The 108282-nt window shown below is 46.7% G+C and carries 86 protein-coding genes and 1 pseudogene (1 of these 87 only partly in view); 48 read left to right on the top strand and 39 right to left on the bottom strand.

Annotation, left to right across the window (positions count from 1 at the left end):
* The 3 genes from WA325_RS14295 to WA325_RS14305 form a co-directional block, all read right to left on the bottom strand.
* A protein-coding gene (locus WA325_RS14295) for a TIGR03943 family putative permease subunit (RefSeq protein WP_248337540.1) crosses the window boundary here: on the bottom strand, window positions 1–162 show its start. The gene continues 696 nt to the left of window position 1, outside the view; the window shows 162 of its 858 coding nt (coding positions 1–162); the start codon lies at window positions 160–162; its stop codon lies off the left edge, out of view.
* 4 nt (window positions 163–166) lie between these two features.
* A complete protein-coding gene (locus WA325_RS14300; protein WP_336183840.1) occupies window positions 167–1054 on the bottom strand; it encodes a permease in 888 nt (295 codons plus the stop codon).
* 97 nt (window positions 1055–1151) lie between these two features.
* A complete protein-coding gene (locus WA325_RS14305; RefSeq protein WP_105955363.1) occupies window positions 1152–2006 on the bottom strand; it encodes an alpha/beta fold hydrolase in 855 nt (284 codons plus the stop codon).
* Between the two features lie 169 nt (window positions 2007–2175).
* Here WA325_RS14305 and WA325_RS14310 point away from each other — a divergent pair, with 169 nt between their 5' ends.
* The gene (locus tag WA325_RS14310; protein ID WP_044161960.1) at window positions 2176–3186 is read left to right on the top strand and encodes an NAD(P)/FAD-dependent oxidoreductase; all 1011 of its coding nucleotides are present in this window, start codon (window positions 2176–2178) and stop codon (window positions 3184–3186) included.
* A gap of 29 nt (window positions 3187–3215) precedes the next feature.
* Here the strand turns inward: WA325_RS14310 and cobA are convergent, their stop codons facing one another.
* From cobA to nirB, 5 genes are all read right to left on the bottom strand, one after another.
* Window positions 3216–4667, bottom strand: coding sequence for a uroporphyrinogen-III C-methyltransferase (cobA, locus tag WA325_RS14315; RefSeq protein ID WP_336183841.1), 1452 nt, complete (start codon window positions 4665–4667; stop codon window positions 3216–3218).
* A 59-nt stretch (window positions 4668–4726) separates the two neighbouring features.
* On the bottom strand, window positions 4727–5047 hold the full coding sequence (gene nirD / locus WA325_RS14320; protein ID WP_024120163.1) for a nitrite reductase small subunit NirD: 321 nt from the start codon (window positions 5045–5047) through the stop codon (window positions 4727–4729).
* Window positions 5048–5078: 31 nt separating this feature from the next.
* Window positions 5079–7496 carry an NADPH-nitrite reductase gene (gene nasD, locus WA325_RS14325; RefSeq protein WP_336183842.1) on the bottom strand — a complete coding sequence of 806 codons (2418 nt, stop codon included), beginning with the start codon at window positions 7494–7496 and terminating at the stop codon, window positions 5079–5081.
* Between the two features lie 120 nt (window positions 7497–7616).
* Window positions 7617–9749 carry an assimilatory nitrate reductase catalytic subunit NasC gene (nasC, locus tag WA325_RS14330; RefSeq protein WP_336183843.1) on the bottom strand — a complete coding sequence of 711 codons (2133 nt, stop codon included), beginning with the start codon at window positions 9747–9749 and terminating at the stop codon, window positions 7617–7619.
* 6 nt (window positions 9750–9755) lie between these two features.
* Window positions 9756–12074, bottom strand: coding sequence for a nitrite reductase large subunit NirB (gene nirB / locus WA325_RS14335; RefSeq protein ID WP_336183844.1), 2319 nt, complete (start codon window positions 12072–12074; stop codon window positions 9756–9758).
* A gap of 181 nt (window positions 12075–12255) precedes the next feature.
* On the opposite strand from nirB, the gene WA325_RS14340 reads away from it, so the two are divergent.
* The 5 genes from WA325_RS14340 (at window position 12256) to zinU (ending at window position 17564) form a co-directional block, all read left to right on the top strand.
* Window positions 12256–13461, top strand: a complete 1206-nt coding sequence (locus WA325_RS14340; RefSeq protein ID WP_336183845.1) for an MFS transporter — start codon at window positions 12256–12258, stop codon at window positions 13459–13461.
* A gap of 127 nt (window positions 13462–13588) precedes the next feature.
* The gene (gene folE2 / locus WA325_RS14345) at window positions 13589–14497 is read left to right on the top strand and encodes a GTP cyclohydrolase FolE2 (RefSeq protein WP_336183846.1); all 909 of its coding nucleotides are present in this window, start codon (window positions 13589–13591) and stop codon (window positions 14495–14497) included.
* Between the two features lie 2 nt (window positions 14498–14499).
* On the top strand, window positions 14500–15087 hold the full coding sequence (locus tag WA325_RS14350; protein ID WP_336183847.1) for a L,D-transpeptidase: 588 nt from the start codon (window positions 14500–14502) through the stop codon (window positions 15085–15087).
* Window positions 15088–15171: 84 nt separating this feature from the next.
* The gene (locus WA325_RS14355; RefSeq protein WP_336183848.1) at window positions 15172–16341 is read left to right on the top strand and encodes an FAD/NAD(P)-binding protein; all 1170 of its coding nucleotides are present in this window, start codon (window positions 15172–15174) and stop codon (window positions 16339–16341) included.
* A 29-nt stretch (window positions 16342–16370) separates the two neighbouring features.
* Window positions 16371–17564 (top strand): zinc metallochaperone ZinU, encoded by a 1194-nt coding sequence (zinU, locus tag WA325_RS14360; RefSeq protein WP_336183849.1) that lies wholly within the window; start codon window positions 16371–16373, stop codon window positions 17562–17564.
* A 47-nt stretch (window positions 17565–17611) separates the two neighbouring features.
* On the opposite strand, the gene WA325_RS14365 is transcribed toward zinU, so the two are convergent.
* Together WA325_RS14365 and WA325_RS14370 are read right to left on the bottom strand one after the other, a co-directional pair.
* Complete coding sequence (locus WA325_RS14365; RefSeq protein WP_105955353.1) at window positions 17612–18292, bottom strand: amino acid ABC transporter permease; 681 nt, start codon at window positions 18290–18292, stop codon at window positions 17612–17614.
* A 9-nt stretch (window positions 18293–18301) separates the two neighbouring features.
* Complete coding sequence (locus WA325_RS14370) at window positions 18302–19165, bottom strand: transporter substrate-binding domain-containing protein (protein WP_336183850.1); 864 nt, start codon at window positions 19163–19165, stop codon at window positions 18302–18304.
* 167 nt (window positions 19166–19332) lie between these two features.
* Here WA325_RS14370 and WA325_RS14375 point away from each other — a divergent pair, with 167 nt between their 5' ends.
* From WA325_RS14375 to WA325_RS14395, 5 genes are all read left to right on the top strand, one after another.
* Window positions 19333–20469 (top strand): zinc-dependent alcohol dehydrogenase, encoded by a 1137-nt coding sequence (locus WA325_RS14375; protein WP_105955351.1) that lies wholly within the window; start codon window positions 19333–19335, stop codon window positions 20467–20469.
* A gap of 12 nt (window positions 20470–20481) precedes the next feature.
* Window positions 20482–20937, top strand: a complete 456-nt coding sequence (locus tag WA325_RS14380; RefSeq protein WP_105991527.1) for an RDD family protein — start codon at window positions 20482–20484, stop codon at window positions 20935–20937.
* 81 nt (window positions 20938–21018) lie between these two features.
* Window positions 21019–21354 (top strand): YckD family protein, encoded by a 336-nt coding sequence (locus WA325_RS14385; protein WP_105955350.1) that lies wholly within the window; start codon window positions 21019–21021, stop codon window positions 21352–21354.
* Between the two features lie 151 nt (window positions 21355–21505).
* Entirely contained in the window at window positions 21506–22234 is a 729-nt protein-coding gene (locus WA325_RS14390; RefSeq protein ID WP_069487486.1) for an AAA family ATPase, read from the top strand.
* Window positions 22235–22306: 72 nt separating this feature from the next.
* A complete protein-coding gene (locus WA325_RS14395; RefSeq protein ID WP_101860166.1) occupies window positions 22307–23740 on the top strand; it encodes a glycoside hydrolase family 1 protein in 1434 nt (477 codons plus the stop codon).
* Window positions 23741–23775: 35 nt separating this feature from the next.
* Here WA325_RS14395 and WA325_RS14400 read toward each other — a convergent pair whose 3' ends face one another.
* The 5 genes from WA325_RS14400 to hxlA all read right to left on the bottom strand — a co-directional run bounded on the left by WA325_RS14400 (window position 23776) and on the right by hxlA (window position 27850).
* Window positions 23776–24174, bottom strand: a complete 399-nt coding sequence (locus WA325_RS14400; protein ID WP_105955349.1) for a competence protein ComJ — start codon at window positions 24172–24174, stop codon at window positions 23776–23778.
* 26 nt (window positions 24175–24200) lie between these two features.
* Complete coding sequence (gene nucA / locus WA325_RS14405) at window positions 24201–24632, bottom strand: DNA-entry nuclease (RefSeq protein WP_336183851.1); 432 nt, start codon at window positions 24630–24632, stop codon at window positions 24201–24203.
* A gap of 185 nt (window positions 24633–24817) precedes the next feature.
* Window positions 24818–26542 carry a methyl-accepting chemotaxis protein TlpC gene (tlpC, locus tag WA325_RS14410; protein ID WP_105955347.1) on the bottom strand — a complete coding sequence of 575 codons (1725 nt, stop codon included), beginning with the start codon at window positions 26540–26542 and terminating at the stop codon, window positions 24818–24820.
* Window positions 26543–26654: 112 nt separating this feature from the next.
* A complete protein-coding gene (gene hxlB, locus WA325_RS14415) occupies window positions 26655–27212 on the bottom strand; it encodes a 6-phospho-3-hexuloisomerase (protein WP_322012289.1) in 558 nt (185 codons plus the stop codon).
* Between the two features lie 5 nt (window positions 27213–27217).
* Window positions 27218–27850, bottom strand: coding sequence for a 3-hexulose-6-phosphate synthase (hxlA, locus tag WA325_RS14420; RefSeq protein WP_202852455.1), 633 nt, complete (start codon window positions 27848–27850; stop codon window positions 27218–27220).
* A gap of 231 nt (window positions 27851–28081) precedes the next feature.
* On the opposite strand from hxlA, the gene hxlR reads away from it, so the two are divergent.
* The 6 genes from hxlR (at window position 28082) to WA325_RS14465 (ending at window position 56519) form a co-directional block, all read left to right on the top strand.
* Window positions 28082–28444, top strand: coding sequence for a transcriptional activator HxlR (gene hxlR, locus WA325_RS14425; RefSeq protein WP_003241118.1), 363 nt, complete (start codon window positions 28082–28084; stop codon window positions 28442–28444).
* Between the two features lie 574 nt (window positions 28445–29018).
* Window positions 29019–39782 (top strand): surfactin non-ribosomal peptide synthetase SrfAA, encoded by a 10764-nt coding sequence (srfAA, locus tag WA325_RS14430; RefSeq protein WP_336183852.1) that lies wholly within the window; start codon window positions 29019–29021, stop codon window positions 39780–39782.
* A 12-nt stretch (window positions 39783–39794) separates the two neighbouring features.
* A complete protein-coding gene (gene srfAB / locus WA325_RS21465) occupies window positions 39795–50549 on the top strand; it encodes a surfactin non-ribosomal peptide synthetase SrfAB (RefSeq protein ID WP_442895283.1) in 10755 nt (3584 codons plus the stop codon).
* Window positions 50550–50586: 37 nt separating this feature from the next.
* On the top strand, window positions 50587–54414 hold the full coding sequence (gene srfAC / locus WA325_RS14455) for a surfactin non-ribosomal peptide synthetase SrfAC (RefSeq protein WP_336183853.1): 3828 nt from the start codon (window positions 50587–50589) through the stop codon (window positions 54412–54414).
* A gap of 27 nt (window positions 54415–54441) precedes the next feature.
* Complete coding sequence (srfAD, locus tag WA325_RS14460; RefSeq protein WP_059291975.1) at window positions 54442–55170, top strand: surfactin biosynthesis thioesterase SrfAD; 729 nt, start codon at window positions 54442–54444, stop codon at window positions 55168–55170.
* A gap of 104 nt (window positions 55171–55274) precedes the next feature.
* Complete coding sequence (locus tag WA325_RS14465) at window positions 55275–56519, top strand: MFS transporter (protein ID WP_336183854.1); 1245 nt, start codon at window positions 55275–55277, stop codon at window positions 56517–56519.
* Window positions 56520–56606: 87 nt separating this feature from the next.
* Here WA325_RS14465 and WA325_RS14470 read toward each other — a convergent pair whose 3' ends face one another.
* Window positions 56607–57137 carry a YcxB family protein gene (locus WA325_RS14470; RefSeq protein ID WP_105991518.1) on the bottom strand — a complete coding sequence of 177 codons (531 nt, stop codon included), beginning with the start codon at window positions 57135–57137 and terminating at the stop codon, window positions 56607–56609.
* Window positions 57138–57186: 49 nt separating this feature from the next.
* Window positions 57187–58128: a DMT family transporter gene (locus WA325_RS14475; RefSeq protein ID WP_044161909.1), complete on the bottom strand. Its 942-nt coding sequence runs from the start codon at window positions 58126–58128 to the stop codon at window positions 57187–57189.
* 123 nt (window positions 58129–58251) lie between these two features.
* Here WA325_RS14475 and WA325_RS14480 point away from each other — a divergent pair, with 123 nt between their 5' ends.
* Window positions 58252–59586, top strand: a complete 1335-nt coding sequence (locus WA325_RS14480) for an aminotransferase-like domain-containing protein (protein ID WP_105955222.1) — start codon at window positions 58252–58254, stop codon at window positions 59584–59586.
* Here the strand turns inward: WA325_RS14480 and WA325_RS14485 are convergent.
* The 6 genes from WA325_RS14485 to WA325_RS14510 form a co-directional block, all read right to left on the bottom strand.
* A complete protein-coding gene (locus tag WA325_RS14485) occupies window positions 59581–60255 on the bottom strand; it encodes a 4'-phosphopantetheinyl transferase family protein (RefSeq protein WP_105991515.1) in 675 nt (224 codons plus the stop codon). The two genes, WA325_RS14480 and WA325_RS14485, sit on opposite strands and share 6 nt — an antisense overlap.
* Window positions 60256–60359: 104 nt before the next feature.
* Entirely contained in the window at window positions 60360–61007 is a 648-nt protein-coding gene (locus WA325_RS14490) for a YczE/YyaS/YitT family protein (RefSeq protein WP_024120192.1), read from the bottom strand.
* 124 nt (window positions 61008–61131) lie between these two features.
* A complete protein-coding gene (tcyC, locus tag WA325_RS14495) occupies window positions 61132–61875 on the bottom strand; it encodes a cystine ABC transporter ATP-binding protein TcyC (RefSeq protein ID WP_024120193.1) in 744 nt (247 codons plus the stop codon).
* Window positions 61876–61888: 13 nt separating this feature from the next.
* Window positions 61889–62593, bottom strand: a complete 705-nt coding sequence (gene tcyB / locus WA325_RS14500) for a cystine ABC transporter permease TcyB (RefSeq protein ID WP_024120194.1) — start codon at window positions 62591–62593, stop codon at window positions 61889–61891.
* Window positions 62580–63386, bottom strand: coding sequence for a cystine ABC transporter substrate-binding lipoprotein TcyA (gene tcyA / locus WA325_RS14505; protein WP_059291969.1), 807 nt, complete (start codon window positions 63384–63386; stop codon window positions 62580–62582). The genes tcyB and tcyA overlap by 14 nt, the downstream gene beginning before the upstream one ends.
* 115 nt (window positions 63387–63501) lie before the next feature.
* Window positions 63502–64374 (bottom strand): LysR family transcriptional regulator, encoded by an 873-nt coding sequence (locus WA325_RS14510; RefSeq protein WP_336183855.1) that lies wholly within the window; start codon window positions 64372–64374, stop codon window positions 63502–63504.
* 88 nt (window positions 64375–64462) lie between these two features.
* Here WA325_RS14510 and WA325_RS14515 point away from each other — a divergent pair.
* The 5 genes and pseudogenes from WA325_RS14515 to WA325_RS14535 all read left to right on the top strand — a co-directional run bounded on the left by WA325_RS14515 (window position 64463) and on the right by WA325_RS14535 (window position 68129).
* A pseudogene (locus WA325_RS14515) lies at window positions 64463–65078 on the top strand (non-oxidative hydroxyarylic acid decarboxylases subunit B).
* A gap of 2 nt (window positions 65079–65080) precedes the next feature.
* Window positions 65081–66502 carry a phenolic acid decarboxylase BsdC gene (gene bsdC / locus WA325_RS14520; RefSeq protein WP_024120198.1) on the top strand — a complete coding sequence of 474 codons (1422 nt, stop codon included), beginning with the start codon at window positions 65081–65083 and terminating at the stop codon, window positions 66500–66502.
* A 17-nt stretch (window positions 66503–66519) separates the two neighbouring features.
* Window positions 66520–66747, top strand: a complete 228-nt coding sequence (gene bsdD, locus WA325_RS14525; RefSeq protein ID WP_044161900.1) for a phenolic acid decarboxylase subunit BsdD — start codon at window positions 66520–66522, stop codon at window positions 66745–66747.
* The gene (locus WA325_RS14530) at window positions 66744–67208 is read left to right on the top strand and encodes a pyridoxamine 5'-phosphate oxidase family protein (RefSeq protein ID WP_105955219.1); all 465 of its coding nucleotides are present in this window, start codon (window positions 66744–66746) and stop codon (window positions 67206–67208) included. The genes bsdD and WA325_RS14530 overlap by 4 nt, the downstream gene beginning before the upstream one ends.
* Window positions 67209–67283: 75 nt before the next feature.
* Window positions 67284–68129 carry an alpha/beta fold hydrolase gene (locus WA325_RS14535; RefSeq protein ID WP_105955218.1) on the top strand — a complete coding sequence of 282 codons (846 nt, stop codon included), beginning with the start codon at window positions 67284–67286 and terminating at the stop codon, window positions 68127–68129.
* A gap of 35 nt (window positions 68130–68164) precedes the next feature.
* Here the strand turns inward: WA325_RS14535 and WA325_RS14540 are convergent, their stop codons facing one another.
* Entirely contained in the window at window positions 68165–69643 is a 1479-nt protein-coding gene (locus WA325_RS14540; RefSeq protein WP_105955217.1) for a peptide MFS transporter, read from the bottom strand.
* Between the two features lie 279 nt (window positions 69644–69922).
* On the opposite strand from WA325_RS14540, the gene WA325_RS14545 reads away from it, so the two are divergent.
* Window positions 69923–71677, top strand: coding sequence for a right-handed parallel beta-helix repeat-containing protein (locus WA325_RS14545; protein ID WP_336183856.1), 1755 nt, complete (start codon window positions 69923–69925; stop codon window positions 71675–71677).
* Window positions 71678–71693: 16 nt separating this feature from the next.
* On the opposite strand, the gene WA325_RS14550 is transcribed toward WA325_RS14545, so the two are convergent.
* On the bottom strand, window positions 71694–71915 hold the full coding sequence (locus WA325_RS14550; protein WP_105955215.1) for a hypothetical protein: 222 nt from the start codon (window positions 71913–71915) through the stop codon (window positions 71694–71696).
* Between the two features lie 126 nt (window positions 71916–72041).
* Here WA325_RS14550 and gerKA point away from each other — a divergent pair, with 126 nt between their 5' ends.
* The 3 genes from gerKA to WA325_RS14565 are packed head-to-tail and all read left to right on the top strand — an operon-like array spanning window position 72042 to window position 76030.
* Window positions 72042–73670, top strand: coding sequence for a spore germination protein GerKA (gerKA, locus tag WA325_RS14555; protein ID WP_101860976.1), 1629 nt, complete (start codon window positions 72042–72044; stop codon window positions 73668–73670).
* Window positions 73660–74883 (top strand): Ger(x)C family spore germination protein, encoded by a 1224-nt coding sequence (locus tag WA325_RS14560; RefSeq protein ID WP_202853229.1) that lies wholly within the window; start codon window positions 73660–73662, stop codon window positions 74881–74883. Before gerKA ends, WA325_RS14560 begins: the two co-directional genes overlap by 11 nt.
* Window positions 74884–74905: 22 nt before the next feature.
* A complete protein-coding gene (locus tag WA325_RS14565) occupies window positions 74906–76030 on the top strand; it encodes a GerAB/ArcD/ProY family transporter (protein WP_024120207.1) in 1125 nt (374 codons plus the stop codon).
* Window positions 76031–76132: 102 nt separating this feature from the next.
* Here WA325_RS14565 and WA325_RS14570 read toward each other — a convergent pair whose 3' ends face one another.
* Both WA325_RS14570 and WA325_RS14575 read right to left on the bottom strand, forming a co-directional pair.
* Complete coding sequence (locus WA325_RS14570; protein WP_336183857.1) at window positions 76133–76813, bottom strand: ABC transporter ATP-binding protein; 681 nt, start codon at window positions 76811–76813, stop codon at window positions 76133–76135.
* Between the two features lie 15 nt (window positions 76814–76828).
* Entirely contained in the window at window positions 76829–78283 is a 1455-nt protein-coding gene (locus WA325_RS14575; RefSeq protein WP_248337505.1) for an ABC transporter permease, read from the bottom strand.
* Window positions 78284–78494: 211 nt separating this feature from the next.
* Here WA325_RS14575 and yclJ point away from each other — a divergent pair, with 211 nt between their 5' ends.
* The 4 genes from yclJ (at window position 78495) to WA325_RS14595 (ending at window position 82015) form a co-directional block, all read left to right on the top strand.
* Window positions 78495–79178 carry a two-component system response regulator YclJ gene (yclJ, locus tag WA325_RS14580; protein WP_024120210.1) on the top strand — a complete coding sequence of 228 codons (684 nt, stop codon included), beginning with the start codon at window positions 78495–78497 and terminating at the stop codon, window positions 79176–79178.
* Complete coding sequence (locus WA325_RS14585) at window positions 79165–80580, top strand: HAMP domain-containing sensor histidine kinase (RefSeq protein ID WP_336183858.1); 1416 nt, start codon at window positions 79165–79167, stop codon at window positions 80578–80580. The genes yclJ and WA325_RS14585 overlap by 14 nt, the downstream gene beginning before the upstream one ends.
* A 180-nt stretch (window positions 80581–80760) precedes the next feature.
* Entirely contained in the window at window positions 80761–81909 is a 1149-nt protein-coding gene (gene rapC / locus WA325_RS14590) for a response regulator aspartate phosphatase RapC (protein ID WP_024120212.1), read from the top strand.
* Window positions 81893–82015: a PhrC/PhrF family phosphatase-inhibitory pheromone gene (locus WA325_RS14595; RefSeq protein WP_024120213.1), complete on the top strand. Its 123-nt coding sequence runs from the start codon at window positions 81893–81895 to the stop codon at window positions 82013–82015. The genes rapC and WA325_RS14595 overlap by 17 nt, the downstream gene beginning before the upstream one ends.
* A gap of 105 nt (window positions 82016–82120) precedes the next feature.
* On the opposite strand, the gene WA325_RS14600 is transcribed toward WA325_RS14595, so the two are convergent.
* The 3 genes from WA325_RS14600 to WA325_RS14610 all read right to left on the bottom strand — a co-directional run bounded on the left by WA325_RS14600 (window position 82121) and on the right by WA325_RS14610 (window position 83986).
* Window positions 82121–82213, bottom strand: coding sequence for a YjcZ family sporulation protein (locus WA325_RS14600; protein ID WP_083504413.1), 93 nt, complete (start codon window positions 82211–82213; stop codon window positions 82121–82123).
* Window positions 82214–82359: 146 nt separating this feature from the next.
* Complete coding sequence (locus WA325_RS14605; protein WP_336183859.1) at window positions 82360–82470, bottom strand: YjcZ family sporulation protein; 111 nt, start codon at window positions 82468–82470, stop codon at window positions 82360–82362.
* A gap of 151 nt (window positions 82471–82621) precedes the next feature.
* Window positions 82622–83986: an aspartate kinase gene (locus WA325_RS14610; RefSeq protein WP_059291959.1), complete on the bottom strand. Its 1365-nt coding sequence runs from the start codon at window positions 83984–83986 to the stop codon at window positions 82622–82624.
* A gap of 384 nt (window positions 83987–84370) precedes the next feature.
* On the opposite strand from WA325_RS14610, the gene yclN reads away from it, so the two are divergent.
* Genes yclN through WA325_RS14630 form a run of 4 tightly spaced genes read left to right on the top strand, consistent with a single transcriptional unit; the run spans window position 84371 to window position 87988 of the window.
* Entirely contained in the window at window positions 84371–85321 is a 951-nt protein-coding gene (yclN, locus tag WA325_RS14615) for a petrobactin ABC transporter permease YclN (protein WP_010333025.1), read from the top strand.
* Window positions 85314–86261, top strand: coding sequence for a petrobactin ABC transporter permease YclO (gene yclO, locus WA325_RS14620; RefSeq protein WP_336183860.1), 948 nt, complete (start codon window positions 85314–85316; stop codon window positions 86259–86261). The genes yclN and yclO overlap by 8 nt, the downstream gene beginning before the upstream one ends.
* Window positions 86255–87013, top strand: a complete 759-nt coding sequence (gene yclP / locus WA325_RS14625) for a petrobactin ABC transporter ATP-binding protein YclP (RefSeq protein WP_095714087.1) — start codon at window positions 86255–86257, stop codon at window positions 87011–87013. Before yclO ends, yclP begins: the two co-directional genes overlap by 7 nt.
* A gap of 21 nt (window positions 87014–87034) precedes the next feature.
* Window positions 87035–87988, top strand: a complete 954-nt coding sequence (locus WA325_RS14630; protein ID WP_336183861.1) for a siderophore ABC transporter substrate-binding protein — start codon at window positions 87035–87037, stop codon at window positions 87986–87988.
* Between the two features lie 48 nt (window positions 87989–88036).
* Here WA325_RS14630 and WA325_RS14635 read toward each other — a convergent pair whose 3' ends face one another.
* From WA325_RS14635 to WA325_RS14650, 4 genes are all read right to left on the bottom strand, one after another.
* Window positions 88037–89455, bottom strand: coding sequence for an MDR family MFS transporter (locus WA325_RS14635; protein WP_095714088.1), 1419 nt, complete (start codon window positions 89453–89455; stop codon window positions 88037–88039).
* An 18-nt stretch (window positions 89456–89473) separates the two neighbouring features.
* Window positions 89474–90352 carry a TetR/AcrR family transcriptional regulator gene (locus WA325_RS14640; protein WP_105955205.1) on the bottom strand — a complete coding sequence of 293 codons (879 nt, stop codon included), beginning with the start codon at window positions 90350–90352 and terminating at the stop codon, window positions 89474–89476.
* A gap of 162 nt (window positions 90353–90514) precedes the next feature.
* The gene (locus WA325_RS14645) at window positions 90515–91264 is read right to left on the bottom strand and encodes an NADPH-dependent oxidoreductase (RefSeq protein WP_202853236.1); all 750 of its coding nucleotides are present in this window, start codon (window positions 91262–91264) and stop codon (window positions 90515–90517) included.
* Between the two features lie 16 nt (window positions 91265–91280).
* Window positions 91281–91568: a putative quinol monooxygenase gene (locus tag WA325_RS14650; protein WP_024120223.1), complete on the bottom strand. Its 288-nt coding sequence runs from the start codon at window positions 91566–91568 to the stop codon at window positions 91281–91283.
* 140 nt (window positions 91569–91708) lie between these two features.
* Between WA325_RS14650 and WA325_RS14655 the strand changes: the two genes are divergently transcribed.
* Complete coding sequence (locus WA325_RS14655; protein WP_024120224.1) at window positions 91709–92023, top strand: ArsR/SmtB family transcription factor; 315 nt, start codon at window positions 91709–91711, stop codon at window positions 92021–92023.
* A 1-nt stretch (window position 92024) separates the two neighbouring features.
* Here the strand turns inward: WA325_RS14655 and gabR are convergent, their stop codons facing one another.
* The gene (gene gabR / locus WA325_RS14660) at window positions 92025–93464 is read right to left on the bottom strand and encodes a MocR-like transcriptional regulator GabR (RefSeq protein ID WP_336183862.1); all 1440 of its coding nucleotides are present in this window, start codon (window positions 93462–93464) and stop codon (window positions 92025–92027) included.
* Between the two features lie 105 nt (window positions 93465–93569).
* Here gabR and gabT point away from each other — a divergent pair, with 105 nt between their 5' ends.
* The 4 genes from gabT (at window position 93570) to gdh (ending at window position 98135) form a co-directional block, all read left to right on the top strand.
* Window positions 93570–94883: a 4-aminobutyrate--2-oxoglutarate transaminase gene (gene gabT, locus WA325_RS14665; protein WP_336183863.1), complete on the top strand. Its 1314-nt coding sequence runs from the start codon at window positions 93570–93572 to the stop codon at window positions 94881–94883.
* Between the two features lie 70 nt (window positions 94884–94953).
* Window positions 94954–96342: a succinate-semialdehyde dehydrogenase gene (gene gabD / locus WA325_RS14670; RefSeq protein WP_336183864.1), complete on the top strand. Its 1389-nt coding sequence runs from the start codon at window positions 94954–94956 to the stop codon at window positions 96340–96342.
* 125 nt (window positions 96343–96467) lie between these two features.
* Complete coding sequence (gene glcU / locus WA325_RS14675; RefSeq protein ID WP_024120228.1) at window positions 96468–97331, top strand: glucose uptake protein GlcU; 864 nt, start codon at window positions 96468–96470, stop codon at window positions 97329–97331.
* Between the two features lie 18 nt (window positions 97332–97349).
* The gene (gdh, locus tag WA325_RS14680; RefSeq protein WP_336183876.1) at window positions 97350–98135 is read left to right on the top strand and encodes a glucose 1-dehydrogenase; all 786 of its coding nucleotides are present in this window, start codon (window positions 97350–97352) and stop codon (window positions 98133–98135) included.
* Between the two features lie 42 nt (window positions 98136–98177).
* Here gdh and WA325_RS14685 read toward each other — a convergent pair whose 3' ends face one another.
* Genes WA325_RS14685 through WA325_RS14695 form a run of 3 tightly spaced genes read right to left on the bottom strand, consistent with a single transcriptional unit; the run spans window position 98178 to window position 101044 of the window.
* Window positions 98178–98798, bottom strand: a complete 621-nt coding sequence (locus WA325_RS14685; RefSeq protein WP_326327080.1) for a YcnI family copper-binding membrane protein — start codon at window positions 98796–98798, stop codon at window positions 98178–98180.
* A 13-nt stretch (window positions 98799–98811) separates the two neighbouring features.
* Window positions 98812–100437 carry a copper resistance CopC/CopD family protein gene (locus WA325_RS14690; RefSeq protein ID WP_336183865.1) on the bottom strand — a complete coding sequence of 542 codons (1626 nt, stop codon included), beginning with the start codon at window positions 100435–100437 and terminating at the stop codon, window positions 98812–98814.
* Between the two features lie 34 nt (window positions 100438–100471).
* The gene (locus WA325_RS14695) at window positions 100472–101044 is read right to left on the bottom strand and encodes a DeoR family transcriptional regulator (RefSeq protein ID WP_227598998.1); all 573 of its coding nucleotides are present in this window, start codon (window positions 101042–101044) and stop codon (window positions 100472–100474) included.
* 162 nt (window positions 101045–101206) lie between these two features.
* Here WA325_RS14695 and WA325_RS14700 point away from each other — a divergent pair, with 162 nt between their 5' ends.
* From WA325_RS14700 to WA325_RS14730, 7 genes are all read left to right on the top strand, one after another.
* Window positions 101207–101560, top strand: coding sequence for a hypothetical protein (locus WA325_RS14700; protein ID WP_105955197.1), 354 nt, complete (start codon window positions 101207–101209; stop codon window positions 101558–101560).
* A gap of 167 nt (window positions 101561–101727) precedes the next feature.
* Window positions 101728–103161 carry a PTS mannitol transporter subunit IICB gene (locus tag WA325_RS14705; RefSeq protein WP_024120234.1) on the top strand — a complete coding sequence of 478 codons (1434 nt, stop codon included), beginning with the start codon at window positions 101728–101730 and terminating at the stop codon, window positions 103159–103161.
* 24 nt (window positions 103162–103185) lie between these two features.
* Entirely contained in the window at window positions 103186–103617 is a 432-nt protein-coding gene (locus tag WA325_RS14710) for a PTS sugar transporter subunit IIA (protein WP_059291950.1), read from the top strand.
* 1 nt (window position 103618) lies between these two features.
* Window positions 103619–104740, top strand: a complete 1122-nt coding sequence (locus tag WA325_RS14715) for a mannitol-1-phosphate 5-dehydrogenase (protein WP_336183866.1) — start codon at window positions 103619–103621, stop codon at window positions 104738–104740.
* A gap of 88 nt (window positions 104741–104828) precedes the next feature.
* On the top strand, window positions 104829–105893 hold the full coding sequence (locus WA325_RS14720) for a tartrate dehydrogenase (RefSeq protein ID WP_336183867.1): 1065 nt from the start codon (window positions 104829–104831) through the stop codon (window positions 105891–105893).
* 124 nt (window positions 105894–106017) lie between these two features.
* The gene (gene sipU, locus WA325_RS14725; RefSeq protein ID WP_336183868.1) at window positions 106018–106578 is read left to right on the top strand and encodes a signal peptidase I sipU; all 561 of its coding nucleotides are present in this window, start codon (window positions 106018–106020) and stop codon (window positions 106576–106578) included.
* A 56-nt stretch (window positions 106579–106634) separates the two neighbouring features.
* On the top strand, window positions 106635–107027 hold the full coding sequence (locus WA325_RS14730; RefSeq protein ID WP_024120239.1) for a 3-hydroxyacyl-ACP dehydratase FabZ family protein: 393 nt from the start codon (window positions 106635–106637) through the stop codon (window positions 107025–107027).
* 35 nt (window positions 107028–107062) lie between these two features.
* Here the strand turns inward: WA325_RS14730 and WA325_RS14735 are convergent, their stop codons facing one another.
* On the bottom strand, window positions 107063–107227 hold the full coding sequence (locus tag WA325_RS14735) for a hypothetical protein (protein WP_024120240.1): 165 nt from the start codon (window positions 107225–107227) through the stop codon (window positions 107063–107065).
* Between the two features lie 131 nt (window positions 107228–107358).
* On the opposite strand from WA325_RS14735, the gene WA325_RS14740 reads away from it, so the two are divergent.
* Window positions 107359–108108: a Cof-type HAD-IIB family hydrolase gene (locus WA325_RS14740; RefSeq protein ID WP_105955192.1), complete on the top strand. Its 750-nt coding sequence runs from the start codon at window positions 107359–107361 to the stop codon at window positions 108106–108108.
* Window positions 108109–108282 lie beyond the last annotated feature (174 nt).

Genomic DNA, 108282 nt, shown 5'->3' on the forward strand with positions numbered 1-108282 from the left:
GATAAATAAATACGCTTGAACCGCTGTCAAAATGGCCAGCAGGAAGATCGCAATAAAGGAAAGATAGGCATATTTCATATTGATATATTTTGTTAGATTTCCTGAGGTATGCAGATGATAAAAGAAAAACGTAAATCCCATCAGCACCAATAGACGAAACATCCAATCACCCCTTTACAAGTAGTGATCCCGCTAAAACGATCACGACAATATACGTCATCAGCAGGAAAACAAATCGTTTTTTGAAGGCCGCAAGCATCATCAAGAGATTCTTAATATCAACCATCGCACCGAAGACGAGAAAGGCGATGAGCGAGCCTAAAGAAAATGTGCTGCTGAAGGAAGACGCAATAAATGCATCCACTTCTGAACATAGCGACAAGACAAACGCCAGGCCCATCATCACGAGGGAAGAAGATACATCATTCTGTCCGATCGCAAGCAGAGTGGATGTTTTGACGTACGTCTGCATCGCAGCTGCGATAAAGGCGCCGATGATTAAATATTTCCCCACGGAGAAAAATTCATCAATGGCGTGACGCAAGGTCCCTCCCAGCTTTTGAAGCAGGGTGTGGTGATGATGATGATGATGATGCCCGGATTCATCAGGCTTTAAAAGCTGGTTATCCTTAAATTGATAGGATAAGATGATGCCGATGATCACCGAAACGGCCAGCGCCAGCCCGCCCCGGTAAAAGACAACGCTCCATCTATTCCCGAATGCAATATACGTAGAAAACAAAACAATGGGATTGATGATAGGAGCAGTCAGCATAAAAGCAACGCCTGCATGCAGAGGAACTCCTTTTAGCAGAAGCCGCCTCGTAATCGGGATAATGCCGCATTCGCAGGCGGGAAATAAGATGCCGGCAAGCGCACCAAATAAGACTGCGAGAAACCGGTTTTTCGGCATGATCCTTGCAATCATTTCTTCAGAAACAAACATTTGGATGATTCCGGACAAAATGACGCCAATCAGAATAAACGGAATGGCTTCTATTAAAATACTGATAAAAATAGAATTCAGCTGAAGAAAAGACGATTGTGCTGTCACAATAAAACCTCCGCTCATGGTAAGCTGCCTCTGATTATATCACGAAAAAAGGCACTGATTGTTTGACGGAGGAGGAGGAAGGATCGTTTCACCTTGTTTAGGATTCCAAAAATTCGAGTATGATTCTATCTGTTTCAGCAGCTTCTTTCCCAAGCCAAATCAGGTGCCCCCACGAGTGAATCAAACAGAGAGCGGCGTCAGGAATGTGTTCTTTTGCATGATGTGCATGTGACAAGTCGACAAATCCATCGTAAACGCTTTGCAGAATCAGTACGGGGCATGTGATGGCCTGCAGCTCTTTTGAAGAGACAGCGGCGGTTTGTGGCAAGTCGAGCAGGAATCCTTCACCTGAGCGCTGCCGGCTGTTCATTTTTCGAAATGCTTCTATGTCTTTTTCATCCATCATGGACTTGATTCGCTGAAACGAAAGCGTGCTGAATTGCGGACTCATGGCTCGAAACACCAAACGCGGGAAGGCGTTATTCAGAGAAGAAGTCAGCTTCCATATCCACTTTTCCATCGGCGGGCGGAAGAGGATTCTCCCAACTTTGTATTCCGTGTCTTGAGGGGTGAGCCATCCTTTGGTGACCGCGGATTGCAGGGTCAGAGTGTTTGTCCTTTCTGGATAATGTGAGGCAAAGCATATGCCGCTCGGGCCGCCTGCTGAGATGGCAATCACATGGACGCTGTCGATTTGTAAATGATCTAATAGCTTCACATAGAAACGGCAGGCGTCGGCAAGACTTTTTCCAATCTCTTTTGACGTTCGTCCGTAGCCGGGCCTTGAAGGCGTGATGATGGAGTACCCGTGCTCGAGCAGCGACGTGTAGCCGAATTCCTCGTAACAATTTGAATGCCCGCCATGCATGACAAGAATGGGGGCTCCCTTGCCTGTCACAGAATATTCTAGTGTATGTCCTTCGAAAGTGATCGTTTCGACTCGTCTTTTCATCTGTTTCTCCCATTTGTTTTCTGCCTATTATAGGGTTTTCAACAATTTACCACAAGGAGAAGAAATGAATAAACAAAGGCACGGAAAATATGATATACTTTGTATTGATATTCATTCTCAATTAAATGATATAACGTTAATGATAGATTTGGAATGGGAGGCAGGACGGATGGCTGAAAATCAAGAGGTGTATGACGTCACGATTATAGGCGGGGGACCGATCGGGCTGTTTACGGCTTTTTACTGCGGCATGCGGGAGCTGAAAACGAAAGTGATCGAGTTTTTGCCGCGGCTCGGGGGCAAGGTGTCTTTATTTTTCCCTGAGAAGATCATTCGCGATATTGGCGGGATACCGGGGATTGCCGGGGAGCAGCTGATCGAACAGCTGAAGGAGCAGGCGGCGACGTTTGACCCTGATATTGTGCTGAATCAGCGAGTGACCGGATTTGAGCGTCTGGATGACGGAACCATGGTGCTGACTAGCTCTGAGGGGGAGAAGCACTATACAAGAACCGTTATTTTGGCTGTCGGCATGGGCACGCTGGAGGTCAATGAGTTTGACAGCCAGGATGCGAGTCGATATGCAGGAAAAAATCTTCATTATAAAGTGGAGAAGCTTGATGCGTTTAGAGGCAAACGGGTCGTGATTTCTGGCGGGGGAGATACTGCGGTCGATTGGGCTAATGAGCTGGAACCGATTGCGGCGTCTGTTACTGTCGTGCACCGCAGGGAGGAATTCGGCGGACTGGAAAGCAGTGTGACAAAAATGAAGCAGTCATCTGTGCGGGTGCTTACTCCTTATCGGCTGGAACATCTCAGCGGCACTGAAGAACGCATCGAAAGCGTCACCGTTTGTCATGCTGAGTCTGGACATACCGAGGAAATCGAGCTTGATGAGCTCATTATTAATCATGGGTTTAAAATTGATCTCGGACCGATGAAGGATTGGGGTCTCGAGATTGAAGAAGGCCGGATTAAAGCTGACAGACATATGCGGACGAATCTTCCGGGCGTGTTTGTTGCGGGGGACGCGGCTTATTATGAAAGCAAGCTCAGATTGATTGCCGGCGGATTTACGGAAGGCCCGACTGCCGTCAACAGTGCGAAATCTTATCTGGACCCTCAGGCAGAAAATATGGCGATGTATTCCACCCACCACAAAAAATTGGTTCATAAATAAAAAAAGCCCTTTGGAAAAGGGCTGTATCATCAGCTGTGGAGGAGCTTTTTCTCCACTTGCTCATTTTGTATAAACGCAAATAATTGCTCTTGGTCTTGTACGGCAGTAAACCCGTATGCAGCGGCGGGCGCGCCATCGCCTATACAGATGACAGGGGGGCGGCTTGCTGACGGTTCTGGTGAAATGCCGATTTCTTCTCCTGCGCTGATCAATTGCTGAGCGGACTGCTTGCCGGGGCAAATGATCATGTGCAGAGGAGACTCACTGATCGTCCGTTCGGTCATTCTGGTGAATCGCTCATCTATGACGTTTTCATGGGTGATATAGCACAAACAGGACTCTGATTTCTGCATTTCTTCTACTGAATGACGGCTGCCGACAATCAGCTTTTTAGGTGAATTGTGATGGTGCTCGGATATGATGAAGCCGCGTTTTATAAGCTCTGCCTTTCCTGCTTCTGACGCTGCACTCAGGCGTGCGGTCAGCTGGCGAATGTCGATTCGTTTGGACGCGAGTGCTTCAAAAAAATCGCTAACCGCACGGCGTGATGTGAAGAAAATATCCTCAAAGGTGCTGATCTGTCCTAGAATATCCTCGTTGGCAGGCATTTTTTCAGTCCGCCATTTCGGCCATTCGATGACATCGGCACCATAATCGCGCAGCTTGTCTGCCAGCGTATGCTCATCTTCGCCATGAGTGACTATCATCATATGCTGCCCGATGAATGGTTTGCTTTCAAACCAGCTGTGTGTTTGAACGTTTACAATATCACCGATGACGATAATGGCGGGATTTGTGATTTGCTGTTCCTGTATTTTTTGATGGATATCCTGCAGCGTCCCTTTTACGCTCCGCTGGCGGCCCCACGTTCCCCATTGAATCACGATGACAGGGACAGAAGGAGATTTTCCGTACGCGATGAGCTGCTGGCAAATAAATGGAAGGTTTTTGACACCCATGTAAAACACAAGCGTTTGAACGCTTCGGGCAAGCCCTTCCCAGTCAAGGTTCGGCGTTCCTTTTAAGGATTTATCATGTGCGGTAATCATGGCGAAAGACGAAGCGAAATCCCGATGCGTGACGGGGATTCCCGCATACAGCGGCGCTGCGATTCCCGAGGTGATGCCCGGCACCATTTCATAGCGGATGCCATGCTGGTGGAGAGCGTCTGCTTCCTCGCCGACTCTGCCAAACACGCTGGGATCTCCGCCCTTCAAACGGACAACGGTTAATCCCTCCGACGCTTTTTCAATCAGCAGGGCATTGATCTCTGCTTGTTTCATAAAATGGCGGTCCGGCAATTTTCCGCAATAAATGAACTGGCAGTCTGGTGATGCGTATTCGAGCAGCTTAGGGTTTGCGAGCCGGTCATACAAAATGACATCAGCTTCCTCCAGCGCCTGTTTTCCTTTTATGGTGATGAGCCCTGGATCTCCAGGTCCGGCGCCCACAAAATATACGATTCCGTTTTTCATGATCATGTCATCCTTCCGTCACTGTAAAAAATGAAGGATCACTTTGAAAGTGATCCGGTCTTTGATCAATATACGAGATAAACGTATTCTCCTTCGATCAGCGTTTCGTATGTTTTGACACAGCCGTGATCCGGCTCTTGAACGATTCCGTCTTCCAAGGAGATTTTCCAGTCGTGCATCGGACAGAAGACATATTCGCCGCTGACGATACCTTCTGCAAGGACGCCGCCCTTATGGGGACAGCGGTTTTCAATGGCGCGGATGCTGCCGTTTGAAAGCTTAAAGACCGCAAGCTCCTTATCTTCAATATACACTGTTTTTCCTAATTGTTCAGGCAATTCTTCGATTTTTCCGATACATACTTTTGTGACGTCTTTGTTCACCATGTCCATTCCTCCTCAATGTTTGTTTCTGTCATTATGATGTGGTCACGACATTTTCAAATAATTCTTTAGAGGTTTGTTTATCTTCCAGGAAGTCCTTCCACGGATCTTTGTGGACAGAGAGCGTTTCATTCATTCGGCCGTTCAGCTCCTGCCGTTTTTCCGGATCGTTTAAAATATCTTGGACATGGGATAAACCGACGCGCTCCAGCCATGCGGACGTGCGTTCTAAGTAGTTTGCCGTTTCCCGGTAGTATTGAAGATAAGCGCCTGCGTATTCCAAGACTTCTTCATTTGTTTTCACCTTCATCAGCAAGTCGCCGGCACGCAAATGGGTTCCGCCGTTTCCGCCGACGTACAGCTCCCAGCCTCCGTCGATGCCGACAACCCCAAGATCTTTAATGCCGGACTCTGCACAGTTTCGCGGGCAGGCAGATACGGCCATTTTCACTTTATGAGGCGTGTTGAGTCCTTCAAATTTTTTCTCAAGGTCGATGCCTAAGGCCATGGAGTCTTGTGTGCCGAAGCGGCAGAATTGTTCGCCTACACAAGTTTTTACCGTGCGGAGTGTTTTTCCGTACGCGTAGCCTGACGGCATATCAAGATCGGCCCATACCTTTGGCAGGTCTTCTTTTTTCACGCCGATCAAGTCAATACGCTGGCCGCCTGTCATTTTGACGAGCGGGATCTCGTATTTGTCGACGACATCAGCGATTTTGCGAAGATCTTGAGAGTTGGTTACACCGCCGTACATCCGCGGTACGACAGAGTAGGTTCCGTCTTTTTGAATATTGGCGTGCATCCGTTCATTAACAAAGCGGGATGTTCTCTCATCCTCATATTTGGACGGATTGATCATGCCTAAGTAGTAGTTCAGAGCCGGACGGCATTTGGAACAGCCTTCTGGCGTTTTCCAGCCGAGCACGTTCATGACTTCTCTTGTATGTGACAGCCCTTTGGCTTTGATTTCTTCGACTACCTCGTCTCTCGACAATGAGGTGCAGCCGCAAATCGCTTCTTTTTGGGCTGATGCGTCAAAGTCTGATCCCAGCGTATACTGAAGGATGTCTTCTACGAGCGGCTTACAGCCTCCGCATGAGCGGGACGCGCCGGTGCATGCTTTGATTTCATCTGTTGATGAACAGCCCTGTTCCTGGATGGCTTGAATAATTGCTCCTTTTGACACACCGTTACAGCCGCAGATGATTTCATCATTGCTCATGGCAGCGGTCAGACTTGTGCCGGCTTCTTGGTTGAGAGGCTGTAAAATTGAGATTTTAGAGGTTTCAGAGATATCTGCTTCTTTTTGAATCATCGAAAACAGGCGGTTGCCCTCACTGCTGTCGCCGAATAAAACGGCTCCGACAATCTGATTGCCTCGCAGCACGACTTTCTTATAAATGCCATCCTGTTCATCAAAGACCTTAATCGCTTTTTTCTCGTCTGATTCGTTAAAGTCACCGGCAGAAAAGACCTCGACTCCTGATACTTTCAGTTGAGTGGAGAGAACGGAGCCTTCATAAGGTTTCGTTTCAACACCGCAGATATGTTTAGCGAGCACTTTCGCCTGTTCATAGAGCGGCGCCACGAGTCCGTATGCGATTCCTCGGTGCTCGGCGCATTCACCGACCGCATAAACGTGCGGGATTTCGGTTTGCATATAATCGTTGACAATGATGCCGCGGTTGACTGGAATTCCGCTTTCGGCCCCAAGCGCTGTATTCGGGCGGATGCCGACGGCCATGACGACTAAATCGGCTTCAACACTTGTGCCGTCTTTGAATCTGACGCCCTCGACCCGGTCATCTCCGAGAATTTCTTCTGTTTGCTTTTCAAGCAGAAAGGTCATTCCTTGTTTTTCTAATTCGTTTTGCAGCAGGCGTCCGGCCGTTGCGTCAAGCTGGCGTTCCATCAGGAAGGGAGCGAGATGGATAACGGAGACTTCCATACCGAGATTCAGCAGGCCGCGCGCAGCTTCTAAGCCAAGCAAGCCCCCGCCAATGACGGCTGCTTTTTTATATTGTTTTGACGCGGCGAGCATCGTGTCTGTGTCTTTTATGTCCCGGAAAGCTGTGACGCCTTTTTTGTCTGCACCCGGAATCGGCAGGATAAAAGGGACAGAACCCGTAGCCAGGATCAGTTCATCATAAGGCTGTATTCTGTTTGCATCGGTGATGACGGTTTTGTTTTCGGTGTCCACTTTAATAACTGTTTCATTGGTATACAATTGTATATTGTTTTCGTCGTACCAGTTCCAATCGTTTAACGTAATATCTTTGATATCTGTATCGCCTTGCAGCACTTTTGACAAAAGGATTCGGTTGTAGTTGGGATGCGGTTCGGAACCAAAAATTGTGATTTGAAATTCGTCTTTTGAAACATTCAGTATCTCTTCAATGGCCCTTACCCCGGCCATTCCATTACCAACAAGAACTAGCTGTTTTTTTCCCATCAGATGATCCGCTCCTTATCAATGTTTTTTCCAGCGTAGCACAGCAAAAAGAAATATTTAAGATGCATGTTATAAAATGTAACAAAAAATACGAAAATTTCTAAAAATTTTATGAAAATTTTAAATAGGTCTGACTCGGACGGCGCATACCTTAAAACCAGGCATTTTACACGCTGGATCTAGGCTGTCGCCAATCAAATCATTTACGTTTTGGGCATCCGCCCAGTGGATGGGAACAAATACTGTGTCTTTTCTGATGTGTTCTGACCATTTGCTGCGAACGGTGATGCTTCCGCGAGGAGATTCGATGTTCACGAGAACGCGGTCTTCGATATTGTAGGCCGCTGCTGTTTTCGGATGGATTTCCATAAATGATTCAAAATGTCTTGCGGCCAAAGAGGCGCTTTTTCTCGTTTGGACACCTGTTAAATAATGAGACATGACTCTTCCGGTCGTTAAAAACAACGGATATTCGGCGGTCGGCTTATCTTTTGCAACAACGGATTCGTTTGGGGTCACACTTAGTGCCGCTTTTTGATCCGGATGTGCAAATGAGTCCTCAAACAAGCGCCCGGTTCCGGGATGATCAGGCTCCGGACACGGCCAGTGAATCCCGCCTTCTTGTCTGAGCCTGTCGTATGTGATGCCGGAATAATCGGCGATTCCGCCGCGGCTTGCTTCTCTCAATTCGTTAAAGATATCCTCCGCAGACGTGTAGGGAAAATAACGGCCTTTTCCGAGAGCGGACGCGATTTCGCAAATGATCTGCCAATCATGTTTTGCTTCTCCCGGGCAGGGGCGGCTCGCTTCCCTCAATGTCACGCGGCCTTCGACATTTGTCATCGTGCCTTCGTCTTCTAAGTAAGAGGATGCGGGCAAAATGACATCAGCAAATTTCGCAGTTTCAGATAGAAACAAGTCGATCGCAACAAAGAATGTCAGTTTCGACAGCGCCTGTTTGACAAGGTTGGCATTTGGGCTGGAGACTGCTGGATTGGAACACATTAGAAACAGTCCTTTAATGTCTCCATCGTTGATTTTTTCCATCATTTCATAGGCTGAGACGCCTTTTCGCGGGAGCTCATCCGGATTGACTCCCCACACTTTTGCAATATAAGCCCGATGTTCTTCGTTTTCGATGGAACGGTAGCCGGGAAGCTGATCTGCTTTTTGGCCATGCTCTCGGGCGCCTTGCCCATTGCCCTGTCCGGTGATCGCTCCGTAGCCCGAGTAAGGCTTGCCGATTTTTCCTGTGATCAGCACCACATTTAAGAAGCCTTTCACAGCTGCGGTTCCGTCGGTTTGCTGTTCAATGCCGCGGGCTGTAAACAGCATGCCGGACGTTTCCTTGGCAAACTTCATAGCGGCCTTTCGCATTTGCTCTAAAGGAACATTTGTCTGATCGGCGATGTCTTCCAGATTTAAAGCGCTGGTATGCTGTTTGAGCTCATCAAATCCGTTTGTGCGCGTGCGAATGAAGTCTTCGTTTATCAGCTGTTCGTCTATGATGATTTTGACTAAACCGTTGGCAAGGGCTGCGTCTGTTCCGGGTTTGATTTTCAGATGAAGGTCAGCTATTTTTGTCGTCGCTGTTTCCCGGGGGTCAATGGCAATGAGATAAGCCCCGTTTTCTTTCGCTTGTTCAAAATACGGCATGATGGTCGGCTGGCATTCCGCGATATTGGTGCCGGCCAAAATGATCACTCGGGTGTGGGGGATTTCCGCTAAGGGAGTCGTCAAGCCTCTGTCTGCTCCGAATGTTTGGTTGGCTCCGGTTGCTGCGGCGGACATACAGAGCCGGCCGTTGTAATCGATGTATTTTGTCTGCAAGCCGACTCGTGCGAACTTTCCTAACAGATATGCCTCTTCATTCGTAATCGAGGCGCTTCCGTAGACAGCCATCGCATCATGGCCGTGTTTGTCTTGGATCAGGGTGACTTGCTCTTTTATATAGTTCAGCGCTTCAGCCCAGGTAACAGGCACAAACTCACCGTTTTTTTTGAGCAGCGGCCGGGTGATGCGGGAGGAGTGCAGGGCATGCTGGTGGGCGTTCATCCCTTTCATGCATAAACGGCCTTGTGTCGTGGGATTGTCGATGCCGATGGCTGTATACTTTTTCCGTGTGACAACGGTTTGTTCCACAAGCTGCATTTTGCATTGCATGCTGCAAAACGGGCATTGGGTGTCGTATGTTTTTTCTGATTGGACGTCTTGCTGTTTTTCGCGGAAATATCTAAGCAGTCGTTCAGTCAAAATGCCTCATCCTTTCTTAAGTGCGCCAGCCTGTATAGGCTGATTTTGTATCAATGACAGGTCTGTTTGAAGGTTTTCCAGCAGCTGCGTCCGCAAATCCTGTTCAAATAATACCTCTCTGATATGAATGATGCCGAGGCGGTCAATCCACTGATGAACCGCTTCTGCGTAGTGAGCCGTTTCGCGATAATATTGAAGAAGGCCTTTCATCATAATGGCAGTATTTTCTTCGCTATCCGTCACACAAAACAGCATTCCGGCACGGGCATGCCCTCCCCGGATGCCGCCAGCGTAAATGTCCCAGCCCTCTTGTGTTTGAATGGCGCCGATATCCTGTATAGCTGCGGCGGTGCAGTCTTTTTCACACGACAAGCTGATGGATATGTGATCAGGCATGGAAAGCATGTCAGTATGTCTTTCGATATGGCTTGCCAGCTTTTGAATAGAGCGATCTTCCCCGCACGTACATGCTATGACACATTGCAGCGTGCGGCGGTGCTGATGAGTGAAAACTGGCATGTGCAGTTCTTTTCTGATGTTTGCAAGGTCATTCGGCCGGATTCCGGAAAGCTTCAGCCTCTGGCCGTGAGTTATTGAAACATTGGGGATGCCGTATGTCTCGATGATGTTTGCGATGTTTCTGAGTTCCTTCGCATTTGTCAGCCCGCCGTACATTTGCGGAATGAGAGTGCATGTATCCTCGGGCGATGTTTCAGGAGACTGGATATACCCAGGCTGCAGCAATTCCATGTAATAGTGAAGCGCCGGAACACAAACGCGGCAACCGTTTTTCGTTTTCCAGCCAAGCTGATTCATTGCCTCAGCAGGATCGGGGAAATGACATCGGTGCAGTTCGGCGATGACTTCATCTTCCGTCAAATCAGTGCAGCCGCAAAACGAAGGCCGGCCGGCTGGTTCTGTATATTCGCTGCTGGCCAAGTATTTCAGAAGGTCTTCAACGAGCGGCTTGCAGCCTCCGCAAGAGCCAGATGCTTTTGTGCACTGCTTAACTTCTTCGACCGTTGTTAAGCCTTTCGTGTGCACCGCTTCTTCAATCAAACCTTTTGTCACCGAGTTGCATTGGCAAATGGGTTCAGCGGAAGGCATGGATGCAAATGAAATGCCGCTTTGATCCGGTTCGATCAGCTGCTTTTTGACAATGGAAATGTCTCTTTGTTTGAGCAGGCTGTCGAGAAGCCTCTGTTTATCACGTGTGTCTCCGAATAAAATCACGCCAGCCAGTTTGTCGTTCTCAAAGAGCGCTTTTTTGTAGCAGCCGGCATGTTCATCATGAAGCTTAATGCTCGTCGTGCCTGCGTCTTCGTGCACCTTTCCTGCCGACCACAAATCAATTCCCGCTATTTTTAAGGCTGCAGATTGGGCAGAGCCACGATACCCTTCACAGGGAGCGCCGCAGATGTGTTGAGCGAGGACTTTTCCTTGTTCATAAAGAGGCGCGACCAATCCGTATACCATTCCGTTGTGCTCGGCGCATTCCCCGACGGCATACACATTCTGTTTGCTCGTCTGCATGAATTGATTGACGATGAAGCCGCGGTTTGCGGCGATTCCTGCTGATGCAGCCAATTGGATATTGGGTCTTACACCAGCCGCCATCACAATCAAGTCTGCTTTTATCGAAGATCCGTCTCTGAACCGGATACCATCTGCCCGGGAGCCTCCTGTAATGGATGCTGTGTCTTTCTCTAAAAGAAAGGTTAAGCCTTTTCGTTCCAGCTCAGACTGAAGCAGACGAGACGCTGTTTGATCAAGCTGTTTTTGCATAATGCTGGGAGAGTGGTGAATGACGCTGACATTCATGCCCAGATGCCGCAGGCCGACAGCCGCCTCAAGGCCTAATAAGCCGGCGCCGATGACCGCTGCTTTTTGATAACGTTCCGCCATGCTGATAAAAGCTTGGCAGTCTTCTATTGTCCGAAAGCCGTAAACACCTTCTTTGTCTGTCCCGGGGATGGGGAGAATATGAGGGGAGGAGCCTGTTGCCAGAATCAATTTGTCGTAGGACAGGCTGCGTTTTTGATCTGTGATGACTTGCTGCAAGTCTGTGTTGATTTGAACGACCGTTTCACCTGTGTAAAGTGTTATGTCTTGCTTGGCGTACCATTCACTGCTGTTCAGCACAATGTCATTGAGCGATGCCTCCCCCTGTAAAACGGAGGATAGGAGAATGCGATTATAGTTGGGATGCGGTTCGCTGCCGAAAATGACGATCTCAAACATGTCACGATGAAGCTTTAATATTTCTTCAATACAGCGAATTCCGGCCATTCCGTTCCCTGCTACAATTAATCTTTGTTTCTTCATTTGCCAGACCTCCTTTGCCTCAGCTTGTAAGTTTTTCTCCTATCAAAAATTATGGCACAATGCTCAGTTAACGCATTAAACGTGTTACATTAGCTTACACATGTCTTTTCCGAAAAAATAAGGTCATATATTCTTGATTCAGAAAATTGAAATTTTTATAGGGTCAAGAAAGGGGAATGTTATGAAGCTGTCGGAACTGAAAACAAACGGTCACCCGTCCACTTTGCTCTGCTCGTTTTTATACTTTGATGTAAGTTTTATGATATGGGTTATGCTTGGGGCGCTTGGTGTTTATATTTCTCAGGATTTTGGCCTGTCTCCCTTTGAAAAAGGGCTTATCGTGGCTGTGCCGATTTTATCGGGATCTGTGTTTCGGATCATATTAGGCGTATTAACGGACAAAATCGGGCCGAAAAAAACAGCTGTGATCGGAATGCTGGTGACAATGATCCCGCTGCTTTGGGGAACTTTTGGCGGCCGTACGCTGACTGAGCTTTACGCGATCGGCATTCTGCTTGGCGTGGCCGGCGCGAGCTTTGCTGTTGCGCTTCCTATGGCAAGCCGGTGGTATCCGCCTCATTTGCAGGGACTGGCGATGGGGATAGCCGGTGCGGGTAACAGCGGCACCTTGTTTGCGACACTGTTTGGCCCCCGGCTTGCAGAGCAGTTCGGCTGGCACAGTGTGATGGGAATTGCGCTTCTTCCTCTGATCATCGTCTTTATTCTATTTGTTTTCATGGCGAAGAATTCTCCTGAACAACCGGCGCCGCAGCCGCTCAAAAACTACTTGCAGGTGTTCGGACAAAAGGAAACGTGGTTTTTCTGTCTGCTGTACAGCGTCACTTTTGGAGGATTTGTCGGGCTGTCCAGCTTTTTGGCGATATTCTTCGTCGATCAATACCAGCTGTCAAAAATTCACGCGGGAGATTTCGTCACATTATGTGTAGCAGCGGGCAGTTTTTTCCGGCCTGTAGGGGGCTGGATTTCAGATCGAGTCGGGGGCACGAAGGTTCTTTCTGTTCTGTTTGTCATCGTGGCTCTTTGCATGGCCGGAGTCAGCAGTCTGCCGTCTCTTTCAATGGTTATCATCCTTTTATTTGTCGGAATGATGGGACTCGGAATGGGCAACGGAGCAGTGTTTCAGCTCGTCCCGCAGCGCTTCCGGAAAGAAATTGGAATGGTGACGGGGATCGTCGGCGCAGCAGGAGGCATCGGAGGGTTCTTTCTGCCAAACATTTTAGGGTCATTAAAACAGATGACAGGCACATATGCCATCGGATTTATCACGTTTTCCTGTATCGCATTGCTGGCGTTTGTGCTTGTGATTGCCACAGGATATTACTGGAGAAAAAGCTGGAGCGCGGAAAGCAGCCCGGCGGATGTTTGATGTTGGATGGGAGACACGCGATTGCGCGTGTCTTTTTTGCTGTTTTCAACTTTCTCTTGATTTTAACTCGTGAACCGATCAGAATAAATAGTAATAATTACGATTTAAAGAGGAAGGAGTTTTCTGATTGGAACAACACATTCTGCTCCCGGAAAAAACGGAGCGTCTTCAATATTTTGGGTCGGTCAGTCCCATGAAAGGGCAAAAGCCTGTGGAAAAGGAGAACATGAAGGATCTTCAGAATACCAGAAAAGACTATTTTTTTGATATTCAGCAAGTAGGTGTCATCAATGTGTCTCACCCGGTCACTGTTACCTCAGCGTTGAAGCCTTGTCAGCAAACGACAGCAGCGAATTTTACCATGACCGCCAGCCTGCAGCGGAATCAGAAGGGCATCAATATGAGCCGATTCACAGAGCAGCTTCAACGCTATCATCAAAACGGCTGGATTCTCTCATTTTCTTCTCTTCAGCAATTTACGAAAGAGCTTGCAGAAAACATGGATCAAATCTCGGCTTCCGTCGAAGTGCGGTTTCCATGGTATTTCGAAAGAAAGAGTCCAATGCTTGGGAAAGTGGGGCTGATGCATGCTGAGATGTTGATGTCTGTCACCTATCACGAAGATCAGCCGTTTAAACAGCGGGCCGGTATCTCAGCGAAAGTAGCGACTCTTTGCCCTTGTTCTAAGGAAATCAGTGAATACAGTGCCCACAATCAGAGAGGAACGGTCAGCATTTTGGCCGATATTCATCCAACGGCACTGCTCCCAGTCGATGTTAAAGCCGATTTGCTTCACGTTGCAGAATCAAATGCCAGCGCGAGACTGCACCCGGTGCTAAAGCGGCCGGATGAAAAGGCCGTAACGGAAACCGCATATGAAAATCCCAGATTTGTTGAGGACCTGGCCCGTCTCATTGCAGCAGACTTATATGAGCTTGAATGGGTGTCGGCCTTTGATATTGAATGCAGAAATGAAGAATCGATTCATCTGCACGATGCCTATGCGAATCTTAGATTTTTGAAACAGGGGGAATGACTATGAAACTGTCATTCTTATTAATTGCTGTTTTTGCGCCGGCAATTCTGCTGTCAGCCTGCTCTTATCATGCGGACGAGAAAGCGGGATCTCAAATGAAGAAAACAGACAAACACATAACGGCCGCGCCAAAAATGGAGAAAACAAGCATTGATTGGACAAAGCCTTCCGGCGGAGAATACCCCGATATCAAGCAGCTGAAAAATGTCTGGATTGAAGTGGACGTGAAACAGCAGAAGGTTTATATCAATGCCGGAAGCAAAACCATCTATACCATGATCGTTTCATCAGGACTCGATCAAACCCATGATGATTCCACACCGAAAGGCACATTTCATATCGAGCCTGAACGGGGAGAATGTTTTTTCTCTGAAGGATATCAGGAAGGGGCGGAATACTGGGTTTCATGGAAAAATCATGGAGAATTTCTTTTTCACAGCGTACCCATGACAAAGGACAAAAAAGTCATTGAAAAGGAAGCAAAAAAATTAGGGGCAAAAGCATCCCATGGCTGTATCAGACTATCCATTCCAGATGCGAAATGGATATACGAAAACATACCTGAACACACAAAAGTTGTGATCAGCTGAATAGAAAGCAGTTGACAAAAAGGAAAAAAGAACATACGATTTAAATCGTAATAATTACGTTTTGTGTAGGAAGGAGTTACTCCTATGTATAAATGGCTTATCATCGGCGGCGGAATTCAAGGGTCGACCTTGGCTGTGCATCTGGTGAAGAGCGGAAAGGTGCCTATCCAGGATCTTGCGGTCATTGATCCTCATGCACAGCCCCTTGAGTGCTGGAAGCGAAATACGGCCCGCATTCGGATGAATGATTTACGCTCTCCATCGGTCCATCACATGGATACCGAGCCGTTCAGCCTGCAAACGTATGCGGATAAAAGCCAGTGGCCGGAGGTATTCTTCGGGAGGTATAAGCGCCCCTCTTTATCGCTTTTTAATCAGCATTGTGAAACTGTATTGGATGAGATACATATTGATCAGGCGTGGAAGAGAGGGATGGTAACAGACTTGAGAAGGAAAAACGGATTGTGGGAAGTGAGGACAGATGCCTCCGAAACAATCATAGGCGAAAGAGTTGTGCTAGCCATGAGTTTTTCACAACAGCCTTGCTGGCCGGAGTGGGCACAGCCATTTCAGAATGACGGCATTTATCATGTGTTTGACAGGGATGTGCAAGGGTTAAAACAGGAAGGCGTAAAAGCGGCAGTTGTGGGCGGAGGGATCACGGCGGCTCATTACGCCATAAAGCTCTCAGATGACGGGCGCGACGTGACGATGTTCGTGAGGCATCCGTTCCGCACCTATGATTTTGACAGTGATCCGGGCTGGCTTGGCCCGAAGTATATGAAAAGATTCAGCAAAACGCCAGACTACCAAAAGAGAAGGCAATGGATCACAAACGCCAGACATCGCGGCTCCTTCCCGAAGGACATCTCAAGAAAGCTTGCTGTCTATAGAGAAGAGGGCAGGATAAAGGTCATTCAGGATGAAGTGATATCATGTCAAAAAACAGCTGACGGCCGGCTGCACATACAGCTGAAGAAAAATGAATCGTCATACACATTCGATCATATCGCGCTGGCAACAGGCTTTGCCTCTGACATCAGCCGATTCGAGTGGGTTCAAAAAGCAGCGCAAGCAGAGCAATTGCCTTTTGCCGGCTGCGGCTTTCCGATTGTCGGCAAGGATTTGCAATGGGGGAACGGGTTATACGTGATGGGTGCCTTTGCGGAACTTGAAATCGGGCCGACAGCGAGAAATATTTCTGGGGCGCGAAAAGCGGCATTCACCATTACACATACGGCATTTAAATCGTAATGATTCTATTTTGAGAGGGTATGATCACAATGAAAAAAATTCCGGTTACAGTACTAAGCGGCTATCTTGGCGCGGGAAAAACAACACTGCTCAACAGCATTTTGCAAAATCGTGAAGGCTTAAAAATAGCCGTTATTGTAAATGACATGAGTGAGGTAAACATTGACGCGGGGCTGGTCAAGCAGGAAGGCGGGCTTTCCAGAACAGATGAAAAGCTAGTGGAAATGTCAAACGGCTGCATTTGCTGCACACTTCGCGAGGATTTGTTAGTCGAAGTGGAGAAGCTGGCAAAAGACGGACGGTTTGATTATATCGTAATCGAATCGACGGGAATCAGCGAACCGATCCCGGTGGCCCAGACATTTTCTTATATTGACGAAGAGCTGGGAATCGATCTCACCAAGTTTTGTGAGTTAGATACGATGGTGACAGTGGTTGATGCGAACCGTTTTTGGCATGACTATCAGTCGGGTGACAGCCTTCTGGACCGCAAAGAAGCACTTGGGGAAGAAGACGAAAGAGAAATTGCCGACCTGTTAATCGATCAAATTGAGTTTTGTGATGTTCTGATCTTAAATAAATGTGATTTAGTCAGCGAGCAAGAGCTTGAACAGCTTGAGAGAGTCCTTCGCACCCTGCAGCCAAGGGCTACATTCATTCGCGCTGTCAAAGGGAACGTCAAGCCGCAGGAGATTTTACATACGGGGCTATTTAACTTCGAGGAAGCGAGCGGATCTGCCGGCTGGATAAGAGAGCTGAAGGCAGGCCATGCAGCCCATACCCCGGAAACCGAGGAATACGGCATTTCTTCATTTGTTTATAAAAGACGGCTGCCATTTCATTCAACGCGCTTTTATCACTGGATGGATCAAATGCCTAAAAATGTTGTCCGCGCCAAAGGTATCGTCTGGTGCGCATCGCATAACAGCCTCGCTCTTCTGATGTCCCAAGCCGGTCCGTCCGTAACGATTGAGCCGGTATCCTATTGGGTGGCGGCAATGCCGAAGCTTGAGCAGGAGCAAATCAAACAGCAGGAGCCGGAAATATTAGAGGATTGGGACCCGGAATTCGGCGACCGTCTGACGCAGCTGGTGTTTATCGGAACAGACTTGGATGAAGACGCCATTACGAGGGAGCTGGATCAATGTTTGCTGACTGAATATGAGTTTGATTCCGATTGGTCGCTGTTTGAAGATCCATTTAAATGGAAGCTGAATCGATAGGAAAAAGCCGTCTCCTGCGGAGCGGCTTTTTTTAATGAAACGTTTGTTTAAAGATAATGCGCGTATTTCTTCTCAAGGATATTCTGAAAAGCCGCCGCAACGGAGCAGATGGCCCAATAAATGAGTGCGGTCAGAATATACATGGTCATGTAATCAAACTCTCGGCCCCCGATAATTTTCGCATGCTGTAGCAGTTCCGGCACCGTAATCATCGCGGCGAGCGAGGATGCCTTGATCAAATCGAGCAATACATTGGCGAGCGGAGGCAGCGCAATGCGGATCGATTGCGGCAAAATGATGCCCCTCATCGTTTGCCAATATGAAAGACCGAGCGAGGATGCGGCTTCCCACTGTCCCTTTTCAACGGATGAAATGGCTGAACGGTTAATTTCCGCAATATAAGCGGCGCTGTTGAGGCTAAAGCCGATCAAGGCGGCCGTAACGGCAGAAAATTCAATGCCGATATAAGGGAATCCAAAATAAAGGATAAACAGGATCACCAAAATCGGAACGCCGCGCATAAAGGAAATGTAGAGACGCGCCGGCCATCTCAGCAGGGCAATCTTAGACATTCTGGCGAGCGATATAAACAGCCCGATTACCGTTCCCGCAATCATGCTGACAAAAGAAATAAGCAACGTGTACCCTATACCCTTTATGACGTAAGGAAACGATTCAATCGCCAGCTGTGTGTTGAAAATATATTCCCACTGAATGCTGTACATCATGGCGTCTGATTACAGGTCAACGTCTTGGACGTCGACATCTAGTTTCTTTGATACATCCGCTTTATTAAAGAATTGTTTCGACAGCTTTGTCAAAGTGCCGTCCTTGCTCATCTTTTTCAGCGTCTCGTTCATTTGTTTCTGAAGCTCAGTATTGCTTTTTTTCATGACAAGCGCCTGTTTATTCGGCATGTACTTGATGTCAGGATGGATCGTTATGTTAAGATCCGGGAATGCCGCGAGTGCCAGTGTCTGCAGGTAATAGTCGTTTAAGATGACATCAGTGCGGCCGTTGGCAACATCTTTTAAATACTGCTCGTTGGTCGCGTTATCATAAATGACTTCTTGTGCGCCGTATTTTCTGGCAACGTCCATATAGACAGTTGTCGCTGCGCCAGCCGCTTTTTTCCCTTTTAAATCTTTCAGTGTTTTAATCCCTGATAAATCATCTTTTCGGACAATTGCTGTGCCATATGAATATTTATAAGGAGAAGAAAACGCGAACTTCTTCTCGCGGTCCTTTGTCACATCTATATCATTGGCGGCAGCGTCCACCTGGCCGCTGTTCACCGCTGTCAGCATCCCGTCGATGCCCATTTCCTTGAACTCGACTTTGAGCCCGAGACGCTTAGCCGCTTCTCGAACAACTTCAACCTCATAGCCTGTCAGTTGATCCTTACCTGAATCGGTATCATGATAGGACGTAGGATAAAGTGTGCCGGACGTAGCAACGACGATTTTTCCTTTTTCTTTGATCTGCTCCCAGCTTGTATCCTTGGAACCGGCTTCATTTTTGCCGGAACAGGCTGCCAATATAAGAAAGAAAGCCATTGTAAAGCTAAAGATAACGGCTTTTGATTGCTTACATGATTTCACCTATGTTTCCCCCAATCTGTTAATCAACTAAAAAGATAGCATTGAACATAAGGGGTTGCAATATGTTGATGGCGTTTTCAAAAAGTTCGAATTGTGTATACAAATGAAGCTGCGAGTTTAAAAGCAGCCGGGAAGGGAAGGAGTCATAAAAAAGGAGTTGGCCAAGGATGAAAGCACTGACATACCAAGGGAAAGAGCATGTGGAAGTGAAAGAGGTTGAAGCTCCCCGGATTCAGGATGCAAGAGATGCTATTATCCGCATTACGGCAACAGGTATTTGCGGCTCTGATCTTCATTTGTATAAAAACGGGATTCCGGCTGCGCCGGATTATATTATCGGACATGAACCGATGGGAGTAGTTGAAGAGACCGGAAGCGAGATTCAATCACTAAAAAGAGGCGATCGTGTCGTGATTCCGTTTAACATTGGGTGCGGCGAATGCTTTTATTGCAAGCATCAAATGGAGAGCCAGTGCGACGAATCAAATCCAAACCCGCATACTGATGTCGGCGGTTTATTTGGTTTTTCTGAAGATAACGGCAATTTTCCCGGAGGACAGGCTGAATACTTGCGGGTGCCGTTTGCTGATTTTTCATCCTTCAAAGTTCCTGCCGACAGTGAGCTTAAGGATGAACAGGTCTTGTTTCTATCCGACGTGATGCCGACAGCATATTGGAGCGTGGAGCACAGCGGAGTGAAAAAAGGCGATACCGTCTTGATTCTGGGAGCGGGGCCGATTGGGTTAATGGCGCAAAAATTCGCTTGGATGAAGGGAGCGAAACGCGTCATCTCCGTGGATCAAGTTCCTCATCGACTGGAGCATGCAAAACGGACAAACAGCGTGGAAACGTTCAACTTTACAGAACATGATGAGATCGGGAAGCTTCTTTATGATGAAACGGACGGCGGAGCGGATGTCGTTATTGATTGTGTCGGAATGGACGGGACCCCGCTGTCGAAAGAAAAAACATCTGAAAAGCCGAACCAATTCGGAACCATCAGCCCGATTCTCACCGCGTCTGAAGCAGTCAGAAAGTTCGGCACAGTTCAGCTGACAGGGGCATATATTTCTCAAGCGGACGGTTTTCCGCTCGGCGATTTCTTCACCCGCAATGTATCTGTCAAAATGGGACAGGCACCCGTCATTCATCTGATGCCGATGCTGTATCAACTGGTTGAGCAGCAAGAAATTGATCCTACCGATATCATTACGCACAAATTAAGTCTTGCTGATGCCCCTAGAGCATATGATATATTCGATAAGAAAGAAGACGGCAACATCAAAGTCATATTGAAACCATAATGGGGGAGTTACATGAACATCTACAAACCAGCCGGATTTTGGATCAGACTAGGAGCTTCATTACTGGATTACATTATTGTCTCGGTGCCCCTTTTGCTGATCTATTGGCTGATCACAGGAAAAGACCCGAACGACAGCATGATCATCAGCCTGGTCGTTTTGCTGTACTCTATTTTGCTGCCGGTATTTTGGCAAGGCTATCTCATCGGAAAAAGGATTTGCGGAATCAGAATTGTAAAAAAAGACGGGTCACAGGTTGGCCTGGTAACCATGATTATGCGAGTCATCATTGCCGCCCTGGTTTACGGCATAACCTTCGGGCTCGGTTTAATTGTCAGCCTGTTTATGATCGGGCTGAGAGAAGACAAACGGACGCTGCATGATTTTATCGCAGGAACATACGTTACTTACGCAGCACCGGGAGAAGAAGAACTTTATACGGACGAACAGATTAGAAAGAGCGAATAATGGTTCGCTCTTTTTATTTTGTATACATAAAAAAACAGAATGAAGCAAAATATATGATAAAAGATAGGAGGAATAAACTGGATGAAAAAAGTGAAAGTCAATATCATCGGAATGCTCATTGCCGCGGCTGTTATTTCTTTAACTGGCACAGCTGAAGCAGCGGGAAAACAGAATCAGCAGCCGCCTGCAAACGTTACACTGACTGAACAGCAAAAGAAAGAAATTGAACAGCTGGAAGCAGACATATTAAAAAAACGCAAGGATGTCATCTCAAAGTATGTAGAATACGGAGTTCTGCCTAAAGAAAGAGGAGATCACATCAAAAATCACATGGTCAAACACTTTGAAATGATGAAACAAAACGGCTTTGTTCCGAAGCCTCATCCTTATCCGCATAAATTTGAAAAGAGACATTAGGCTGTAAGCATCCAATTGAGGTTGGGTGCTTTTTCATTATCGTTAAAAAGAATATACTGACAATATAATATATAATTTGGAATATGAGAACGCATTCTTATGGCTCAAAAGATTTTACTTCACATATTCATTTAACGCGAGAGGAGAAGCTATGTTTTTAAAAAGAGTAACACTCCTTAGAGATAAGATCCCGTCCTTTAACAGATACCCATTCACTATCCCTGCTGTAAGTCAATTACACGACATATCATTTACCAGAGAAGTGACTTTTTTTGTCGGGGAAAATGGCTCGGGGAAGTCAACGTTGCTTGAAGCAATTGCTGATAAGTGTGAATTTAATACAGCGGGCGGCAGCCGTAATAATATCTATGAATTGCAGGAGTCAGACTCTCATTTGGGAGATTACATACGTTTATCATGGCTTCCTAAGATCACAAATGGTTTTTTCTTAAGAGCAGAATCGTTTTATCAGCTTTCTCTTCATCTTGATGAAGTGGAACGAGATGCTCCGCAGCCATATCTCTCCTATGGCGGGAGGCCGCTTCACAAGCAATCGCATGGTGAGTCTTTTATGTCGCTGTTTCAACATCGTTTTAAAGGAAAAGCCATTTATCTTTTAGATGAGCCTGAAGCTGCTCTTTCTCCCTCACGGCAGTTAGCTTTTTTGAGAGTCATACACGATTTAGTGAAAGGCGGAAATGTACAATTCATCATTGCCACTCACTCTCCAATTTTGCTGGGGTATCCGAATGCTGACATTTTCAGCTTTGACGGGGGCAGTATTCATCATACAGAATACGAAAGCACTGAACACGTCCAGTTAACCAGATATTTTCTTGAACAAAGAGAGAAAATATTAGCTGAACTGTTCCGGGATTAACATCGTGTTGCTATGAAACGCGTTTCATAGCCTATGATAGGCTTATCAAATATTTCAGGAGTGATTAACACAATGATCCATCAACATCCAGAATCTTTTCCGAAACATTTTTTATGGGGCTCGGCTTCAGCAGCTTACCAGGTTGAAGGAGCTTGGAACGAAGATGGCAAAGGCCCTTCTGTATGGGACGTGTTTACGAAAATCCCCGGCAAAACGTTTAAGGGCACCAATGGTGATGTTGCAGTTGACCATTATCACCGTTATAAGGAAGATGTCGCTCTGATGGCTGAGATGGGGCTGAAGGCATATCGATTCTCTGTCAGCTGGCCGCGTATTTTTCCAAAAGGAAAAGGAGAAATCAATGAAGCCGGTCTGGCATTTTACGATAACCTTATTGATGAATTGCTTTCTCATAACATTGAGCCGGTTTTGACTTTATATCACTGGGATTTGCCTCAGGCGCTTATGGACGAGTATGGCGGATTTGAGTCGAGAAACATCATAGAGGATTTTAATCATTACTGCATTACTCTTTATAAACGCTTTGGGCAGAAAGTGAAATATTGGGTAACGTTAAATGAACAAAACTACAATTTTAATCACGGCTTTCTAACAGCTATGCATCCGCCTGGCGTGAAGGACAGAAAACGATTTTACGAAGCAAATCATATTGCGTTTCTGGCAAATGCGAAAGCCATTGAGTCCTTCAGAAAATATGTGCCCGAAGGCAAAATAGGACCAAGCTTTGCTTATTCTCCCGCATACCCTTTAACCAGTCATCCAGAGGACATTACGGCATTTGAAAATGCTGAAGAATTTATGAATAATTGGTGGCTGGACATGTACTGCTGGGGAACCTACCCGCAAATTCCTTTCCGCTATTTAGAAAAACAGGGATGGGCGCCGACAGTCGAACCGGGTGATATGGAGCTGCTTGCCAAAGGGAAGCCGGATTTTGTAGGTGTCAACTATTATCAAACGATTACTTACGAACGAAATCCGCTCGACGGTGTTTCAGAAGGGAAAATGAATACGACGGGACAAAAAGGGACCAATCAGGAAACAGGGATGCCGGGACTATTTAAAACTAAGAAAAACCCAAACCTAACAACGAGCAATTGGGATTGGACGATTGATCCGGTAGGATTGCGTATCGGGCTTCGCCGTATTACGACACGTTATCAGCTTCCTGTGTTTATTACAGAAAACGGTTTAGGAGAATTCGATAAAGTTGAAGACGGCACTATACATGATGATTATAGAATTGATTATTTGCAATCGCATCTTGAGCAATGCAGACAGGCCATTAGTGATGGAGTCGATTTGATTGGATATTGCAGCTGGTCCTTTACTGATCTGTTAAGCTGGCTGAACGGTTATCAAAAAAGATACGGCTTTGTTTATGTGAATCGTGACGAAGAGAATGAACATGACTTAAAACGATTGAAGAAAAAAAGCTTTTATTGGTATCAGGATGTCATTAAGACTAATGGAGAAAATGTATAAAGAGTCCCTGAGAGTATTCCTCTCAGGGCTTTTCATTAGACGGAAACAGCATCAATGATATAAGTGTCAGCATGCAGATCTGACAGCTCAGCCGGCACAGTGTAGCATGTGAATTGATAGTCCCCTTTAGGAAGGTCAAAGGACAGCCTTTTGGACATGATGCTTTCAATTTCAATTCCGTCTGTTGTGACGTGAAAAGGAACAATCACTTTTTTTTCATAGGATGCAACTGTTTCTGAACTGTTAAGGCGTAAAAGAATATATACCTTTGAATTTCGCTGTGCCTCAAACGAAATGGCTTCGTCCGCTTCCGCATATCCTTTTTCAATTGCTTCATCTGTCCAATCGATGACTGGCGGTGCGGAACCCTTTTGAAATACAGTAAATTGATGATATGAAATCGTCAGTTCTTGCGGCTTCCATGATTTGATCAATGTGCTGTTCCTCCTCTTTTAACTGTTTACTGAATCGTAAATAAAACCTTTGTGCCGTCAGGGTAATCGGTCAGCTGATGCCCGACCCAGGAGCCTGCGCCGCGATTGTCAGCGGGAGAAATATATTCTACAGAAGCCCCTTCACCGCCTTCTTTGCACATGGCCATTGGCCATTCATCTCGGTCATACCCTGTTTTGGAAGGTACGTCTTTTAATGATTGTTCGCGGCGTTCCTCAGCTCCGTCTCTGTCTATGGTGCACACATCTGAATGCCCCTCACTTATTGCGTCCTTGATATGATTTGCTGTCTCAGGGTAACGCTCAGAAGGGAAGGCCAGTGTTTCGTCATATTCTTCTGTTTGAGACGTTTTTTGATCGTCTGAGAAAAAGTCTCCCTTAATCAGGCCAACAGCTGCTATGACGACTATTACGAGAAGTAAAGTTTTTATAATGTCCATTCGTGATGATCACCTCCCGCGTCAGCAACTTTAAAACTGCTCCAAGAGTAATGCAGAAAGGGCTGGGTGTAAAGATTAAAATTTTTTGTTTTGCCTTAGGTTTATTGCAGAAATCGTAATTTTAGCAGATCGAAATATTCATTTTTAAAAAAATAACGTTATCAAATTGAAATATTGATACTAGATTATAGGCTGTTTTCAGGTTGATTAATCATCTTAAATTGGCTTATGATACCGGTAAGCTCTTCAGCTAAATGAGATAACGTTTCTGAGGCTGCAGTAATCTCTTCCATTGCGGCAAATTGCTCTTCTGTTAAAGCTGCCGCCTGCCGGGTACTCTCTGTTGATTCTTTAATGTCTGTTGTATTGGCGGCAAAGGATTCAGTTATTTTTTGCGTACTTGCTGAAATGTTGGTAACAGATGCTGATAAATCGCTGATTTCCGCAGTGATTTCATCTGTTGCGGCTGCAATTTCTTTAAATGCGTCTCTGGTGCGGTGAACCATGTTTACACCTTCAGCAGCTTCTGTTTTCACATGTTCAACAGACTGCGCAGATTCAGTCATATCATTTTTTATCTCAGCGATTAATTTGGAAATCTGTCCGACAGACCGTTGAGATTCCTCTGCTAATTTGCGAACTTCATCAGCAACAACGGCAAAGCCTTTACCGTGTTCTCCGGCTCGGGCAGCTTCAATTGCTGCATTAAGAGCAAGCAGGTTTGTCTGATCGGCAATTTGGGTGATAACGGATAAAATTTGTTCAATTTGTTTAGAACGGCCGTCCAGCTGCTGAATGATCTCTCCGCTTTTTTCAATCGAATGGTGAATGGTATCCATTTGTGCCTGAATATTTGAAATTTCATTTTGGCCAATGTCTGCTTTTGATTGCGCAAGCTGTCCTTTCTCAGCAATGGCAGCAGTATTTGAAGAAATATGCCGTATGTCAGCTGTTGTTTGCTCCAGTGATTTTTCACTGTTTTCGATTCGTGTGATTTGATGCTTGGCACCGTTTGCAATATGCTGAACAGCTTCTGTGATCTTTTCGGAGGCTTGATTGGTTTCTTCTGCTCCGGCTGAAAGCTGCTGAGAGGCTGATGCAAGCTGAAGGGCGGATTGCTGTACCGTTTGGATTGTCTGATTCAGCTTCATTCTCATCTTATTATAGTAGACACTCAGTTCTGCTAACTCATCAGCGGACTTGTCTGAAACTTCTATTGTCATATCTCCGTTTCCGGCGCTTTCAAAGGCATATTTTAATACGTTCAGCCGCCGGTTGATTCTTCTGGTGAAAAGCAAAACAAGGATGACAGATATCATAATAACTACAGCAAGAACGATAGCGAATTGAGTGAACAGCGATTGGGTAAGCGATGCTAAAATGCTTTGATTGGCTCCTGTATACAGCATACCGATAATGTTGCCTTCCTTATCTTTTAAGGGCATATATGCTGTTTGATAAGAGGAGCCTGCCACATCTGCTTGTCCGTAGAATTGCTTCCCGTTTTTTAAAACAGCGTCAGTGACCTCAGCAGAAGCTTGAGTGCCGACAGCTCTTTCGCCGTCTTTCATTACGTTGGTTGCGACCCGTGTATCTCCTTGGAAAATCGTTACGGTGTCACCTGTTTTTTTGCCAAGCAGATCAACAATTTCTTCATTTCCGTTTATTTGTGTCTCGCCTTTATATAGCTTATCGTTTTTTACCTCCCAGTTCCCTAAAATCACGTCGTCAATATACGTGCTGCTTAAAGCAAGATCGCCTTTGGCTTTTTCAGTGGCCATTTTTTTCATGCTGCTTGTAATGTCTTTTAGCATTACGGCGCCGACTGATAGAGAAAACAATAGAATAACTGCGAAGACCAAGCTGAGAATTTTAGTTCCAAGCTTTAGCTTTATTTGTTTTTTCAACATAATTCCTCCCTCTGTTTGTTTGTAGGTCATATTACTTATCGGGTTTTTGGGTGTAAAGTTTTATTTTAGGGGATATTAAAACCGGCCTGATCTCCAGGCCGGTTGTGTGACGCTATTCAAGGTTTGCGTGGTAAGTGAACATGGTTTCAGAATCGAGTCCTTTTTTCTCCATGAGTTTTAAAATTATTGCATCATAGAAAAGTAGCAATGTTTGCTCAAATAATGAACCCATTGGTTGCATCGTTTTATAGCTTCCGTTTGACTGGTCTTTAGGAGAGCCAGGCATTTTGACGATGAGATCCGATTGTTTTCCAATGCTCGAATCCGGATTGATGGTTAAAGCGGCAACAATTCCGTGTAAGCTTTTTGCTTTAGCTGCTGTATTGATCAGGCTCTTTGTCTCGCCTGATCCTGAGCCGATAATGACGAGGTCTCCTTTGCGGAACGGCGGAGTGAGAACCTCACCGGTAATATGAGCGTTGAAGCCCATGTGCATCAATCTCATCGCGAAGGATTTTGCCATCAGGCCAGACCGCCCCGCGCCCGCAGTGAAAATTTGATTGGACGAAAGAATGTGATCGGCAAGCTGATCAGCTTCTTCATTAGAAATATAAGCCGCTGAACGGTGTAATTCATTGAGAATTTCCGTTACGTATTCAGTCGTTTTCATTTTATTTATCCTTGGGCAATAAGCTGTTTCATTTTTGAAGCTGTTTCTGCTTTATCGGCTGCGCTTGTAATTCCGCCGCCAACAATGACAAGGTCAGGGTTTTGTTTGATCACTTCTGGCAGTGTATCAAGTTTGATGCCGCCCGCAATTGCGGTTTTTGCGTTTTTTACGGTATTTTTGATGGTCGTTAATTCTTCGAAAGAGTTTTTGCCCTCTGCTTGAAGATCATAACCAGTGTGGACGCAGATGTAGTCAACACCGAGTGCGTCAATTTCTTTCGCACGGGATTCAATATCTTTCACGTTAATCATGTCCACTAAGATTTTCTTCTTCTGTTTTTTGGCTTCTTCTACTGCGCCTTTAATTGTTGCATCGTCTGTAGCCCCTAAAACGGTGATGATGTCAGCTCCAGCTTCCGCCGCTTTCATAATTTCGTATCCGCCGGCATCCATGATTTTCAGGTCTGCCAGGACCTTCAATTGCGGAAATGTTTCTTTTATTTCTTTAACGGCTCTAAGGCCTTCATTAATGACAACCGGTGTTCCGATCTCAACCACGTCGATGTATTGTTCCACTTCTTTGACAAGCTCGATGGCTTCCGGGATATTTACTAGGTCTAATGCCAGCTGTAATTCCATTGTTGATCCACTCCCTTATTCGAATTATTTTTCATTCTATAGGTTCCCTCTTTAGCTGAGAAGTAGGCACTTTGAAGTCAACTAGTTACTTGGAGGATACTGTGAGAAGAGGCAATCAGATTTCTTTCGCTTGGTTTTATGAGTGAGTATAATGAAAAAGAGTCTGCCAAAAAGTAAGTAAGTGATGATACGTATCTAACATATAAAAAGTATACTAAGGGGGGATTTCTTTTGAGCCGGATGGACGACAAACGGTTTAATTGTGAGAAGGAATTAACGCTTGCGGTGATCGGCGGCAAATGGAAAATGCTCATTTTGTGGCATTTAGGAAAAGAAGGCACAAAACGTTTTAATGAATTGAAAGCTTTGATTCCTGATATTACGCAGAAAATCCTCGTGAATCAGCTGAGAGAGCTTGAGCAGGATATGATTGTTCACAGGGAAGTGTATCCGGTTGTCCCGCCGAAGGTTGAATATTCCTTGACCCCGCAAGGAGAAAGCCTGATGCCTATTCTTGATGCCATGTATGAGTGGGGGAAAGGCTATATGGAATTGATTGATATCGACAAAAATGTCATTAAGGAATCGTTGTAAGGCGCTCTTGGCTAAGGGTGTCTTTTTTTTGCTGTTTTTCGGTTTTTGCGCGGTAAACATATGGGATGTAAAGATTGTAAATGGCTTCAATAATAAATGGGAAATAGCGTGAGAGTGCATTTTAAAAATTTTTATTTTTCTGTAAATAATGTTTAGTGGAAATTATTGCGGTATCCCGCAAAAATATCCCAGTGAATAAACTGGAATCTTTTCGGTATCCCGCATGAAACTTTTCACCCATTTTTCGGTGATAAAAACATTTTTTTCATTTAAAGTGAACGTTAGAAAGGTTAAAAATATTGAAAACAATGAAGAAATAGGCAAAAATGTTTCACTTTAGGGCAAGAGGGCTTGCGGTCTTTATCTGCCTGTGCCTGACACCGCAATCAATGCTTACGGCTGGCTATTTTTAGGTCGCTTTGTGTTTTTTGTTTGGATGCAACGCTTTTGAGAAGTAGTACTTTTGGCTTTTTGAGCAGTTAGTTCATTAGATTCAAAAGCTGTCAAAGGATACGGAATAGAAATAATCCTGCACATATTACAGATTATTGAAGATTAGGGGAGGTAAGATAATATGGAAATAACTTTTTATCCTTTAACGGATGCTCAAAAACGAATTTGGTATACAGAAAAATTTTATCCTCATACGAGTATTTCAAATCTTGCGGGGATTGGTAAGCTGGTTTCAACTGAAAAAATTGACTGGAAGCTTGTGGAGCAAGCAATTCAAGAGTTTGTGCGCAGAAATGACGCAATGCGCCTTCGTTTGCGTCTCGATGAAAATGGAAAGCCCGTTCAATATATAAGCGAGTATCGGCCTGTTGATATAAAACATACTGACACCACTGGAGATCCGAATGCGATAGAATCTATTTCACAATGGGGCCGGGAGGAAACGAAAAAACCTCTGCCTCTGTACGATTGTGATCTATTCCGTTTTTCCTTGTTTACCATCAAAGAAAATGAAGTATGGTTTTACGCAAATGTTCATCATGTGATTTCTGACGGGATCTCCATGAACATCCTCGGAAACGCCATTATGCACATTTACTTGGAATTAGCAGGCGGATCAGAAACAAAAAAAGGAATCTCGCATTCATTTATCGATCATGTTTTGTCTGAACAGGACTATGCTCAATCGAAGCGGTTTGAAAAAGATAAAGCGTTCTGGAACAAGCAATTCGAAACGGTGCCTGAACTCGTTTCCCTGAAACGGAATGCTCCTGCAGGCGGAAGTTTAGATGCTGAGAGATTCTCTCAAGATGTGCCTGAGGCGCTGCATCAGCAAATTTTATCCTTTTGTGAGGAGCACAAGGTCAGCGTTTTATCGGTATTTCAATCGGTGCTTGCCGCCTACTTGTACAGAGTCAGCGGGCAGAATGATGTGGTAACTGGTACATTTATGGGCAACCGGACAAATGCGAAAGAGAAGCAGATGCTCGGCATGTTTGTTTCTACGGTTCCGCTTCGGGCCAACATTAACGGCGGACAGGCGTTTTTTGATTTTGTTAAAGACCGGATGAAGGATTTAATGAAAACTCTTCGCCATCAAAAGTACCCGTATAATCTTCTCATCAATGATCTTCGTGAAACAAAAAGCTCTGTGACAAAGCTGTTTACCGTTTCTCTTGAGTATCAGGTGATGCAGTGGCAGAAAGAAGAGAATCTTGCCTTTTTGACTGAGCCTATTTTCAGCGGAAGCGGATTAAATGATGTTTCGATTCATGTGAAGGATCGATGGGATACTGGGAAACTTACAATTGACTTTGACTACCGTACTGATGTAATGACGAGCGAAGAAATCAAAATTGTTTGTGAACGCATGATGACATTGCTTGAGAACGCACTTACGCACCCGAATCATACGATTGATGAATTGACGCTGATTTCTGAGGCGGAGAAAGAGCGGCTGCTATTGCGGGCTGGCGGTGAACCGGTCAATTACCGCAAGAACATGACGATTCCGGCGCTGTTTCAAGAAAAGGCTGAATCGCTTGCTGATCAGCCTGCGGTTGTGTTTGAAAATCGAGCATTGTCCTATCGAACGTTACATGAACAATCATCACGCATTGCCAGTGTGCTGAAAGAGAAGGGTGTCCGTGCAGACAGCCCGGTTGCCGTTTTGCTCGAACGTTCTGAACGAATGATCACGGCCATTATGGGGATTTTAAAAGCCGGCGGAGCCTATGTGCCGATTGACCCCGAGTTTCCGGCAGAGCGCATCCAATTTATTTTGGAGGACTGCGGTGCGGATTTCGTCTTGACTGAATCGAAGGTTGCGTCTCCAGGTGCATCTGCTGAGCTTATTGACTTTGATCAGGCGATTGCAGGCGGTACAGATGCTATTTCGAATGTCAATCTGAATGCCGGTCATCTTGCCTACATTATTTATACGTCGGGAACAACCGGACGTCCAAAAGGAGTGATGATCGAGCATCGCCAGGTTCATCACTTGGTTGAATCTCTGCAGCAGACCGTTTATCAGAGTGAGAGCCAAACCCTGCGGATGGCATTGCTTGCGCCGTTCCACTTTGATGCGTCAGTGAAACAGATTTTCGCGTCGCTTCTTTTGGGACAGACTCTTTATATTGTACCGAAGAAAACGGTGACAAATGGCGCTGCTCTTGCCGAGTATTACCGCAGACACGGGATTGAGGCGACGGACGGAACACCGGCCCATCTGCAAATGCTGATTGCTGCGGGAGATTTGACTGGTCTTAAGCTCAAACACCTGCTGATTGGCGGGGAAGGTCTTTCTTCCGTTGTGGCGGACAAGCTTCTGACATTGTTTAAAGAAGCGGGTGCCGTTCCTTGTTTGACCAATGTGTACGGGCCGACTGAAACGTGTGTGGATGCTTCCGTTCATCCGGTCCACCCGGACAGTTCAGTTCAATCAGCGTATGTGCCAATCGGTAAAGCACTTGGGAATAACCGCTTGTATATTTTGGATCAAAAAGGCCGTCTGCAGCCGGAAGGCGTGGCGGGCGAGCTTTATATCGCGGGTGACGGTGTAGGTCGAGGCTACTTAAACCTTCCGGAATTGACAGCTGAGAAATTTTCACAAGACCCGTTTGTGCCCGGTGACAGCATGTATCGTACCGGAGATGTGGTGCGCTGGCTTCCAGATGGAACGATCGAATATTTAGGAAGAGAAGATGATCAGGTCAAAGTTCGCGGATACCGCATTGAGCTTGGAGAAATTGAAGCCGTGCTTCAGCAGGCGCCTGATGTTGCCAAAGCTGTCGTCTTGGCGAGGCCTGACGACCAAGGGAATCTTGAGGTTTGTGCGTATGTTGTGCAAAAGGAGGGAAGCGAATTTGCTCCTGCACGTTTGCGGGAACACGCGGCAAAACAGCTTCCTGACTATATGGTGCCGGCTTACATCACAGAAATCACAGAAATCCCGCTCACACCAAGCGGTAAAGTTGACCGCCGCAAGCTGTTTGCGCTTGAGGTAAAAGCGGTAAGCGGAACAGCTTATACCGCACCTCGAAACGAAATGGAAAAAGCAATCGCTGAGATTTGGCAGGATGTGCTGAACGTTGAGAAAGCCGGGGTCTTTGACAATTTCTTTGAAACGGGCGGTCATTCATTGAAGGCCATGACGCTTTTAACAAAGATTCATAAGGAAACGGGCGCTGACATCCCGCTGCAATATGTGTTTGAGCATCCGACCATCGCCGCTCTTGCTGAGGCGGCCGAGCGTGAAGAAGGCAGGACGTTTGCGGCAATTGAGCCAGCTGAAAAACAGGAACATTACCCGCTTTCTTTGGCGCAGCAGCGGACGTATATTGTCAGCCAATTCGAAGATGCGGGAGTCGGATATAACATGCCGGCGGCAGCTATTTTAGAGGGGCCTTTAGACATTCAAAAACTGGAACGCGCATTTGACGGGTTAATCAGCCGCCACGAGTCGCTGAGGACGTCATTTGTGCTTGAAGGCAGTACGCCGAGACAGAAAATTCATGACAGTGTTCAGTTCAACATCGAGATGATTGAAAGAAGCGGCCGCTCAAATGAGGAGGTTATGACTTCTTTTGTCCGCCGGTTTGACTTATCGAAAGCTCCGCTGTTGAGAATCGGATTGATGGAGCTTGAAGAAAACCGTCATATGCTTCTGTTTGATATGCACCATTTGATTTCTGACGGTGTTTCCATCGGCATTATTTTGGAGGAACTGGCACAGATTTACCGCGGTGAACAGCTTCCTGAGCTCCGTCTTCAGTATAAAGATTACGCCGTCTGGCAAAGCGCGCAGGCTGCTGAAGGATACCAGGAGGATCAGGCGTATTGGAAGGAAGCCTTTGCGGGTGAGCTTCCAGTGCTTCAGCTTCTATCCGATTATCCGAGACCGCCTGTCCAAAGCTTTGAAGGAGACCGGGTTTCCATCAAGCTGGATGCGGAGTTAAAGAATCGCCTGTATCGTTTAGCTGAAAAAAATGGAGCCACACTTTATATGGTCATGCTGTCAGCCTACTATACGCTCCTGTCTAAATATACGGGGCAGGATGACATCATTGTCGGCACCCCGTCAGCGGGCAGACATCATTCTGATACAGAGGGCATTGTCGGCATGTTCGTCAATACGCTCGCGATTCGCAGCGAAGTGAAGCAGGATGAGACCTTTAACAGCCTGCTCACACGTGTGCGCCAGCAGGTTCTGGATGCTTTTTCTCATCAGGATTATCCATTTGAATGGCTCGTTGAAGACCTGAACATACCGCGTGATATCAGCAGGCATCCATTGTTTGACACGATGTTCAGTCTTCAAAACGCAACGGCGGGCATTCCGGCTGTCGGTGATTTGACATTGTCGATTCATGAGACCAATTTCAACATTGCCAAATTTGATGTAACGGTTCAGGCAAGAGAAACGGACCAAGGCATTGATCTTGATTTAGACTACAGCACAAAACTGTTTAAACGAAGCACGGCAGACAGGCTGCTCACGCATTTTGCGCGGTTGCTTGAAGATGTAGCGGCTGAGCCTGAGAAACCAATTTCTGAATACAATCTTCTTTCTGAACAGGAAGCCGCTTCACAAGTTCAGCAGTTTAACCCGGAAAGAACGCCTTATCCGAAAGACAAAACGATTGTTCAGCTGTTTGAGGAGCAGGCTGCCAAGACGCCGGATCGTCCGGCACTTCAATATGAAGGGCAATCGCTCACATATCGTGAGCTGAATGAACGGGCCAACCGTTTAGCGCGCGGCATTCTTTCAATGGGAGCAGGCGAAAACAGGACAGCGGCCGTCCTATGTGAACGGTCAATGGATATGATTGTGTCAATCCTGGCGGTATTAAAATCCGGTTCGGCTTATGTACCGATTGATCCGGAACACCCGATTCAGCGGATGCAGCATTTCTTCCAAGACAGCGGAGCGAAAGTGCTTCTCACCCAGAAGAAATTAAAGGCGTTAGCGGAAAAAGCGGAATTCGCAGGCGTCATCGTGCTCGCTGATGAGGATGATAGCTATCACGACGATGCGCAAAACCTCGCTCTGCCGTTTGATTCGGCGGCTATGGCCAACCTGACGTATACATCCGGAACGACAGGAACGCCAAAGGGGAATATCGTGACACATGCCAATATTCTGCGCACGGTTAAGCAGACGAATTATCTCAGCATTACGGAACAGGATACGATACTCGGACTCTCAAACTATGTATTTGACGCATTTATGTTTGATGTGTTCGGTTCTCTTTTAAACGGCGCGAAGCTTGTCCTCGTTCCGAAAGAAACAGTACTGGACATGGCTCGTCTTTCTCGCGTCATTGAGCGGGAGAACATCAGCATTCTCATGATCACGACAGCTCTGTTCCACCTTCTTGTGGACTTGAATCCGACATGCTTGTCGACTTTGCGCAAGATTATGTTCGGAGGAGAACGGGCTTCTGTAGATCATGTGAAAAAAGCGCTGCAGACCGTTGGAAAAGGCAAGCTGCTTCACATGTACGGCCCATCTGAAAGCACGGTTTTCGCGACGTATCATCCGGTTGATGAATTGGATGAGCACACGATGTCCGTTCCGATTGGAAAACCGGTCAGCAATACGGAAGTATACATTCTTGACCGCGCGGGACATGTTCAGCCTGCCGGCATCGCCGGAGAACTGTGTGTCAGCGGGGAAGGCCTCGTGAAAGGCTATTACAACCGACCTGAACTGACTGAGGAGAAATTTGTGCCGCATCCGTTTAAAAAAGGCGAACGCATGTATAAAACAGGTGACTTGGCAAGATGGCTGCCGAATGGCGATATCGAATTTATCGGAAGGATCGACCACCAGGTGAAAATCCGAGGACAGCGCATTGAGCTCGGAGAAATTGAGCACCAGCTGCAAAGCCACGATCGTGTGCAGGAGAGCGTTGTGCTTGCCGTCGATCAAGGTGCGGGAGACAAACTGCTTTGTGCGTACTTTGTCGGACAGGGTGAAATTACAGCGCAAGAGCTGAGAGAGCATACGGCAAAGGATCTGCCGGCTTACATGATTCCTGCGGTATTTATCCAAATGGACGAGCTGCCTCTGACCGGAAACGGAAAAATAGACCGTCGGGCGCTTCCGCTTCCTGACGCCAGCATCTCAAATGGTGTTTCATATGTTGCGCCGCGCAATGAAATAGAACAAAAAGTCGCAGACATTTGGGCACAGGTGCTTCAGGTTGAACAGATCGGCATCTATGACCAATTCTTTGATATCGGCGGACACTCGTTAGCGGGGATGAAGATGCTTGCCTTGATTCATCAGGAACTGGGCGCCGAGCTTTCTCTGAAGGATCTTTTCCAATCACCGACCGTTGAATGCTTAGCGCAGGCTATTGCCGCCGCTGAAAAAGGAACAGCGATCAGTATCAGACCGGCAAAGAAACAAGAGACTTATCCTGTTTCTTCTCCGCAAAAACGGATGTACGTGCTTCAGCAGCTTGAAGGAGCGGACACAAGCTACAACATGCCGTCGGTTCTGCGCCTGAAGGGTCATCTGGATGTTGAAAGGCTCAAATGCGTAATGAATCAGTTAATGGAGCGCCATGAAGCCTTCAGAACAACCTTTGAAATAAAAGACGGAGAAACGGTGCAGCGAATCTGGGATGAAGCAGCGTTTGATATGGCATATTTCGAAGCTCCAGAAGATGAGACCGAGCGGATCGTTTCTGAGTTTATCCGTCCGTTCACACTCGACCGGCTGCCTCTGTTCAGAATGGGGCTGATCAAGCTTTCAGAAACTGAGCATCTGCTGCTGTTTGATATGCACCATATTATTTCTGACGGAGCGTCTGTCGGCGTGCTGATTGATGAACTCTCGAAGCTGTACGACGGAGAAAGCCTTGAGCCGCTTCATATTCAATATAAGGATTATGCCGTGTGGCAACAGCAGTTTATTCAGTCCGAGCTGTACCGGAAGCAAGAGGAGCATTGGCTGAAGGAGCTTGAAGGAGAGCTGCCGGTGCTGACTCTTCCAACTGATTACAGCCGTCCTGCGGTTCAAACGTTTGAGGGAGACCGGATTGCATTTTCATTAGATGCAAGAAAAGCAGATGCTCTTCGCAAGCTTGCAAAGGAAACGGATTCCACATTGTATATGGTTCTTCTGGCATCTTACAGTGCGTTTTTATCAAAATTGAGCGGGCAAAACGATATCATTGTTGGCTCGCCGGTAGCCGGACGCTCTCAAGCAGACATCAGCCGCGTCATCGGCATGTTTGTCAATACGCTGGCGCTGCGCACGTATCCGAAGGGCGATAAGACGTTTGCGGATTATCTTGGCGAAGTGAAAGAAACAGCACTTAGCGCATTTGAAGCGCAGGATTACCCGCTTGAGGACCTGATCGGAAAAGTTCAGGTTCACCGTGACACAAGCAGAAACCCTTTATTTGACGCAGTATTTTCTATGCAAAATGCGAACATTAAAGATTTAACAATGAAAGGAATCGAGCTTGAACCGCATCCGTTTGAGCGGAAAACGGCCAAGTTTGATATTACGCTGACAGCTGACGAAACCGGCGAAGGGCTCACATTTGTTCTTGAATATAATACGGCGCTGTTTACACCGGAAACGATTGAACGATGGAAGCAATACTGGGTGCAGCTTTTAGGAGCAGTAACAGAAAATCCAAACCAGCCGCTTTCCGTCCTGTCACTCGTCAACGAGACAGAAAAACAAACGCTTTTGGAGGCATGGAAAGGAAAACCACTGCCTGTGCCGACAGACAAAACGGTTCATCAGCTGTTTGAAGAAACGGCTCAGCGCCACACAGACCGCCCGGCTGTTACGTATAACGGGCAGTCATGGACGTACGGCGAGCTGAATGCGAAGGCGAACCGTCTGGCGCGGATTTTGATTGACTGCGGCATCGGCGCGGATGAGCGCGTCGGCATTCTCACGAAGCCGTCGCTTGAAATGTCCGCTGCGGTGCTCGGTGTCCTGAAGGCAGGAGCGGCATTTGTGCCGATTGACCCTGACTATCCTGATCAGCGGATTGAATATATTCTACAGGACAGCGGTGCGACGCTTCTCTTGAAACAGGAAGGCATCTCAGTGCCGGACAGCTATACGGGTGAGGTTATTCTTCTTGACGGCAACCGCACGATCCTGAGTCTGCCGCTTGATGAAAACGACGAGGAAAATCCGCAGACCGACACAACCGCGGATCACCTTGCTTATATGATTTATACGTCAGGAACGACCGGACAGCCGAAGGGTGTTATGATCGAGCACCATGCGCTTGTGAATCTGTGCTTCTGGCATCATGACGCGTTCGGCATGACGGCGGAGGACCGCAGTGCGAAGTACGCGGGCTTCGGGTTCGACGCTTCCATTTGGGAGATGTTCCCGACCTGGACGATCGGCGCTGAGCTTCACGTCATTGATGAAGCGATCCGCCTTGATATCACCCGCCTGAATGACTATTTCGAAACGCACAACGTCACAATCACGTTCCTGCCGACTCAGCTGGCGGAACAGTTCATGGAGCTTGAGAACACATCACTTCGCGTGCTCTTGACCGGAGGGGACAAGCTGAAGCGTGCGGTTAAGCAGCCGTATACGATTGTCAACAACTACGGGCCGACCGAAAACACTGTCGTTGCGACGAGCACAGAAATCAATCCGGAGGAAGGATCGCTTTCCATCGGGCGCGCGATCGCCAATACGAGAGTGTACATTCTCAGCGAAAGCCATCAGGTTCAGCCGGAAGGCGTGGCCGGAGAGCTTTGTGTGGCGGGACGCGGACTGGCGCGCGGCTATCTGAACAGGGAAGACGAAACCGCGAAGCGGTTTGTCGCCGATCCGTTCGTGCCGGGTGAACGCATGTACAAAACAGGCGATTTGGTGAAATGGACGAACGGCGGCATCGAATACATCGGCCGGATCGACCAGCAGGTCAAAGTCCGCGGCTACCGAATCGAGCTGTCAGAAATTGAAGTGCAGCTGGCCCAGCTTTCTGAGGTGCAGGATGCGGCAGTGACAGCTGTAAAAGATAAAGGCGGCAATACAGCGATCGCGGCGTATGTCACACCGGAAACAGCTGACATAGAAGCGCTGAAGTCGGCGCTCAAGGAAACTCTGCCAGACTACATGATCCCGGCGTTCTGGGTGACATTAAACGAGCTTCCGGTTACCGCAAACGGCAAAGTAGACCGCAAAGCACTTCCGGAGCCGGACATCGAAGCAGGAAGCGGAGAATACAAAGCGCCGTCCACTGACATGGAAGAGCTGCTTGCCGGCATTTGGCAGGACGTGCTCGGTATATCTGAAGTCGGTGTCAGCGACAATTTCTTCTCGCTCGGCGGAGATTCCATTAAAGGAATCCAGATGGCGAGCCGCTTGAACCAGCACGGCTGGAAGCTGGAAATGAAGGATCTCTTCCAGCACCCGACGATTGAAGAACTGACACAATATGTGGAGCGTGCCGAAGGCAAACAGGCAGACCAAGGCCCTGTGGAGGGCGAAGTTATCCTGACGCCGATCCAGCGCTGGTTCTTTGAAAAGAATTTCACGAACAAACACCACTGGAATCAGTCGGTCATGCTTCATTCTGCGAAGGGCTTCGATCCGGAACGGGTTGAAAAGACATTGCAGGCACTGATTGAACATCATGACGCGCTTCGCATGGTCTACCGCGAGGAACAAGGGGAGATCGTTCAATTTAACAAAAGGCTTGATGCTGTGTCTGTCCACTTGGAGATCGCCAAGCTTGAGGGGCAGGCTATAGATCATGAAGACCGCATAGAGAGAGAAGCGGAGCGTCTGCAAAGCAGCATCGATTTGAATGAAGGCGGCTTGTTAAAAGCAGGCTTGTTCCAAGCAGAAGACGGAGATCACTTGCTGCTTGTGATTCACCACTTAGTGGTTGACGGTATATCGTGGCGGATTTTACTGGAGGATTTCGCCGCGGTTTATACACAGCTGGAGCAAGGGAACGAGCCGGTTCTTCCGCAGAAAACCCATTCGTTTGCGGAGTATGCGGAGAGATTACAAGACTTCGCAAATTCCAAGGCCTTTTTGAAAGAAAAAGAGTATTGGAAACAGCTTGAAGAACAGACTGTCCCGGTGAAGCTTCCGAAGGACCGCGAATCTAGTGATCAGCGAATGAAACATACAAAGACAATCGAATTTTCGCTGACTGCTGAAGAGACAGAACAGCTTACCACCAAGGTGCATGAGGCTTATCACACAGAAATGAATGATATTTTGCTGACGGCATTCGGATTGGCGATGAAGGAGTGGACAGGTCAGGAGCAAGTGAGTGTTCATTTAGAGGGGCATGGACGTGAAGATATAGTAGAAGACCTGACCATTTCCCGGACAGTCGGCTGGTTTACGAGTATGTTCCCGATGGTGCTGGATATGAAGCATGCGGATGATCTGGCTTATCAGCTGAAGCAAATGAAAGAAGACATCAGACATATCCCGAATAAGGGAGTGGGCTACGGCATTTTGCGCTATTTGACGGAGCCGGAGCATAAAGAAGATGTGGCGTTCTCCATTCAGCCGGATGTCAGCTTTAACTATTTAGGTCAGTTCGATGAAATGTCGGATGCAGGTTTATTCACGAGATCAGAGCTGCCATCAGGACAGTCATTAAGCCCGGAAACGGAAAAACCGAACGCGCTTGATGTTGTCGGATATATTGAAAACGGAAAACTGACGATGTCACTGGCCTATCACTCTCTCGAATTTCATGAAAAAACGATACAGACATTCAGTGACAGCTTTAAGGCCCATCTTCATAGAATCATTGAACATTGCCTATCTCAAGATGGCACGGAACTGACGCCGAGTGACCTTGGCGACGACGATTTGACGCTGGATGAGCTTGATAAATTAATGGAAATTTTTTAATAGAGGTGGCATATGAGCAAAAAATCGATTCAAAAGGTGTATGCACTTACACCGATGCAGGAAGGAATGCTGTATCATGCGATGCTTGATCCGCATTCTTCCTCTTACTTCACACAATTAGAGCTTGGCATTCAAGGTGTTTTTGATCTGGAAATCTTTGAGAAAAGCGTCAATGAACTGATCCGGTCATACGATATTCTCCGTACGGTATTTGTGCACCAGCAGCTGCAAAAGCCGCGTCAGGTTGTGTTAGCGGAACGCAAGACAAAGGTGCACTATGAAGATATCAGTCATGCAGATGAGGATCGCCAGAAAGACCACATTGAGCGTTACAAACAAGACGTTCAGCGCCAAGGCTTTAACCTGGCCAAAGACATTTTGTTCAAGGTGGCAGTTTTCCGCCTTGATGCAGATCAGCTGTATCTTGTCTGGAGCAATCACCATATTATGATGGACGGCTGGAGCATGGGCGTGCTGATGAAAAGCCTGTTCCAAAACTACGAAACGCTCAGAGCAGGCCGCACACCTGCAAACGGGCAGGGCAAGCCATATTCCGACTATATTAAGTGGCTTGGAAAACAGGACAATGAAGAAGCGGAAGGCTACTGGAGCGAACGCTTGGCTGATTTTGAACAGCCAAGCGTGCTCCCGGGCCGCTTGCCGGAGAAAAAAGAAGAGTATGTGAACAGAGAATACTCATTTACATGGGATGAGGAACTGGTTGCACGCATTCAGCAAACGGCGAACCGCCATCAAGTGACGGGGCCTAACCTGTTTCAGGCGATCTGGGGAATCGTCCTCAGCAAATATAACTTTACAAATGATGTTGTCTTCGGCACGGTCGTATCGGGACGGCCGTCTGAAATCAACGGAATTGAAACAATGGCGGGGCTCTTTATCAATACCATTCCGGTGCGTGTAAAGGTTGATCAGCAGTCTACATTCGCTGATATTTTCACAGACGTTCAGCAGCATGCGGTGGAGGCGGAGCGCTACGATTACGTGCCGCTTTACGAGATTCAAAAACGTTCAGCCTTGGACAGCAGTCTTTTGAAACATCTCGTCGCTTTTGAAAATTATCCGCTTGATCAAGAGCTTGAAAACGGCAGCATGGAAGACCGGCTCGGGTTCTCTATTAAGGTTGAGAGCGCATTTGAACAAACAAGCTTTGATTTCAACCTCATTGTTTACCCGGGTAAAACATGGACCGTCAAAATCAAATATAACGGCGCTGCATTTGATTCTGCTTTTATTGAACGGACAGCAGGACATCTCACCCGCATGATGACAGCCGCTGTTGAGCGGCCGGACGCTTTTGTGCGTGAGCACGGGCTTGTGGGAGAAGAAGAGCAGCGGCAAATTGTGGAGACCTTTAACAGCACTTCATCAGAACTCCCAGAAGGAATGGCTGTTCATCAAGTATTTGAAGAACAAGCAAAGCGGACACCGGCAAGTACTGCCCTCGTATATGAAGGAGCCGAGCTGACATACCGCGAGCTGAACGAAGCGGCGAACCGCCTGGCGAGAAAGCTCATTGGGCAAGGTCTGCAAAAGGGTGAAGCGGCAGCCATTATGAATGACCGTTCGGCAGACACTGTTGCCGCCATGCTGGCTGTTTTAAAAGCAGGCGCCGCATATGTGCCGCTTGATCCCGCACTTCCGGAGGATCGGCTCCGTTTCATGGCGGAGGACAGCTCGATTCGGATCGCTTTAGCTGGAGAGGCATATACAAAACAGGCAAAGCAGCTGCAAGTACCGGTTCTCCCGCTGGAAGGCGTCTTTGAAGGGAATGAAACAGCTGACAATCTGAATCTGCCCGCCGATTCGTCTGACCTGGCTTACATCATGTACACGTCAGGTTCGACCGGAAAACCGAAAGGCGTCATGATCGAACATAAAAGCATTCTGCGTCTCGTTAAAAATGCAGGATACGTTCCTGTTCATGAAGAAGACCGCATGGCGCAAACGGGAGCTGTCAGCTTTGATGCCGGTACATTTGAGGTCTTTGGCGCGCTGCTGAACGGCGCTGCGCTTTATCCGGTGAAAAAAGAGACACTGCTTGACGCGACACGGTTTTCAGCGTTCCTCCGTGAGCAGAAAATTACGACGATGTGGCTGACATCGCCATTATTCAACCAGCTTGCTGCAAAGGATGCCGGCATGTTCGGCACACTGCGCCATTTAATCATCGGCGGAGACGCGCTCGTGCCGCATATTGTAAGTAAAGTGAAACAGGCATCGCCGTCGCTTGCTCTGTGGAACGGATACGGACCGACAGAAAATACGACATTTTCTACAAGCTTTCTGATTGATCGCGAGTACAGCGGTTCAATTCCAATCGGGAAGCCAATCGGAAATTCCACTGCATACATCATGGATGAGCAGCAGCGCCTGCAGCCGATCGGCGCGCCCGGTGAACTGTGTGTCGGCGGAAGCGGCGTGGCACGGGGCTACGTCAACCTCCCAGAGCTGACGAAGAAGCAATTTCTCGAAGATCCATTCAGACCGGGTGAAAAAATTTATCGAACTGGCGACTTGGCAAGATGGCTTCCGGACGGGAATATCGAGTTTTTAGGAAGAATTGATAACCAGGTGAAGGTGCGCGGGTTCCGGATTGAGCTTGGCGAAATCGAAACCAAATTGAACATGGCCGAACATGTGACAGAGGCTGCCGTGATCATTCGCAAAAACAAAGCGGATGAAAATGAAATCTGCGCGTACTTTACGGCGGATCGCGAAGTGTCTGTGAGCGGGCTGAGAAAAACGCTGTCTCAATCATTGCCTGACTATATGGTTCCTGCCCATTTGATCCAGATGGACAGCCTGCCGCTTACACCAAACGGAAAAATCAATAAAAAAGAACTGCCTGCGCCTCAATCAGACGCTGTGCAGTCTGAATATGCAGCACCCAAAACAGAGAGTGAAAAGAAATTAGCCGAGATTTGGGAAGGGATACTCGGCGTTAAAGCAGGCGTTACAGATAACTTCTTTATGATCGGCGGACATTCTCTGAAGGCCATGATGATGACGGCGAAAATTCAAGAGCATTTCCACAAGGAAGTACCGATTAAAGTGCTTTTTGAAAAGCCGACCATTCAAGAACTGGCACTGTATTTGGAAGAGAGCGAAAGCAAGGAGGAGCAGACGTTTGAACCGATCAGGCAAGCACCTTATCAGCAGCATTATCCTGTTTCCCCGGCCCAGCGGAGAATGTACATCCTCAATCAGCTTGGACAAGCAAGCACAAGCTACAACGTCCCTGCTGTACTTTTGCTGGAGGGGGAAGTAAACAAAGACCGGCTTGAACATGCGATTCAGCAATTAATCAACCGGCACGAAATTCTCCGTACGTCGTTTGACATGATAGACGGAGAAGTCGTACAGACCGTTCATAAAAACATATCGTTCCAGCTGGAGGCTGCCAAGGGACGGGAAGAAGACGCGGAAGAGCTGATCAAATCGTTTATTCAGCCGTTTGAGTTAAACCGCGCGCCGCTCGTCCGTTCGAAGCTTATCCAGCTTGAAGAAGAACGCCATCTGCTGCTCATTGATATGCATCATATCATTACGGACGGCAGCTCGACAGGCATTCTCATCGTCGATCTCGCCAAAATCTATCAAGGCGCAGAACTGGAGCTCCCGCAGATTCACTATAAAGATTACGCTGTCTGGCAAAAAGAACGTGCGGATCATCAAAAGGATGAAGCATACTGGCTGGATACGTTTAAAGGCGAGCTGCCGGTTCTTGATCTTCCGGCGGATTTCCCGCGTCCTGCAGAACGGAGCTTTTCCGGGGAACGCGTCATGTTCGGGCTGGATAAACAAATCACAGCTCAAATCAAATCGCTGCTGTCAGAAACAGACACAACAATGTACATGTTCCTTTTAGCCGCATTTCATGTACTGCTCTCTAAGTACGCGTCACAGGATGACATCATCGTCGGCTCACCGACTGCGGGCAGAACGCATCCTGATCTGCAAGGTGTGCCGGGTATGTTTGTCAACACGGTGGCATTACGGACAGCGCCTGCAGGGGACAAAACCTTTGCGCAATTCCTAGACGAAGTCAAAACGGTCAGTCTTCAAGCATTCGAGCACCAAAGCTATCCGCTTGAGGAACTGATTGAAAAACTGCCGCTCACAAGGGACACAAGCCGAAGCCCGCTGTTCAGTGTCATGTTCAACATGCAGAACATGGAGATTCCTTCTTTGAAATTAGGAGATTTGAAGATTTCTTCCTATTCCATGCTTCATCACGTGGCGAAATTTGATCTGTCCTTGGAAGCTGTCGAACGGGAAGAAGAAATCGGTTTAAGCTTTGACTACGCAACTGCCTTGTTTAAGGACGAGACGATCCGCCGCTGGAGCAGCCACTTTGTCAATTTGATCAAAGCAGCTGCGGTTAATCCGAACGTACGGCTGTCTGATTTGGAGATTCTTTCACCAGTTGAAACGGCAGCTTTGCTTGAAGAGAAAAAACAAACCACTCATTCTGGCAATGACACGTTTGCGTCACTTTTCGAAAAACAGGTGCAGCAAACACCTGATCATCCGGCTGTGATTTGTGGCGGAAACCAGCTGAGCTACCGTGAACTCGATGAACAGGCGAACCAGCTGGCGCATCATTTGCGCGCGCACGGGGCAGGAAGTGAAGACATCGTAGCCGTCGTCATGGATCGTTCAGCTGACCTAATGACAGCTGTTCTTGGTGTCATGAAGGCGGGAGCAGCTTTCCTTCCGATTGATCCGGATACGCCTGAGGAACGAATCCGCTATTCATTAGAAGACAGCGGTGCGAGATTTACAGTCGTGAATGAAAGAAATATGACTGCCATAGGGCAATATCAAGGAACCGCCATCAACATCGATCAAGCGGATTGGCGGAACGAAAGCAAGGAGCGCCCGGAACCGATTTCTGGGCCTCAGAATCTTGCATATATCATTTACACATCCGGCACGACCGGGAAGCCGAAGGGTGTGCAGATTGAGCACCGCAATCTGACAAACTATGTTTCTTGGTTTAGCAAAGAGGCAGGGCTGGCTGAAACGGATAAGTCTGTCTTGCTTTCGTCTTACGCATTCGACTTGGGGTATACAAGCATTTTCCCTGTGCTTCAAGCAGGCGGTGAGCTTCACATTGTGCCGAAAGAAACATATACGGCGCCCGATCAGATTGGCCGTTATATCAAGGAACACGGCATCACGTATATCAAGCTGACACCGTCTCTGTTCCATACGATGGTGAACACGGCCAGCTTTACAAAGGAGCCGCACTTTGAATCCCTGCGCTTGATTGTGTTGGGAGGAGAAAAGATCATTCCGGCTGATGTTTTAGCTTTCAGCAAGGTATATCAGCATACCGAATTTATCAATCACTACGGTCCGACCGAAGCAACGATCGGCGCCATTGCCGGACGGGTTGACCTGAGTGAACCTGACACATTCGCGAAACGGCCGACAATCGGACGGCCGATTGCCAATACCGGCGCACTTGTCTTAAATGAGTCATTGAAGCTTGTGCCTTCGGGAGCGAGCGGCCAGTTATATATCACGGGACAGGGGCTTGCCAGAGGATATCTCAGCCGTCCTCAGCTCACATCCGAGAAATTTGTGGAAAACCCGTATGCGCCGGACAGCCTGATGTACAAGACCGGAGATGTCGTCCGGAGACTGGCTGACGGCACGATTGAATTTATCGGCCGGGCTGATGATCAGGTGAAAATCCGCGGCTACCGCATTGAGCCGAAAGAAATTGAAACGGTCATGCTCAGCCTCAGCGAAGTTCAGGAAGCGGTTGTGCTTGCGGTTTCTGAGGGCGGGCTTCAGGAGCTTTGCGCGTATTATACGTCGGATCAAGCCATTGAAAAAGCAGAGCTCCGGAAACAGCTTTCACAAATACTGCCGTCTCATATGATCCCTGCCTTCTTTGTGCAGGTGGACGCTATCCCGCTCACGGCAAATGGGAAAACCGACAGAAACGCATTGCCGAAGCCGAACGCAGCGCAATCCGGATATGAAGCGTCAGCTGCTCCGAAAACAGCGCTTGAAGAAAGCCTTTGCCGCATCTGGCAGAAAACACTCGGCATTGAAGCGATCGGAATCGATGACAACTTCTTCGATTTAGGCGGCCATTCACTAAAAGGAATGATGCTCATCGCCAATATACAGGCAGAATTGGAGAAAACCGTGCCGCTTAAAGCGCTGTTCGAGCAGCCGACTGTACGCCAGCTGGCGGCTTATATGGAGGAATCGGCAGCATCAGGCGGCTATCGCATGCTGAAGCCTGCTGACAAACAGGATGTGTATCCATTGTCATCCGCGCAGAAACGGATGTACGTGCTCAATCAGCTTGACCGGCAGACGATCAGCTATAATATGCCATCGGTTCTTCTTATGGAAGGCGAGCTTCACATTTCGCGCCTGCGGGAATCACTCAACCAGCTCGTAAACCGTCATGAATCATTGCGCACATCATTTACGGAAGCAGACGGAGAGCCTGTCCAGCGCATTGTTGAGGAGGCATCAATTGATCTTCACGTGTTTGATGCAGAAGAGGGCGAGGCGGAACAGAAGATTAAAGAATTTATCCGGCCATTCAACTTAAGCGGCGCTCCGCTCATTCGCGCGGCATTACTCCGAATCGCAGACCAAAAACATCTGCTTCTATTGGATATGCATCACATTATCGCGGATGGTGTATCAAGAGGTATTTTCGTTAAAGAATTGGCACTGCTTTATAAAGGCGAACAGCTTCCGGAGCCGAAGCTTCATTATAAAGATTTCGCTGTTTGGCAAAATGAAGCCGGACAGAAAGAACGGATGAAGGAGCATGAGCAATACTGGCTTTCAGTTCTCTCAGGAGAACTGCCAGAGCTTGACCTTCCGCTCGATTACACCCGACCGCCTGTTCAAAGCTTTGAAGGGGATACTGTCCGTTTCCGTGCGGAAAGCGGAACGGCAAAGGCGATTGAGAAACTGCTAGCAGAAACGGGAACGACTTTGCATATGGTGCTTCACACCGTCTTTCATGTCTTTTTAAGCAAAATCTCCGGACAGCGGGATATCGTGATCGGCTCGGTTACAGCAGGCCGCATGAATGCCGACGTGCAAAACATGCCGGGGATGTTCGTCAATACGCTCGCACTGAGAATGGAAGCAAGGGAAGAGCAGACATTTGCAGAGCTTCTGGAGCAAGCGAAGGAGACAAATCTGTCAGCGCTTGAGCATCAGGAGTACCCGTTTGAAGATCTGGTCAATCAGTTAGACCTCCCTCGGGATATGAGCCGGAATCCATTGTTTAATGTGATGGTTACGACAGAAAACCCTGATAAAGAACAGCTTGAGCTGCAAGATCTCACAATTTCACCTTATGAGGCACATCAAGGAACATCCAAGTTTGACCTCACATTAGGCGGTTTCGCTGACGAAAACGGCATCGGTCTGCAGCTGGAATATGCGACTGACCTATTCTCAAGAGAAACTGCTGAGCAATGGAGCGAATACGTCCTGCGATTATTACAGGCTGTGGCGGAAAATCCAAACCAGCCGCTTTCCAGCCTGTCACTCGTCAACGAGACAGAAAAACAAACGCTTTTGGAAGCATGGAAAGGAAAAACACTGCCTGTGCCGACAGACAAAACGGTTCATCAGCTGTTTGAAGAAACGGCTAAGCGCCACAAGGACCGCCCGGCTGTCACGTATAACGGTCAGTCATGGACGTACGGTGAGCTGAATGCGAAGGCGAACCGTCTGGCGCGGATTTTGATTGACTGCGGCATCGGCGCGGATGAGCGCGTCGGCATTCTTACAAAGCCGTCGCTTGAAATGTCCGCTGCGGTGCTCGGTGTCCTGAAGGCAGGAGCGGCATTTGTGCCGATTGATCCTGACTATCCGGATCAGCGGATTGAATATATCCTACAGGACAGCGGCGCGACGCTTCTCTTGAAACAGGAAGGCATCTCAGTGCCGGACAGCTATACGGGTGAGGTTATTCTTCTTGACGGCAACCGCACGATCCTGAGTCTGCCGCTTGATGAAAACGACGAGGAAAATCCGCAGACCGACACAACCGCGGATCACCTTGCTTATATGATTTATACGTCAGGAACGACCGGACAGCCGAAGGGTGTTATGATCGAGCACCATGCGCTTGTGAACCTGTGCTTCTGGCATCATGACGCGTTCGGCATGACGGCGGAGGACCGCAGTGCAAAGTACGCGGGCTTCGGGTTCGACGCTTCCATTTGGGAGATGTTCCCGACCTGGACGATCGGCGCTGAGCTTCACGTCATTGATGAAGCGATCCGCCTTGATATCACCCGCCTGAATGACTATTTCGAAACGCACAACGTCACAATCACGTTCCTGCCGACTCAGCTGGCGGAACAGTTCATGGAGCTTGAGAACACATCACTTCGCGTGCTTTTGACCGGAGGGGACAAGCTGAAGCGTGCGGTTAAGCAGCCGTACACGATTGTCAACAACTACGGGCCGACCGAAAACACTGTCGTTGCGACGAGCACAGAAATCAATCCGGAGGAAGGCTCGCTTTCCATTGGGCGCGCGATCGCCAATACGAGAGTGTACATTCTCAGCGAAAGCCATCAGGTTCAGCCGGAGGGCGTGGCCGGAGAGCTTTGTGTGGCGGGACGCGGACTGGCGCGCGGCTATCTGAACAGGGAAGACGAAACCGCGAAGCGGTTTGTCGCCGATCCGTTCGTGCCGGGTGAACGCATGTACAAAACAGGCGATTTGGTGAAATGGACGAACGGCGGCATCGAATACATCGGCCGGATCGACCAGCAGGTCAAAGTCCGCGGCTACCGAATCGAGCTGTCAGAAATTGAAGTGCAGCTGGCCCAGCTTTCTGAGGTGCAGGATGCGGCAGTGACAGCTGTAAAAGATAAAGGCGGCAATACAGCGATCGCGGCGTATGTCACACCGGAAACAGCTGACATAGAAGCGCTGAAGTCGGCGCTCAAGGAAACTCTGCCAGACTACATGATCCCGGCGTTCTGGGTGACATTAAACGAGCTTCCGGTTACCGCAAACGGCAAAGTAGACCGCAAAGCGCTTCCGGAGCCGGACATCGAAGCAGGAAGCGGAGAATACAAAGCGCCGTCCACTGACATGGAAGAGCTGCTTGCCGGCATTTGGCAGGACGTGCTCGGTATTTCTGAAGTCGGTGTCAGCGACAATTTCTTCTCGCTCGGCGGAGATTCCATTAAAGGAATCCAGATGGCGAGCCGCTTGAACCAGCACGGCTGGAAGCTGGAAATGAAGGATCTCTTCCAGCACCCGACGATTGAAGAACTGACACAATATGTGGAGCGTGCTGAAGGCAAACAGGCAGACCAAGGCCCTGTGGAGGGCGAAGTTATCCTGACGCCGATCCAGCGCTGGTTCTTTGAAAAGAACTTCACAAACAAACACCATTGGAATCAGTCGGTCATGCTTCATTCTGCGAAAGGCTTCGATCCTGAACGGGTTGAAAAGACATTGCAGGCACTGATTGAACATCATGACGCGCTTCGCATGGTCTACCGTGAAGAAAACGGCGATATCATTCAAACGTATAAACGGATAGACGAATGCGAGGTCAGCTTCGAAATCGTTGATCTGTACGGCTCAGATGAAGATATGCTGAAAAGCCAGATTAAGGTTCTCGCTGACAGTCTGCAAAGCAGTCTTGACCTGCAAAACGGGCCGCTTCTGAAAGGGGAGCTGTACCGCACGGAAGCAGGGGATCACCTGCTCATTGCTGTACACCATCTCGTGGTCGACGGCGTATCATGGCGGATTTTACTTGAGGACTTTGCATCAGGCTACGTGCAGGCAGAGAACGAAGAGAAAATCATCTTCCCGCAAAAAACGAACTCCTTCAAGGATTGGGCGGAAGAATTGGCGGCATTCAGCCAATCAGCACACCTTTTGCAGCAAGCTGAATACTGGGCGCAAATTGACGCTGAAGAGGTTTCTGCTGTACCGAAGGATGCTGAAACAGAGGAGCGGATTGTCAAACATACATCATCCGTCATCTGCGAATTAAATGAAGAAGACACTAAACACCTCTTAACAGATGTTCATCAGCCATATGGAACCGAGATCAATGATATTCTCCTCAGTGCGCTCGGATTAACGATGAAAGAATGGACAGACGGTGTCAAAATCGGCATCAATCTTGAGGGGCACGGACGGGAGGACATCATCCCGAATGTGAACATCTCCAGAACGGTTGGCTGGTTTACGGCACAATATCCTGTTGTGCTCGACATGTCTGAAACAGATGTCTCAGCGGTCATCAAAGCAGTCAAAGAAAACCTGCGCCGCGTTCCGGACAAAGGCGTCGGATACGGCATTCTCCGCTACTTTACAGAACAAGCGGGAGCGCAAGGCTTCACACCGGAAATCAGCTTTAACTATTTAGGCCAATTCGACAGTGAAGTGAAAACGGATTTCTTTGAACCGTCCGCTTTCGATATGGGACGCCAAGTGAGCGAAGAATCAGAAGCCCTGTACGCTTTAAGCTTCAGCGGCATGATCCGAAACGGACGTTTTGTCCTTTCTTGCTCCTACAATGAGAAGGAATATGAAAGAGCAACGGTCGAAGCACAAATGGAGCGGTTTAAAGAAAACCTCCTCCTGATCATCCGCCATTGTACGGAAAAAGAGGACAAGGAATTCACACCGAGCGACTTCAGTGCGGGAGACCTTGAAATGGATGAGATGGGCGATATCTTTGACATGCTTGAGGAAAATTTGAAATAAAAATGCAAGGGAATTACAGAAGGCGGGAGCGAAACATATGAGTCAATTTAGCAAAGATCAGGTTCAAGATATGTATTACCTATCGCCGATGCAGGAGGGGATGCTGTTTCATACCATCCTTAATCCCGGCCAGAGCTTTTACCTTGAACAAATTACGATGAAAGTAAAGGGCGACTTCAATATCAAATGCCTTGAAGAAAGCATGAATGTCATCATGGACCGGTACGATGTATTTCGTACCGTGTTCATTCACGAAAAAGTAAAAAGGCCCGTTCAAGTCGTATTAAAAAAACGTCAATTTCATATAGAAGAAATGGATCTGACACATTTATCCGAAAGTGAACAAACGGACAAAATCAATGAATACAAAGCACAGGATAAGATCAAAGGCTTTGATTTAACGCGGGATATTCCGATGAGGGCAGCCATCTTCAAAAAAGCTGACAACAGCTTTGAATGGGTGTGGAGCTACCACCACATTATTTTGGACGGATGGTGCTTCGGCATCGTCGTGCAGGATCTGTTTAAGGTATACAATGCTTTGCGCGAACAAAAGCCGTACAGTCTGCCGCCTGTCAAACCGTATAAGGAATACATCAAGTGGCTTGAAAAGCAGGATAAACAAGCATCGCTCCGCTACTGGCGCGAGTACTTGGAAGACTTTGAAGGACAGACGACGTTTGCGGAGCAAAGAAAGAAACAAAAGGAAGGGTACGAACCGAAAGAACTTCTCTTCTCACTGCCGGAAGCGGAAACAAAAGCTTTTACAGAGCTTGCGAAATCTCAGCACACCACTTTGAGTACCGCTTTACAGGCAGTTTGGAGCGTACTGATCAGCCGTTATCAGCGGTCTGACGATTTGGCTTTCGGTACAGTCGTTTCCGGACGTCCCGCGGAAATCAAAGGCGTTGAACATATGGTCGGCCTGTTTATCAACGTTGTTCCAAGAAGAGTGAAATTGGCTGAAAACATGACATTCAACGGTTTGCTCAAGCAGCTTCAGGAGCAGTCACTTGAGTCAGAACCGCATCAATATGTGCCGCTTTATGACATCCAAAGCCAAGCCAACCAGCCGAAATTGATTGACCACATCATCGTGTTTGAAAATTATCCGCTTCAGGATGCAAGCAATGAAGAAAGCGGACAAAACGGATTCGATATGGAGGATGTCCATGTATTTGAGAAGTCAAATTACGATCTCAATTTGATGGCCTCTCCGGGTGACGAAATGCTGATCAAGCTTGCCTATAATGAGAATGTGTTTGATGAAGCGTTTATGCTGCGCTTAAAATCCCAGCTTCTCACAGCGATTCAACAGCTTATTCAGCATCCGGATCAGCCTGTCAGCACCATTGATTTCATTGACGAAAAAGAAAAAGAGTACTTGCTTAACGGCTTAAATCCGGCACCTCAAACGTGTGAGCCAAAACCTCTGACGGATTGGTTCAAGGAGGCGGTGGACGTCAATCCAAGTGCACCGGCGCTCACATTTGCAGGCCGAACGCTGTCCTATCACGAATTAGACGAGGAAACGAACCGCCTCGCATGCCGTTTGCAAAAGCAAGGGGCAGGCAAAGGCTCAGTTGTTGCATTGTACACGAAGCGCTCGCTGGAACTGGTGATTGGGATTCTCGGTGTGTTAAAAGCGGGAGCTGCTTATGTGCCGATTGATCCTAAGCTGCCGGATGACCGAATCTCATATATGCTGACCGACAGCGGGGCGGCATGTCTGCTTACACACCAAGAGATGAAAGAGCAAGCGAATCAGCTGCCATTTGCAGGCCAAACACTCATCATTGATGATCCCATCCGTTTTGAAGAAGAGGCAAGCGATCCTGAAACCGCGATTGCACCCGATGATGCAGCGTATATCATGTATACATCAGGCACAACCGGAAAGCCAAAGGGAAATATCACGACGCATGCCAATATTCAAGGATTAGTGAAGCACGTTGACTACATGACGTTTTCTGAAAAAGACACGTTCTTATCTGTATCGAATTACGCTTTTGACGCATTTACCTTTGATTTCTACGCTTCCATTTTGAATGGAGCAAGGCTGATTATCGCAGATGAAAATACACTGCTTGATACAGAGCGTCTCACGAGCCTCATCCGTCAAGAGAATGTCAGCGTCATGTTTGCGACCACAGCTTTATTTCATCTTCTCACAGATGCAGGAGAGGATTGGCTGAAGGGGCTTCGCTGTGTGTTATTCGGCGGGGAACGCGCGTCTGTGCCTCACGTCAGGAAAGCGCTGCGGATCATGGGGCCGGGCAAGCTGATTAACTGCTACGGCCCGACTGAGGGCACGGTGTTTGCAACGGCTCACGTCGTGCACGGGATTCCGGAGTCTATCTCCTCACTGCCGATCGGAAAGCCGATCAGCAATGCAAGTATTTATATTCTCAATGAATCAAATCAGCTCCAGCCATTCGGAGCGGTCGGTGAACTATGCATCAGCGGAATGGGTGTATCAAAAGGCTATGTAAACCGTGATGAGCTGACCAAGCAGAAATTTACCGCCAACCCGTTCAAACCGGGAGAAACACTTTACCGCACAGGGGATCTCGCTCGCTGGCTGCCTGACGGAACAATTGAATACGCCGGCCGCATTGATGATCAAGTGAAAATACGGGGACACCGGATCGAGCTGGAAGAAATCGAAAAACAGCTGCAAGAATATCCCGGAGTAAAAGACGCGGTCGTCGTGGTGGACCGCCGCGAGTCTGGGGACGCATCAATTAACGCCTACCTCGTGAACAGGACACAGCTTTCAGCAGGAGACGTTAAGGCACACCTGAAAAAGCAGCTTCCTGCTTATATGGTGCCGCAGACATTTACGTTCTTGGACGAGCTTCCTTTAACAACAAACGGAAAAGTCAATAAACGTCTGCTGCCAAAACCGGAGCAAGATCAGATATCGCAAGAATGGATTGGGCCTCGAAATGAAACGGAAGAAACAATCGCGCAAATCTGGTCCGAGATTCTCGGCAGAAAGCAAGTCAGCATCCATGACGATTTCTTCGAGCTTGGCGGCCATTCCTTAAAGGCGATGACAGCCGCTTCTCGCATCAAAAAAGAGCTCGGAATTGACCTTCCGGTGAAGCTATTGTTTGAAGCGCCGACGATTGCCGGCATTTCAGCATATCTGAAAAACGGAGGCTCAGAAGGACTTCAGGACGTAACAATCATGAATCCGGATCAGGATGACATCATTTTCGCATTCCCGCCGGTATTGGGATATGGCTTAATGTATCAGAATCTGGCCAAACAATTGCCGTCATACAAGCTGTGCGCCTTTGACTTCATTGAAGAGGAAAACCGTCTTGACCGTTATGCCGCTCTGATCAAGGAGCTTCAGCCGGAAGGTCCTGTGACACTGTTCGGTTATTCAGCAGGATGCAGCCTGGCATTTGAAGCCGCTAAAAAACTTGAAGAGCAGGGACGCACTGTACAGCGGATTATCATGGTGGATTCCTATAAAAAACAAGGCGTCAGTGATCTGGATGGACGCACGGTCGAAAACGATGTCGAGGCGCTGATGAATGTAAATCGGGACAATGAAGCGCTCAATAGCGAAGCCGTCAAGCAGGGGCTCAAGAAAAAAACACATGCCTTCTACTCATACTACGTCAACCTGATCAGCTCGGGCCAAGTGAATGCGGACATTGATTTGCTGACCTCTGATCTTGACTTTGAAATGCCTGAATGGCTTTCATCGTGGGAAGAGGCGACAACGGGCGCTTATCGTGTGAAAAAAGGCTTCGGTACACACGCCGAAATGCTGCAGGGCGAATGTCTTGATAGGAATGCCGGGATTTTGCGCGAATTTCTTAATAAACAAACCATAACGCTTTCTTAAGGAAGCGATGAAAGGGGGAGCCGGCCAATGAGCCAACTCTTCAAATCATTTGATGCATCGGAAAAAACGCAGCTGATCTGTTTTCCGTTTGCCGGCGGCTACTCGGCGTCATTTCGCCCTCTCCATGCTTTTTTGCAGGGGGAGTGTGAAATGCTTGCAGCTGAACCGCCCGGGCACGGCACGAATCAGACGTCAGCCGTTGAGGATCTCGAGCAGCTGACTGATTTGTACAAGCAAGAATTACATTTGCATCCAGATCGGCCGTTTGTGCTGTTCGGGCACAGCATGGGCGGCATGATCACCTTCAGGCTGGCGCAAAAACTGGAGCGTGAAGGCATTTTTCCGCAGGCTGTGATTATTTCTGCGATTCAGCCGCCGCATATTCAGCGGAAAAAAGTATCGCATTTGCCTGATGATCAATTTCTCGATCATATTATCAAATTAGGCGGAATGCCCGCAGAGCTCGTTGAAAATAAAGAAGTTATGTCATTTTTTCTTCCTTCGTTCAGATCGGATTACCGGGCTCTTGAACAATTCGAGCTTAACGACATGACACCGATCCAATCGCCGGTCCACGTCTTTAACGGACTGAATGACGAAAAATGCATCCGGGATGCGGAAGGCTGGAAGAAGTGGGCGAAACACATCACGTTCCATGAATTTGACGGCGGGCATATGTTTCTGCTGTCAAATACGGAGGAAGTGGCGGAACGGATTTTTGCGATTTTGAATCAGCATCCGATTTCCAGTTCCTAATGAAAAAGCGGACAGCACTGTGCTGTTCGCTTTTTTTATATAGAATGTAAATTTTTTCATGATATAATAGTCGCAATACTCAAATAAAGGCAGGTCAGGAAAACATGTCTCGGCATATCCTTCGCGCGTCTCCTAAGATGAAATGGTTAATATTGCTGTTCACGTTTGTCTTCGCCATCGGAATGAACTCATTCAGAAATTCCTTTCAATTTTTTATGCTCCCGATGGCAGAGACCTTTCACGCCGATCGGTCGCTGATTTCGGCTTCCGTCAGCATTTTTATGATCACAACGGGAGTCGTTCAGTTTTTTGTCGGCTTTTTTATTGACCGGTTCAGCGTCAGAAAGATTATGGGGATCGGCGCCATTTGTATCAGCGCAAGCTTTTTGGCGCTCCCGCATTCGCCGAATGTCCATATATTTTCTGTGATCTACGGAGTGCTCGGCGGAATCGGCTATTCCTGCGCGGTTGGCGTGACGACACAGTATTTTATCAGCCGCTGGTTTGACACGCATAAAGGCTTGGCGCTCGCCATTTTGACCAATGCAAATTCAGCCGGTTTGCTGCTGCTGTCACCGATTTGGGCTGCGGCTCCTTACTATGCAGGCTGGCAAACTGCGTATACAATATTGGGCATTTTCTTAGCGGCTGTCCTGCTGCCTCTTTTGGCCTTCGGAATGAAGCACCCGCCCAATGTTCAAGGTCAGTCCGTGAAAAAATCTTATGACTGGCAGGGATTTTGGAAGGTGTTAAAGCAGTCCCGCCTCATTCATATCCTGTACTTCGGCGTATTTACGTGCGGATTTACGATGGGAATCATTGATGCTCATCTCGTTCCAATGCTGGAGGATGCGCATGTCTCTCATATCAACGGAATGATGGCTGCATTCGGGGCGTTTATTATCATCGGGGGATTATTGGCAGGCTGGCTGTCAGATTTGCTTGGCAGCAGAAGCATGATGCTGTCCATTTTGTTTTTCATTCGTCTCATCAGCTCGATCTGCCTGCTCATTCCCGCACTCGGCATTCATAACAGTGAGCTCTGGTACTTGTGCTTTACGCTGTTATTCGGGCTCAGCTACACAGGCGTGATCCCGCTGACTGCTGCGTCCATTTCTGAAAGCTTTCAAACCGGGCTTATCGGCTCGCTCCTAGGCATCAATTTCTTTATCCATCAAATCGCCGGCGCTCTCAGTGTGTATGTGGGCGGATTGTTTTTTGACATGTATCATAATTATTTGCTGATAATTGTTGTGTGTTTGGTACTTGTAAGTTTATCAGCATTATTGGAGCTGGCGCCAATCAAAAAAAACAATCATGTTCATAACGAAGAGAGTGTTGAGGGGTAAATCTCCATTAGCTGAAGAGAATGTTACTCAATGGAGCGGCATATCTCATTAACATAAAAAAGAGGGAAAACCCTCTTTTTAAATTTGTCATTTTACTTTTTTGGCACGTACATGTTCTTTTACAAGCTGTCTGAATGAGTGGAGCTCATTTTCGAATACAAAAAAACGTTTAGGAACTAAGATGACCTGGTGACTAGAAGTTTTGATAGAGAAAAAGTGTTTATATTCTGCAACTGCCTTTATTTCATCCCATTCAAACAATGTACTATAGTTTTTGGATTGAATTTGAATGCCTTGCCGGTTAATGGTATATGTCCTTTTGCGTTTTAGCCGTTTATTGTTCTTATAGCTGGTACGCAGCCTTATATAATGAAAAGCAATCAAAAGCAATGTAAAGATCAAGGATAGAATCGCTATGAAAATACCATTATATATCACTTCGAGTGTTTCGCTGTCATAAACGGTAATCGGAAATCCATAAAGCGAATACACCAATAAAGATAGAAGAAAAATATAAATAAAATAAAACAATGCTGATATTCTTTGCCGGGATAAAAAGTAACATCTCATATCTTGTAATGAAATGGCTCCCTCTAGGAAGACACTGTGTTGAATCATTCTTACACTGCACCTCAAACCATTTTTTCTTCAACTCTAACATAACATCTCATTTGTTCATAGAAATGGATTTTTCGGTTTGCTTTCTTTTTCGGAGACCGGCATTGCTTCCCAGCACGCCGATGATAATACAAACCGCACCGGCAAGGTGATACCAGGCTAGGCTTTCGTTCAAAACCACAACTCCGGCAATCATCGTCACGATGGTGGACAAATGATTAAAGGCGCTCATTTTAAACGCCTCAATCCGGGACAGCGCATAGTTGGACATAAACGAAGTAACGAGCGAGGATAACACGCCCAAATACACTATCGCGAGGATAAAGCCGGGTTCCCGGAATGGATGGAAGTAAGTGCCGACCGTTCCGGAAGCGCCGTGCCGAACCAAGGCGATGGCATTGAAGACGACAAATCCAATCGCTGACATGATGTAGGTGAGCTCTATCAGCCGGAAACGCTGTGTCATTTTTCTTGCGGCGGTATTGTACATAGCTGAAGACAGAGCGGACAAGAGAATGAGTACAGATCCCTTTAGGCTGGCCGATTCAACGTTCACGCCTTTCATCACAAAAATAAACATGACGCCCGCAACTGATAACACGGTGAACCCTTTTTGAGCCCACGTCGATCGCTCTTTTAAAAAATAAGCGGCAAAGACCATTGTAAAAATCGGAATCGATGCCTGAATGATCCCGGCTTCAGAGGATGACGAGTACACCAGGCCGAATGCCTGAAAGCTGAAAAACAGCGCCGGATACAGCAGGGCGAGCGGCAAAATAGCCATTACATCTTTTAAACGGATGGACAGCTTCACCCATCCGAATAAGACAGGTATAGTAGCCGCTGCAAACGCAAGGGTGAACCGGTGTGCAAGAATATCAAATGGTTCTGCCGATTGCAGCGCGATTTTTACGAAAAGAAAGGATAACCCGATAATCAAAGCGTTTAACATAGCTGCAAGATAAGCTGAGGTTTGCTGGTTTTTATACATACAGGAAGTGCTCCTTTATATAAATAATAGAGCCGGCCGCTCCCTTTTATTGTATGGGGTGGATAGGAACGGTACAATGAGAAAAACAATGAACTGTACCGGTACAAAACAGGGGGAGAAAGAATGGAGAAGTATATCAGTCTCTTCATACAGATAGAGGAAATGATGCAAAGCAGTGTCTATCAAGAAGGAGACAGGCTGCCTTCCATCAGGCAGCTGTCCGCCCGCTATCAAGTCAGCAAAAGCACGGTGATCCGCGCGCTGCAAGAGCTGGAAAAACGCCATCTTATCTATTCTGTTCCGAAAAGCGGCTATTATCTTGTGAAAAAGACGAGGAAGCCGCATCACGGCAAGTCAGGCCCAATCGACTTTGCAACGTCTGCGCCGGACCCTGATATTTTTCCGTATGTGGATTTTCAGCATTGCATCAACAAAGCGATTGATACATACAAGCATGATTTGTTTCTCTACGGAACGCCGAAGGGCCTCCCGTCGCTCATCCATGTTCTGCAAAAGCTGTTTGCTGATCAGCAGGTATTTGCGGACGAGCGGCATATGTTTATCACATCCGGCGTCCAGCAGGCACTATCCCTGCTATGTGCAATGCCGTTTCCCAATGGGAAAGAGAAGATCGCTATTGAACAACCAGGCTATCATTTGATGATTGAACAGCTGGAGACACTGGGCATCCCTGCATTCGGGATAAAAAGAACGGAGCAGGGGCTTGATTTAGCGGAAGTCGAGCGGCTGTTTCAAACAGAACCGATCAAATTTTTTTATACGATGCCACGCTTCCATAACCCGCTTGGGAGCTCACTGGCCGAACGGGACAAACAAGAGCTGGTAAGATTGGCGGAAGCCTATGACGTCTATCTTGTTGAGGATGACTATCTCGGTGATCTCGAGGAAAATAAAAAGGCAGACCCCCTGTACGCATACGATCTGTCCTCACATGTGATTTATTTAAAAAGCTTTTCAAAAATGATATTTCCCGGCCTTCGCGTGGGGGCCGCCGTTTTGCCAAATGCGCTGACTGACACATTTCATACGTACAAAAAGCTGAACGACATTGACTGCTCGATGATTTCCCAAGCTGCGTTAGAAATTTACATCAAAAGCGGAATGTTCGGCAGGCACAAGGAGAAAATCAGAAATTCCTATAAGGAACGGTTCCTCAGGCTTCATGAAGCCATTCAAACTCACGGACAATCGAGCCGCGGCCGCTTTCTATTTTCCAGCGGCCAGGCCCCGTGCATGCATACCCATCTGGTGCTTCCTGAGGACCTGCCGGCATCAAGAGTGATTCAAAAGATGAAAAAACAAGAGGTTCTCCTTGAAGCGATTGACCGCCATTATTTATCAGACTATCCGAAAGAAAATCTATTAAAAATCAATCTTTCCAATGTGAAGACTGAAGATATTGAGCGCGGCATTAAGCTGCTGATGAGCCATTTATAAAAGCGCTTCGTACGAGATCATCGTGATGTCCTCCGGGAAATCAGGTCGGGCGGCGCACACAGCCATTTTATAGCCGGGATCTACCTCATACGTTTTGATAAAGCAAGGCGTATGGTGTTCCGGAAGCTCGACGGATACTCGGCCATCCTCATGCAGGCGCACGGAGAAGGAGTCAAGCGGCAGCGACAGGCCTTTGCCTTCCTGCTTAATAAAGCTCTCTTTCATAGACCATAGATGATAAAAATAATCGTTTTGCTCGTCTTTATGTTTGGATAAAAGATCGCTGTACTCGTTCTTCGAAAAGAAACGTTCGGCAATCCCGAGGCTGATTGGCTTCATTTTTTCAATATCGACGCCGATCGGATCTGAATCAAACGCGCCGATGACCCAATGGCCGGAGTGGGAAATGTTAAAGTGGGCATTGGGGAGGTCAGGGATGCAAGGCTTCCCGTATTCCTGCGCGCTGAATCGGATATCGGCTTTATTCAGCTTGTACTGCTCGCTGATGACAGAGCGAACAAGCACATCTCCCAGCAGGGTGCGGTGAGCATCTTCTTTATGATAAAATCTCCGGCATTTCTCCCGTTTTTCAGCGGAAACGAAAGACATCAGCCGATCCGATTCTGCCTGTGAAAGCGGGCGGTCCATATAAATTCCGTAAATTTTCATTCTAGATCCTCCGTCTGCAAAAGATTGTCAAAACCATCCTATCATACTTCAACAAGACTCATATAGAGGAGAAAATAAAAAAACAAAGCCGAAGCGGCTTTGTTTTAGTGTATAGGCGGAGTTGCTTTCACAGCGGCTGTCCGCCTTGCCACAGCATAATTCAGCAGCTGGATTGATTGCGGCAATGAAAAGCGCAAAATGATACCGGTGAGGATGGCGGTTAAAATTGTACCTAACCCGATCGGACCGCCCATGCCCCATGCTGCAAACAAAATTGTTATTTCCATGCCGTTCCGCACCCATTGCACATTCCAGCCGGTTTTTTCTGTAATCAGCATCATCAGTGAATCACGCGGCCCCGCGCCAAGGCCCGCTGATACATAAACACCGACGCCGTAGCCGATCAGCAGCACGCCGAGAGAGAAGACGATGACGGAGCCTGTGTAGGTGGAGGGGGCAGGCAGAAGAAAATTGAAAAAATCTATAAAAACACCAATGAGCACCATGTTCAGGATCGCCCCAATTTTTGGCCAAGCCCTCGTAAACAATGACGTGAATCCGACGATGAGCGCTCCAATAATGATGGACCACTGGCCGACGGTAAGCCCGAAGTGCTGAAACAGGCTGTAATGAAATGCATCCCACGGACTGATCCCCAGCGTTTTTCCTTCTATCGTAAGGGATACACCAAAAGACAAAATAAGCAGACCGGCAAAATAAAATGTCCAGCGCAGAACAAGTTCTCGCTTCACGTGAAGTCCCTTCTTTCGTAAAAATCAATCGATTGTCATTGTAGCATATCTGACAAAAGGGCGGAATAGGCGAAAGGGGCTCAACAAAAAAACAGGGCCGCCGGCAGGCGCCCTGTTTAAGGTTTTACAACGGGTTCAAAATTCGATTCAAAAACCGCTGGGTCCGTTCTTCTTTTGGAGCAGAGAAAATTTCCTCAGGCGGCCCCTGCTCCACGATGACGCCGCCGTCAATGAAGACGACTTCGTCCGCCACTTCCTGGGCGAATTTGATTTCGTGGGTAACAACGACCATGGTCCAGCCTTCATTGGCTAAATCCTTGATAACCTTCAGTACGTCACCCACAAGCTCAGGGTCAAGCGCTGAGGTCGGTTCGTCAAACAGCATCAGCTCAGGCTGAATTGCCAGTGCACGGGCGATGCCGACGCGCTGCTGCTGGCCTCCGGAAAGCTGGAACGGATATAAATCCATTTTGTCCTTCAATCCGACTTTATCAAGAAGCTGAATCGCTTCTTTTCTGACTTCCTCTTTGTTTCGTTTTTGCACCTGAACAGGACCTTCCATCACGTTTTCAAGCGCTGTGCGGTGAGGGAAGAGGTGATACGCCTGAAACACCATTCCCGATTTCCGGCGGAGCTGAAGGATATCCGACTGCTTCACTTTCTTTGAAAAATCGATGGAGAAATCATCAAATGCAAGCTCCCCGCGATTCGGGATCTCCAGCGCGTTCAGACAGCGAAGCAGCGTCGTTTTCCCTGAACCGGAAGGCCCAAGTATAGCGATGACTTTTCCTTTTTCTATCTTCATATCTATCTTTTTTAAAATTTCATTTTGACCGAATGATTTGTTTAATCCTTTAACGGAAAGCATACTCGGAACCTCCTTATTTGGCCACGTAGCGGTCAAGACGCCGTTCGATGACATGCTGGACGAGCGAAAGCAAGAAGCAGATCATCCAATAAATAAAGGCCGCTTCAATATAAATGACTAAAATCTGATCGAGATTGCGCGCGCCGATTTCCTGAGCTTTTCTGAACAGCTCAGCGACGAGAATCTGAGAAGCAAGAGATGTATCTTTGATCAGGCTGATAAAGGTATTGGATAATGGCGGGATCGACACACGAAACGCCTGCGGCAAAATGACGCGGAACAGCGTCTTCTGGTGTGTCATGCCGATGGTATAGCCAGCTTCCCATTGCCCCTTCGGCACGGATAAAATAGATGCCCTGATGATTTCAGATGCATAGGCGCCGACATTTAAGGAAAAGGCAATGACTGCGCTTGGAAATGGATCTAGTGTAATGTTAAAGGCCGGGAACAGATAGAAAATGATGAACAATTGAACGAGAAGTGGAGTGCCGCGTACGGCGGATACGTATACGCTGAACACCCATCTCAAAGGTCTCACTTTCGACATTCTGGCAAGCGCCGTAATCAGCGCCAGTATCATTCCGAATATAAAGGAAAGAATCGTAAGGGGAATCGTATAGTAGATTCCCCCTGAAAGTATCGGCCAGAATGACTGCTGCACCAGATCCCACGGGATCGCCGTGCCAAGCGTCAGTGCCGGTATATTATTTAGAAACATCTTCGCCGAACCATTTTTTAGAGATTTTAGAAAGAGTCCCGTCCTCTTTCATTTCTTTTAATGCTTTGTTGACTTGGTCGACAACCTCGCCGCTTCCTTTACGGAACGTGAAATACGTTTCCTGCGGATCGCCTGTTTCAAACGCGATTTTTACGTTTTTGTTGCCTGATGTTTTTAAATAGTTTAATACGGCAAGCTTATCGTTGTACGTCATGTCGACGCGGCCTTGCTGGATCATTTGAAGGGCCTGCGCCATGCCTTCAACGCCTTCTACTTTCGCGCCGGCATTTGCAGCTAGTTTGTTATAGTTGCTTGTCAGTGATTGAGCTGACGTTTTTCCTTTTACGTCTTTTTCAGACTTAATATCGTTGTTGTCTTTTTTCGTCACGACAACGGCTCTTGATGTTGTGTATTTGTCTGAGAAGTCATATTGGTTTTCACGATCTGTTTTTCCGACTTGGTTGGCAACGACGTCAAACCGTTTGGAATTCAGTCCTGCAAACATACTGTCCCACTGTGTTTCCTTGAATTCGGCTTTCAGTCCAAGGCGTTTTGCGACTTCTGTGATGACTTCCACGTCATAGCCAGTCAGCTTGTCATTGTCTTTGTCATGATAAGTGAACGGTTCGTACGTTCCTTCTGTACCGACTGTCAGTACGCCTTTTTTCTTAATTGAAGCCCAAAGATCGCCGTTTTTTCCGTTATCTTTTGACTGATTGTCATTTCCTGCTCCGCAAGCTGCGAGAACTGCAATGCTTACGACCATGAATAAAGCTAAAAGTGCTTTTTTCATTCTATTCCCCACTTTTCTGATTAATTTTGTTGAAATGAAAAAATAGCTTACAAATCTAAAGGATAACTTTTTTTTAGTATGAGTCAAGTATTTGGTTTTCATGAGACAAAAACACTTAAAATAAATTCAAAAATTGCTGTACCGGTTTTGGCAAATAACTGTCAGTTCTCCACATGACAGCCGGTGTCATAACGAAGGGGTTGTTTTCGATTTTAACTGTGTGAATGTGGTTTCTCATATGAACAGGAATCATGGTGACGGGCAGAATGGACGCGCCAAATCCTGATGAGACGAGACTGAGCAGTGTTGCTGAGTCGTGGCATTCACAAACAATACGCGGCTCCAGCTGAAGACGCTGAAATTCATTCATGACCTGGTTATAAACGCCTTTTCCGTTCACAGGCCGCAGCAGAATCAGCGGGAAAGAAGGGATGTCCTCCATTTGAATGGTGTCTACGCATGTATACCCGGCATCATCAGAAAGAACGAGCACACATGGAATGTCGTCAAGCTTTTTAAATTGGACGGTATCGCTTTTTATCATGGTTGTCGTGACAGCGGCGTCGATTTGTCGGCTTTCCAGCAACTCTAACAGCGTTGCCGGCTCGTTCTCCCAAATATTAAAGGTGAGGTGCGGATATCTTTCTTTCATTTGCGTCACCTTCTCAAGCATAAGAGCGGCGCAATAAATCGTCGAACCCACAGCCAGCGTGCCGGCAACCTCCTCCCTCAGCTCTTGTACCTCAATGACCGCATCTTCAAACCTGTGCAGAATCTCTTTGGCTCTTTTGAGAAAAATGCTTCCTTCATATGTAAGGGTCATTTGTTTTTTCTTATTGCGGTCAAACAATACCACACCCAGCTCATCCTCCAGCTGTTTGAGCTGCCTGCTTAGCGGCGGCTGCGCCATATGGAGTTTTTTGGCGGCAGAGGTGATCTTTTGTTCTTGGGCAATGGTAATGAAATATCGCAGCTGACGAATGTCCAAAGAAGGGCCTCCTTTTATATACCTTTTAGGTATTGATTATAGATTTAACGAATATTTTTCATATGGATATATCAGGAGTATGATTGAAATGAAGACAGAATTCAAGCGTAAAGGAGGGGCAAAATTTGAAACTCGTTGTCGGAATGACAGGGGCAACAGGGGCTATCTTCGGTGTCAGGCTATTAGAATGGCTGAAGGCAGCGGAAGTGGAAACCCATCTCGTTGTGTCTCCTTGGGCTAACGTTACCATCAAACATGAAACAGGCTACACGTTAAAAGAAGTTGAAAAGCTGGCCACATACACATACTCGCATAAGGACCAGGCGGCGGCCATCTCCAGCGGCTCGTTTGATACCGATGGCATGATTGTGGCGCCGTGCAGTATGAAATCGCTTGCGAGCATCCGCACCGGGATGGCGGATAATCTGCTGACTCGCGCGGCGGATGTCATGCTGAAAGAGCGGAAAAAGCTCGTTCTCTTAACAAGAGAGACACCTTTGAACCAGATTCATCTCGAAAATATGCTTGCACTCACAAAAATGGGAACGATTATTCTTCCTCCGATGCCGGCGTTTTATAATCAGCCGAGCAGCTTAGAAGAAATGGTCGACCATATTGTATTCAGAACTTTGGATCAATTCGGCCTGCGCCTTTCTGAGGCAAAGCGCTGGAATGGAATTGAAAAACAAAAAGGAGGAGCTTGATGATGGCTTATCAAGATTTCAGAGAATTTCTCGCTGCCCTTGAAAAAGAGGGACAATTGTTAACGGTGAATGAAGAGGTAAAGCCTGAGCCTGATCTGGGAGCAGCTGCACGGGCAGCCAGCAACCTCGGCGATAAAAGCCCTGCACTGTTATTTAACAATATTTACGGCTACAACAATGCGCAAATCGCGATGAATGTCATCGGCTCTTGGCCGAACCACGCGATGATGCTGGGACTGCCGAAAGATACACCGGTGAAAGAGCAGTTTTTTGAATTTGCGAAGCGATACGAACAGTTTCCGATGCCGGTCAAACGCGAAGAAACAGCGCCATTTCATGAAAATGAAATCACAGAGGACATCAATTTGTTCGATATCCTGCCTCTTTTCAGAATTAACCAAGGAGACGGCGGTTACTATTTAGACAAAGCATGCGTCATCTCCCGCGACCTTGAGGACCCTGACAACTTCGGCAAACAAAATGTCGGCATATACAGAATGCAGGTAAAGGGAAAAGACCGCCTCGGCATTCAGCCTGTGCCGCAGCACGATATCGCGATCCATCTGCGCCAAGCCGAAGAACGCGGCATCAATCTTCCGGTCACGATTGCGCTCGGATGTGAACCGGTCATCACAACTGCGGCATCCACTCCGCTTCTCTATGATCAATCCGAATACGAAATGGCGGGAGCAATCCAAGGAGAACCGTACCGCATCGTAAAATCAAAGCTGTCTGACCTTGATATTCCATGGGGAGCAGAAGTTGTGCTTGAGGGAGAAATCATTGCCGGAGAACGTGAATATGAAGGGCCATTCGGTGAATTTACAGGGCACTATTCCGGCGGACGCAGCATGCCGATTATCAAAATTAACCGCGTGTATCACAGAAACAACCCGATTTTTGAACATTTATACTTAGGCATGCCGTGGACAGAATGTGATTACATGATCGGCATTAATACTTGTGTGCCGCTGTATCAGCAGTTAAAAGAAGCGTATCCGAATGAAATTGTGGCTGTGAACGCCATGTACACACACGGTTTAATCGCGATTGTATCAACAAAAAACCGCTATGGCGGATTTGCGAAAGCGGTCGGCATGCGCGCGCTCACAACCCCGCACGGACTCGGCTACTGCAAAATGGTTATCGTTGTCGACGAGGATGTCGATCCATTCAATCTGCCGCAGGTCATGTGGGCGCTCTCTACAAAAATGCACCCGAAACACGATGCGGTCATTATACCGGATTTATCTGTCCTGCCGCTTGACCCGGGATCAAATCCATCAGGAATCACGCACAAAATGATTCTTGATGCCACAACACCTGTTGCGCCGGAAACAAGAGGCCATTATTCACAGCCGCTTGATTCTCCATTAACAACAAAAGAATGGGAACAAAAACTAATGGACTTGATGAATAAATAAGGAAAGGATGATTCGACATGCATACATGTCCTCGATGCGATTCAAAAAAAGGAGAAGTCATGAGCAAATCGCCTGTAGAAGGAGCATGGGAAGTCTATCAATGCCAAACATGTTTTTTTACATGGAGATCATGTGAACCGGAAAGTATTACAAATCCGGAAAAATATAATCCGGCCTTTAAAATCGATCCAAAAGAAACAGAAACAGCGGTTGAAGTTCCCGCTGTTCCGGAACGAAAGGCCTGATCGGCGTGAACCGACTATCAGACCGTCTCTTTGAGCTGCTTGACGGGGAACGTCTGAAAGAAAAGCAGCATGAAGCCTTCGTTCTGCAAACGGTATCGGAGGACGGCTGGCCGCATGCCGCTATGATCAGCGCCGGAGAAATCATCGCCCTGAATCGGACGGATATCCGGATCGCCCTGTGGAAAAACACAGAGACCGCGGGAAATATCCTTCGCACGGGACAAGCCCAGCTTACTGCATGGTGGAAAGGAGCCGCTCATTACGTAAAACTGCAATGTGAGCCGCTCCCGCCGCTGAACGATGCGGTCTATGACAGGGAACGCTTTGCCTGCCGTATCGCTTCAGCTAAGGAGGATGTTGCAAAGTATGCTGATATCACTTCCGGTGTCAGGATACAGCTTCACAATGCTGAAGAGGTGCTGAACAGATGGGAAGTAACGCTTGAGGAATTAAAACGATAAATGAAAGAGCCTGACGCCATGCGTCAGGCTTTTATTAGTATAATGAACCATATAAAGATAAAGGGGGCGTGAGGAATGGTCACAAAGGGGATCTGTCATTCAGACGGTTTTGATTTATCTTATTGTATTGAAGGAGAGGGCGCGCGGATTCTCGTGATCGGCAGTGCGGTTTACTACCCGCGTCTATTTCATCAGGATATCAAACAGAAATATCAATGGATATTTGCCGATCACAGGGGTTTTGCCAAGCCGGCGCGGGCGCTGCGGCCGGAAGATCAAAGCCTGGATGCAGTTTTGGACGATATTGAAGCGATAAGACGCCATCTTCAGCTTAAGGATTTTATCATCATGGGACATTCGGGGCACGCGTTTATGGCATTAGAATACGCCAGAAAGTACCCTGAGCATGTGCGAAAGGCCGTGCTCCTCAATTCAGCGCCTGATAACAGTCAAAAGAGACAGCGGGACAGTGAAGCATTTTTTAGGGAAACAGCCAGTCCTGAGAGAAAGAAACGTTTCGAAAAAGATATTGCAAGTTTAGCAAGTGACATAGAAAAAGATCCTGAAAGGCGTTTCGTGCACATGTGCATTCGCGCTGAAGCGAAAAGCTTTTATAAAGAGAGGCCGGATGCGGCAGCTTTATGGGAAGGTGTTGACACCAATATGCCGATCATAGATGAATTATGGGGACATACATTCGCACAGATGAACCTCATACAGCGGTTAGCAGACGTTCATGTTCCTGTCTATATCGGTTTAGGCAGATATGACTATTTGGTTGCTCCTGTATCGTTGTGGGATGCCGTTGACGGTATATATCCGCATGTGAAGAAGGTCATCTTTGAAAAGAGCGGGCACCAGCCGATGCTGGAGGAACCGCAGACCTTCGGGCAAAGCTTAATGGAATGGATAGAAAAATAAAAATCCCGCAGGGCTGATCTGCGGGATTTTCTTTATTATAAGATACCTTTCATCGCACGTTTGATGATCGGTGAGATCAGCAGCAGAATGCCGCCGAGAATGATAGAAATCAAGCCGATGGTGCCGAAGTAAGTTGTTTCAGGAATTTTATCAAACAATCCGGCTACTTGGGCATTGATCGCTTGGGCTGCTGCGTTAGTCAGAAACCACATACTCATTGTCTGTGCAGAGAATGCAGCTGGCGCCAGTTTCGTTGTCACGGATAAACCGACTGGAGACAGGCACAGCTCTCCAAGCACGACAAGCAGGAAGCTGAGAACAAGCCACAGCGGGCTTACGAGTGCTTCTTTCCCTTGCATAGCCGGGAATACCATAATGATAAATGACAATCCGGCTAAAATAATTCCAATCGCAAATTTAACTGGTGTGGACGGCTGGCGTTTGCCAAGCTTCATCCAAAGCCATGCGAAAATTGGTGCGAAAATGACGATAAACAAGGGGTTTAATGATTGGAACCAAGATGACTGAAGTTCTATTCCGCCCAATGAAAGTCTTATGCGTTCATCAGCGTATACCGCAAGAATGGTCGCTCCTTGTTCCTGAATGGCCCAGAACATGACAGCACCGATAAACAAAGGAACGTAAGCGGCAAGACGAGATTTTTCTGTTTTGTCCGCTTTTTTGCTTGTAAACATGATGATGAAATAAATAACAGGAATCAAAATACCGAGAATACTTACAAGGTCGATGAAACCGTTGATCGTCAGCACGCCTGTTTGTACAGAGATCATCACTGCGATCGCCACAATGATAACACCGATTCCGGTGCCAATTGCAGATTTTTTAGACAGCGGATTCGGCACATTGGAACCTGCAGGTCCGAGGTTTTTCTTTCTTGTCAAAGCAAATACGATAAGTCCAAGAAGCATTCCGACCGCGGCAGCTCCGAAGCCGAGATGATAGTTGTACTTCTGTCCGAGTGTTCCGACAATTAACGGCGCGAGTAAACCGCCGAGGTTAATCCCCATGTAGAAAATACTGAAACCTGAGTCGCGGCGCGGGTCTTCTTTCGTGTAAAGATCTCCAACGACGCTCGAAACGTTTGGTTTTAATAAGCCTGTTCCGATAATGATAAGCACCATGCTGATATAGAATGCTATCGCGCTGCCCGGATAGGCGAGTGCAATGTGGCCGAACATAATAAATATGCCGCCGTAAAACACGGTGTTTGCGGTACCGAATACCCGGTCAGCGAGCCATCCGCCAATAATAGTGGACATGTATACGAGTGATCCGTAAATCGACATAATGGCAACCGCAGTGCCTTTGTCAAAGCCAAGCCCTCCGTTTACCGTCTCTGTATACAAATAGTAAAGCAAGATTGCTCTCATTCCATAGTAAGAGAAACGCTCCCAAAATTCGGTGAAAAATAGTGTAAATAGTCCTCGCGGGTGACCAAAGAACCCTTTTTGCGGGACGCTTTTAATGATACTTTCGTTATCAATCGAAGCCATGTCAGCCAAACCCTTTCTTAAAAAAGTGTATTATAAAAATCATATTCTTATATAATACTTGTGTCAATATAAATTATACTCATTTCAAGAAGTTCCAGAATGGAAAAACTATAAAGGTAGAAAATAGTGAGTTTTTCCTGTTTCTTATGTCTTATTTTGTTACATTTTCTAACGATAGTATTTCTTTATACTTTTTTAATAAAATTTTAGAGAAATGTACAAGCAGATCGGGCTGCCGCGAATATCATGGTAACAATCATGCGGGAGGAGGTTGGATCATTGGCTGAATTCATCTTGAATGCAGCAGATTTCGGTATTTCAGGGGACGGAAAAACGGATTCGACAGAACTGATTAATCAATGCCTCAGCGCGGCTGCTTCAAAGGGGTACCATACAGTCTGGTTCCCGAAAGGAACATATTTAATTGACGGGACGCTTGGAGGGGATGCGAGCCAGGTGTTTCGCAACGCTGGGATTATTGTTCCCGGCAATCTTAATATCGTCATGGACCCTGAGTGTATCATCAAAGTCATTCCGAACAGCTCCTGGGGGTATTCTGCATTTTATGTAGGCAAGCAAGAGAATATAACCATTTCCGGTGGACAAATTATCGGCGAGCGCGACGAGCATACGTATGCGTCCGCGGGGATAAGGTCAACCCATGAATGGGGCTTCGGCATTTGTATTGAAGGGTGTTCGAATGTTGTCATTGATGATGTTAACATTTCTGATTTTACCGGAGATGGGATCATTATCAGTCCGCGGGGCTTAAAGACAAATAACGATTATCGAACATCAGAGCACATTACCATCCGCCGCTGTAAGGTTCGGCGATCGAGGAGAAATAACATTTCGATTACCGGATGTGACACAGTTACGGTGGAGGGCTGCGTGATTGAAGGTGCCGGAACGGGAAATGGTACAGCGCCGAAATTCGGAATTGATATTGAAGGATATGGTGAAGGAAATATTGATTATGAGGAACCGCTCAATGTCTCGATTCGAAATAACTATTTTAATGGAAACGTTTCAAGTTCTGTGACCAATTTTAATGGGTACGGCATTTCAATAGAAGGAAACCACTCAGACAATACGATCAGCTATGGGTACGGCACTCAAACGGTCATTAAGGGGAATATTCTCAGAAGGGCGGAAGACGCGGCTGCGGCGCCTAGAGTCGGGATTACCGGATTGGGTGTTTCACAAGGAAAAGAAAGCAGTGATGCAGTGATCGCCGGCAACCTCATTACCGGATTTTCAACCGGAATTGATGTCAGAGGAAAGAGCGTTCTTGTCACGAACAACAAAATCAGCAATTTTGAAAACACAGGGATATTGGTTTATCAATCTTCCGACGTAAAGGTAGACGGCAACCAGATTCAAAACGGACTGTCTGAAACAAGGCGCAGTACCGGCCTTCGAGCGGTGCTGTCTGATAATACCGCATTTCTGAATAACTGTCTTATTCAAGTCATCGACGGGGTGAACATTTCAGGAGGCGATATGATCATTAAAGACAATGTGCTGAGAAAATTCAGCCGCGGCATTTGGATCGCTCAAGGAAGCGCGTTGATCGAAGGAAATACGCTTAACCCCGACGCGTTTGAAGCGGCCCTTGAATCGTATGCCGTTTCTGTCACAAACAATGCTGGCGCAATCGTTAAAAACAATACATTTAAAAACTTTAAAAATTACCCGATTTACTGTACGACAAGTGCAAAAACCTCTATTATCGGAAACCACTTTGAAAGATCTCCTCTTTTAGTGACCATCTATATCAGCACCGGCGTTCATGACATTTTTGATAACACCCTTTCAGTCAATAGAACAGTCGGCAGACCGATTGTGATTTATCTCAACGGCTCCTCAGGCTCTATCATTTCAGGAAACACCATCAATAACCTCTCCGCAAGCACGGCGGTGGCCATTCAAACGGATACCTCAACCAATTCCACCATCATCGGAAATCGAATCATCAAAGGAACCATCACCAACAACAGCGGAGATAAGGTAAACGGCAATATGATCGTCTGAACAAAAGCGCCTCGCTCTAGGGGCTTTTTTTGTTCGATTTATAGATCACGAATATCTCTCTCACCAATAACAAAACAAAAAATAAAAGCATCATCCATTCCGCAAACGATGTCATCTTGAAGCTGGACATATTATTATAAATGGCTTTTCCCAAACTGAATCCTTGAAGCATGTCCATGAAAACTGAAATCACCAACAAACAAATTAATAAAATAGCCGTTATGCCTAATATTTTCATCCTTCATCACCCTCCTCTTTTAGTGTCTATCTTTATGAGAGAGTTATACCCACCCGCCAGTCACATGCATAATCTTAAAGCTAACAGGAAGAATATGAGAAAACGATAAGGAAAGGTATTTTGTGTATGCCGTCATTTTTTAAGCAAAAGAAAAATACCGAAACGAAAGACAGCCAGAAACAAGAAGATAAGAATCAGCAGAAGAAAGAAGAAGGGCCGATTCTGGCTTCTTCAAGTTTGGCGAAAAATGTGGCGGACATGAAGAAGAAAGTCGGAAGCAGCTCTGATGTCATTATTCGGGAAGTGAAAGCAGGGGAACAGGATGAAGTTCACCTGGCCATTATTTATATCGCGGGTTTGGTCGATAATAACACGATACATGAATCGTTAATCGAGCCTTTGATTCAGGATCAAACCATCCAAAACGCCCATGCGATCAAGCAGATCCTTGAAAAAACGCTTCCGCTGGGCGGAGTGAAAGCTGAAAAGAGCTGGGACAAGCTGTTCACTGAATTGATGCTTGGAAATGCGCTGGTTTTTGCGGACGGTTCTGATGAGGCGCTTATCTGCAGCACCCAGGGGGGAGAGCACCGTTCCATACAAGAGCCGAGCACCCAGGTGTCATTCCGGGGCCCGCGCCAAGGGTTTACAGAGTCTTTGCAAACCAATATTTCCATGATTCGGCGATACATTAAAAATCCCAATGTATGGGTCGAAAAAATGAAAATCGGTTCTGTGACAAATACGGATATCGCGCTGATGTACATTCACGGCATTTGTGATGAAAAGGTGCTGAAGGAAGTGAGGCAGCGCCTGAAAAAAATAGACATTGACAGTATTTTAGAATCCGGATACATCGAGCAGCTGATCGAAGACGAAACGTTTACGACGTTTCCGACCATGTATCACACGGAACGCCCTGACGTCGTCGCAGGAAATCTATTAGAAGGAAGATTTGCAATCGTTGTGGACGGAACACCGTTTGTTCTGATTGCCCCAGCCTTATTTATTCAATTTTTTCAGTCGGTTGAAGATTATTATTCACGCTTTGACATTGCGACAAGTATACGGATTCTGCGGATATTTATCTTTTTTATTTCACTTGTCGCACCGGCTGTTTATGTGGCAGCCACGACATTTCATCAGGAAATGATTCCGACACAGCTGTTAATCGTCATTGCTGCCCAGCGGGAAATCGTTCCGTTTCCGGCCGTTGTTGAAGCCATCACAATGGAGGTTGCTTTTGAGATTCTCAGGGAAGCTGGGGTCAGACTGCCGAGGGTTGTAGGATCGGCTGTTTCCATTGTAGGCGCGCTTGTTATCGGCCAAGCTGCTGTTCAGGCTGGTATCGTGTCTCCGGCTATGGTCATCATCGTTGCCATAACGGCCATTGCCAGCTTTGCAACCCCGGCGTTTGCCATGGCGATATCTGCCCGCCTCATTCGGTTTATGTTTATCATTGCTTCTGCCGTAATGGGTTTTTACGGGCTGGTATTAGGGATTATTATGATGTTTGTTCATTTATGCAGTCTGCGTTCCTTTGGTGTTCCTTATATGTCGCCGCTTGCGCCCTTTTCTTCACAAGGCGTGAAGGACACGCTGTTCCGTGTTCCTTGGTGGGCCGACCAGAAAAGACCTGAATCCATCAGTAAAAAAGATAAGGTCCGTCAGGGGAAAGACCAGCGTCCTCAGCCGGATGGTTCACGCGGAATGGTGAACAAAGAGTTGAGAGAAGGAGATCAAGATGATACGTAAACGTGTACTAGCCCTTATCATGCTTTTGAGCATCATTGTGCTGCCCGGCTGCTGGGATAAGCGTGAGCTGACAGATCTTGCGATTATTTCGGCAATCGGCATTGATCGGACAAATGAAGGAAATTACGTACTGCACTTTCAGATCATTAATCCCGGAAACGTCGCCGGAGGGCTTCAGGGCGGCGGCGCGGGAGACAGGCCGCCTATATCCGTCTATTCCATAGTAGGCGACAACATGACGGAAGCGCTCAGAAAAGCCTCTATGAAAGTATCCAGGCGGCTTTATTTTGCCCATACCAATCTGGTCGTGATCAGTGAAAAGCTGGCGAGAGAGGAAGGTTTGAATTTTGTGTTAGATAACCTTGACCGCGATACGGAATTCAGGACCACGGCAACGATTGTCATCGCCCATAAAACGAAAGCCGAAAATATCGTCAAAACGCTTACGCCGATTGATAAAATACCGTCCAATAAAGTCAATAAAACACTCGACTTCACGCAAGCGCAATATGGGCGGGTGATTAAAACCAATATCCAAGATGTCTTGAAAACACTTGCCCTCACCACAGAAGCACCGGTGATCCCCGGATACAGGATGATCGGGGACGATAAAAAAGGAGTCAGCCTGGAAAACACACAGGCGACTGACCCGCAAGCCATTCTTCAGGCGGACGGTTTGGCGGTATTCGATAAAAGAGGCCATTTAAAATATTGGATTGAAGATAAGGACAAAGTTGGAGTTGTCTGGCTTAAGAATCAAATCCAGCATACGTTTATTAATGCCGATTGGGACAAGACAAAAGATGCGGTAAGCTTACAGGTCACGCATCAGACAACAAAGCTTAACCCGGAAATACGAAACGGCCGTCCCCGCATACATGTTCACGTGACGGTTGAAGGCATAATAGACGCAGTAAAGTATCCATTTCATTTGTCTGACCCAAAGGTGTTAGCCGATATCGAAAAAGCACTCAATAAACAGCTGGAAAAGGAAATCAACCATGCAGTTGAAAAGATTAAGGAACATAAAATCGACTTTATCGGATTCGGAGACACGATATACAGGAAGTATCCGAAGCAGTGGAAAAAAATGAGGGATACATGGGACAAAGAATATTTGCCTGATCTGCCTGTCGATGTGAAGGCGGAGACGTATATCAGAAGAACGGGGCTGCGAAATAACCCGCTCAGAAACCAGCTTAATCATAAATAGGTCAAGAAAGGAGTAGTGACAGATGGAAAAAGCCAAAATCAGCATTAGGCAGCTGTTTGTCATGATGATCATTTTTGAGCTGGGCAGCTCCTTATTGATTACACCGGGAACGATGGCGGGCCGGGATGCCTGGATAGCAGTGCTATTAGGCTGTGCAGTTGGTTTATTTCTTTTTTACTTGTATCAGGGGATCTATCAATGCTATCCGGAGTTCTCCCCGAAAGAATACATGGATGATATGCTCGGCAAAAAGCTGAGCTGGTTCTTTTCGTTTCTTTATATCTTGTATTTTGCATATATTGCCGCCCGGGTGCTGCGTGATTTCGGAGAAATGCTGCTGACGTTTGCTTACCATGATACTCCGATTATCATCGTGAATGCTTTACTAATGGTGGTCAGCATATATGCCGTCAGAAAAGGAATTGAAGTGCTGGCGCGGGCGGGTGAGCTTCTCTTCGGGGCAATGTATCTATTGGGTGCGCTCGGTCTTGTGCTGATCATTGTATCGGGTTCCATAGATCTGAAAAATTTAAAACCGGTTTTAGCAGACGGGATTTTCCCTGTTATTCATTCTGTTTTTACACAAACCATGTACGTTCCGTTTGGTGAAATTGTTTTATTTGTAATGATCTTCCCTAATCTCAATGATCGCAAGAATGTCAAAAAAGTGGGGATGCTCGCTATGGTCATCAGCGGGTTGGTTGTGGCGCTTACTGTAGCGATTAATATCAGTGTGCTTGATGTTGATCTGACATTGCGATCGCAGTTTCCGCTTTTAAGTACGATTCAGACAATCAAAGTGGAAGAGTTTCTGGATCGGCTTGATATCTTTTTTATGCTGGCACTGATTATCGGCGGCTTCTTCAAAGTCAGCCTCTATCTGTATGCGGTGGTGGTGGGTGCGTCCACTCTTTTTAAGGAAAAAAATCCTTCACAGTTGGCATATCCAATGGGACTGGGCATACTCATCCTCTCTATCGCAATTGCCACCAATTTTTCAGAGCATTTAAATGAAGGGCTGAAAGTAGTGCCGCTGTACATTCATTTGCCCTTTCAAGTGCTGTTTCCATTATTTCTGTTTATCCTCGCTGTTTGGAAAAAGAAGAGAAGAGAGAAATCGAAGCAGGCTGATAAACAGAAACAATAAAAAGAGCGGGGGGATGCAGCCGCCGCTCTTTTTACGTTCACTTCTATATAAAAGGGGGATTTAGGTTGCGCCCCTGTCTGCACTGGCAGAGGCGCGTTTTTGTTATACGACTGCGGCGTTTTCCGTCACAGTAAAGCTTCCTCGTGAAAGTCTGATGGTAATGTCAGATACCCTTGCAATTTGTTCATCATGCGTCACCATGATGATGCATTTATTTTCTTTATGCGCCAAATCCTGAAAGAGCCGCACAATTTCTTTCGACGTATCCTCGTCAAGGTTTCCGGTCGGTTCATCGGCTACGATCAAGTCCGTGTCACAGCAAAACGCTCTTGTAATGGAAACACGCTGCTGCTGTCCGCCGCTTAATGTCAGCACCTTTTGCCGGGCTTGTTTTTCATTGATGCCGATCTTCTCCAGCATCTCCAAAGCATATGCTTCTTTATTCTTTTCCTTTGAACCTGTGATTTCCATGGCGGTTGTCACATTTTGCAGAGCTGTCATATATGGAAGCAGGTTGTACGCCTGAAAGACAATTGATACGTATTTATTTCTGAAATTCGTTAATCCGATTTTGGAAACAGCTTTTCCGCCATAAAGGATATGTCCTTCTTTAGGTTCGTCAAGTCCGCCTGCCAGAGACAGGAAGGACGTTTTTCCTGTCCCTGAGGTGCCGACAATTGTATGAAATTTACCTTTTTCAAAGCTGATATTGATATCCTGAAACAAGGGCTGGCTTTTGTCCTTATACCAGTAGCTGACTTGTTGAAATTCTAATAAGCTCATTCGTTTCGCCTCTTTCTATTCCTGTTTTGTCAATATCGTTTTCGGGTGGAGCCGCAGTACTGAAATAGACGGCAGCAGTGTTGCAATGACAGCGATTAACATTCCGATTCCGCCGAGAACAAGCATATCGTTCATCGAAACTGCCACATTCAGTGAATCAATGACGTCCGCGTTTGAAGAGCTTTGGCCGAACATTCCGTGGCCCATGCCGCCCCCGCCGCCGGGCATTTGGCCGCTTGCGGTTTGTGTTGAATCAGTTGATGAACTGATCTGCTGGGATAAGAGCTGATTGCCGAGCTGGTTGGCGACCAGATTTCCAGTCACTGATGCAATGCCGATGGCCACAACAGCCACGATCAGAATCTCAGTTAAGAACTGGCCAATCAGCTTCCACCGTTTTTCACCGATAGCCATTAATACACCCATCTCATATTTGCGCTCTCTGATTGACATCATGACAATGAGGCCAAGAATGACAGCGCCTGCCACTGATACAAGGTACACAACGTTTTTAGAGAAAGAAGCTACATTTTCGATCGGGCCGACCATTTGCTGGTAAAGCTGATCGTTTGTATTTAACGTAAACGTATCAAAGTCGATTGACGTTTTCTTCGCTGCTGTAACGAATGCATCAATATGTTCAGCATCGTCCATATCATAAACAGCTGAATCAATCGTGTTTTTATAATCGTCACCTTTCAGAGCTGCTGTTGCTGTGTAAGGTGTGTAAAGCTTATTGTAAGGATTTAAGAATGAGAAATTCTGGGCTTGGTCATCGCCTGAAGACGTTGTTTTATAAATACCGACAATCTTCAGTTTGACTGTTGTATCTTCGTCTGTTGCTGATTCTATTGTGATGGAATCCCCAACGCTTACATTATTTTCTTCCGCTAATGTTTCATTGATCACTGTGACGTTTTTGCCGACATCAGATTTTGTAATCGCGCGCCCGTCTGTGATTTTTGAATCTCCGTCAGAGAATTCCTCTAACAGCGACGTGCTGATGACGCCTTCAATCGAAAGATCGGCTTGAACCATTTGTTTTCCGCCTTGCATTGGAGCGCCTTTTGTATCGCTTGAGCTTGAGTCTGTGCTCGAATCACTAGAGCTTGAGCTTTCAATCGCATCGAAGTTTCCGGCGTTGGCTGAAGCTGACGTAATGAAGTTGTAGCTCTTCACCTGATCAAGCGCTGTCAGCTTATTGGCATCAGACACTTTTATCGGTGTAGATTCGAAGCTGCGTTTTTCACCGCTGTCCTGCTGCTTCTCCATTTGTTTTTGGCGGTCAACTTGAAGCGTAACGCTTCCGCCCAGCTCCTGTCTGGCAAGGTCGCTGGATTTTTGAGCTGCTGACTGGATCGTGAGGCCAGACAGAACAAATATACAAATCACTGTAAACACAAATAACTGCAAAAACGTTTTTCCTTTTTTGGCCTTCATATTCCAAAAAGCCCGTTTGATAAAATTCATTTATGTTCCTCCGTATAGGTATTTTTATAGATAAGACCGCCTGTGAGGCAGGCCCGCTGTTGATAAATTTATCGTAGTCCAAAGGTATGAAAAAAATATGAACAATCTATTTCTAGTTGATGAAATAAAAACTAACAATTGTGAAACCCAAAATTCTCTGTATAAAATGGTGCTATTATATAAAAAAGCATCAAAACAATCGGAGGATCCAATGAAAATTTTAATGATAGAAGATAACGTTAGTGTTTGTACGATGACAGAGATGTTCTTTTTTAAAGAAGGTTTTGAAGCTGAATTTGTTCATGACGGTTTAGAGGGGTATCAGCGCTTTGCGGAAGAGAATTGGGATTTGGTGATTCTGGATATTATGCTTCCGTCTATGGACGGCGTAACCATCTGCAGAAAAATAAGAGAGACAAGCACGGTTCCGATTATCATGCTGACTGCCAGAGACACCGAATCAGATCAGGTGATCGGCTTTGAGATGGGTGCGGACGATTATGTGACGAAGCCATTCAGCCCGCTGACATTGGTTGCCCGCATCAAAGCCGTGAACAGAAGATATCAGGCGACGGGCAAGGCGGCAGCGGAAGAAGATACGATTGAATCGGAATGCTTTAAAATTAATAAAAAGACGAGAGAAGTATTTTTAAATGGGGAGCCTGTTGAAAACCTCACGCCTAAGGAATTTGACCTGCTTTATTACCTTGTGCAGAACCCGCGGCAGGTGTTTTCCAGAGAGCAGCTGCTTGAGCAGGTATGGGGCTATCAGTTCTACGGAGACGAACGGACTGTCGATGTTCATATTAAACGGCTGCGGAAAAAGCTTGCAAGTGAGGACAGGCCTTTCCTATATACTGTATGGGGAGTAGGGTATAAATTTGATGAGGATTAAATATTTATATCAGCTGTTGCTGAGCCATGTCAGCATATTAATTTTAGCATTTGTTATCATTATTTCTCTTTTTTCTCACTTCGTGAAAGAGTTTGCCTACCAAAATAAAGTAGAGGAACTGACGTCATATGCGGTGCAGATTGCTAGCGAATTTCAAACCGGCCAGGTTGATATGCGCCGGCTGTACCCATATCAGGATATATTACGCACAAGAAAGACACAGTTTATCATCTTTAATGAAGCACAGCAGCCTTATTTTCACCCTGAAGACTTTCACCCACGGGAAAAGCTGAAGAAAGCGGAGTGGGAGAAGCTGAAAAAAGGGCAGGTGGTCATGAACAGAGCGGATGGCCGTTTTAACGATGAGGTTTCCCTTGTTGCACAGCCGATTTTTGTTAACAATGAATTTAAAGGCGCGGTACTGCTGATTTCTCCAATCAGCGGCGTAGAGCAAATGATTAACCAGGTCAACCTCTATATGTTTTACGCCATAATCAGCACGCTTGTCATTACCATTCTCGTCAGCTGGCTGCTTTCCAAATTCCATGTGAAACGCATTCAAAAGCTGAGAGAAGCAACGGATAAAGTAGCTTCCGGCGACTATGACATCCACTTGGAAAACGGCTACCGGGATGAAATCGGGGTGCTGGCGTCTGACTTTAATATCATGGCGAAAAAATTAAAGCAGTCAAAGGATGAAATCGACCGGCTTGAGAAGCGGAGAAGGCAGTTTATTGCCGATGTATCCCATGAATTAAGAACGCCGCTGACAACCATTAACGGTTTGGTTGAAGGGCTGAACAGCAATACGATTCCAGACGAGAATAAAGAAAAATGCTTCTCGCTCATCAGTGAGGAAACGAAGCGAATGCTGCGTCTCGTAAAAGAAAATCTCGATTACGAAAAAATCAGATCACAGCAAATCACCCTGAACAAGCTTGACGTTCCGCTGATTGAGGTATTCGAAATCATGAAAGAGCACCTTGAACAGCAGGCGGAAGAAAAGCAAAATAAGCTGATGATTCAGGTGGAGGACAGCGTGATCGTTCATGCCGACTATGACCGGTTAATTCAAATCCTCGTGAACATTACGAAAAACAGCATCCAATTTACGCATCAAGGTGACATTTGGCTGCGGGGAACAGAAGGATATAAAGAGACCATTATCGAAATTGAAGATACGGGAATCGGCATTTCAAAAGAGGATATCGAGCATATTTGGGAGCGGTTCTACAAAGCTGATATTTCAAGAACGAACACGGCGTACGGAGAATACGGCCTCGGCCTCTCCATCGTCAAGCAGCTTGTTGAAATGCATCAAGGCACAATAGACATTAAGAGTGAACAAGGGAAAGGCACAACATTCATTATCCGCCTTCCCTTACCTGCAAAACAGCAATAAATCACGTAAGGCGGCGGCATATCGTCAGATGCTGCCGCCTTCTTCTTTCTAACAGCGCTTCGGTATTCCTTTTTTTATTGCGTGCTCCCGAAATAAAGATTGCGTGTTTTTCGGGTTAGGACAGTCTGTAAACATGATAAAATATGACATAAACAGTTTTTGATGGGAGAGGGTGAAGGAATGAAGAGCGGGGTAATTCCTTCTTCAGCGGTCGGTCAAAAAATTAACGAGTGGTACAAATATATCCGGACCTTCAGCGTGCCGGATGCCGAGGTGCTAAAAGCTGAAATCCAGCAGGAACTGAAACACATGCAGCATGATTCCAACTTGCTGTTATATTACTCACTAATGGAATTTCGCCACCAGCTTATGCTTGATTATCTCGAGCCGCTGGAGAAATTAAATATCGAAGACCAGCCAAGCCTGTCTGAATTATCACGAAATATAGACAGCAACCAAGCTGATCTGAAAGGGCTTCTCGATTATTATGTGAATTTTTTCCGCGGAATGTATGAGTTTGATAAGCGGGAATTTATTTCTGCCATTACATATTACAAACAGGCGGAGAAAAAACTTTCTTTTGTTTCCGATCATATTGAACGGGCTGAATTTTATTTTAAAATCGCGGAAGCTTATTATTATATGAAGCAAACGTACTTTTCATTGATTCATATCAAAAATGCATATGAAATTTATGTAGAGCAGGAAACCTATAATGTTCGGATTATCCAATGCCATTTTGTGTTCGGGGTTAACCTCATGGATGAGAGAAATTTTGAACAAGCCGCACGGCATTTCAAATTGGCGCTGGAGATGGCGGAAGCGGAACAAAAAGCCCAATTGGTCGGAAGAGCATTTTATAATTTAGGGCTGTGTTATTACAATCAAGACCTTCTCGACCCTGCCATTGAACATTTTGAGAAAGCGGTTTCCACTTTTGAAAACAGCAGAATCACCAATTCTCTGCCTCAAGCATATTTTTTAATAACACTTATTTATTATAAACGCGGAAAACATGAGAAGGCCTCGGAATATCACAAGAGGGGCTATGAATATGCTAAAGAAACAGACGATGCAGATTACGCGGTAAAATTTGAGTTTTTACAATCCCTATATCAGGCACAGCCCAATACAGAAGGAATCGAACGATGTTTCCGATATTTAAAAAATAAAAATATGTATGCTGATATAGAGGATTTAGGCCTAGAAGTAGCAAAATATTACTATGAACAAAAATGGTTTGAACTGTCTGCTTCCTACTTTCTTAGAGTTGAAGAGGCAAGAAAACAAATACAAAGGAGTGAAGGTTTGTATGAAATTGAAATCTAAGTTATTTGTTATTTGTTTGGCTGCAGCAGCTGTTTTTACAGCGGTTGGCGTCTCTGAACATGCTGAAGCATCCGACTTTCATGTCACAGAAAGAGGAATGACGTAAGAACCAGGCCCCTTCTCAATAAGAGAAGGGGTTTTCTTTTAAAGAAACAGCAACGCAGGATATGGCCCTTACGGCGCCGCCTGATTCATGGAGATTCCTTTTTTCTTAGAAGCCTCCGTTAAAAAACGCAGCTCCCACGATAATTAAGAGGATAAATAACACAACAATCAAAGCAAAAGAGTTTCCGTAACCAGACATCTGTGCCACCTCCTTGTGAGATTACTTTATGATATGCTGCATAAACGCGGCGGACAGGGCTTTCAGGATATAGATTGAAAAATAAAGAAAACAACTAAAAAACGCCGCATGACAATGATATTGTCTTACGGCGCTGTACTGCAGACTTAGAAGCCTCTTGTAAATGCAGTACCTACGATAATCAATAGAATAAACAATACAACGATCAAAGCGAAAGAACCGGAGCCGTAACCGCCGCCGTTAACGTATCCTGACATAAGGCTTCACCTCCCTATGATGGATACTACAAAATATGCGGACACGGCCGGATTGATAGGGATAATAGTGGACAAGGCAAAAAATGAACAATTCGGCTATCGCGGCGGGCAATATAAAAAGCGGGCCCTGCCGCCCGCTTTTATGTATAGATTAAGAGACCAGCACACCCGCGAAAAACTCCCGGTATAATGCTTGGACGGCTTTTCTTTCTTCGGCTTCCTTTACGCCGAACATCATGCTCACTTCAGAAGATCCTTGGTTAATCATTTCGATATTCACTTTCGCCTCTGATAAGGCTTTGGCTGCTCTTGCTGTTGTGCCGACATTATGGCGCATTGCTTCTCCTACAACCATAATCAGCGCCAGATTGTGCTCGACAATGACTTCATCGGCATGAAGGTTCTCTTTAATCTGCTTCATTACGCTTCGTTCGGCCGAAGCATCCATTTGGCCCTGTCTTAAGATGATCGTCATGTCATCAATTCCCGATGGAACATGCTCATACGTCAAACCGTGTTCTTCTAGGATTTGAAGGGCTCTGCGGCCAAACCCGATTTCTCTGTTCATTAAATACTTGCTGATATAAATGCTGCAAAAGCCGGTATCGCTGGCAATGCCGACGACAGGACCGTTTGTGTTATCGCGTTTGCTGACGACGCGTGTCCCGTTCGCCGACGGGTTGTTCGTATTTTTGATCTGCACGGGAATGCCCGCTCTGAAGGCCGGAATGAGCGCTTCATCATGAAACACTGAAAAGCCTGCGTACGACAGCTCGCGCATCTCTCTGTATGTCAGCTCGTGGATTTCCTTCGGGTTCTCAACAATGGAAGGATTAACAGAGTACACGGCATCTACATCAGTAAAGTTTTCGTACAGATCGGCCTGAAGACCGTTGGCCAAAATGGAGCCTGTAATATCAGAACCGCTCCGTGAGAAAGTCATCACATCGCCATCCTTGCTGAACCCGAAAAAGCCGGGGAATATGATGAGGCCTTCCCGCTCTCTCAGCTGAAAGAGATTTTGATACGATTCAGGCAGCACCTGCGCGTTGCCGGGTTCTTTTGTTACAAAAAGGCCGGCATCCTTCGGGTTCACATATTCTGCTTTCACGCCTTTGTGGCGGAAATAGGCGGCAATCAGCTTAGCGTTGTTATCCTCACCGCTTGCTTTGACTGCGTCCAAATATTGTACGGGATTGCTTTTATCTCCTTCTAAAAGCGTAAACAAATCATCACGGATTTTTTCTATAATACAAGGCTCAAGCTGAAGCTCATTTGCGATCAGAGCATACCGTTCAATGACCGCTTCCGCCAGTTCAGGGGCGCTGCCGGATGATAAATACTGTTCAGCGCATGCGATTAAGAGATCAGTCACTTTCGTATCCTCGGAATAGCGTTTGCCCGGAGCCGAAACCACTACAGCTTTACGCGCGGGATCTGAGGTTACGATTTGAAACACCTTTTCAAGCTGTGCGCCTGAAGCGAGTGAGCTGCCTCCAAATTTAACGACCTTCATGTTTACATCTCCTAATGTTTAAATTTTCACACAAATTTAGTATTTATTATCCCTCTTTCAGTTCGGTAAATCAAGGAGAAATTTCTTTGTGGAATGAACATTTGTATTTATAGAGAGGAATTATGTCAGGTTTGATGACGAAGCTGATGCATAATGAAGTTAAATATGGTAAACAGACTAACGATTTGTGATGGAAAATGGTTTGAATGATTAGTAAAATTGAATAGATAACGAAGTTAATATTTTTAAAGAATATTGACTAACACTAGAAAAATGGTAATATGTAAATGATAATGATAATCAATTACTATATGGCCATATTGTTTTGAGTCCTTGCGGAGTAGGAGATACGTTCTTTTTGCTGTGAGGATGTAAGGAGGCAGCATGAAGCTACGTTACTTATTTTTTCTACTTATCATATTAGCAGTCACTTCTGTATTTATCGGCGTAGAAGATCTGTCGCCGCTTGATCTCTTTGATTTAAGCAAAGAAGAGGCGTCAACGCTCTTTGCCAGCCGTTTGCCGCGGCTGATCAGCATTCTAATCGCGGGCATGAGCATGAGCATCTGCGGACTGATTATGCAGCAGATCACCAGAAACAAATTCGTGTCACCGACAACGGCCGGCACGATGGACTGGGCGAGGCTGGGAATCTTAATATCCTTGCTTCTGTTTACATCGGCAAGTCCTTTAATGAAAATGCTGATTGCTTTTGTCTTTGCTTTAGTCGGCAATTTTCTGTTTATGAAAATTCTTGAAAGAATCAAGTTTAACGACACCATCTTTATTCCGCTAGTCGGTTTAATGCTCGGGAATATCGTCAGCTCAATCGCGACGTTTATCGCGTATAAATATGACCTGATCCAGAACGTGTCATCATGGCTTCAGGGGGATTTCTCCTTAGTTGTGAAAGGGAGATACGAGCTTCTTTATCTGAGTATTCCGCTTGTCATCATTGCCTATGTTTATGCGGATAAATTTACAGTGGCGGGTATGGGAGAAAGCTTTTCTGTCAACCTCGGCCTCAAGTATAAACGGGTTGTGAACATCGGGCTCATTATCGTATCCCTGATTACGTCACTTGTCATTTTGACTGTCGGTATGCTTCCGTTTCTCGGTTTAATCATCCCGAACATTGTATCGATTTACAGAGGAGACAACCTGAAAAACAGCCTGCCGCACACTGCGCTGCTGGGAGCGGTTTTTGTTCTGTTTTGCGATATATTGGGCAGAGTCATTATCTTCCCATATGAAATCTCGATTGGTCTGATGGTCGGAATCATCGGCAGCGGCATTTTCCTGTTTATGCTGTTAAGGAGAAAAGCGTATGCGTAACCAGATGAAAATTGCGTTGCTCGTTGGTATAGCCGTTGTATGTATCGGTTTGTTTCTGTTTTATGACTTAGGCAATTGGGATTACACACTGCCGAGAAGAATCAAAAAAGTCGCTGCCATTATGCTGACAGGCGGAGCGATTGCGTTTTCGACGATGATCTTCCAAACCATCTCGAATAACCGCATCCTGACGCCCAGCATTTTAGGCCTTGATTCTCTCTATATGCTGATTCAGACCGTCATCATCTTTTTGTTCGGTTCTATGAATATCGTAATCATGAATAAAAACATCAACTTCATCATCTCTGTTTTGCTGATGGTGCTGTTTTCTTTTGTTCTCTATCAGATCATGTTCAAAGGTGAGGGGAAAAATATCTTCTTCCTTCTGCTCATCGGAATCGTGTTCGGCACGCTGTTCAGCAGCCTGTCTTCCTTTATGCAGATGCTGATTGATCCGAATGAGTTTCAGGTTGTGCAGGACAAAATGTTTGCCAGCTTTAACAACATCAACACTGATTTGTTATGGCTCGCCTTCATCATCTTCCTGCTGACCGGTATCTATGTCTGGCGTTTCACGAAATTTTTTGACGTGCTGTCACTTGGCCGTGAACACGCCGTCAATTTGGGCATTAACTACGACAAAGTTGTCAAACAGATGCTGATCGTGATCGCGATCCTTGTTTCTGTTTCTACCGCGCTTGTCGGCCCGATTATGTTCTTGGGGCTTCTCGTCGTCAACCTGGCGAGAGAATTTCTGAAAACATATAAGCATTCATACTTAATCGCAGGTTCTGTTTTAATCAGCATTATTGCGTTAGTCGGGGGACAGTTTGTGGTTGAGAAAGTACTCACCTTCTCAACGACGCTGAGCGTTATTATTAATTTTGCCGGCGGGATTTATTTTATCTACTTGCTGTTAAAGGAGAATAAATCATGGTAGAGGTCAAAAATGTAAGCAAACAATATGGAGGGAAAGTTGTCCTTGAAGAGACGTCAGTCACGATTCAAAAAGGCAAAATCACCTCGTTTATCGGTCCTAACGGCGCCGGCAAAAGTACGCTGCTGTCTATTATGAGCCGCCTGATCAAAAAGGATTCCGGTGAGATTTTCATAGACGGAGAAGAGATCGGAACCTGCGACAGCAAAGAGCTTGCCAAAAAAATGAGTATTTTAAAGCAGGCGAACCAAATCAATATCAGACTGACCATCAAAGACCTTGTCAGTTTCGGCAGATTCCCTTATTCACAGGGCCGGCTGACAGAGGAAGACTGGGTTCATATCAACCAGGCGCTCAGTTATATGAAGCTGGAGGAGATTCAGGATAAGTACTTGGATCAGCTGAGCGGCGGACAGTGCCAAAGGGCTTTTATCGCAATGGTCATTGCCCAGGACACCGATTACATTTTTCTGGATGAACCGCTGAACAACCTGGATATGAAACATTCAGTTGAAATTATGAAGCTTCTGAAGAGGCTGGTAGAGGAGCTTGGAAAAACAATCGTGATCGTCATTCACGATATCAACTTTGCTTCCGTCTACTCCGATCATATCGTTGCTTTGAAAAACGGCCGAATCGTAAAAGAGGGGCCGCCGGAGGAGATGATTGAAACCTCTGTGCTCGAAGAAATCTACGATATGACCATCCCGATTCAGACGATTGATAACCAAAGAATAGGTGTTTATTTTTCTTAATATACAGAAGAGGTGAAGAGCATGAAAAAGTTTGCAATTCTATTCATCGCATTGGTGACCGCTGTTGTCATTTCCGCTTGCGGAAACCAAAGCTCAAGCAGCAAAGGTTCTGACACGAAGAAAGAACAAATGACGGTGAAACACCAGCTGGACAAAAACGGCACAAAAGTGACAAAGAACCCTAAAAAAGTCGTTGTATTTGATTTAGGAAGCTTAGATACATTAGATAAATTAGATCTTGATGATAAAGTAGCGGGCCTGCCGAAACAAGCCCTTCCTAAATATCTGTCTAAATTCAAAGATGACAAATATGCTGATGTCGGAAGCTTAAAAGAGCCAGACTTTGAAAAAGTAGCAGATTTAGACCCTGACCTGATCATTATCTCTGGCAGACAATCTGAGTCCTACAAAGAATTCTCTAATATTGCACCGACGATTTACCTTGGCGTAGATACAGCGAACTACATGGAATCATTTAAATCAGATGCACAAACAATCGGTAAAATCTTTGATAAAGAAGATGAAGTAAAAGACGAGCTCGCAACAATTGATAACTCAATTGCAGATCTTAAGAAAACAGCTGAAAAGAAAAACAAAAACGGCCTTGTGATTATGGCGAACGACGGCAAAATCAGCGCCTTTGGTTCTAAATCAAGATACGGGCTGATCCATGACGTATTCGGCGTGACACCGGCTGATAAAAATATCAAAGCGTCTACTCACGGACAAAGCGTTTCATATGAGTACATTTCAAAAACAAACCCTGATTACCTGTTTGTTATTGACCGCGGTACAGCAATCGGAGAAACATCATCTACAAAACAAGTCGTTGAAAACGACTATGTGAAAAACGTAAACGCCGTGAAAAATAATCATGTCGTTTACCTTGATTCTGCTACTTGGTACTTATCAGGAGGCGGACTTGAGTCAATGACGCAAATGATTAAAGAAGTGAAAGACGGTTTAGAGAAGTAAAACCAAAAAGAGCCTCCGCTCTCAAAGCGGGGCTCTTTTTTTATAGGATCAGCGTGCCGGCTGCTGTTCGGCAGGGCGCTGAGGTTTCTTTAATGTAAAGGATAGAAGTAAGCCGGCAAGCGCGATGCAGGCTGCCACGATAAAAGCGGCGTTCATGCCGTGCAGAGCGGCGTGTTTTACATTTGTGGTTCCTGCATGTGCTGCCTGGTTGCTCATCACGGATACCAGGAGAGCAGTTCCGATGGAGCCGCCGACTTGGCGAACCGTATTGTTCATCGCTGTTCCGTGCGGAATCAGGTGGCGCGGCAGCGCATTGATTCCGGCTGTTGTCACAGGCATCATAATCATCGCTGTCCCTAAGAGACGAACGGTATATAAAACGACAATCCAAGCCAGTGACGTATGGTCAGTCAGCTGCATAAACGGAAGTGATGTCAGGAAGATGATACAGAAACCTGCAATCGCCAGGCCTCTTCCGCCGACACGGTCAAAAATTCTTCCGATAATAGGTGACATGAAGCCCATCACAATGGCTCCCGGAAGAAGCATAAGGCCTGTATCAAAGGCTGTGACGTCTCTGACGTTTTGTGTATACAGCGGCAGAATTGTTTCTGTACCAATTAATAATGCAAAGACAAGGGTTCCCAGCAGGGTTGTTAAGCTGAAGATACCAAACGTAAATACGCGGAATTCCAGCATCGGTTTTTCAAGCTTCATCTGTCTTGTAATAAATAAGAGCAGCGCGATCACGCCCACTAGCAGTGAAATCAGAACCGTTGAGCTGGTCCATCCGTAAGAGCCGACGCTTGAGAAGCCATAGAGCAGCCCGCCAAATCCAAGTGTCGACAGGATAACTGATAAAATATCAATCTGTGTTTTTCTTAATGTCGTCACGTTTTTCATAAGAATGATAGCGAGAAGCAAATCGATCACGGCAAACGGAAGAATGATATAAAACAATGATCTCCATGAGAAAGCTTCTACTGCCCATCCTGAAAGAGTCGGTCCGATCGCGGGCGCGAAGGAGATGACCAATCCGACCATACCCATAGCCTGGCCGCGCTTTTCAATCGGAAAGATCGTTAAAAATACTGTCTGCATGAGCGGCATCATAATGCCGGCTCCGGCTGCCTGAATGATACGGGCCGCCAGCAGAACCGGAAAGTTCGGGGCAAACGTGCCGACGATTGTTCCGGCAGTGAAAATACTCATCGCCGTAATGAGAAGCGTACGGCTCGTGAATTTTTCAATTAAAAACGCAGTAATCGGAATTAAAATACCGTTCGTTAACATAAATGAAGTCGTCAGCCATTGGGCTTGGTTTGCATCTATATGAAAATCCCTCATGATATGGGGGAGAGCGGTAATTAACAGTGTCTGGTTCAAAATGGCGACAAACGCCCCGGCTAACAAAATGCCGACAATGACAGAACGGTTAAACGGTTTTTTTTCAATACTTGTGTCCAATAAGATCCCTTCTTTTCTTTAAGTAATTAACAGTGTTTTTAACATAGAAATTTGCTGTGTTAAAACACCGGTTTGTTCCAGATAGCCAATCAGTGATTTCAGTAAAAAGGCGCGGGGCGCTTCCTTTTTTGCTTCCTCTTCCAGCATGGCTGCAGCGGATGTCAGCTCATCGATATCATAATCCGCGGCGGGCAGGGAAGAGATGCCTTTATGTAATTCTTTCAGGCTTTCTGATAACAGGAGTGATTTATCCTTTGGCTGGTAGGAGGACGCCGATTGGATATAAAGCTCGATGGTCTCAGGCGGAAGCAGGGACTGCCGTGTTTCTCTGTTTTTGACAATCTGATTGAGGGTGCTGATGATAAACGCTGCAATCGGGTCAAGCTCAAGCGGTTTTTCCTCTATTTTGATCAGCATTAAAAACTCACGCATCATGCCGTGAAGAATGATCACCAAATCCCATACAAACGGGAGAATGGTTTCTCCATACGCCTGGATCAGCGAATCGCGGTGCCAGCAGATAATCGTCGATCTGGTCTGATGGATATGCTGTTTTACACGGTCATTGTGCAGCTTGGGGTTTCCGTAGGTCAGCATATTAAAAAACTGCTGATTCCGCCTGAATCCTTCCAGCTCCATTTTGACCTTTTGAATCAAACGCTCCTCCGGTGTCAGCGCGGTATTTTCCTGCAGTCTTGATGCCGCGGCCACCATTTGCTTCTGGTTAAACGTCAGCAGCTCCAAAAGCAAATCTTCCTTCGATTGAAACAGCTTATATATCGAAGCTTTTGATATCTTACATTCTTCTGCGATTGCCTGCATGGAAACCGACGTAAAATCCTTTTCAGAAAAAAGCTTCCGCGCGGCTAACAAGATTTCTGTTTTTTTATCAAGCATCTCATGGCTTCCTTCTTTCTTGAACAATAGAAAACCCATTGGTTCACAGAAAACCAATGAGTAACATTGATAAAATTTTACCAAATAAACAAAATGAAAGTCAATGGATTTTATCCGGACAATAAAAGGGGCCTGCCGGAATTCCGACAGGCCGGGTGAGGCTTATTTTTCAACTTTAAATCCTTGTGTTTCGAGCATTTCACGAATATGCGGATAGTACAGGCGCTCATAGTATGAGGCGATGCCTTGTGACCAGTTTCGTGTTTCTTTTCCGTTGGTCCGGTTTTTCATGTATTCGGACATTTGTTCATCATATGACTGAATATGTGATGTCAGCTCGTCCTGCTGCAGATACGTTTCTTTGTGATAAACCGCTGCCTTTGGAAGACGAGGTTTTTTCGCTGAACGATCAGCAGGATGGCCGATGACAAGACCCGATACAGGGAACACGTATTTCGGAAGCTGAAGCAGCTCGATCAGTTCATTTGGATTTCCGCGAACCGCGCCGATCGGAACAGTGCCAAGTCCGAGTGATTCAGCCGCTGCCGTCGCTGTGCCAAGTGCGATGCCGGCATCTACAGCGCCGACAAGAACGGATTCTAGCCCGTTTGTGATTTCCATGTTGAAGTCATGCAGATCTTCAAGCGCAATTTTTGCACGGTTGAAGTCTGCGCAGAAAAGCAAGAAAACCGGAGCTTGGTCAATCCAAGGCTGTCCGCCTGCCAGTTCGGAGATTTTCTTTTTGCGCTCTTTATCCTGAATCGCGATGACGGTTACTTGCTGCCCGTTGATAGAAGAAGGGGCTGATTGCACCGCTTGTATAATGTGGTCCAGCTGCTCTTCTGACACCGGCTCGTCCGTATAGCTGCGGATGGAGCGGTGATCTGTTAATGATTTGATTACTTCGTTCATGTGAGACATCCTTTCCTTACTCGCTGAGCTCTGTGCGTACAACATCAAGAGGAGCGCTCAGCAATTCTTTGCCTTTTGCCACAAATCCTTGGAAATGGTCTGTTTCATTATGAAATTTCATAGCGGCTTCATCTTTCCATTTTTCAAGCATGACAAATGTATTTTCTTCGCCTACTTTTTCAAAAAGGTCGTATTGGGCGTTGCCTTCCTCGGCTCTTGAATGTTGAACCAGGGATTGTGCCTCACTCAAGAATTCTTCACGTTTTTCGGGTTTTACTTTGATATAAGCTTGTAATACGATCATGTAAATCTCCTCCGTTTGTCTTTAAAATTTATTGTTCGAATTTGATCGAACTAAATGTACCATGTAATCAAAATCAGGTAAAGGAAAAACCCTCAAATAGTAAAATTGTCATTCTAATTGTTGTGTGATACATTTGTGTCATGAACATTCCAAACCATCCAGAAACAGAAACATTGCAGCTGACAAAGGTTCTTCACGCACTGAGTGATCCGCTTCGTTTAGAGCTGGTGAAGCAATTGGCCGAAGCAAAAGAGAAAACGTGCAGCACCTGTGCTGATGTACAGGTTGCAAAGTCGACCTTGTCCCACCATTTTAAAGTATTAAGAGAATCGGGCATCGCTCAAGTACGCATAGAAGGAAAGCGCCGTTATTATTCGCTTCGCACAGAAGATCTTGAAAGGGCATTTCCGGGCCTGCTTGAAGCAGTGCTGAACGTGGACCAGGAGCGCTGGTAAATCAATCCCCTGAACCGGGGATTTTTTTATGTCCATAAACAGCGCGGCGAAGTCTTTGCACACCTTCCTGAATGTCCTCTTCCCTCAGCCGTGCAAAGCCGATAATAAGCGCGGGCTTGTCCGGCTGCGGACGGCTTTCTTTTAAGCGAAACCGGCTCATCCCAAAGATTTCAAGCTGCTGGGCGGCGGCATGCGCGAGGATCTCTTGTTCTGTGCGGCAGGTGTAAAATTCAGTGACGAAATGCAGTCCCGCATTTGCCCCTTTTACCGTAATCTCCCCTCCAAACTCTGATTCTAATGCACTGATGAGGCGTTCTCTCTTTTCTTTATAATGCTGCTTCATTTTTTTTATATGCTTCTGATATTCTCCGGACTCGATAAATTCCTGCAGGGCGAGCTGGGTGAGCGACGAGCAGGTCTGCAGGTCATAGCCCCGCTTTTTGTATACCCGTAACAGCTTCGGCGGCAGAACCATGTAGCTGACCCGCAATCCGGGGAGAAGTGATTTTGAAAAGGTGCCCATATAGATGACGTTTTGAAAGCGGTCGAGGCTTTGGAGCGCCGGGATACTGTCTACATCATATTTAAATTCGCTGTCATAATCATCCTCAATAATATAGCGGCTCGGCTGCTCCGCTGCCCAGTTCAGCAGCTGAATTCTCCGGGACACAGGCATAATTGTTCCGGCCGGGAATTGATGCGAAGGGGTAGTGATTAATACATCAGGCTTCTGTCTGATGATTTCAGAAATGGATATCCCTTTTTCATCGAGCATAATCGTCTTCACCTGTTTTCCGGCATGTTGCAAAAGCTGGTACATTCGCCTGTAACCAGGCTCCTCCATCGCATACACCGCATCCTGGGGCAAAAGCTCAGTCAGCAGCTGCATCAGCACCTGGGTGCCCGCCCCGATGACGATTTGTTCCGGCCGGCATTTCACGCCCCGCGTCAGAGAGATAAGCCTTGTAATGGCGGCTCTTACCTCATATATGCCTTGCGGATGAGACATGTCGCCGAGCGTGCGGTATGAGCGGGCAGCCGCTTTTTGCTCACAGCGAAACCAGCTTTTCATTGGAAAATGATCTGTATCGGCACTCATATGAGAAAAAGATATCCAATCGCTTTGATCGATATGAACCTCTTTCAGATCATCCGGCAGTGAAGATGAGGGCTGTTCCTCAGAGGAGAATGTGTCCAGCTGTTCCACGAAAAAACCCTTTCTTTCTTCAGCGTACAAATACCCTTCGGCGAGCAGCTGCTGATAGGCTGAATTCACAGAGTTTACGCTAACCTTCAGCTTTTCAGCCAGCTCTCGTTTGGAGGGAACCTTCGAGTGGGGCAGCAGATTCCGGCTGAGGATTTCGTTTTTCAGCTTTTGATAAATCTGCTGATAGATATAATCCGCTTTTTCTGAGCGATCGAGAGTGATTGTGATGTCCATTGCGGTGTCTCCTTCTGGTACCATCAAAAAGTTATAATTGGTACTTTTCATCATACCAAAAAGAAGTCAGAATGGTAAGAAAATAATGACAGTGGGGGGATTTACATGAGTCAAACAACGGCATCAACTTTCACTACAGCAGAGTGGCAACAAAAACGGGACCGATTTGTCTCAAAAGGTGTGAGCAACGGAAACCGCAGCCTGGCGGTAAAAGGAGAGGGAGCAGAGCTGTATGATTTGGACGGCCGGAGATTTATTGATTTTGCAGGCGCTATTGGAACTTTAAACGTCGGACACTCGCATCCGAAGGTGGTAGAAGCTGTGAAGCGGCAGGCGGAGGAGCTGATCCATCCGGGCTTTAACGTCATGATGTATCCGTCTTATATTGAATTAGCTGAAAAGCTTTGCGGCATTGCGCCGGGCACTCATGAGAAAAAAGCGATTTTCCTCAATTCCGGAGCGGAAGCGGTGGAAAACGCTGTGAAAATCGCCAGAAAGTATACCAAGCGCCAAGGCGTTGTCTCGTTTACACGCGGGTTCCACGGACGCACGAATATGACAATGAGCATGACAAGCAAGGTAAAGCCGTACAAATTCGGTTTCGGCCCATTTGCATCAGAGGTATACCAGGCGCCGTTTCCGTATTATTATCAGAAGCCTGCCGAACTGAGTGATGATGCATATGACGATATGGTCATTCAAGCGTTCAATGACTTCTTTATCGCAGCAGTTGCTCCTGAAACGGTAGCGTGTGTTGTGATGGAGCCGGTGCAGGGAGAAGGCGGATTCATTATTCCTTCTAAACGGTTTGTGCAGCACGTCGCTTCCTTCTGTAAAGAACACGGCATCGTCTTTGTAGCCGATGAAATTCAAACCGGATTTGCCAGAACGGGCACTTATTTCGCGATCGAGCACTTTGATGTCGTGCCAGACCTGATCACGGTTTCGAAATCTCTTGCGGCTGGGCTGCCGTTAAGCGGTGTGATCGGACGCGCGGAAATGCTTGATGCGGCGGCGCCCGGAGAGCTCGGCGGCACGTATGCGGGAAGTCCGCTTGGGTGCGCGGCGGCATTGGCTGTTTTGGACATTATTGAAGAAGAAGGCCTGAATGCACGTTCTGAGGAAATCGGCAGGATCATTGAAGAAAAAGCGCTTGAATGGAAAACAGAATACCCGTTTATCGGTGACATCCGCAGACTTGGGGCGATGGCAGCAATCGAGATCGTCAAAGACCCTGAAACACGTGAACCTGATAAAGCGAAAGCGGCAGCCATCGCAGCGTACGCGAATCAAAACGGATTGCTGCTGCTGACAGCCGGAATCAACGGTAACATCATCCGCTTCCTGACGCCGCTGGTTATTTCAGATGATCTTCTGAATGAAGGGCTCCACATTGTGGAAGCAGGTCTGCGAGCTTAATCATTGGAAAGACCGCACACGGGTCTGCTATCATTTTAAGTAAATCCAAGAATAGAAAGGAATGTTCAATATGCCAGATCAATTAACGGTCTACAACCCGGCTACAGGCGAGGCGATCAAAACGATTCCTCAGCAATCAGCCCAAGAAGTAGAAGAAGCCATTGAACGTTCACATCAAGCGTTTAAATCATGGTCTAAAACATCAGCGAACGAAAGAGCGTCTCTTTTGAAAAAGTGGTATGAGCTAATCGTTGAACATAAAGAAGAACTTGCAGATTTAATTACGAAGGAAAACGGAAAACCGTACCAGGAAGCTGTCGGGGAGGTGCTGTACGGCGCCGGTTATATCGAATGGTTCGCGGAGGAAGCGAAGCGTGTGTACGGAAGAACCGTTCCGGCTCCGACAACCGGAAAACGAATTGTCGTGACGCGCCAGGCAGTCGGCCCAGTTGCCGCGATTACGCCTTGGAATTTTCCAAATGCGATGATTACACGTAAAGCGGCGCCTGCTCTTGCTGCCGGCTGTACGTTTATTATCAAGCCGGCGCCTGATACACCGCTGTCAGCCTATGAACTTGCACGCCTCGCATACGAAGCAGGTATACCAAAAGACGTGCTTCAGGTTGTCATCGGTGATGGCGAGGAGATCGGAAACGTTTTTACAAGCAGTCCGAAAATCCGCAAAATCACCTTTACAGGATCAACACCTGTAGGGAAAATCCTGATGAAAAACAGCGCTGATACTGTGAAACACGTATCCATGGAGCTCGGCGGACATGCCCCGCTGATTGTGGATGAAGATGCAAACATTGACCTTGCTGTTGAACAGGCAATGGTGTCTAAATACCGAAACGCGGGTCAGACTTGCGTATGCGCCAACCGGCTCATCGTCCATGAATCCATCAAAGATGAATTTGCTGCGAAACTGAGCGAGCAAGTATCAAAGCTGAAGGTGGGAAACGGACTTGAGGAAGGCGTAAACGTCGGTCCGATTATCAACAAAAGGGGCTTTGAAAAAATCGTCAGCCAAATTGATGATGCGGTTGAAAAAGGAGCGAAGGTTGTCGCTGGGGGCACTTATGAACGAAACGATGATAAAGGCTGCTACTTTGTCAATCCGACAGTGCTCGCTGACGTCGATACGTCCATGAATATCATGCACGAGGAAACATTCGGCCCTGTTGCGCCAATCGTCACTTTTACAGATATTGATGAAGCAATTGAGCTTGCCAACGATACACCGTACGGCTTGGCTGCTTATTTCTTCACAGAAAATTACCGCCGCGGCATTTATATTTCCGAGAACCTTGAGTACGGAATTATCGGCTGGAATGACGGAGGACCGTCCGCGGTTCAAGCTCCTTTCGGCGGAATGAAAGAAAGCGGAATCGGCCGTGAAGGCGGTTCAGAAGGTATCGAACCATACCTTGAAACAAAATATATGTCCATCGGTTTATAAACGAAACGATATGCTCCTGAAGAGCTGCCGGAAGATCCGGCAGCTCTTTTTTTGTTTCAGCGAATAAACACATCAATTCCAGCCAAAATAACAGCAAATACATTTTGAAAGAAGGTTCCCCAACAATGGATTTATTTTTGGCTCTTCTCCCGGCTTTGTTTTGGGGGAGCATTGTTCTCTTCAATGTTAAATTAGGCGGCGGGCCGTACAGCCAAACACTGGGAACGACGATCGGGGCGTTAATTGTTTCTATCGTTATTTATTTGTTTGTCCAACCCGTCTTGTCCATGCGCATTTTTATCGTTGGAATTATATCCGGCTTATTTTGGTCACTTGGGCAGAGCAACCAGCTCAAAAGCATTCAGTTAATGGGTGTGTCCAAAACGATGCCGATTTCCACAGGGATGCAGCTTGTTTCCACCTCACTGTTCGGCGTCATTGTTTTCCGAGAGTGGTCAACACCGATTTCGATTACACTTGGAGTCCTCGCTCTTATCTTTATTATTGTCGGTATCGTTCTCACGTCATTAGAAGATAAGAAAGACAAAAAAGATGGAGAGCCGAGCAACTTAAAAAAGGGCATTTTAATCCTTCTGGTCTCGACATTGGGTTATTTGATTTATGTCGTTGTCGCAAGATTATTTAATGTATCTGGATGGTCCGCCCTGTTGCCGCAGGCGATCGGGATGGTCATTGGAGGGGTCATTTTAACCTATAAGCACAAGCCCTTTAATAAGTATGCCATCCGAAATATTCTCCCGGGCTTAATCTGGGCAGGGGGAAATATGTTTTTGTTTATTTCTCAGCCGAAAGTCGGCGTTGCCACAAGCTTTTCTCTCTCTCAAATGGGAATTGTCATCTCGACGCTTGGCGGTATTTTCATCCTGCGTGAAAAGAAATCAAAACGCCAGCTGATTGCGATTGCGATCGGGATTGCACTGATTATTGCGGCTGCCGTATTTTTAGGAATTGCCAAAACGAATTCATAACAGTTAAGGAGGATGAATATGTATCCGGATTTAAAAGGAAAAGTCGTCGCTATCACAGGAGCTGCTTCAGGATTAGGAAAGGCAATGGCCATTCGCTTCGGCAAGGAGCAGGCGAAAGTGGTCATCAACTATTACAGTAATAAACAGGATCCAAACGAGGTAAAAGAAGAGGTCATCAAGGCGGGCGGTGAAGCCATTGTCATCCAAGGAGACGTAACGAAAGAGGAAGATGTGAAAAACATCGTTCAAACAGCGATTAAAGAGTTCGGCACACTCGATATTATGATTAATAATGCCGGTCTTGAAAATCCCGTGCCTTCTCATGAAATGCCGCTCAAGGATTGGGAAAAAGTCATCAGCACGAACTTAACGGGCGCCTTTTTAGGAAGCCGTGAAGCGATTAAATATTTTGTTGAAAACGATATAAAAGGAAATGTCATTAATATGTCGAGCGTACATGAAGTGATTCCGTGGCCATTATTTGTTCACTATGCGGCAAGTAAAGGCGGAATCAAGCTGATGACGGAAACATTGGCATTGGAATATGCGCCGAAAGGCATTCGTGTCAACAATATCGGGCCAGGCGCGATCAACACGCCAATCAATGCTGAAAAATTTGCTGATCCTAAGCAGAGAGCAGATGTAGAAAGCATGATTCCGATGGGATATATCGGTGAACCGGAGGAAATTGCGGCAGTGGCAGCCTGGCTTGCTTCGAAGGAAGCCAGCTACGTCACAGGCATTACGTTATTCGCGGACGGCGGTATGACACAATACCCTTCCTTCCAGGCAGGACGCGGATAAATCAAAAAAAGCGATCCAGAACTCATCTGGATCGCTTTTTCTTTAGGCGCGCTTTTTCTTTACAAGAGCTGCAACAGATAAAATAATGGCTGCCGCAGACATCACAATCGCTGTGATATCAAGAGCCGATGAACCTGAGTCTGCAGAAGCAGAATCATCTTTCGTTTGAGTGGCGCCATGCTCATCTGTTACTTCTTTGGCTGCGGTGATTTTTGTGATGGCATGAGGCGTATCCGCATCTTCATCGCCTGTCCATTCAACAATGCTGCCGTCTTTGTAATATTGATAAGCATCCCAAGCGGCTTCCTCTGCTTTATCAGGGTTTTTGGCAACAAAGGTAAACTGCTGGAACTGGCCTTCCTGAATGCCTCCGTCAGTGGCTTCCCACGTCACGGACACTGATTTGTCGTCGTGTTTGGCAGTAGACACCTTCCACCCCGGAACCGGTTCGTATTGCTGGAACTCAACATTCTTTGGCATTTTTAAAACAACCTTTGTTGTCGGCTGGTTTTTTTCGGAAGGAACCTTCATTGTGTAGGTCTCCCATGAGCCTGCGGCGGATTCAGCCGGTTTTACAGACACGTGCGCGCTGGCAGGCGCCGTAAAGAATAAAAGAGAGCCGATAACAGCTGGACATAGTGTGAATGCGATTTTTTTCAACAACTCAAACACTCCTTTAATTTGTCTTTGTAAACATGATATTGATTTCGTTAAAGTCGCCGGTTAGTCCGTGGACTTTGATCTTCCAGTTTCCCTTTTCATTAATGGACAGGTTTTCAGTCTGGAAGATGCCATCTGTTTTTTCCTTCAATTGAAACGTGCTTTTGTTTTTATTGCCTGACAGTCCCGTTTTATAAACGGTCAAGGTGATTTGCTGAATGTTTTTTACTGGGTCTCCGCTATGATCGGTAACCCTGAGTTCAAACTCGTTTTTGCCGGGCTGGTTCGGGCTGATGCTGAGAGAAACACTTTGCCCGTTTTCAATCGCTTTGGTTTGATAAAACGGTTCCGGTGCAGGCTCAGGCGGACTTGGCAGACTTGTAAATATGGCAGCTGTGATCAGGACGGCGATGCCGATTGCCCATTCCGCTTTTAGCGTGCGGGTGATTTTGGACCCCTGCCGTTTTCTGGTGAGCAGAAAATGAATACCGCCCAGAATCAGCATCAAAACAAACAGTCCGCTTTTGACTAACAAGGCTTGGCCATACGCCGTATGGAACAGTGAATCCATTGACCGAATGATGAAAAATCCATTGAGCAAGCCCGAGAACAAAATGACACCAACTGCTGTGAGCGCCCATGGAGAGAACCGTTTCACCGTCTCCCAAGCAAGCGTTTTGTCCGGCTGTCTCCACTCCTGTGACAGCAGTAAAACGATGGCCGCTATTCCGCCGATCCAGATGGAGGCGGCCGATAAATGAAGGAAATCCATCAGGATACCGACTGTCTTTTCTTCAACAACAGCGGCATGTCCGGTAAACGCTTTGGCAAGCAGGAGACCGAAAAAGAAAATAAGCGGCGCCGTCCAATAGGCGAAGGACGCAAAACGCTTTTTGCGTAACACTGGGATGGCAGACAGGACAAGCAGTACATACAGCACGGCCTGAATCATCCAAATTGTGCCTCCCGCGGTTTCAAACAGCGTCTCCTTCATGTACCCCGGCTGAAAGGCATTGCCCCAGCCGCCGCCTGCATTCGCTTTTGTCTGTATCGGAAGCTGAAGCAGGAGCGCCAGCCCCAGCACAGTGACTGAGATGACAAGCATACGCTTCGTCCGTTTGGCGAATTTTTTTCCGTCCCCTTTATACCAGAAGAGATGGAAGAAAACGGTCCCGATAAACAGAGAAAAGGCTGTATACAGAATGGCGCGGTCTGCTGCTGTTCCCGGATTCAGGGCTGAGCCTGATGTTTTCTGGCTGCTGAACCCTCCATCCGCTTTTCCGATGCTGAACGGGATGACGCCGGAAACAGGGTGCCCGTCTGCCGAAACGGCATTCCATTCCGCTCTGTACACGTCATGAGGCAGATTTTTTTTCAGCTTCACGGTCATGATGTGATTGTTGTCTTTTTTGATTTCTGTTTTGTCCGTATCCACCCGGTCGCCGTCTGAATTATAGACTTTAATGTAGTGAAAGCCCTCTTCAACCGGTTCATTAAATTCAATTTCCACCTCTGCGGGAGCGCTTTTTAATTCACTGTTTTCTCCGGGCGAAGATTTGACAATATAGGCGTGAGCAAAGCTTGTTTTCGGAAGGAAAACAAGAAAAAGCAGAAGTATGATCCACCATCTGTTTCGTTGCATTACTCAGACACCACCTTCCGCTAATTATATTGTGTTATTTCTTGGTGCAGGTGCAGCGCTTTTTTCTGTCCCTCAGCATGTCTTCCAGAGCTTGATCGAAGGTGCGGACGGCTCCGCCAAAGCCTTTTTGAAAACGTTCAGCATGGTCAAGAGTCGCAAACGGTATGGCCTGCGGCTGGCAGCAGTGCAGATTTAATTCAGCGTTTACAACAAAATAAGCCGAAGCGGCACTGACCGTAGTTTGTAACAGAAAGTCTTTGCAAATCAAATGAGAAACCTCTTCCGTTTTATCTGCATACCGCAAAAACGCGCAATGTGCGCAGCACAGCTGTTCAATGTCTTGTGTCACCGTGATCAGCTGGACCGAATAAGCGTGATTGGCCGGCTTTAGGCAATAGCTGCACGTGTGATCAGCCTGAAGCGCACGGGCTGGGAGCGTGATGCCGCCGGCCGTTTTTATCACCTGGTTTGATTGGACAAGCTGATTGACATCTCTGTATACTGTCATTTCTGACACACCGAACCGCTGACTGATATCAGAAATTCTGAGCGCGCCTTCTTTTTTCAGCCACTCAAGTATGTGCTGCTGTCTATTAATCGGAAGCATTCATACATCCCCTTCATTAAGATCTTCTTAAGCGTAGAGGATTTCAAAGACCGAGACAAGTATGCTGATGATAAAAAATGTGAAAATGTGTTGAACAGTAACAAAACGAAACAGAATGGTCTCTGGTATAATGGACATATGAATGGAGAGTGAAAATACCATATGAAAGAAACAGTATGCCCGAACTGCGGCAAACCTTTGACAGGCGACATGGTCAGATCGTCAAATGTCCCGTGCCAATTTCGCTGCGGACACTGCCGGGAACGGCTTTACGAATATAAAGTATCAGCTCCGATTATGATTGTGTCTTTGGCACTCATTGTGCTGCTTATTTATCTTTTGATGCTCCTTCGCAATGCGGCAGGCTCAATGGTTCCGGCCGTTCAGCATGTGCCGATGGCTGTTTTTGCGCTTGTGTGCGCCTATCCTGTATTTATTGTGAGTGAACGGATGATCGCGAAGTATGTGATTCAAAACGGCAAGATTATTTATAGAGGAAAGAGAAAAGGCTCCTAAAACAGGAGCCTTTTTATTTTTAAAAAATTGTCACACCCATGTGCCAAAGTCCTCTTTACTTTCAATTGTGCACACACTGTAAGCGTTTTAATATAGAGTCAAAGGGAAGCATCATTCTCTGACATTATCATTCTTTTAGCGACAAACAAAACAGGGAGGGTTTATATATGCAGCAAGAACAGCAGCAAGGCGGCATGAAAGTGAAAGTTCAGCGCTTTGGCAGTTATTTGAGCGGAATGATCATGCCGAATATCGGCGCGTTTATCGCGTGGGGCATCATTACCGCTTTGTTTATTCCGGCGGGATGGTTTCCGAATGAGCAGCTGAATACGCTGGTCAGCCCGATGATTACGTATTTACTGCCGCTTTTGATAGCGTATACAGGCGGAAAAATGATTTACGACCACCGCGGCGGAGTCGTCGGTGCGACGGCGGCAATCGGGGTAATTGTCGGGTCGGATATTCCGATGTTTCTAGGCGCGATGATAATGGGGCCGCTGGGCGGATATCTCATTAAGCAAACTGATAAATTATTCAAGGACAAAGTAAAGCAAGGCTTTGAGATGCTGATTAACAATTTTACGGCAGGAATTGTCGGCGCGGCTTTAACGATTCTCGCGTTTTATGCGATCGGCCCAGTCGTTCTGACGTTAAATAAATTACTGGCAGCCGGTGTAGAGGTCATTGTACACGCTAACTTGCTGCCTGTTGCAAGCGTTTTCGTGGAACCGGCGAAGGTCTTGTTCCTAAATAACGCGATCAACCACGGTATCTTAAGCCCGATTGGAATCGAGCAGGCAGCCAATACTGGAAAGTCAATTCTGTTTTTAGTAGAAGCAAACCCTGGACCGGGGCTTGGCATTTTGCTCGCGTATATGTTCTTTGGAAAAGGATCTTCAAAATCAACGGCTCCTGGAGCGGCAATCATTCATTTCTTCGGGGGGATTCACGAAATTTACTTCCCGTACATTTTAATGAAGCCGGCATTGATTCTGGCAGCGATTGCAGGCGGAGCAAGCGGACTCCTAACGTTCTCTATCTTTAACGCGGGTCTAGTTGCAGCATCGTCACCAGGCAGCATTATCGCATTGATGGCCATGACGCCAAGAGGCGGATACTTCGGCGTGCTGGCAGGCGTATTGGTCGCTGCAGCCGTTTCGTTCATCGTATCAGCAGTGATCCTGAAATCTTCAAAAGCAAGCGAAGAAGACCTCGCAGCGGCAACAGAAAAAATGCAGTCCATGAAGGGGAAGAAAAGCCAAGCTGCCGCTGCTTTAGAGGCAGAACAAGCAAAAGCTGAGGAAGCGTCTGAACTGTCTCCTGAAAGCGTCAATAAAATTATTTTCGCATGTGACGCCGGAATGGGCTCGAGCGCGATGGGGGCTTCGATTTTAAGAAACAAAGTCAAAAAAGCTGACCTGGATATCAGCGTGACCAACACGGCGATTAACAATCTGCCGAGCGATGCGGATATTGTCATTACCCACAAAGACTTAACAGATCGAGCAAAGGCAAAGCTGCCAAATGCGACGCACATATCAGTGGAGAACTTCTTAAACAGTCCGAAATATGACGAGCTTATTGAAAAGCTAAAAAAGTAATCTCATAGAAAGAGAGTGATACTCATGCAAGTACTCGCAAAAGAAAACATCAAACTCAATCAAACGGTTGCAACAAAAGAAGAAGCGATCAGATTGGCGGGCCAAACGCTGATTGACAACGGCTACGTGACAGACGATTATATTGAAAAAATGTTTGAACGGGAAGAAACATCTTCTACCTTTATGGGGAATTTTATTGCCATCCCCCACGGCACAGAAGATGCCAAAAGCGAAGTGCTTCACTCAGGGATTTCAATCATTCAAATTCCTGGCGGAGTAGAGTATGGAGAAGGAAACACAGCCAAAGTCGTATTCGGCATTGCCGGAAAAAATAACGAGCATTTAGACATTTTGTCTAACATCGCCATCATCTGCTCAGAAGAAGAAAACATTGAACGCCTGATTTCTGCGAAAAGCGAAGAAGATTTGATCGCGATTTTCAACGAGGTGAACTAGCATGATTGCCTTACATTTCGGTGCGGGAAATATCGGGAGGGGCTTTATCGGTGCGCTGCTTCACCACTCCGGCTATGAAGTGGTGTTTGCGGATGTAAATGACACGATGGTCGGCCTCCTTAATGAAAAACGGGCATACACTGTTGAACTCGCAGAAGAAGGGCGTTCATCAGAGGTGATCGGCCCGGTCAGCGCCATCAACAGCGGCAGCCAGCCGGAGGAGCTGTATCGGCTGATCAATGAGGCGGCGCTCATCACGACGGCTGTCGGCCCGAATGTATTGAAGCTGATTGCCCCGTCTATCGCAGAAGGCTTAAGACGGAGAAGCTCTGCCGACACACTGAATATTATTGCCTGTGAAAATATGATTGGCGGAAGCAGTTTCTTAAAAAAAGAAGTATACAGCTACTTAACAGAGGCGGAGCAGGAGGCTGTCGGCAACACTGTCGGATTCCCGAATTCCGCGGTTGACCGGATCGTGCCGATTCAGCATCATGAAGATCCGCTCAAAGTGTCGGTTGAGCCGTTCTTTGAATGGGTCATCGACGAATCAGGCTTTATAGGGGAAACACCGGCAATAAAAGGGGCGCTGTTTGTTGATGATTTAACGCCGTACATCGAACGAAAGCTGTTTACCGTTAATACCGGCCATGCTGTAACGGCCTATGTCGGCTATCAGCGCGGATTAAAAACGATAAAAGAAGCGATCGATCATCCGGAAATCCGCCGTGTTGTTCACTCAGCGCTGCTTGAAACCGGTGATTATCTCATCAAAACGTATCATTTTAAGCAATCAGAACACGAGCAATATATTAAAAAAATCATCGGCCGCTTTGAAAATGAATTCATCACCGACGATGTGACCCGTGTGGCGAGATCGCCGCTCAGAAAGCTTGGGGAAAATGACAGGCTTGTAGGTCCGGCGAAGAGAATCAAAGAGCCGAATGCGCTGGCTGAAGGCATTGCTGCGGCGCTGCGATTCGACTTTGCCGGTGATCCGGAAGCGGTCGAACTGCAAGCGCTGATCGCGGAAAAAGGATACAGCGGAGTGCTTCACGAGGTGTGCGGTATTCCGTCTCATGAACCGCTGCATGCCATCGTTTTAAAGAAACTGAATCAATAACCGGACCCGTGACTATACGTCACGGGCTTTTTTTACCATCTCGCAATCTAGTATAATAGAAAACGCTTACGATAACAGGGGGAGGAGAATGACGATGAAACAATTCGAGATTGCGGCAATACCGGGAGACGGAGTAGGAAAAGAAGTTGTAGCCGCTGCTGAGAAAGTGCTTCACACAGCAGCTGAGGTTCACGGAGGGTTGTCATTCTCATTTACGTCATTTCCATGGAGCTGTGACTATTACATGGAGCACGGCGAAATGATGCCTGAGAACGGAATACATACGCTTACTCAATTTGAAGCGGTTTTCTTGGGAGCGGTCGGAAATCCGAAACTGGTTCCCGACCATATTTCCTTATGGGGGCTACTGCTGAAGATCCGGAGAGAGCTTGAGCTTTCTATTAATATGAGACCGGCCAAACAAATGGCCGGCATCACGTCGCCGCTGCGGCATCCGAACGATTTTGATCTAGTGGTGATTCGCGAGAACAGTGAAGGTGAATACAGTGAAGTCGGCGGACGCATTCACAGGGGTGACGATGAAATCGCCATCCAAAATGCCGTGTTTACGAGAAAAGCAACAGAACGTGTCATGCGTTTTGCCTTCGAATTGGCGAAAAAACGGCGCGGCCATGTGACAAGTGCGACAAAATCTAATGGCATTTATCACGCGATGCCGTTTTGGGATGAAGTCTTTCAGCAGACTGCTGCTGATTACAGCGAGATTGAAACGTCATCCCAGCATATTGATGCGTTGGCCGCTTTTTTTGTGACGCGTCCGGAAACGTTTGATGTCATTGTGGCGAGCAACCTGTTCGGTGATATTTTAACCGACATCAGCTCGAGCCTGATGGGAAGCATTGGCATTGCGCCGTCTGCGAACATTAACCCGTCCGGCAAGTACCCATCCATGTTCGAACCGGTTCATGGCTCAGCTCCGGATATTGCCGGCAAAGGTCTTGCCAACCCAATCGGCCAGATTTGGACAGCGAAGCTGATGCTTGACCATTTTGGAGAGGAAGAACTGGGGGCAAAGATCCTCAATGTGATGGAGCGAGTCACGGCTGACGGCATTAAAACACGCGACATTGGCGGACAAAGCACGACGGAAGAGGTCACTGACGAAATTTGTGTGCGTTTAAGAAACTTATAAACATGCAGGCCGGGATGAATGGTTGCCCCGGCCGTTTTCAAAAATTTCAACAGATCACTAACCAAGAAGATCCAAATGCTGTATAATGACATGGAATTCTTAGGAAAGTATCAGGTGGAAGAAGTTGAACGCAAAAACGATCACATTAAAGAAAAAATCAAAAACCAAATGGATTGTACTCAGTACTGCATGTATTCTAGCTTTCATTTTCATGATCAGAATGGCGTTTTATATGCCCTATCTCGTTGAAGGTTCATCAATGGCTCCGACGCTAAAAGACTCAGAACGAATGTTGGTTGACAAAGCAGCCAAATATACAGGCGGGTTTCATAGAGGCGACATCATCGTGATTCATGACGAAAAGAGCGGCCGTTCATTTATAAAACGGTTAATCGGTTTGCCTGGCGACTCAATTATCATGAAGGATGATCAGCTATACATAAACGGTAAGAAAATCGACGAACCGTATCTAAAGGAACATAAACAAGAAATGCAAGCGTCAGGGGAAAATCTCACGAGTGATTTTGAAGCTGAGGTTCCTGCCGGCAAATATTTTGTAATGGGAGATAACCGTCTTAATTCGATGGACAGCAGAAACGGAATGGGGATGCCTTCTGATGAAGATATCATTGGTACGGAGTCTCTTGTCTTTTATCCGTTCAGTGAGATAAGAGTAGCAAAATGAATACATACGCAAAAAAGAGATAATGCTTGATGAAATGAAAGAAAGGGTGGAGAATGATGAAACCATATATGCTGCCTCACCGCTACCCATTTTTATTGATTGACGGCGTGACGGAAAGTGAGCCCGGCAAGCATGCGGCTGCTTATAAGCTGGTCAGTGAGAACGACTGGTTTATCACTGACACGCAAACAGAAATGCCGTTTTCACTTGTGATTGAAGCACTTGCGCAAACCGCGGCTTTTACAGGAATTACAGATGAGAACAGCTTGGGCTTATTGTCTTCCGTGAAGAAAGCGGAAAAGCTGGGCGCGGCCATACCCGGAGACCGGCTTGATCTTACGTTTGAAGTCACGCGCAACCGGCGCGGGTTTGTGTTTGGACATGCCAAGGCGTCAGTGGGCGGGCAGCCTGTTGCTGAAGCGGAAATCGGCATCTATATTGAAAAATAAAAAAAACCCTTCACTACGATTTGTGAGGGGTTCTATTATTTCGTATCGTAATCCCGTTCGCTTTGTGAGTCATCTCGTTGCTGCCGCTTTTGTTTTTCATCATTCATGTTTTCCTTCAGCTCTTCATTCGGTATCGGATCGGTCAAGTCATTATGTTCGGGGTTTTCATTAGGGCGGTTCTGCTGTTTTCTCTCTTTCATGTTTTATCACCTCACCATTTGTTTTCCTCTAATGTCTCTACTTGAAACATGTGAAATGGCTGTTTTGTTCCGCTGGGTATAATGTATTAGAATAGAATCAGAACAACTAAAAGATAAAGAGAGGTACATATATGTCTGTTCAAAGAGAAGATGTGAATATCAAGCTGATTGCTATTGATATGGACGGAACACTGCTGAATGACGAGCAGCTGATTTCAGACGAAAACCGCAACGCGATTCGTGAGGCGGAGGATAAAGGCGTTTACGTGGTCATCAGTACGGGCCGGACGCTGATGACGTGCCGGGAGCTGGCTGAGTCGCTGAAGCTGTCGTCTTTTTTAATCACGGCTAACGGAAGTGAAATCTGGGACTCGAATTTTAATTTAGTGGAACGCAAGCTGCTCCACACGGATCACATCAAAATGATGTGGGATTTGCGGAATAAGCACAACACTAATTTCTGGGCTTCAACTGTTAACAAAGTGTGGAGGGGCGAGTTCCCGGAAAACATCACTGATCATGAATGGCTTAAATTCGGATTTGACATAGAGGATAACGACATCCGAAACGAAGTGCTGGCGGAGCTTAGAAAAAATAAAGAGCTCGAAATCACAAACTCAAGCCCGACAAACATCGAGGTCAACGCGCTCGGCATCAACAAAGCCGCAGCCCTTGCGAAGGTTTCTGAAAAACTCGGCTTTACGATGGAAAATGTCATGGCGATGGGCGACAGCCTGAATGATATCGCGATGATCAAAGAAGCCGGGCTGGGCGTAGCGATGGGCAATGCCCAAGACGTCGTGAAGGAAACGGCTGATTGGATCACTGATACAAATATAGAAGATGGCGTCGCTAAAGCGATACGCCATTGGGTACTATAAGAAAAGAGTCCTGAGATAAGGACTCTTTTCTTTTTTTATCAGGGAGATCAGCTTGTAGAGAAAACGATGTTTTTTCTACAAGCTTTTTTGTTTCTTTAGATGCTTATTGTATTTTAGATACAGAAAAAGGCTCCCACATATCTATCCCTGCTTGGATAGGTATGTGGCAATCTT

This window comes from Bacillus sp. 205(2023), from assembly GCF_037027485.1.
Taxonomy (GTDB): Bacteria; Bacillota; Bacilli; order Bacillales; family Bacillaceae; genus Bacillus; species Bacillus halotolerans.

What these genes read in the sequence shown, in the direction of transcription:
- nirB (WP_336183844.1), bottom strand. Translation starts at nt 12,074, where the DNA reads ATGAAGAAACAAAGATTAATTGTAGCAGGGAACGGAATGGCCGGAATT.
- hxlA (WP_202852455.1), bottom strand. Translation starts at nt 27,850, where the DNA reads ATGGAATTACAGCTGGCATTAGACCTAGTAAATATCCCGGAAGCCATC.
- hxlB (WP_322012289.1), bottom strand. Translation starts at nt 27,212, where the DNA reads ATGAAAACGACTGAATACGTAACGGAAATTCTCAATGAATTACACCGT.
- WA325_RS14690 (WP_336183865.1), bottom strand. Translation starts at nt 100,437, where the DNA reads ATGCAACGAAACAGATGGTGGATCATACTTCTGCTTTTTCTTGTTTTC.
- WA325_RS14735 (WP_024120240.1), bottom strand. Translation starts at nt 107,227, where the DNA reads ATGAAAGAGAGAAAACAGCAGAACCGCCCTAATGAAAACCCCGAACAT.
- WA325_RS14310 (WP_044161960.1), top strand. Translation starts at nt 2,176, where the DNA reads ATGGCTGAAAATCAAGAGGTGTATGACGTCACGATTATAGGCGGGGGA.
- WA325_RS14575 (WP_248337505.1), bottom strand. Translation starts at nt 78,283, where the DNA reads ATGAATTTTATCAAACGGGCTTTTTGGAATATGAAGGCCAAAAAAGGA.
- nucA (WP_336183851.1), bottom strand. Translation starts at nt 24,632, where the DNA reads ATGGACATTATAAAAACTTTACTTCTCGTAATAGTCGTCATAGCAGCT.
- gerKA (WP_101860976.1), top strand. Translation starts at nt 72,042, where the DNA reads ATGCCGTCATTTTTTAAGCAAAAGAAAAATACCGAAACGAAAGACAGC.
- WA325_RS14610 (WP_059291959.1), bottom strand. Translation starts at nt 83,986, where the DNA reads ATGAAGGTCGTTAAATTTGGAGGCAGCTCACTCGCTTCAGGCGCACAG.
- WA325_RS14385 (WP_105955350.1), top strand. Translation starts at nt 21,019, where the DNA reads ATGAAAAAAGTGAAAGTCAATATCATCGGAATGCTCATTGCCGCGGCT.
- gabD (WP_336183864.1), top strand. Translation starts at nt 94,954, where the DNA reads ATGCCAGATCAATTAACGGTCTACAACCCGGCTACAGGCGAGGCGATC.
- bsdD (WP_044161900.1), top strand. Translation starts at nt 66,520, where the DNA reads ATGCATACATGTCCTCGATGCGATTCAAAAAAAGGAGAAGTCATGAGC.
- WA325_RS14630 (WP_336183861.1), top strand. Translation starts at nt 87,035, where the DNA reads ATGAAAAAGTTTGCAATTCTATTCATCGCATTGGTGACCGCTGTTGTC.
- WA325_RS14485 (WP_105991515.1), bottom strand. Translation starts at nt 60,255, where the DNA reads ATGAAAATTTACGGAATTTATATGGACCGCCCGCTTTCACAGGCAGAA.
- gabR (WP_336183862.1), bottom strand. Translation starts at nt 93,464, where the DNA reads ATGGACATCACAATCACTCTCGATCGCTCAGAAAAAGCGGATTATATC.
- WA325_RS14305 (WP_105955363.1), bottom strand. Translation starts at nt 2,006, where the DNA reads ATGAAAAGACGAGTCGAAACGATCACTTTCGAAGGACATACACTAGAA.
- tcyB (WP_024120194.1), bottom strand. Translation starts at nt 62,593, where the DNA reads ATGTTTCTAAATAATATACCGGCACTGACGCTTGGCACGGCGATCCCG.
- yclP (WP_095714087.1), top strand. Translation starts at nt 86,255, where the DNA reads ATGGTAGAGGTCAAAAATGTAAGCAAACAATATGGAGGGAAAGTTGTC.
- WA325_RS14565 (WP_024120207.1), top strand. Translation starts at nt 74,906, where the DNA reads ATGGAAAAAGCCAAAATCAGCATTAGGCAGCTGTTTGTCATGATGATC.
- WA325_RS14595 (WP_024120213.1), top strand. Translation starts at nt 81,893, where the DNA reads ATGAAATTGAAATCTAAGTTATTTGTTATTTGTTTGGCTGCAGCAGCT.
- rapC (WP_024120212.1), top strand. Translation starts at nt 80,761, where the DNA reads ATGAAGAGCGGGGTAATTCCTTCTTCAGCGGTCGGTCAAAAAATTAAC.
- WA325_RS14655 (WP_024120224.1), top strand. Translation starts at nt 91,709, where the DNA reads ATGAACATTCCAAACCATCCAGAAACAGAAACATTGCAGCTGACAAAG.
- tlpC (WP_105955347.1), bottom strand. Translation starts at nt 26,542, where the DNA reads ATGTTGAAAAAACAAATAAAGCTAAAGCTTGGAACTAAAATTCTCAGC.
- WA325_RS14600 (WP_083504413.1), bottom strand. Translation starts at nt 82,213, where the DNA reads ATGTCTGGTTACGGAAACTCTTTTGCTTTGATTGTTGTGTTATTTATC.
- WA325_RS14715 (WP_336183866.1), top strand. Translation starts at nt 103,619, where the DNA reads ATGATTGCCTTACATTTCGGTGCGGGAAATATCGGGAGGGGCTTTATC.
- tcyA (WP_059291969.1), bottom strand. Translation starts at nt 63,386, where the DNA reads ATGAAAAAAGCACTTTTAGCTTTATTCATGGTCGTAAGCATTGCAGTT.
- WA325_RS14470 (WP_105991518.1), bottom strand. Translation starts at nt 57,137, where the DNA reads ATGATTCAACACAGTGTCTTCCTAGAGGGAGCCATTTCATTACAAGAT.
- cobA (WP_336183841.1), bottom strand. Translation starts at nt 4,667, where the DNA reads ATGATCATGAAAAACGGAATCGTATATTTTGTGGGCGCCGGACCTGGA.
- yclN (WP_010333025.1), top strand. Translation starts at nt 84,371, where the DNA reads ATGAAGCTACGTTACTTATTTTTTCTACTTATCATATTAGCAGTCACT.
- WA325_RS14740 (WP_105955192.1), top strand. Translation starts at nt 107,359, where the DNA reads ATGTCTGTTCAAAGAGAAGATGTGAATATCAAGCTGATTGCTATTGAT.
- WA325_RS14480 (WP_105955222.1), top strand. Translation starts at nt 58,252, where the DNA reads ATGGAGAAGTATATCAGTCTCTTCATACAGATAGAGGAAATGATGCAA.
- WA325_RS14340 (WP_336183845.1), top strand. Translation starts at nt 12,256, where the DNA reads ATGAAGCTGTCGGAACTGAAAACAAACGGTCACCCGTCCACTTTGCTC.
- WA325_RS14560 (WP_202853229.1), top strand. Translation starts at nt 73,660, where the DNA reads ATGATACGTAAACGTGTACTAGCCCTTATCATGCTTTTGAGCATCATT.
- WA325_RS14700 (WP_105955197.1), top strand. Translation starts at nt 101,207, where the DNA reads ATGAAAGAAACAGTATGCCCGAACTGCGGCAAACCTTTGACAGGCGAC.
- WA325_RS14710 (WP_059291950.1), top strand. Translation starts at nt 103,186, where the DNA reads ATGCAAGTACTCGCAAAAGAAAACATCAAACTCAATCAAACGGTTGCA.
- glcU (WP_024120228.1), top strand. Translation starts at nt 96,468, where the DNA reads ATGGATTTATTTTTGGCTCTTCTCCCGGCTTTGTTTTGGGGGAGCATT.
- WA325_RS14390 (WP_069487486.1), top strand. Translation starts at nt 21,506, where the DNA reads ATGTTTTTAAAAAGAGTAACACTCCTTAGAGATAAGATCCCGTCCTTT.
- zinU (WP_336183849.1), top strand. Translation starts at nt 16,371, where the DNA reads ATGAAAAAAATTCCGGTTACAGTACTAAGCGGCTATCTTGGCGCGGGA.
- nirD (WP_024120163.1), bottom strand. Translation starts at nt 5,047, where the DNA reads ATGGTGAACAAAGACGTCACAAAAGTATGTATCGGAAAAATCGAAGAA.
- WA325_RS14650 (WP_024120223.1), bottom strand. Translation starts at nt 91,568, where the DNA reads ATGATCGTATTACAAGCTTATATCAAAGTAAAACCCGAAAAACGTGAA.
- WA325_RS14645 (WP_202853236.1), bottom strand. Translation starts at nt 91,264, where the DNA reads ATGAACGAAGTAATCAAATCATTAACAGATCACCGCTCCATCCGCAGC.
- WA325_RS14695 (WP_227598998.1), bottom strand. Translation starts at nt 101,044, where the DNA reads ATGCTTCCGATTAATAGACAGCAGCACATACTTGAGTGGCTGAAAAAA.
- WA325_RS14540 (WP_105955217.1), bottom strand. Translation starts at nt 69,643, where the DNA reads ATGGCTTCGATTGATAACGAAAGTATCATTAAAAGCGTCCCGCAAAAA.
- tcyC (WP_024120193.1), bottom strand. Translation starts at nt 61,875, where the DNA reads ATGCTTTCCGTTAAAGGATTAAACAAATCATTCGGTCAAAATGAAATT.
- bsdC (WP_024120198.1), top strand. Translation starts at nt 65,081, where the DNA reads ATGGCTTATCAAGATTTCAGAGAATTTCTCGCTGCCCTTGAAAAAGAG.
- srfAB (WP_442895283.1), top strand. Translation starts at nt 39,795, where the DNA reads ATGAGCAAAAAATCGATTCAAAAGGTGTATGCACTTACACCGATGCAG.
- WA325_RS14640 (WP_105955205.1), bottom strand. Translation starts at nt 90,352, where the DNA reads ATGCTTGATAAAAAAACAGAAATCTTGTTAGCCGCGCGGAAGCTTTTT.
- gabT (WP_336183863.1), top strand. Translation starts at nt 93,570, where the DNA reads ATGAGTCAAACAACGGCATCAACTTTCACTACAGCAGAGTGGCAACAA.
- WA325_RS14475 (WP_044161909.1), bottom strand. Translation starts at nt 58,128, where the DNA reads ATGTATAAAAACCAGCAAACCTCAGCTTATCTTGCAGCTATGTTAAAC.
- yclJ (WP_024120210.1), top strand. Translation starts at nt 78,495, where the DNA reads ATGAAAATTTTAATGATAGAAGATAACGTTAGTGTTTGTACGATGACA.
- srfAA (WP_336183852.1), top strand. Translation starts at nt 29,019, where the DNA reads ATGGAAATAACTTTTTATCCTTTAACGGATGCTCAAAAACGAATTTGG.
- WA325_RS14605 (WP_336183859.1), bottom strand. Translation starts at nt 82,470, where the DNA reads ATGTCAGGATACGTTAACGGCGGCGGTTACGGCTCCGGTTCTTTCGCT.
- WA325_RS14365 (WP_105955353.1), bottom strand. Translation starts at nt 18,292, where the DNA reads ATGATGTACAGCATTCAGTGGGAATATATTTTCAACACACAGCTGGCG.
- gdh (WP_336183876.1), top strand. Translation starts at nt 97,350, where the DNA reads ATGTATCCGGATTTAAAAGGAAAAGTCGTCGCTATCACAGGAGCTGCT.
- WA325_RS14380 (WP_105991527.1), top strand. Translation starts at nt 20,482, where the DNA reads ATGAACATCTACAAACCAGCCGGATTTTGGATCAGACTAGGAGCTTCA.
- WA325_RS14375 (WP_105955351.1), top strand. Translation starts at nt 19,333, where the DNA reads ATGAAAGCACTGACATACCAAGGGAAAGAGCATGTGGAAGTGAAAGAG.
- WA325_RS14550 (WP_105955215.1), bottom strand. Translation starts at nt 71,915, where the DNA reads ATGAAAATATTAGGCATAACGGCTATTTTATTAATTTGTTTGTTGGTG.
- WA325_RS14395 (WP_101860166.1), top strand. Translation starts at nt 22,307, where the DNA reads ATGATCCATCAACATCCAGAATCTTTTCCGAAACATTTTTTATGGGGC.
- WA325_RS14570 (WP_336183857.1), bottom strand. Translation starts at nt 76,813, where the DNA reads ATGAGCTTATTAGAATTTCAACAAGTCAGCTACTGGTATAAGGACAAA.
- WA325_RS14705 (WP_024120234.1), top strand. Translation starts at nt 101,728, where the DNA reads ATGCAGCAAGAACAGCAGCAAGGCGGCATGAAAGTGAAAGTTCAGCGC.
- WA325_RS14730 (WP_024120239.1), top strand. Translation starts at nt 106,635, where the DNA reads ATGAAACCATATATGCTGCCTCACCGCTACCCATTTTTATTGATTGAC.
- WA325_RS14350 (WP_336183847.1), top strand. Translation starts at nt 14,500, where the DNA reads ATGAAACTGTCATTCTTATTAATTGCTGTTTTTGCGCCGGCAATTCTG.
- WA325_RS14720 (WP_336183867.1), top strand. Translation starts at nt 104,829, where the DNA reads ATGACGATGAAACAATTCGAGATTGCGGCAATACCGGGAGACGGAGTA.
- WA325_RS14535 (WP_105955218.1), top strand. Translation starts at nt 67,284, where the DNA reads ATGGTCACAAAGGGGATCTGTCATTCAGACGGTTTTGATTTATCTTAT.
- nasD (WP_336183842.1), bottom strand. Translation starts at nt 7,496, where the DNA reads ATGGGAAAAAAACAGCTAGTTCTTGTTGGTAATGGAATGGCCGGGGTA.
- yclO (WP_336183860.1), top strand. Translation starts at nt 85,314, where the DNA reads ATGCGTAACCAGATGAAAATTGCGTTGCTCGTTGGTATAGCCGTTGTA.
- srfAD (WP_059291975.1), top strand. Translation starts at nt 54,442, where the DNA reads ATGAGCCAACTCTTCAAATCATTTGATGCATCGGAAAAAACGCAGCTG.
- WA325_RS14355 (WP_336183848.1), top strand. Translation starts at nt 15,172, where the DNA reads ATGTATAAATGGCTTATCATCGGCGGCGGAATTCAAGGGTCGACCTTG.
- srfAC (WP_336183853.1), top strand. Translation starts at nt 50,587, where the DNA reads ATGAGTCAATTTAGCAAAGATCAGGTTCAAGATATGTATTACCTATCG.
- WA325_RS14465 (WP_336183854.1), top strand. Translation starts at nt 55,275, where the DNA reads ATGTCTCGGCATATCCTTCGCGCGTCTCCTAAGATGAAATGGTTAATA.